At 50.2% G+C, this 115,343-nt stretch carries 101 protein-coding genes, 1 other RNA gene and 2 pseudogenes (1 of these 104 running past the window's edge); 49 read left to right on the forward strand and 55 right to left on the reverse strand.

The features are described from left to right. Positions 1-123: 123 nt before the first annotated feature. Positions 124-254, forward strand: a non-coding RNA gene (locus OGX90_RS02255) — RtT sRNA. 616 nt (positions 255-870) lie between these two features. Here OGX90_RS02255 and narI read toward each other — a convergent pair. The 5 genes from narI to OGX90_RS02280 form a co-directional block, all read right to left on the reverse strand. Continuing rightward, a complete protein-coding gene (gene narI, locus OGX90_RS02260; RefSeq protein ID WP_003833386.1) occupies positions 871-1,548 on the reverse strand; it encodes a respiratory nitrate reductase subunit gamma in 678 nt (225 codons plus the stop codon). Then, positions 1,548-2,258, reverse strand: coding sequence for a nitrate reductase molybdenum cofactor assembly chaperone (gene narJ / locus OGX90_RS02265; RefSeq protein ID WP_008784959.1), 711 nt, complete (start codon positions 2,256-2,258; stop codon positions 1,548-1,550). The genes narI and narJ overlap by 1 nt, the downstream gene beginning before the upstream one ends. Then, positions 2,255-3,793 (reverse strand): nitrate reductase subunit beta, encoded by a 1,539-nt coding sequence (narH, locus tag OGX90_RS02270; RefSeq protein ID WP_003833388.1) that lies wholly within the window; start codon positions 3,791-3,793, stop codon positions 2,255-2,257. The genes narJ and narH overlap by 4 nt, the downstream gene beginning before the upstream one ends. Beyond that, the gene (locus tag OGX90_RS02275; protein ID WP_008784960.1) at positions 3,790-7,533 is read right to left on the reverse strand and encodes a nitrate reductase subunit alpha; all 3,744 of its coding nucleotides are present in this window, start codon (positions 7,531-7,533) and stop codon (positions 3,790-3,792) included. Before OGX90_RS02275 ends, narH begins: the two co-directional genes overlap by 4 nt. Positions 7,534-7,935: 402 nt before the next feature. After that, positions 7,936-9,327, reverse strand: a complete 1,392-nt coding sequence (locus OGX90_RS02280) for a NarK family nitrate/nitrite MFS transporter (protein ID WP_003833390.1) — start codon at positions 9,325-9,327, stop codon at positions 7,936-7,938. Positions 9,328-9,667: 340 nt separating this feature from the next. Between OGX90_RS02280 and narX the strand changes: the two genes are divergently transcribed. Together narX and narL are read left to right on the forward strand one after the other, a co-directional pair. Beyond that, positions 9,668-11,464 (forward strand): nitrate/nitrite two-component system sensor histidine kinase NarX, encoded by a 1,797-nt coding sequence (narX, locus tag OGX90_RS02285; protein ID WP_003833391.1) that lies wholly within the window; start codon positions 9,668-9,670, stop codon positions 11,462-11,464. Beyond that, on the forward strand, positions 11,457-12,107 hold the full coding sequence (gene narL, locus OGX90_RS02290; RefSeq protein ID WP_003833392.1) for a two-component system response regulator NarL: 651 nt from the start codon (positions 11,457-11,459) through the stop codon (positions 12,105-12,107). The genes narX and narL overlap by 8 nt, the downstream gene beginning before the upstream one ends. 21 nt (positions 12,108-12,128) lie before the next feature. On the opposite strand, the gene OGX90_RS02295 is transcribed toward narL, so the two are convergent. Then, a complete protein-coding gene (locus tag OGX90_RS02295) occupies positions 12,129-13,514 on the reverse strand; it encodes a YchO/YchP family invasin (protein WP_234691996.1) in 1,386 nt (461 codons plus the stop codon). Positions 13,515-13,732: 218 nt separating this feature from the next. Here OGX90_RS02295 and OGX90_RS02300 point away from each other — a divergent pair, with 218 nt between their 5' ends. Both OGX90_RS02300 and OGX90_RS02305 read left to right on the forward strand, forming a co-directional pair. Beyond that, positions 13,733-14,086 carry a DsrE/DsrF/TusD sulfur relay family protein gene (locus tag OGX90_RS02300; RefSeq protein ID WP_048235258.1) on the forward strand — a complete coding sequence of 118 codons (354 nt, stop codon included), beginning with the start codon at positions 13,733-13,735 and terminating at the stop codon, positions 14,084-14,086. Positions 14,087-14,347: 261 nt separating this feature from the next. After that, the gene (locus tag OGX90_RS02305) at positions 14,348-14,593 is read left to right on the forward strand and encodes a DUF1883 domain-containing protein (protein WP_038641131.1); all 246 of its coding nucleotides are present in this window, start codon (positions 14,348-14,350) and stop codon (positions 14,591-14,593) included. A 54-nt stretch (positions 14,594-14,647) separates the two neighbouring features. Here the strand turns inward: OGX90_RS02305 and OGX90_RS02310 are convergent, their stop codons facing one another. Continuing rightward, entirely contained in the window at positions 14,648-15,343 is a 696-nt protein-coding gene (locus OGX90_RS02310; RefSeq protein ID WP_174771497.1) for a gamma-glutamylcyclotransferase, read from the reverse strand. Positions 15,344-15,539: 196 nt separating this feature from the next. After that, the gene (chaB, locus tag OGX90_RS02315) at positions 15,540-15,770 is read right to left on the reverse strand and encodes a putative cation transport regulator ChaB (RefSeq protein WP_174771496.1); all 231 of its coding nucleotides are present in this window, start codon (positions 15,768-15,770) and stop codon (positions 15,540-15,542) included. 400 nt (positions 15,771-16,170) lie between these two features. Between chaB and chaA the strand changes: the two genes are divergently transcribed. Continuing rightward, on the forward strand, positions 16,171-17,271 hold the full coding sequence (gene chaA / locus OGX90_RS02320) for a sodium-potassium/proton antiporter ChaA (protein ID WP_048216245.1): 1,101 nt from the start codon (positions 16,171-16,173) through the stop codon (positions 17,269-17,271). 54 nt (positions 17,272-17,325) lie between these two features. Here chaA and OGX90_RS02325 read toward each other — a convergent pair. Next, positions 17,326-17,658: pseudogene (locus tag OGX90_RS02325) on the reverse strand (amidohydrolase family protein); the annotation flags it as partial. Positions 17,659-17,743: 85 nt separating this feature from the next. Further along, complete coding sequence (locus tag OGX90_RS02330; RefSeq protein WP_137377200.1) at positions 17,744-18,337, reverse strand: TetR/AcrR family transcriptional regulator; 594 nt, start codon at positions 18,335-18,337, stop codon at positions 17,744-17,746. 72 nt (positions 18,338-18,409) lie between these two features. On the opposite strand from OGX90_RS02330, the gene bdcA reads away from it, so the two are divergent. After that, the gene (gene bdcA, locus OGX90_RS02335; protein ID WP_048216243.1) at positions 18,410-19,123 is read left to right on the forward strand and encodes an SDR family oxidoreductase; all 714 of its coding nucleotides are present in this window, start codon (positions 18,410-18,412) and stop codon (positions 19,121-19,123) included. 67 nt (positions 19,124-19,190) lie between these two features. Here the strand turns inward: bdcA and kdsA are convergent, their stop codons facing one another. The 6 genes from kdsA to hemA are packed head-to-tail and all read right to left on the reverse strand — an operon-like array spanning position 19,191 to position 24,494. After that, positions 19,191-20,045, reverse strand: a complete 855-nt coding sequence (gene kdsA, locus OGX90_RS02340) for a 3-deoxy-8-phosphooctulonate synthase (RefSeq protein ID WP_003020772.1) — start codon at positions 20,043-20,045, stop codon at positions 19,191-19,193. A 35-nt stretch (positions 20,046-20,080) separates the two neighbouring features. Then, positions 20,081-20,890: an invasion regulator SirB1 gene (gene sirB1 / locus OGX90_RS02345; protein WP_003020775.1), complete on the reverse strand. Its 810-nt coding sequence runs from the start codon at positions 20,888-20,890 to the stop codon at positions 20,081-20,083. Between the two features lie 2 nt (positions 20,891-20,892). Continuing rightward, a complete protein-coding gene (gene sirB2 / locus OGX90_RS02350; protein ID WP_071446252.1) occupies positions 20,893-21,285 on the reverse strand; it encodes an invasion regulator SirB2 in 393 nt (130 codons plus the stop codon). Next, a complete protein-coding gene (gene prmC / locus OGX90_RS02355) occupies positions 21,282-22,115 on the reverse strand; it encodes a peptide chain release factor N(5)-glutamine methyltransferase (protein WP_071446250.1) in 834 nt (277 codons plus the stop codon). Before prmC ends, sirB2 begins: the two co-directional genes overlap by 4 nt. Next, positions 22,115-23,197: a peptide chain release factor 1 gene (gene prfA / locus OGX90_RS02360; protein ID WP_003020786.1), complete on the reverse strand. Its 1,083-nt coding sequence runs from the start codon at positions 23,195-23,197 to the stop codon at positions 22,115-22,117. Before prfA ends, prmC begins: the two co-directional genes overlap by 1 nt. Positions 23,198-23,237: 40 nt before the next feature. Continuing rightward, positions 23,238-24,494 (reverse strand): glutamyl-tRNA reductase, encoded by a 1,257-nt coding sequence (gene hemA, locus OGX90_RS02365; protein ID WP_003833420.1) that lies wholly within the window; start codon positions 24,492-24,494, stop codon positions 23,238-23,240. Positions 24,495-24,705: 211 nt separating this feature from the next. Here hemA and lolB point away from each other — a divergent pair, with 211 nt between their 5' ends. The 4 genes from lolB (at position 24,706) to dauA (ending at position 29,201) form a co-directional block, all read left to right on the forward strand. After that, positions 24,706-25,329, forward strand: a complete 624-nt coding sequence (gene lolB / locus OGX90_RS02370; protein WP_003833422.1) for a lipoprotein insertase outer membrane protein LolB — start codon at positions 24,706-24,708, stop codon at positions 25,327-25,329. After that, a complete protein-coding gene (gene ispE, locus OGX90_RS02375; protein WP_218659191.1) occupies positions 25,326-26,177 on the forward strand; it encodes a 4-(cytidine 5'-diphospho)-2-C-methyl-D-erythritol kinase in 852 nt (283 codons plus the stop codon). The genes lolB and ispE overlap by 4 nt, the downstream gene beginning before the upstream one ends. A 269-nt stretch (positions 26,178-26,446) precedes the next feature. Beyond that, positions 26,447-27,394: a ribose-phosphate diphosphokinase gene (gene prs / locus OGX90_RS02380; RefSeq protein WP_001518537.1), complete on the forward strand. Its 948-nt coding sequence runs from the start codon at positions 26,447-26,449 to the stop codon at positions 27,392-27,394. 124 nt (positions 27,395-27,518) lie between these two features. Continuing rightward, entirely contained in the window at positions 27,519-29,201 is a 1,683-nt protein-coding gene (gene dauA, locus OGX90_RS02385; protein ID WP_008784981.1) for a C4-dicarboxylic acid transporter DauA, read from the forward strand. A 97-nt stretch (positions 29,202-29,298) separates the two neighbouring features. Here the strand turns inward: dauA and OGX90_RS02390 are convergent, their stop codons facing one another. Then, a complete protein-coding gene (locus OGX90_RS02390; protein WP_032943714.1) occupies positions 29,299-30,762 on the reverse strand; it encodes a pyridoxal phosphate-dependent decarboxylase family protein in 1,464 nt (487 codons plus the stop codon). 15 nt (positions 30,763-30,777) lie between these two features. Beyond that, positions 30,778-32,163 (reverse strand): diaminobutyrate--2-oxoglutarate transaminase, encoded by a 1,386-nt coding sequence (locus tag OGX90_RS02395; protein WP_008784983.1) that lies wholly within the window; start codon positions 32,161-32,163, stop codon positions 30,778-30,780. A gap of 609 nt (positions 32,164-32,772) precedes the next feature. Between OGX90_RS02395 and lysC the strand changes: the two genes are divergently transcribed. Further along, the gene (lysC, locus tag OGX90_RS02400) at positions 32,773-34,134 is read left to right on the forward strand and encodes a lysine-sensitive aspartokinase 3 (RefSeq protein ID WP_234691998.1); all 1,362 of its coding nucleotides are present in this window, start codon (positions 32,773-32,775) and stop codon (positions 34,132-34,134) included. Positions 34,135-34,260: 126 nt separating this feature from the next. On the opposite strand, the gene ychH is transcribed toward lysC, so the two are convergent. Next, a complete protein-coding gene (gene ychH / locus OGX90_RS02405) occupies positions 34,261-34,542 on the reverse strand; it encodes a stress-induced protein YchH (RefSeq protein WP_003833480.1) in 282 nt (93 codons plus the stop codon). 274 nt (positions 34,543-34,816) lie between these two features. Between ychH and pth the strand changes: the two genes are divergently transcribed. Both pth and ychF read left to right on the forward strand, forming a co-directional pair. Beyond that, entirely contained in the window at positions 34,817-35,401 is a 585-nt protein-coding gene (gene pth / locus OGX90_RS02410; RefSeq protein ID WP_003020814.1) for an aminoacyl-tRNA hydrolase, read from the forward strand. A gap of 115 nt (positions 35,402-35,516) precedes the next feature. Then, the gene (gene ychF, locus OGX90_RS02415) at positions 35,517-36,611 is read left to right on the forward strand and encodes a redox-regulated ATPase YchF (protein ID WP_003020818.1); all 1,095 of its coding nucleotides are present in this window, start codon (positions 35,517-35,519) and stop codon (positions 36,609-36,611) included. A gap of 219 nt (positions 36,612-36,830) precedes the next feature. Here ychF and OGX90_RS02420 read toward each other — a convergent pair whose 3' ends face one another. Both OGX90_RS02420 and OGX90_RS02425 read right to left on the reverse strand, forming a co-directional pair. Then, entirely contained in the window at positions 36,831-43,796 is a 6,966-nt protein-coding gene (locus tag OGX90_RS02420; protein WP_286585156.1) for an autotransporter outer membrane beta-barrel domain-containing protein, read from the reverse strand. A gap of 371 nt (positions 43,797-44,167) precedes the next feature. Then, positions 44,168-44,701 (reverse strand): hypothetical protein, encoded by a 534-nt coding sequence (locus OGX90_RS02425; RefSeq protein WP_048216235.1) that lies wholly within the window; start codon positions 44,699-44,701, stop codon positions 44,168-44,170. A gap of 277 nt (positions 44,702-44,978) precedes the next feature. On the opposite strand from OGX90_RS02425, the gene OGX90_RS02430 reads away from it, so the two are divergent. Then, positions 44,979-45,770, forward strand: coding sequence for a winged helix-turn-helix domain-containing protein (locus OGX90_RS02430; protein WP_231912244.1), 792 nt, complete (start codon positions 44,979-44,981; stop codon positions 45,768-45,770). Between the two features lie 127 nt (positions 45,771-45,897). Continuing rightward, complete coding sequence (locus tag OGX90_RS02435; protein ID WP_133158642.1) at positions 45,898-46,260, forward strand: FidL-like protein; 363 nt, start codon at positions 45,898-45,900, stop codon at positions 46,258-46,260. Here the strand turns inward: OGX90_RS02435 and OGX90_RS02440 are convergent. The 8 genes and pseudogenes from OGX90_RS02440 to OGX90_RS02475 all read right to left on the reverse strand — a co-directional run. Then, positions 46,259-46,459, reverse strand: a pseudogene (locus OGX90_RS02440) (tyrosine-type recombinase/integrase); the annotation flags it as partial. The gene OGX90_RS02435 and the pseudogene OGX90_RS02440 overlap by 2 nt on opposite strands. Positions 46,460-46,829: 370 nt before the next feature. After that, positions 46,830-47,162, reverse strand: coding sequence for a TA system toxin CbtA family protein (locus OGX90_RS02445; RefSeq protein ID WP_071994601.1), 333 nt, complete (start codon positions 47,160-47,162; stop codon positions 46,830-46,832). A gap of 34 nt (positions 47,163-47,196) precedes the next feature. Next, complete coding sequence (locus tag OGX90_RS02450; RefSeq protein WP_032410127.1) at positions 47,197-47,547, reverse strand: type IV toxin-antitoxin system YeeU family antitoxin; 351 nt, start codon at positions 47,545-47,547, stop codon at positions 47,197-47,199. A gap of 20 nt (positions 47,548-47,567) precedes the next feature. Continuing rightward, positions 47,568-47,789 carry a DUF987 domain-containing protein gene (locus OGX90_RS02455; RefSeq protein WP_004129348.1) on the reverse strand — a complete coding sequence of 74 codons (222 nt, stop codon included), beginning with the start codon at positions 47,787-47,789 and terminating at the stop codon, positions 47,568-47,570. Between the two features lie 15 nt (positions 47,790-47,804). Then, on the reverse strand, positions 47,805-48,278 hold the full coding sequence (radC, locus tag OGX90_RS02460; protein WP_032410128.1) for a RadC family protein: 474 nt from the start codon (positions 48,276-48,278) through the stop codon (positions 47,805-47,807). A 70-nt stretch (positions 48,279-48,348) separates the two neighbouring features. Further along, complete coding sequence (locus tag OGX90_RS02465; protein ID WP_162897387.1) at positions 48,349-49,170, reverse strand: DUF932 domain-containing protein; 822 nt, start codon at positions 49,168-49,170, stop codon at positions 48,349-48,351. 95 nt (positions 49,171-49,265) lie between these two features. After that, on the reverse strand, positions 49,266-49,943 hold the full coding sequence (locus OGX90_RS02470) for a hypothetical protein (protein WP_032410130.1): 678 nt from the start codon (positions 49,941-49,943) through the stop codon (positions 49,266-49,268). A 284-nt stretch (positions 49,944-50,227) separates the two neighbouring features. Continuing rightward, positions 50,228-51,121 carry a GTPase family protein gene (locus OGX90_RS02475; RefSeq protein WP_032410131.1) on the reverse strand — a complete coding sequence of 298 codons (894 nt, stop codon included), beginning with the start codon at positions 51,119-51,121 and terminating at the stop codon, positions 50,228-50,230. A 97-nt stretch (positions 51,122-51,218) separates the two neighbouring features. Here OGX90_RS02475 and OGX90_RS02480 point away from each other — a divergent pair, with 97 nt between their 5' ends. From OGX90_RS02480 to OGX90_RS02520, 9 genes are all read left to right on the forward strand, one after another. Further along, complete coding sequence (locus OGX90_RS02480) at positions 51,219-52,370, forward strand: hypothetical protein (protein ID WP_284658635.1); 1,152 nt, start codon at positions 51,219-51,221, stop codon at positions 52,368-52,370. A gap of 400 nt (positions 52,371-52,770) precedes the next feature. Continuing rightward, complete coding sequence (locus OGX90_RS02485; protein WP_286623070.1) at positions 52,771-53,010, forward strand: helix-turn-helix transcriptional regulator; 240 nt, start codon at positions 52,771-52,773, stop codon at positions 53,008-53,010. A gap of 277 nt (positions 53,011-53,287) precedes the next feature. Then, positions 53,288-53,866, forward strand: a complete 579-nt coding sequence (locus OGX90_RS02490; RefSeq protein ID WP_071994602.1) for a rolling circle replication-associated protein — start codon at positions 53,288-53,290, stop codon at positions 53,864-53,866. A 564-nt stretch (positions 53,867-54,430) separates the two neighbouring features. Continuing rightward, positions 54,431-54,754, forward strand: a complete 324-nt coding sequence (locus OGX90_RS02495) for an ArsR/SmtB family transcription factor (protein WP_032410134.1) — start codon at positions 54,431-54,433, stop codon at positions 54,752-54,754. Between the two features lies 1 nt (position 54,755). After that, positions 54,756-55,469 (forward strand): arsenical resistance protein ArsH, encoded by a 714-nt coding sequence (gene arsH / locus OGX90_RS02500; RefSeq protein WP_032410135.1) that lies wholly within the window; start codon positions 54,756-54,758, stop codon positions 55,467-55,469. An 8-nt stretch (positions 55,470-55,477) separates the two neighbouring features. Continuing rightward, positions 55,478-56,023 (forward strand): sigma-70 family RNA polymerase sigma factor, encoded by a 546-nt coding sequence (locus OGX90_RS02505; RefSeq protein ID WP_032410137.1) that lies wholly within the window; start codon positions 55,478-55,480, stop codon positions 56,021-56,023. A 75-nt stretch (positions 56,024-56,098) separates the two neighbouring features. Further along, positions 56,099-56,461, forward strand: a complete 363-nt coding sequence (locus OGX90_RS02510; RefSeq protein WP_032410139.1) for an arsenic metallochaperone ArsD family protein — start codon at positions 56,099-56,101, stop codon at positions 56,459-56,461. Between the two features lie 20 nt (positions 56,462-56,481). Continuing rightward, positions 56,482-58,239 carry an arsenical pump-driving ATPase gene (arsA, locus tag OGX90_RS02515; RefSeq protein WP_032410140.1) on the forward strand — a complete coding sequence of 586 codons (1,758 nt, stop codon included), beginning with the start codon at positions 56,482-56,484 and terminating at the stop codon, positions 58,237-58,239. Between the two features lie 124 nt (positions 58,240-58,363). Beyond that, on the forward strand, positions 58,364-58,900 hold the full coding sequence (locus OGX90_RS02520) for a GNAT family N-acetyltransferase (protein WP_032410141.1): 537 nt from the start codon (positions 58,364-58,366) through the stop codon (positions 58,898-58,900). A 34-nt stretch (positions 58,901-58,934) separates the two neighbouring features. On the opposite strand, the gene arsC is transcribed toward OGX90_RS02520, so the two are convergent. From arsC to arsR, 5 genes are read right to left on the reverse strand one after another with little or no spacing between them, the layout of a single operon-like run. Further along, the gene (arsC, locus tag OGX90_RS02525; protein ID WP_017880248.1) at positions 58,935-59,360 is read right to left on the reverse strand and encodes a glutaredoxin-dependent arsenate reductase; all 426 of its coding nucleotides are present in this window, start codon (positions 59,358-59,360) and stop codon (positions 58,935-58,937) included. A 12-nt stretch (positions 59,361-59,372) separates the two neighbouring features. Further along, positions 59,373-60,662: an arsenite efflux transporter membrane subunit ArsB gene (gene arsB, locus OGX90_RS02530; protein WP_286623076.1), complete on the reverse strand. Its 1,290-nt coding sequence runs from the start codon at positions 60,660-60,662 to the stop codon at positions 59,373-59,375. Positions 60,663-60,709: 47 nt separating this feature from the next. Further along, positions 60,710-62,461 carry an arsenite efflux transporter ATPase subunit ArsA gene (gene arsA / locus OGX90_RS02535; RefSeq protein ID WP_032410144.1) on the reverse strand — a complete coding sequence of 584 codons (1,752 nt, stop codon included), beginning with the start codon at positions 62,459-62,461 and terminating at the stop codon, positions 60,710-60,712. Positions 62,462-62,478: 17 nt separating this feature from the next. Next, on the reverse strand, positions 62,479-62,841 hold the full coding sequence (arsD, locus tag OGX90_RS02540; RefSeq protein WP_000855179.1) for an arsenite efflux transporter metallochaperone ArsD: 363 nt from the start codon (positions 62,839-62,841) through the stop codon (positions 62,479-62,481). Positions 62,842-62,888: 47 nt separating this feature from the next. After that, positions 62,889-63,233 (reverse strand): As(III)-sensing metalloregulatory transcriptional repressor ArsR, encoded by a 345-nt coding sequence (gene arsR / locus OGX90_RS02545; RefSeq protein WP_096875271.1) that lies wholly within the window; start codon positions 63,231-63,233, stop codon positions 62,889-62,891. Positions 63,234-63,434: 201 nt separating this feature from the next. Between arsR and OGX90_RS02550 the strand changes: the two genes are divergently transcribed. Further along, on the forward strand, positions 63,435-66,143 hold the full coding sequence (locus OGX90_RS02550; RefSeq protein WP_286623078.1) for a TrlF family AAA-like ATPase: 2,709 nt from the start codon (positions 63,435-63,437) through the stop codon (positions 66,141-66,143). Positions 66,144-66,411: 268 nt separating this feature from the next. On the opposite strand, the gene OGX90_RS02555 is transcribed toward OGX90_RS02550, so the two are convergent. The 8 genes from OGX90_RS02555 to OGX90_RS02590 form a co-directional block, all read right to left on the reverse strand. Continuing rightward, on the reverse strand, positions 66,412-69,552 hold the full coding sequence (locus OGX90_RS02555; protein WP_097357500.1) for a DEAD/DEAH box helicase: 3,141 nt from the start codon (positions 69,550-69,552) through the stop codon (positions 66,412-66,414). Then, positions 69,549-70,358, reverse strand: a complete 810-nt coding sequence (locus OGX90_RS02560; protein WP_032410149.1) for a Hachiman antiphage defense system protein HamA — start codon at positions 70,356-70,358, stop codon at positions 69,549-69,551. Before OGX90_RS02560 ends, OGX90_RS02555 begins: the two co-directional genes overlap by 4 nt. A 318-nt stretch (positions 70,359-70,676) precedes the next feature. After that, positions 70,677-71,234, reverse strand: coding sequence for a hypothetical protein (locus tag OGX90_RS02565; RefSeq protein WP_071994603.1), 558 nt, complete (start codon positions 71,232-71,234; stop codon positions 70,677-70,679). 303 nt (positions 71,235-71,537) lie between these two features. Continuing rightward, positions 71,538-72,734, reverse strand: a complete 1,197-nt coding sequence (locus tag OGX90_RS02570) for a tyrosine-type recombinase/integrase (RefSeq protein ID WP_284658631.1) — start codon at positions 72,732-72,734, stop codon at positions 71,538-71,540. A gap of 268 nt (positions 72,735-73,002) precedes the next feature. Continuing rightward, positions 73,003-73,269: a YkgJ family cysteine cluster protein gene (locus OGX90_RS02575; protein ID WP_286573524.1), complete on the reverse strand. Its 267-nt coding sequence runs from the start codon at positions 73,267-73,269 to the stop codon at positions 73,003-73,005. Then, the gene (locus OGX90_RS02580; RefSeq protein WP_048235249.1) at positions 73,266-74,837 is read right to left on the reverse strand and encodes an ATP--cob(I)alamin adenosyltransferase; all 1,572 of its coding nucleotides are present in this window, start codon (positions 74,835-74,837) and stop codon (positions 73,266-73,268) included. Before OGX90_RS02580 ends, OGX90_RS02575 begins: the two co-directional genes overlap by 4 nt. A 46-nt stretch (positions 74,838-74,883) precedes the next feature. Continuing rightward, entirely contained in the window at positions 74,884-75,981 is a 1,098-nt protein-coding gene (locus OGX90_RS02585; protein WP_048235248.1) for a hypothetical protein, read from the reverse strand. A 38-nt stretch (positions 75,982-76,019) separates the two neighbouring features. Then, on the reverse strand, positions 76,020-76,940 hold the full coding sequence (locus OGX90_RS02590) for a helix-turn-helix transcriptional regulator (protein ID WP_103285325.1): 921 nt from the start codon (positions 76,938-76,940) through the stop codon (positions 76,020-76,022). Positions 76,941-77,469: 529 nt separating this feature from the next. On the opposite strand from OGX90_RS02590, the gene OGX90_RS02595 reads away from it, so the two are divergent. After that, the gene (locus OGX90_RS02595; RefSeq protein WP_048216229.1) at positions 77,470-78,081 is read left to right on the forward strand and encodes a GntR family transcriptional regulator; all 612 of its coding nucleotides are present in this window, start codon (positions 77,470-77,472) and stop codon (positions 78,079-78,081) included. A gap of 53 nt (positions 78,082-78,134) precedes the next feature. Here OGX90_RS02595 and fucO read toward each other — a convergent pair whose 3' ends face one another. From fucO to OGX90_RS02630, 7 genes are all read right to left on the reverse strand, one after another. Beyond that, positions 78,135-79,286: a lactaldehyde reductase gene (gene fucO / locus OGX90_RS02600; protein WP_048224064.1), complete on the reverse strand. Its 1,152-nt coding sequence runs from the start codon at positions 79,284-79,286 to the stop codon at positions 78,135-78,137. Between the two features lie 79 nt (positions 79,287-79,365). Next, positions 79,366-80,262, reverse strand: coding sequence for a dihydrodipicolinate synthase family protein (locus tag OGX90_RS02605; protein WP_286623087.1), 897 nt, complete (start codon positions 80,260-80,262; stop codon positions 79,366-79,368). A gap of 29 nt (positions 80,263-80,291) precedes the next feature. After that, positions 80,292-81,392, reverse strand: a complete 1,101-nt coding sequence (locus tag OGX90_RS02610) for a mandelate racemase/muconate lactonizing enzyme family protein (RefSeq protein ID WP_048216226.1) — start codon at positions 81,390-81,392, stop codon at positions 80,292-80,294. 47 nt (positions 81,393-81,439) lie between these two features. Further along, positions 81,440-82,435 carry an aldo/keto reductase gene (locus OGX90_RS02615; protein WP_286583650.1) on the reverse strand — a complete coding sequence of 332 codons (996 nt, stop codon included), beginning with the start codon at positions 82,433-82,435 and terminating at the stop codon, positions 81,440-81,442. A 28-nt stretch (positions 82,436-82,463) separates the two neighbouring features. Beyond that, positions 82,464-83,843, reverse strand: a complete 1,380-nt coding sequence (locus OGX90_RS02620) for a PTS transporter subunit IIC (protein WP_053071042.1) — start codon at positions 83,841-83,843, stop codon at positions 82,464-82,466. Between the two features lie 13 nt (positions 83,844-83,856). Further along, on the reverse strand, positions 83,857-84,711 hold the full coding sequence (locus OGX90_RS02625) for an amidohydrolase family protein (RefSeq protein WP_286623089.1): 855 nt from the start codon (positions 84,709-84,711) through the stop codon (positions 83,857-83,859). A 521-nt stretch (positions 84,712-85,232) separates the two neighbouring features. Continuing rightward, entirely contained in the window at positions 85,233-86,228 is a 996-nt protein-coding gene (locus tag OGX90_RS02630; protein WP_213752341.1) for a LacI family DNA-binding transcriptional regulator, read from the reverse strand. A 174-nt stretch (positions 86,229-86,402) separates the two neighbouring features. Here OGX90_RS02630 and OGX90_RS02635 point away from each other — a divergent pair, with 174 nt between their 5' ends. The 3 genes from OGX90_RS02635 to OGX90_RS02645 all read left to right on the forward strand — a co-directional run bounded on the left by OGX90_RS02635 (position 86,403) and on the right by OGX90_RS02645 (position 90,142). Next, on the forward strand, positions 86,403-87,839 hold the full coding sequence (locus OGX90_RS02635) for a glycoside hydrolase family 32 protein (RefSeq protein WP_234692004.1): 1,437 nt from the start codon (positions 86,403-86,405) through the stop codon (positions 87,837-87,839). Between the two features lie 30 nt (positions 87,840-87,869). After that, positions 87,870-88,817, forward strand: coding sequence for a PfkB family carbohydrate kinase (locus OGX90_RS02640; RefSeq protein WP_234692005.1), 948 nt, complete (start codon positions 87,870-87,872; stop codon positions 88,815-88,817). 65 nt (positions 88,818-88,882) lie between these two features. Then, the gene (locus OGX90_RS02645; RefSeq protein ID WP_008784988.1) at positions 88,883-90,142 is read left to right on the forward strand and encodes an MFS transporter; all 1,260 of its coding nucleotides are present in this window, start codon (positions 88,883-88,885) and stop codon (positions 90,140-90,142) included. Between the two features lie 75 nt (positions 90,143-90,217). Here the strand turns inward: OGX90_RS02645 and OGX90_RS02650 are convergent, their stop codons facing one another. From OGX90_RS02650 to ycgZ, 4 genes are all read right to left on the reverse strand, one after another. Further along, positions 90,218-90,769 carry a LuxR C-terminal-related transcriptional regulator gene (locus OGX90_RS02650; protein ID WP_286623094.1) on the reverse strand — a complete coding sequence of 184 codons (552 nt, stop codon included), beginning with the start codon at positions 90,767-90,769 and terminating at the stop codon, positions 90,218-90,220. Positions 90,770-90,902: 133 nt separating this feature from the next. After that, a complete protein-coding gene (locus tag OGX90_RS02655; protein WP_008784990.1) occupies positions 90,903-91,169 on the reverse strand; it encodes a biofilm development regulator YmgB/AriR family protein in 267 nt (88 codons plus the stop codon). Positions 91,170-91,203: 34 nt separating this feature from the next. Next, positions 91,204-91,476: a hypothetical protein gene (locus OGX90_RS02660; protein ID WP_008784991.1), complete on the reverse strand. Its 273-nt coding sequence runs from the start codon at positions 91,474-91,476 to the stop codon at positions 91,204-91,206. A gap of 40 nt (positions 91,477-91,516) precedes the next feature. After that, a complete protein-coding gene (ycgZ, locus tag OGX90_RS02665) occupies positions 91,517-91,753 on the reverse strand; it encodes a regulatory protein YcgZ (RefSeq protein WP_003833500.1) in 237 nt (78 codons plus the stop codon). Between the two features lie 318 nt (positions 91,754-92,071). Between ycgZ and OGX90_RS02670 the strand changes: the two genes are divergently transcribed. From OGX90_RS02670 to OGX90_RS02750, 17 genes are all read left to right on the forward strand, one after another. Then, on the forward strand, positions 92,072-93,301 hold the full coding sequence (locus OGX90_RS02670; protein WP_286623096.1) for a diguanylate phosphodiesterase: 1,230 nt from the start codon (positions 92,072-92,074) through the stop codon (positions 93,299-93,301). Positions 93,302-93,504: 203 nt separating this feature from the next. Next, positions 93,505-94,236 (forward strand): MerR family transcriptional regulator, encoded by a 732-nt coding sequence (locus OGX90_RS02675; RefSeq protein WP_008784993.1) that lies wholly within the window; start codon positions 93,505-93,507, stop codon positions 94,234-94,236. Between the two features lie 309 nt (positions 94,237-94,545). Further along, a complete protein-coding gene (locus OGX90_RS02680) occupies positions 94,546-95,076 on the forward strand; it encodes a Csu type fimbrial protein (protein ID WP_003833507.1) in 531 nt (176 codons plus the stop codon). Positions 95,077-95,090: 14 nt separating this feature from the next. Beyond that, complete coding sequence (locus OGX90_RS02685; RefSeq protein ID WP_003833508.1) at positions 95,091-95,813, forward strand: fimbrial biogenesis chaperone; 723 nt, start codon at positions 95,091-95,093, stop codon at positions 95,811-95,813. A gap of 55 nt (positions 95,814-95,868) precedes the next feature. Further along, positions 95,869-98,154: a fimbria/pilus outer membrane usher protein gene (locus OGX90_RS02690; protein ID WP_286623098.1), complete on the forward strand. Its 2,286-nt coding sequence runs from the start codon at positions 95,869-95,871 to the stop codon at positions 98,152-98,154. Positions 98,155-98,167: 13 nt separating this feature from the next. Next, the gene (locus OGX90_RS02695; protein ID WP_218659186.1) at positions 98,168-99,136 is read left to right on the forward strand and encodes a Csu type fimbrial protein; all 969 of its coding nucleotides are present in this window, start codon (positions 98,168-98,170) and stop codon (positions 99,134-99,136) included. A gap of 322 nt (positions 99,137-99,458) precedes the next feature. Then, positions 99,459-100,733 (forward strand): Glu/Leu/Phe/Val family dehydrogenase, encoded by a 1,275-nt coding sequence (locus tag OGX90_RS02700; RefSeq protein WP_020996616.1) that lies wholly within the window; start codon positions 99,459-99,461, stop codon positions 100,731-100,733. A 325-nt stretch (positions 100,734-101,058) separates the two neighbouring features. Continuing rightward, positions 101,059-102,129: a dihydroxyacetone kinase subunit DhaK gene (dhaK, locus tag OGX90_RS02705; RefSeq protein ID WP_286623101.1), complete on the forward strand. Its 1,071-nt coding sequence runs from the start codon at positions 101,059-101,061 to the stop codon at positions 102,127-102,129. A gap of 11 nt (positions 102,130-102,140) precedes the next feature. Beyond that, positions 102,141-102,773, forward strand: coding sequence for a dihydroxyacetone kinase subunit DhaL (gene dhaL / locus OGX90_RS02710; RefSeq protein ID WP_103285335.1), 633 nt, complete (start codon positions 102,141-102,143; stop codon positions 102,771-102,773). Between the two features lie 10 nt (positions 102,774-102,783). Continuing rightward, positions 102,784-104,214, forward strand: a complete 1,431-nt coding sequence (gene dhaM, locus OGX90_RS02715) for a dihydroxyacetone kinase phosphoryl donor subunit DhaM (RefSeq protein ID WP_048235235.1) — start codon at positions 102,784-102,786, stop codon at positions 104,212-104,214. A 170-nt stretch (positions 104,215-104,384) separates the two neighbouring features. Next, positions 104,385-106,097, forward strand: a complete 1,713-nt coding sequence (locus tag OGX90_RS02720) for an alpha,alpha-trehalase (protein WP_235127378.1) — start codon at positions 104,385-104,387, stop codon at positions 106,095-106,097. 207 nt (positions 106,098-106,304) lie between these two features. Beyond that, entirely contained in the window at positions 106,305-107,327 is a 1,023-nt protein-coding gene (locus OGX90_RS02725) for an ABC transporter substrate-binding protein (RefSeq protein ID WP_060682090.1), read from the forward strand. 26 nt (positions 107,328-107,353) lie between these two features. Beyond that, entirely contained in the window at positions 107,354-108,313 is a 960-nt protein-coding gene (locus OGX90_RS02730) for a FecCD family ABC transporter permease (RefSeq protein WP_473708108.1), read from the forward strand. Continuing rightward, entirely contained in the window at positions 108,310-109,071 is a 762-nt protein-coding gene (locus OGX90_RS02735) for an ABC transporter ATP-binding protein (RefSeq protein WP_286623106.1), read from the forward strand. Before OGX90_RS02730 ends, OGX90_RS02735 begins: the two co-directional genes overlap by 4 nt. Before the next feature lie 9 nt (positions 109,072-109,080). Next, entirely contained in the window at positions 109,081-109,893 is an 813-nt protein-coding gene (locus OGX90_RS02740) for a class I SAM-dependent methyltransferase (RefSeq protein ID WP_250672122.1), read from the forward strand. Next, positions 109,890-110,747, forward strand: coding sequence for a ModD protein (modD, locus tag OGX90_RS02745; protein ID WP_286623109.1), 858 nt, complete (start codon positions 109,890-109,892; stop codon positions 110,745-110,747). Before OGX90_RS02740 ends, modD begins: the two co-directional genes overlap by 4 nt. Positions 110,748-110,770: 23 nt before the next feature. Then, entirely contained in the window at positions 110,771-112,741 is a 1,971-nt protein-coding gene (locus tag OGX90_RS02750; RefSeq protein WP_060682086.1) for a TonB-dependent receptor plug domain-containing protein, read from the forward strand. A 375-nt stretch (positions 112,742-113,116) separates the two neighbouring features. Here the strand turns inward: OGX90_RS02750 and OGX90_RS02755 are convergent, their stop codons facing one another. After that, positions 113,117-113,371, reverse strand: a complete 255-nt coding sequence (locus tag OGX90_RS02755) for a GlsB/YeaQ/YmgE family stress response membrane protein (RefSeq protein ID WP_048212573.1) — start codon at positions 113,369-113,371, stop codon at positions 113,117-113,119. 201 nt (positions 113,372-113,572) lie between these two features. Here OGX90_RS02755 and ycgR point away from each other — a divergent pair, with 201 nt between their 5' ends. Then, positions 113,573-114,307, forward strand: coding sequence for a flagellar brake protein YcgR (gene ycgR / locus OGX90_RS02760; protein WP_048235228.1), 735 nt, complete (start codon positions 113,573-113,575; stop codon positions 114,305-114,307). Positions 114,308-114,318: 11 nt separating this feature from the next. Here the strand turns inward: ycgR and emtA are convergent, their stop codons facing one another. Continuing rightward, positions 114,319-114,930 carry a membrane-bound lytic murein transglycosylase EmtA gene (gene emtA / locus OGX90_RS02765; RefSeq protein ID WP_016153365.1) on the reverse strand — a complete coding sequence of 204 codons (612 nt, stop codon included), beginning with the start codon at positions 114,928-114,930 and terminating at the stop codon, positions 114,319-114,321. Positions 114,931-115,028: 98 nt separating this feature from the next. Between emtA and ldcA the strand changes: the two genes are divergently transcribed. Next, positions 115,029-115,343, forward strand: the 5' end (the start) of a protein-coding gene (ldcA, locus tag OGX90_RS02770) for a muramoyltetrapeptide carboxypeptidase (RefSeq protein WP_286623111.1). It continues 600 nt past the right edge of the window; 315 of the gene's 915 nt are visible here — the first part of the coding sequence; its start codon is at positions 115,029-115,031; its stop codon lies off the right edge, out of view.

Consider the following 115,343-nt stretch of genomic DNA (forward strand, 5'->3'; position numbering starts at 1 on the left):
GTTCCCGAGCGGCCAAAGGGAGCAGACTGTAAATCTGCCGTCATCGACTTCGAAGGTTCGAATCCTTCCCCCACCACCATCACTTCATAAAGCACCAACAGTAAATCAATCTCTAATGCCCCATATTCCGCCCATGCGGGAAGGATGAGAAGTTTCGACTAAGGTTCGATTCGAGCGTAGCGAGAAAGCGTTGCCGCAGGCAACGACCCGAAGGGCGAAGCGCGTAGCGCTGAGTAATCCTTCCCCCACCACCATCACTTCATAAAGCAACACACTCAATTCCTCAGCAATGCCTTTTATTTGCCTGATGCGCTATGCTTATCAGGCCTACTAACTCGACATGTGCCCGTAATTTGTCTGCTGCGCTGCACTGCGCTTATCAGGCCTACAAACTCGACATGTGCCCGCAATTTGTCTGCTGCGCTGCACTTATCAGGCCTACGAACTCGTCACGTGCCCGCAATTTGCCTGATGCGCTGCGCTTATCAGGCCTACTAACTCGACATGTGCCCGTAATTTGTCTGCTGCGCTGCGCTTATCAGGCCTACTAACTCGACATGTGCCCGTAATTTGTCTGCTGCGCTGCGCTTATCAGGCCTAGTAACTCGACATGTGCCCGTAATTTGTCTGCTGCGCTGCGCTTATCAGGCCTACTAACTCGACATGTGCCCGTAATTTGTCTGCTGCGCTGCGCTTATCAGGCCTACGAACTCGATACGTGCCCGCTATTCGTCTGATGCGTTGCACTTATCAGGCCTACAGCGCTCGCTGATACCTTCGTAGGCCGGATAAGGCGCTTGCGCCGCCATCCGGCAAACAGGCATAAAAAAACCCCGCCGAAGCAGGGTTTTGTCATTCTCAAATATACGATTAGTGACGCGCGCGAACAATCTGGTATTTGCGTGTCAGATATTCGACCGGGACGCTCCAGATGTGTACCAGACGAGAGAATGGGAACAACAGGAATAGCGTCATACCCAGCACCAGGTGCATACGGAAAATGAACGCAACACCATCGAGATATTGAGACGCTCCGCCCTGGAAGGTCACCACTGTCTGCGCCCAGTTCACCAGCTTCATCATCTCGCTACCGTCCATATGCTGGGCGGAAAACGGAATGGTCAGCAGGCCCAGCGCACACTGGATCACCAGCAGTGAGAGGATCAGAATATCCGCCCCGGTGGTGGTGGCCCGCACGCGCGGGCTGAACAGACGACGTTTCAGCAGCAGTACACCACCAATCAGACACATCAGGCCACTGGCACCGCCCGCAAACATTGCCATCTTTTGTTTCACTTCAAGCGGTAGCCAGGCTTCATACATCCAGTGCGGCGTCAACATGCCAAGGAAGTGCCCAGCAAAGATACCCAGGATCCCGATGTGAAACAGGTTTGACGCCAGGTTCATCCCTTTGCGATCCAGCATCTGACTGGAAGCTGCACGCCATGTATATTGCCCATAGTCATAACGCAGCCAACTGCCGATCAGAAAGACAGAACCCGCGATGTACGGATAGATGTCAAAGAAGAACGTATTCAGGAAGTGCATTATTGCTGTCCTCCGGTGGTGATATTCAGATACTGCGGCGCAACGGCCCCGGCAAAACGACGCTGGTGAGCGGAGATTTCCGACTCGCCACACCCCTGATCGGCGAAGAATTTCACCTGCTCTTCTTCCCAGACCGCATCCAGCGCTTGTGGAGTATCGTCACGGGCTTCATCCGCAATTTTTTCAGCCACTTTATCGCTGTCGATAACGGTATTCGCCAGTTTTAACAGCAAATCGAACAGCACCGCATAACGGCTTTCACGCTGTTGCAAACGAGCGCTAAGCAGCGCCAGAATCGGCGCAATATCCTGTAAGCCACCTAGTGCTTCGCTTTTCGGCAGTTGCGCAAGGTATTCCAGATACAGCGGCAGATGATCGGGAAGTTCGCGGCTGTCGAGCTGTAAACCGTGCTGCTCATACTGTGCCATCAGGTCAACCATAGCCTGACCGCGATCGCGGGATTCACCGTGAACATGTTCAAACAGCAGCAGCGATGTCGCGCGGCCACGGTCAAACAGTTCGCTGTAGGCGGCCTGCACATCCAGCATGTCCTGCGCGGTTAGATCGCGCAGGAAAACGCCCAGAGTCTGGGCATCCTCTTTATCCAGGTTCTCAGATGACGCGAGTGCATCGAAAAGTTCCTGCTGATGCTGCCACAAGGCAGCATCCGGGTACTCGAGCAGACGCGAAACAATGACGAGTTCAATCATTGGTGCGGCTCCGTTTTGCTGGTCACATCGACAGCGTCGATGCGGCGGCTGTTGAACAGATTGAATTTAGTATCAGAACCGTGGCAACCGTCGCCGAAGGTAAAGCCACAACCGCTTTTCTCCGGGAACGCGTCACGTGCCAGTTCACGATGGCTGCTCGGTACAACGAAACGATCTTCGTAGTTTGCGATCGCCAGGTAACGATACATTTCCTGTGCCTGCGCTTCGCTTAAGCCCACCTCTTCCAGCGCACGGGTATCAACTTTGCCGTCAACAGTTTCCGCACGTTTGTAGTGACGCATCGCTAGCATACGTTTCAGCGCCAACAGTACCGGCTGGGTGTCACCTGCAGTCAGCAGGTTCGCCAGGTACTGAACCGGAATACGCAGGCTGTCAACATCCGGCAGAATACCGTTGCTGCCCAGCTCGCCCGCATCAGCAGCTGACTGAATCGGTGACAATGGCGGCACGTACCAGACCATCGGCAGTGTGCGGTATTCCGGATGCAGCGGCAGCGCCAGCTTCCAGTCCATCGCCATTTTGTAAACCGGAGACTGCTGTGCGGCATCAATGACGCTCAGCGGAATACCATCTTTCAGCGCCTGTTCAATAACAGCCGGATCGTTCGGATCGAGGAACACGTCCAGCTGACGCTGGTACAGATCTTTTTCGTGCTCGGTGCTTGCTGCACTTTCGATCGCATCTGCGTCATACAGCAGTACGCCGAGATAACGGATACGACCTACACAGGTTTCGGAGCAAACGGTCGGCTGACCAGCTTCGATACGCGGGTAGCAGAAAATGCACTTCTCAGATTTCCCGCTCTTCCAGTTGAAGTAGATCTTCTTGTACGGGCAGCCGGTGATACACATACGCCAGCCGCGGCACTTGTCCTGGTCGATCAGCACGATGCCATCTTCTTCACGCTTGTAGATAGCGCCGCTCGGACAGGTCGCCACACACGCCGGATTAAGGCAGTGCTCACACAGACGCGGCAGGTACATCATGAAGGTGTTTTCGAACTGACCGTACATCGCCTTCTGCATGTTTTCGAAGTTCTGATCTTTGGCGCGTTTTTCGAACTCGCCGCCCAGAATTTCTTCCCAGTTCGGACCGCTGGTAATTTTATCCATTCGCTGACCGGTGATCAGCGAGCGTGGACGAGCAATCGGCTGCGCTTTGCTGTCTGCCGGGGCGTTATGCAACGTCTGGTAGTCAAAATCAAACGGCTCGTAGTAATCATCCATGCCCGGCAGATGCGGGTTAGCAAATATTTTACCCAACAGCAGCGCTTTGTTACCCATGCGCGGCTGCAGTTTGCCGTTGATTTTACGGATCCAACCGCCCTTCCATTTTTCCTGGTTTTCCCAGTCGTTCGGGAAGCCAACGCCAGGCTTACTTTCGACGTTGTTGAACCAGGCGTACTCCATACCTTCACGGCTGGTCCAGACGTTTTTACAGGTCACTGAACAGGTGTGGCAGCCGATGCACTTATCGAGATTCAGCACCATGCCGACTTGTGAACGAATTTTCATTTTACGCTCTCCTGTACCTGGTCATTGCCTTCGCCATCCAACCAGTTAATGTTCTTCATCTTACGTACAACTACGAACTCATCACGGTTTGAACCGACGGTGCCGTAGTAGTTAAAGCCGTAGGCCAGCTGCGCATAGCCGCCGATCATATGGGTCGGTTTCGGCGTAATACGGGTCACCGAGTTGTGGATCCCACCGCGCTGCTGGGTGATTTCTGAACCCGGCAGGTTAACGATACGTTCCTGCGCGTGGTACATCATGGTCATCCCGGCCGGTACACGCTGGCTGACAACTGCACGTGCCGTCAGCGCACCGTTGCTGTTGAAGACTTCGATCCAGTCGTTATCTTCGATTCCCAGATCCTTCGCATCGACTTCGCTCATCCACACAATCGGGCCACCGCGTGACAGCGTCAGCATCAGCAAGTTGTCGCTGTAAGTGGAGTGGATACCCCATTTCTGGTGCGGCGTCAGGAAGTTGAGCGCTTTTTCCGGGTTACCGTTAGATTTCTCCCCAATCACCGCTTTCACCGAACGGGTGTCGATTGGCGGACGGTAAACCAGCAGACTTTCACCAAAGTCACGCATCCACTGATGATCCTGATACAACTGCTGGCGACCAGACAGCGTACGCCATGGGATCAGCTCGTGAACGTTGGTATAGCCGGCGTTATAAGACACGTGTTCATCTTCCAGTCCTGACCAGGTCGGGCTGGAGATAATTTTGCGCGGCTGCGCCTGAATATCGCGGAAGCGAATTTTTTCGTCTTCTTTATTCAGCGCCAGATGCGTATGGTCACGACCGGTAAATTCACTCAGCGCAGCCCAGGCTTTAACGGCTACCTGACCGTTAGTTTCCGGCGCCAGCGTCAGGATCATCTCGGCTGCATCAATTGCGGTATTAAGCCAAGGCTGGCCTTTTGCCGGACCTTCAGCCTTGGTGTAATTGAGCTTACGCAGCAGATCCATTTCGCTCTGGGTATTCCAGGCAATCCCTTTACCGCCGTTACCGATTTTTTCCATCAGCGGGCCGATGGAGGTGAAACGCTCGTATGTTGCCGGATAATCACGCTCAACGGTCATGATGTGCGGCGCGGTAACACCAGGAATCAGGTCACATTCACCTTTTTTCCAGTCCTTCACGTCCAGCGGTTGTGCCAGTTCTGCGGCAGAGTCGTGCTGAATAGGCAGCGTAACGACGTCAGTTTCTTTACCGAGATGGCCCACGCAAACTTCAGAGAATTTCTTGGCGATGGCTTTGTAGATTTCCCAGTCGCTCTTCGATTCCCAGGCCGGGTCAACGGCCGCAGACAGAGGATGAATAAACGGATGCATGTCCGAGGTATTCATATCGTCTTTTTCATACCAGGTTGCGGTCGGCAACACGATGTCGGAATACAGACAGGTGCTCGACAGACGGAAGTCCAGCGTGACAACCAGATCCAGTTTGCCGTCCAGGCCGTTATCCTGCCATTCCACTTCTTCAGGCTTCACGCCGCTCTGCTGGCCGAGATCTTTGCCCTGAATACCATGTTCAGTACCCAGCAGATACTTGAGCATGTACTCGTGGCCTTTACCGGAAGAACCGAGCAGGTTAGAACGCCAGATAAACAGGTTGCGCGGATGGTTTTTACCGTTTTCCGGCTGCTCTGCCGCAAAGCGAATAGAACCTTCTTTCAGGGATTTAACGGTGTAATCCACCGGCGTCATACCTGCTTTCTGCGCTTCTTCGGCGATACGCAGTGGGTTAGTCCCTAACTGCGGCGCAGATGGCAACCAGCCCATACGTTCAGCGCGAACGTTAAAATCAATCAAATGACCGCTGTAGCGGGATTTGTCTGCCATCGGGGAAAGCAGTTCCTGCGCAGTAACCGTCTCATAGCGCCATTGGCTGGAGTGGTTATAGAAGTAGGAAGTGCTGTTCATATGACGAGGCGGACGCTGCCAGTCAAGAGCAAACGCCAGCGGCTGCCAGCCGGTTTGCGGACGCAGTTTTTCCTGGCCGACGTAGTGGGCCCAACCGCCGCCGCTCTGACCGATACAACCGCAGAACACCAGCATATTGATCAGGCCACGATAGTTCATATCGAGGTGGTACCAGTGGTTCAGGCCCGCACCGACGATGATCATCGAACGACCGTGTGTTTTATCGGCGTTATCCGCAAATTCACGGGCAATGCGCACGATCTGAGAACGTGATACGCCAGTGATTTTTTCTGCCCATGCCGGCGTGTACGCTTTCACGTCATCGTAGCTGGTCGCGCAGTTTTCGTCGTTCAGACCACGTTCCAGGCCATAGTTAGCCATGGTCAGGTCGTAAACGGTGGTCACCAGCGCGGTAGAGCCATCGGCCAACTGCAGGCGTTTAACCGGCAGTTTGTGCAGCAGAATATTTTCCAGCTCTACTTTACTGAAGTGCTCGGTACCTTCGCCGCCAAAGTACGGGAAGCCCACTTCAGCGATATCGTCCTGGCTACCCAGCAGGCTGAGCTGCAGTTCGGTTTCATCACCGGACGTACCGTCGCGTTGCTCAAGGTTCCATTTGCCCTTTTCGCCCCAACGGAAACCAATTGAACCGTTTGGCGCAACCATTTCGCCGTTGCTGTTGATAGCGACGGTTTTCCATTCTGGGTTATTTTCCTGGCCCAGAGAGTCGACCAGATCCGCCGCACGCAGCATACGACCAGCAGCATAGTAACCGTCACGCTCTTCGAGCATCACCAGCATTGGCATGTCAGTATAACGACGAACGTAGTCGGTGAAGTACTGGCTCGGGTTATCGAGGTGGAACTCGCGCAGCATGACATGGCCCATCGCCATTGCCATCGCAGCATCGGTTCCCTGCTTCGGTGCCAGCCACAGGTCGCAAAGTTTGGCGATTTCTGCGTAGTCCGGAGTAATCGCTACCGTTTTGGTGCCTTTATAGCGAACTTCAGTAAAGAAGTGCGCATCCGGAGTACGGGTCTGCGGTACGTTAGAGCCCCATGCAAGAATGTAGCTGGAGTTATACCAGTCGGCAGATTCCGGTACGTCGGTTTGCTCGCCCCAGGTTTGCGGGGAAGCCGGCGGCAGGTCACAGTACCAGTCGTAGAAGCTCAGGCAGGTACCGCCAATCAGCGACATATAGCGTGCGCCGGAAGCATAAGAAACCATCGACATCGCCGGGATCGGAGAGAAGCCTGCAACGCGGTCAGGGCCATAGGTTTTGATGGTGTAAACGTTAGATGCAGCAATCAGTTCATTCACTTCCTGCCAGGAAGAACGAACAAATCCACCACGACCACGCGCTTGTTTGAAGCTTTTTGCTTTGTCGGCGTCTTCGATGATGGATGCCCATGCGTCTACCGGATCGCTGTGCAGTCTTTTTGCTTCACGCCACATCTTCATCAGACGTTTGCGCATCAGCGGGTATTTCAGACGGTTAGCGCTGTAGAGATACCAGGAATAGCTTGCACCACGTGGGCAGCCGCGAGGCTCGTGGTTAGGCATATCTGGACGCGTGCGTGGGTAGTCAGTTTGCTGGGTCTCCCAGGTCACCAGACCATTTTTCACATAGATTTTCCAGCTGCATGAGCCCGTGCAGTTTACCCCGTGGGTTGAACGCACGATTTTGTCATGCTGCCAACGCTGGCGGTATCCGTCCTCCCAGTCCCTGTTGGTATTGAGAAGCTGGCCATGCCCATCGGCAAAGGTTTCGCCCTTCTGCTTGAAGTAGCGAAACCGGTCCAGGAATTTACTCATCGGTTTTCTCCTGTAGGAGCCTGACGGCTCTCTGATAAATCGACATTGCTTGATTGAGAGCGAAGGTAACGCTCTGAAAGGGCGTGAGAATTGATAACGATCAAGGCATGCAGGGATGAAAACAGAGGGTCGATTTTCACATACCCCCTTAGTAGGATATTAATAAAACAGTCAACATATTGAATTTAAATGATTTTATTAAAATCACTTATCATACAAATGTTAAATTCTTTATAAGTGGGTATTAAGGGGTATCCCCCCTGCCAGGCATATTACCAGCACCGTTTTCGCAGACTTTCGTCATGAGCTCACATATAAGTATGTTGTAACTAATTTAGAGCAAAAAAAAGCGCGGTCTAACACCGCGCAATGGATAATGGATAATCAACTGCTACTACTTTTTTACTTTTTAGAATGACGTCCGTATACCGCCCAGGTGATGACCACACAAGCGACATAGAAGATCAGAAAGACTTTCATCGCATCGACCGGCGAACCAGTTAACGCCAGAGACGTACCAAATGCTTTCGGGATAAAGAAGCCGCCAATCGCACCAATGGCTGAGATAAAGCCCAACGCTGCCGCGGTGTCGGTTGCTGCTTCGCGCATTGCTTTCTCTTCTGAACCGCCTTCAGCTTTCACTCTGTCCATCGTCAGCTTGCGGAAGATAACGGAGATCATCTGGAAGGTTGAACCACTCCCCAGACCAGCCGTCAGGAACAATGCCAGGAACACCGCGAAGAAGGCGATAAAGTTGCCACCGACACCGTTTGATGGCAGCGTCAGGAACAGTAAGGCACTGAAAATAGCCATCAGCACGAAGTTCACCAGCGTTACACGGGTTCCGCCCAGACGGTCAGAGATTGCGCCACCCGCTGAACGAGCCAGCGCGCCAATCAACGGTCCAAAGAAGGCGTAATGCAGGATCTGTACCTCAGGAAACTGCGTTTTTGACAACATGGCAAAACCGGCAGAGAAACCGATGAATGAACCGAAGGTTGCCAGATACAGCAGACTCATAATCCACAGATGCCCACGTTTCAGCACCGGCAATTGCTCTTTCAGCGACGCTTTTGAGGTTGCCAGTTCATTCATACCAAACCATGCAGCCAGCGTTAACACCGCAAGGAACGGTACCCAAATCCATGCGGCGTTTGCCAGATACAGCTGCGTACCATCCGGTTGTTCAACCCCGTGGCTACCAAATGCGGCAAAGATTGACAGTGAAACCACCAGCGGCGCAACCAACTGCATCACGCTGACGCCCATGTTGCCCAGGCCACCGTTCAGACCCAGCGCACCACCCTGTTTCTGTTTTGGAAAGAAGAAACTGATGTTTGCCATGCTGGACGCAAAGTTCGCACCGGCGAAACCGCACAACAGAGAGATAATAATAAAGGTACTAAACGGCGTGGAGGTATCCTGCACCGCAAAACCTAACCATACACAAGGAATGATCAGGATACCGGTGCTAAACGCTGTCCAGCGACGTCCACCAAACAGGGGAACCATAAAGGAGTACGGAACACGCAGCAGCGCGCCGGACACCGAAGGTAATGCCGTCAGCATGAACAGCTGTTCAGTGGTGAAATCAAAACCGACTTTCGGTAAGTTCACCGCCACGGCGCTAAATAACATCCACACGCAAAACGCCAGCAGCAAGCAAGGGACTGAAATCCACAGGTTACGGCTGGCGATTCGTTGACCACGCTGCTGCCAGAAGGCGGGATCTTCCGGCCGCCATTCGGTAATTACAGCTCCAGATGCCCTTTCCGGGGCAGATGAGTGACTCATAGACACCTCTGATACTTGTTTCGATGCCTGCAACATTAGGGTTTACAGCTGGAGGTAAGTTGATATAAATCAAAGGAAAAGGTGTCATTATTCATGCCTAAAATTTATCATTACCCTAAATGAGTACATAACTTCGGTAAAAAAGATGTGGTTTTTCACGCTTCTGTCGCCCCCTACTCCCCCTCGCCTGGGATCTCTCCCTCCGCTGGCAATTAAGAGGTAGCCCGTTTGAGGTATGGGTATACTCCAGTGTATCGCCGAGAATAACGCCACTGCCTGCAGCAGAATCGTCATTCAATAAGGTTTTCTGTTCGACGAAAACCCGAAGGAACAAGTCACCATGTTTAAACGTTGTCTCTCCCCGCTTACGCTGGTCAACCAGGTGGCGCTGATTGTTTTATTGTCCACAGCCATCGGCGTGGCTGGTATGGCTGTCTCCGGCTGGCTGGTTCAGGGCGTTCAGGGTAGCGCCCATGCAATCAACAAAGCGGGATCGCTGCGCATGCAGAGTTATCGCCTGCTTGCAGCCGTACCGCTGGACGCTAGCGATCAACCGCTTCTGGATGAAATGGAGAAAACGGCGTTTAGCCCGGAGTTGACGCGTGCCGCAAAGCGAGACGGACAACAGGCGCAGTTAAAAGCACTACAGGATTACTGGCACACTGAACTGGCGCCGGGGCTTGCGCATGCGCAAACGCCTGATGCGGTAGCGCAGGATGTAACGCGCTTTGTAGGCGGTCTGGATAAGCTGGTTACCGCCTTTGACCATACCACCGAATTACGCATTGAACGCGTCGTCCTGCTGCATCGCCTGATGGCCATATTTATGGCATTGCTGCTGGTTTTTACCATTATCTGGCTGCGCGTGCGCCTGTTAGAGCCATGGAAGCAGCTGCTGGCGATGGCGCGAGCCGTCAGCCAACGTGATTTTACCCAACGCGCGCGTATCAGCGGGCGTAATGAGATGGCCGCTCTGGGCTCGGCACTGAATAATATGTCGGAAGAACTAGCCGAAAGTTATGCCGTGCTGGAACAGCGGGTGCAGGAAAAAACGGCGGGACTGGAGCACAAAAATCAGATCCTTTCTTTTCTGTGGCAAGCCAACCGCCGCCTGCACTCTCAGGTGCCGTTGTGCGAACGCCTCTCTCCGGTACTGAACGGTCTGCAAAATTTGACCTTGCTACATGATATTGAACTCCGGGTTTACGACCTGGAAGATGAAGACAATCATCAGGAATTTACCTGTCAGTCCAATGCCAGCTGTGATGAAAAAGGTTGCCATCTGTGTCCTCGCGGAACGCTGCCCGCGATTGACGGCGGGATCACATTGAAATGGCGGCTGACCGATGCGCATACCCAGTATGGTATTCTGCTCGCTACCTTGCCGAACGGACGCCATCTCAGCCACGATCAGCAACAGCTGGTTGATACCCTGGTTGAGCAACTGACCGCAACGCTCGCGCTCGACAGACATCAGGAGCGTCAGCAGCAGTTGATCGTGATGGAAGAGCGTGCCACCATTGCACGCGAACTTCATGATTCTATTGCACAATCGCTCTCTTGTATGAAGATGCAGGTTAGCTGTTTGCAGATGCAGGGCGATGCGCTTTCAGATAACTGTCGCGAGTTGCTCAGCCAGATTCGTAACGAGCTGAATGCTTCATGGGCACAACTGCGTGAGCTGTTAACCACCTTCCGTTTACAGCTCACGGAACCTGGATTACGGCCGGCGCTGGAAGCCAGCTGTCAGGAGTACAGCGCCCGTTTTGGATTTACGGTTAAGCTGGATTATCAGCTACCGCCACGCCTGGTCCCTTCGCATCAGGCGATTCACCTGCTACAAATTGCGCGCGAAGCCCTGAGTAATGCACTTAAACACTCTCAGGCCAATGAAGTGGTCGTGACGGTGGTGCAAAATGGCAAGCAGGTCAAACTAACAGTGCAAGATAACGGCTGCGGCGTACCGGAAAACGCCGAACGCAGTAACCACTACGGCATGATTATAATGCGCGATCGTGCGCAGAGCTTGCGCGGCGATTGCCGCGTACGCCGTCGCGAGACGGGCGGTACTGAAGTTGCTGTCACTTTTATTCCCGAAACAAACTTCACAGAAGTCCAAGGAGATACCCATGAGTAATCTGGAACCGGCAACCATCCTGTTGATCGACGATCATCCGATGCTGCGAACCGGTGTAAAACAGCTTGTCAGCATGGCGCCCGATATTACCGTTGTCGGCGAAGCCAGCAATGGTGAGCAGGGTATCGAGCTGGCTGAATCCCTTGATCCCGATCTGATCCTGCTTGATCTCAACATGCCCGGCATGAACGGTCTGGAAACTCTCGATAAGCTGCGTGAAAAGTCACTGTCGGGCCGTATCGTTGTGTTTAGCGTATCCAATCATGAAGAAGACGTAGTTACCGCACTGAAACGCGGCGCTGACGGTTATCTGCTGAAAGATATGGAGCCTGAAGATTTACTCAAAGCCTTACAACAGTCAGCGGCCGGTGAAATGGTGCTGAGTGAAGCCTTAACGCCGGTTCTCGCCGCCAGCCTGCGTGCTAATCGTGCAACGTCGGACCGTGATGTCACCCAACTGACACCGCGTGAGCGCGACATTCTCAAGCTCATTGCCCAGGGGCTGCCGAACAAGATGATCGCCCGTCGTCTGGACATCACTGAAAGTACGGTAAAAGTCCATGTGAAGCATATGTTGAAGAAAATGAAGCTCAAATCACGCGTCGAAGCCGCGGTATGGGTACATCAGGAACGCATTTTCTGATAACGCGTTGATGCTTCATTGCTAACGAGGATCATTTTCCGAAACGGTAATAAACGGTTCGGTCAGTGATAGCGTGATCTCATTGGAAGAGACACGCTGACCCTGCTCATCTTCTACCACCACAGACAACCGCCAGCGGTTTGCCGCGCCTTCGCTGCTGTCCCACTTCGGCATAATAATCGTCCAGCCTTGCGCGCTTCGGTTATCGCTACCCGCCGTTAAACTCAACGCCTGGGTATCACCCTGCCAGGTCAAATGGCGGATCCCATGCAAACTACGCACCTGCAGCTTCAGCGCCACCGTCTCACCAGACTTGAGATCCCAGGGCGGCGTGGCCAAAAATACCGACAATGTTTTACGCTGGCGATATTCCAGCGTCGGCAGATTGTTACGCTGCGGATCGTCATAACGACTGCCGCGCAGCGATCGGCTGTTTGCCACCTCGCTGACCATCAGCTGTTTTTTTAGCGGCACGCCAAAGCGGTAATTCAGCGTTAAGCCGAGGTTATTCTGGCTGACTCCGCTTTCCCCCTGCTTATGTTGTGCCGTCACGGTAATCAACGGCACCGGCGTATAGCTCAATCCCAGATTCACCGCCACAGGATTGTGGTACCCGGTTCCGGAATGAAACAAATCCACCCGGTCGCCAAAATACTGTTCCACGCTGACGCTGGTATTGAGGTGTTGATAGAACGGCATGCGCATTTGCGCAGTCAGGTCGTAGCCGCGGGCCATCCGTTGTTCCTGGGTTGCGGAACGCTCCTGCCAGGAGGACAACGGTTGGTAATAGTTAGCGGATAAGCGCAAGTATTCACCCCACGCCTCGGCGCCAAGGCCTCCCCGGGGCAGATTTTCATCCAACAGGTTGTCATAGAAAGTGTTGTAACCCAGAAACCAGCCGTCGCGTACCCAGCGCTGCCCAATCCCCGCATTGCTGACTAAACCTTCGTCCTGTTGCGTCAGCCCCAACTGGCTCCAGGTTAAATATCGTTGATTGTCCTGCCATGGGATAAACCAGCTTCCCCGACTTCCGGTAAAGCTGCCTTCGTTATCCACCTGCAATCCAACGCTGGCGTTTCCCCAGGGAGAGAGCCAGGATTCCAGTTGCTGATTAACCTGTTCGCTGACCGTGTCACGCACCTGACCAAATGCGAACTGCTTCGCCTGTTCACCCGTATCAAGCCCGTTATCGGTCATGCTGGCTTCACCAAACGCTTTGACCATTTCGGCAAAGTGCTTTTCGCCTGCCCGCGACTCCGGCGCCATACCGAGATCGGGTAAGCCATCACTATTGTTATCGAAAGGGTTTTCAGCCTGGTGAATAAAAGATGTCCGTGCATTGGCAATACCGCCTGCCAATGGCAAGAGTGAGAATACAGCGAGAGAAAAATAAATATTACGGCTCAAATCGTCAGTTGTTTCTTACATCAATGAATTAGACACACTTAACCTAAACCATAACGTCTTCGGCTGTTAATTGCAGCCTTTATCCCCGTTTTCGGGATTTTCTTACATGGATAATTAGAGGTACCCACTCCTGCAACCATGCTTTCTTTCCCACATCAGGAACAGGGAGTAACATACACGCCAGGAATTATCCCTTCCATCTGACAACAGGAGTAATAATGCAAAAGATAGTGATCGTCGCGAACGGTGCAGCCTATGGAAGCGAATCGTTATTTAACAGCCTGCGTCTGGCCATCGCCCTGCGCGAACAGGATGCGGAACTCGACCTACGTTTATTTTTAATGTCGGACGCGGTAACGGCGGGGCTTAGCGGTCAAAAACCTGCGGAAGGATATAATATTCAGCAAATGCTGGAGATCCTGACGGCGCAAAATGTGCCGGTCAAACTGTGTAAAACCTGCACCGATGGCCGCGGGATCACGACGCTTCCGTTAATTGACGGAGTAGCCGTCGGCACGCTGGTAGAACTGGCTCAATGGACGCTGGCTGCAGATAAAGTATTAACCTTCTGATACACCGCTTCAGGCAAGCTCACTGAAAGTGTCGATAATTTCCGAATTTAATCTTAGATGGGCGCGGTTTCGTTGAACGTTAGCACGCCCTTTCAACCCTTTTGAGGGATTTTGTCACTTTTGTTTAATCGTTATGCCATTTTTTGATCAAAATCAGCATCCTGTTGCCCCCCCTTTGGTGTTATGCAATGAGTGAAATGTGAACAACATCACGCAGCACTTTCGAGAGAAAGTACGTTGTTTTCAAGAACGGGGTGAAAAATGGCATTAGTGAAGGCGAGTTTAAAGTTATTTGGTGGCGATACGGTGGTAGTGCGCTGTTCTGAGCGCTGCCACATCCACCTGATGAGCGAGAAAAATCACGTCAAAGACACGCAGTCCGACATCTTAAGCGTGCAGGATCGTGATAACGCATGGTTAACCGTACCGTATACCGGCGTCTGGAATGTGCTGATCGACAGCCATAGCCAGTCGCTCGAGCATTCGATAAGTTTTATTGCAGCCTAAGCGTTAAACGCCCGATAAGCACCTGGCTTATCGGGCATACAACATCGGGCGATATTAGGCAAATCCTGGACGCATAACACCTTCCGGCAGATTCTCTCCCAACAATCGTTTGACCGTGATCACCAGATCGTTAAGACAATCATCCTGCATTCCCAGCTTCACCAGTTCTTGTTCCAGTGAGAACAGATACTGGGCGTTGGTGCCTAAAGGTCCGCTCGCCGCGGCGATAAGCGGCGCAATCACCTGCGCGCGCGTGTCTGACTCAAACAGCGGATGACGCGGATCCATAATAAAGACCAGTGCGTTCACCGTCCTGCTGTCATCAAGCGCCAACTGACACCAGGTCGGCAGATAACAGCCGGTGATCATTTCTCGCTTCCACAGCAGTGAAAGCTCTTGTTCCAGGGACGCGTCCGGTAAACGGTAGGCCACACCGGTGGTGCGTCCGCCCTCTTTCAGGGCCAGCATACGTCCTGGCTGGCACGCCGTTCCTCGCCCCGCCGTCAGGCGCAGGCAAAAGGCACGGTGCCAGCCGACTAACGTCCCGGTACAGGACTCTTCAAATTCTAAGGCCGGGTTCCACATCAACGATCCATAACCGAAGATCCACACCGGTCCATCATCTGGTCGGCATGCAAGCGTGGCGGCCAGTGAGGCTGCCCGTTGTTCCGCTGACCAGAGTAGTGATTCTTCAATAGCACCAAATGCCGTCTTACAGTCGGCATTCAATAAAAAATCACGCGTTAACACCTTACACCTCCGCCACTGCTGCTTCCCTGCGACAACTTTTTTGACGCCTTCCGGGCTTTTTTACTGCTCATTTTGAAACCAATAGCTGGACAATAGGCAATTCACCGCTCGCTTGCAAGCCAGCAACGGCGCGGCGTAGCACGATTCGCTAACGCCTGATGCAAGCTAGTTCATAAAGGCATTATAATTGATACTGTTACGCCTTTTTATGCCATTTATTATCATCACCTTTTTGATAATCATTTTTGACCGCGGCCCACGCCACCTTGTGTGCCGTCTCTTCACGGGTAGCATCGTCACGGCGGTCAGATTTATCTTTATATTGTTCCCAGGCGCTGTTGAAAGCTTCTTTGTAGATGTCCTGAGCATGGGCTGGCAGAACATGCTGCACGCTTTCAGGCAGATCGCTTTTGGATTTATATGGCATTGTGAACTCCTCTTTTTAGGCTAAACCTTAAGTGTGGTTAACAATGCGGTGATGCGCCAATAATGGGCATTTATAGAAAATTTCTTCATCTAACCTTCTGTTAATTAAACAGTCTATAAACTAGAACTTTGTTTTTGACCGCTTTGAGAGGAAAAATAAGCGATGTAGTAAAATTTCGTAAAATGTCACCTACAAAACCAGGTTTTCTGTTATTTTTTACATTCTTTAATACTTTTTATAATTATATACCCTAAATAATTCGAGTTGCTTAAAGGTGGCAAGGGAGTGAATCCCCCGTCACATAGATAACTATGTGACGGGGGTGAGCGAGCGTAGCCAACGCATAAGCAACTTGAAGTATGACGGGTATAAATACCTGCAGAGACGGAGAATTAATTCAATGACACACGTACATGAGGCGGTAAAAACCCGCCACAAGGAGACCTCTCTCGTCTTCCCGATTTTGGCACTGGTAGTACTGTTCTTATGGGGGAGCAGTCAGTCACTACCAGTGGTCATCGGCATTAATGCGCTGGCCCTTATTGGTATATTAAGCAGTGCATTCAGTGTTGTCCGTCATGCGGATGTATTAGCACACCGACTTGGCGAACCCTACGGGTCGCTGATCCTCAGCCTGTCCGTTGTTATTCTTGAAGTCAGCTTAATCTCCGCATTAATGGCGACCGGCGATGCAGCGCCTACGCTCATGCGCGATACGCTATATTCAATCATTATGATCGTAACCGGCGGCCTGGTCGGTTTTTCATTACTGTTAGGTGGCCGTAAATTTGCCACTCAGTATATGAATCTGTTTGGTATTAAGCAGTATTTAATCGCCCTGTTTCCGCTGGCCATTATTGTACTGGTGTTCCCGATGGCTTTACCGGGTGCAAATTTCACTACCGCGCAGGCGCTATTAGTGGCATTAATTTCTGCGGCGATGTACGGCGTATTTTTGCTGATACAAACTAAAACGCACCAGAGTCTGTTCATTTACGAGCATGAAGACGAGGGTGACGACGACGACCCGCATCACGGTAAACCGTCAGCACATAGCAATTTGTGGCACGCTGCCTGGCTTATCATTCATCTGATCGCCGTTATTGCCGTGACCAAGATGAACGCCAGCCCGCTGGAGACATTGCTGACTGAACTGAATGCCCCAGTGGCATTTACCGGTTTCCTGGTCGCATTGCTGATCCTCTCTCCTGAAGGCCTCGGCGCGCTGAAAGCGGTTCTGAGTAATCAGGTACAGCGGGCGATGAATTTATTCTTCGGTTCGGTGTTAGCCACCATTTCACTGACCGTTCCGGTAGTGACTCTGATCGCATGGGCAACCGGGAATGATTTGGTCTTTGCGCTGGGCGCGCCAGAGATGATTGTGATGGTTTCATCACTGGTACTGTGCCACATCTCTTTCTCCACCGGACGCACCAACGTGCTTAACGGTGCGGCGCATCTGGCGCTGTTTATCGCCTATCTGATGACGATATTTGCCTGATTAGTCTTTCTGATAGAACCCACGGCCCTTCTCAGGGCCGTTTTCTTTTACCGCTCACAGCTCCGGATAAACCTGTTGACCATCGACAAACGTTAATAACGACTCCGTTTGGTGGAATTTGTCTGCCGGAATAGCCATAATATCCTGATTAAGCACCGCAAAATCGGCGAGCTTACCTGCCTGCAAACTTCCCCTCTGCTGTTCTGCAAAAGCTATCCAGGCGGCATTGAGGGTATACATTTTTAATGCATCTTCTCGGCTTAACTGGCACGTATCATGACGTACCGAACCGTCGAGCGTTTTACCTGTTACATGATATTCAATGGCATGCCATACTCCTGCAACGCCAATTCGCGTCGCATCCGTACCACCTACAACGATAACCCCCTGCTCTGATGCGGGTTGATATGAGGCACCGCCTGATTAAGTTCCCATTTTCCTCATCATATTTATCTACCTTATCATGTGATGATCATCTGGAAAGCTGATGCCGCACCGCTACGCTGGCGATTCGCGCGCTGGCTAGCAGACGTTCGAACGAATGCCCGCAACGCGCTTTTCCCGACAGGCCAAGCATTGTGGTACTGACGTAATCAGTCAGGCTGTCAGCCTCTTTAGGATGCCGCTGTGCGATAAAGTCGTGAATTTTATGTTCGGCAGCCGAGTAGAAATTCCGCGCGACCTTCCGCGCCTGCGGATCGTTACTGTGCGTGCCCTCCAGGACCAAACATCCCGGCGCATGCGGATCTGCGGCATAACGTCGCGCCGCCTCTTCAAGCAGATCGGTAAGACATGCAGAAACGGGTTTGTCGGGGCGAAGAATGTCATCAAAAGGGATCGCCTCAGTTTGTACGTAGCGGTCAAGAACACGTTTATAAAGACCGATTTTGTTCCCAAAAGCAGCATAGAAACTGGGGGGCTTGATCGACAACGCCGCGGTGACATCCGCCACGCTAACCGCGTCATAGCCATGTGCGTGAAACAAGGGTTGTACTTTGGCAACGGCCATTTCTGGATCAAAATTACGTGGGCGTCCAGGTGCTCGAGTGCATTTTGTAGTGTTCATTACAAATCCATTGACAGAAAACTGTGCACCTATTATATATCGATCACTACATAATTGTTCAAGGAGTACCTCATGTCTTCTTTTAATGGCAAGTCAGTTCTGGTTCTTGGCGGCAGTCGTGGGATTGGCGCGGCTATCGTGCGCCGTTTTGCCGCGGATGGCGCATCGGTTACCTTTACCTATTCAGGCTCCCCTGACGCTGCCAAAGCGCTTGCTGATGAGACGGGTACCCAGACAGCGCAAACCGATAGCGCCGATCGTAACGCCGTCATCAACCGGGTACGCGAAAGCGGCCCGCTGGACGTGCTGGTAGTTAATGCAGGCATTATTCTGTTTGGTGATGCGCTGGAGCAGGATCCGGATGACGTGGAGCGCCTGTTCCGGATTAACATTCACTCCCCATACTATGCGGCCGTGGAAGCGGCACGACAGATGCCTGACGGCGGACGCATTATCATTATTGGTTCTGTGAATGGCGACCGTATGCCTCTTGCTGGCCTGGCCTCTTATGCGGTGAGCAAATCAGCGCTGCAAGGGCTGGCCCGGGGGCTGGCACGTGATTTTGGACCGCGGGGCATTACGGTAAACGTGGTTCAACCAGGCCCTATTGATACCGATGCCAACCCGGAAGATGGCCCACTGAAAGAGGTGATGCACAGTTTTATGGCGCTAAAACGACATGGCCGTCCAGAGGAAGTTGCGGGAATGGTTGCCTGGCTTGCAGGCCCTGAGGCTGGATTTGTGACGGGGGCAATGCATACAATTGATGGTGCGTTTGGCGCCTGACGCCCACCCTTAACACTTTTCTCAAACAGCAGTCCGAAGAGATATCTCTCCGGACTGCAACACTTTCTTAGTTCTCAGTATCCAGCTCGTCGAAGCTTTTAACCAGGTCATCAATCGCTTTAATCTGGGTCAGGAACTGTTCCAGTTTCGCCAGCGGCAGCGCGGATGGACCGTCGCATTTCGCATTGGCTGGATCCGGATGTGCTTCAATAAACAGACCGGCCAGACCTACTGCCATACCTGCGCGCGCCAGTTCGGTAACCTGCGCACGACGACCGCCGCTTGCTGCGCCAAACGGGTCACGGCATTGCAGCGCATGGGTAACGTCAAAAATCACCGGCGAGTTGCCAGAAACTTTCTTCATCACGCTGAAGCCCAGCATATCCACAACCAGATTGTCATAACCAAAGTTCGCGCCACGGTCGCAAAGAATTACTTTGTCGTTGCCGCCTTCATGGAATTTGTCCACGATATTGCCCATCTGGCCCGGGCTTACGAACTGCGGTTTTTTCACGTTGATAACGGCACCGGTTTTCGCCATCGCTTCCACCAGATCGGTCTGACGAGCGAGGAAGGCCGGCAGCTGAATCACATCCACCACGTCAGCAACAGGCTGAGCCTGGCTGGCTTCGTGAACGTCGGTGATCACTTTTACGCCAAAAGTCTGCTTCAGTTCCTGGAAGATTTTCATCCCTTCTTCAAGGCCCGGTCCACGGTAAGAGTGGATGGAAGAACGGTTGGCTTTATCAAAGGAGGCTTTGAACACGTAAGGGATACCCAGCTTTTGAGTAACGGTTACGTAGTGCTCACAAATGCGCATCGCCAGATCGCGGGATTCCAGCACGTTCATTCCGCCAAACAGCACGAACGGCAGGTCATTTGCCACGTTGATGTCGCCAATGCTAACCACTTTTTGTTTCATAGGATCGCCTTAAACGGTAGGTAAAGTGTCATTAATCAATGCAATACAATTTGCTTGTGCGAAATAGTATTAATCTGCGCACGAATCATTTCGCTGATCGGGTCTTCCGGACACTGTTCAACGAAATAACTTAAATCGGTCAGCGCAACATGTTCACACTCCAGTTGCGCGTAAATTAATCCACGATCGCGTATTTCATACGGATCTTCAGGATTAAACTGTAATAGTGCTTCGCTGGCACGCAGCGCCAGCTCCATTTGCCGCTCTTCCATCAGCGATGATTTCAGCGTGTCGAGCAGCTTACGAATTACTTCTGCATTATCCGCCTCATCCAGGTCTTCGTTAAACAGCTCCGCGACCGGGCTGATATTCCCCTTCAGCCACACTTCCAGCGTGTGCTCATTTAACGTTTCTCCATTGAACGGATTGATTAGCCACATTTCGCCATCGAGCGATTCAATACGCAGGATGAGTTGTGTCGGGAAAATCACCGGCACCAGCGGCAGCTCCAGTCGGTTGGCAATCCACAATAAGATCGCACCCAGGGATACGGCGCTGCCCTGACGATTTTTCAGTACCTGATCAAGCCATAGTGCATCAGAAAGACGATAGACGCCGTGGGTATCCGTAAACCCCCATTCGCCGTAAAAAAGTGCCAGCAGTTTTTCCAGTTGCTCATCCTGAGACAGGAGCTGGCTAATTTCTTCTTGCGCCAGACTGACCAGACGTTCCAGTTCGTCATAGACAGTTTGTGTTGGAAAATCCAGACGGATAGACTCCGACGCCAGGATCATCCCATCACACAATGGCGCTTTATTAAATTCGAAATCAGCTAACGACCTCATGCTTACCCCAGTAACGGTATTTTTGTGGTGGCGAGTTTAATGATGATGTACAGCACCACCAGCGCCAGCGGAAAAGCGATTAATCGCGCCTGCTGACTGCGCGCCCGACGATAATCGAGCGCAATAAAACCCAAAACGATGTAAATGATAACCCCAAACAGCTTTTCAGTCAGCCATGTCCCGTGCTCAGTGAATGGCAGGATGTGCGCTTTAACCATTAACGCTACGCCGCTGAGTAATAAAACGGTATCGACAACCGGCGGCACGATGCGCGTCCAGCGCGCGCAGGCAAGGCGCGAGTCGGTGTAACGCCACCAAAATCGCAGGATCAGCAAACCAACCGAAAGCGCAATGCTGATGAGATGGACGTTGAGTAACACACCGAAGGTACTCATGATGGGATGCGTCCAAGCGTAATTCGCTCGTTGCCGCCATAGTCACGACAGGTTTCAACTGCCACGTAACCCGCACGAGTAAAGGCATCACGGACGGCCTCGCCCTGCTGCCAACCATGTTCCAGCAACAGATAGCCGCCGGGGGTTAACATGCGCTGAGACTGGTCGATGATATGCACGATATCCGCCAGCCCCTGAGCGCCCGCCACCAGCGCCGACAGCGGTTCAAAGCGAACGTCGCCTTGCGCCAGGTGCGGATCCTGTTCGTCGATATACGGCGGATTGCTGACAATCATGTCAAACTGCTGTCCCTGCAATGCGCTGAACCAGTTACTTTGCAGCACGCAAACATTGTCGATGCCCAGTTGCTGCTTGTTGCGAATGGCCAGTGCCACGGCATCGGGCATGCGGTCTACGGCAGTCACTGCACAATCCGGACGCTCGGTTGCCAGCGCCAACGCAATGGCACCCGTGCCGGTTCCCAAATCAAGAATACGACACGCTGAGGCCGGCAGGCGAGCCAGCGCCTGCTCCACCAGACACTCGGTATCCGGACGCGGAATAAGCGTGGCTGGAGACACAAACAGCGGCAGCGACCAGAACTCACGCACGCCGGTTAAGTGTGCCACCGGCTCTCCCCGCTGACGCCGCTCCAGTAGCGTATCAAGCTGTTGACGCTGCGCCTCGGTTAACTCCGTTTCGCCGAAAGCCAGAATAAAGGTGCGCCCTTTGCCAGTAACGAACTCGAGTAAAATCTCGGCGTCACGGCGCGGGCTTTCGCTTGCCTGTAATTGGCTTATCGCTTCACGCAGCCAGTGCTGATAATCCATTAATCCTGCTCGGACAATGCCGCCAGTTGATCGGCCTGGTATTCCTGGACAATCGGCTCAATGAGCATATCCAGTTTGCCTTCCATCGCTTCATCCAGACGGTAGAGCGTCAGGTTAATGCGGTGATCGGTCACACGACCCTGCGGGAAGTTATAGGTACGGTTACGATCGCTGCGATCGCCACTGCCCAACAGGTTGCGGCGTTCAGAGGCTTCCGCCTGTTGACGTCTTGCCACTTCTGCGGCACGAATTCGCGCCCCCAGCACCGACATCGCTTTAGCTTTGTTTTTATGCTGTGAACGTTCGTCCTGGCATTCCACTACGATACCGGTCGGTAAGTGGGTAATACGGATTGCGGAGTCGGTGGTGTTAACGTGCTGACCGCCCGCGCCTGATGAACGGAAGGTGTCAATACGCAGATCGGCCGGGTTGATGTCCGGCAGTTCGGCATCCGGCAGTTCCGGCATAACCGCGACCGTACAGGCCGAGGTATGAATACGCCCCTGCGATTCCGTCGCAGGTACGCGCTGCACGCGATGGCCGCCAGACTCAAACTTCAGTCGCCCGTAAACGCCTTCGCCGCTAATCTTGGCAATGACTTCTTTAAACCCGCCATGCTCGCCTTCGCTGGCGCTCATGATCTCAACCCGCCAGCGACGCGATTCAGCGTAACGGCTGTACATGCGGAACAGATCGCCGGCAAACAGCGCCGCTTCATCACCACCGGTTCCCGCGCGCACTTCGAGGAAGGCGTTACGTTCGTCATCGGGATCTTTAGGTAATAGCAGGACCTGCAGATGCTGTTCCAGCTGCTCACATTTCTCTTTTGCCTCGCGCAGTTCATCCTGCGCCATTTCACGCATTTCAGGATCGTCGAGCATCATCTGAGCCGTCTCGATATCTTCCTGAACCTGTTGCCAGTCCGTAAAACAGCGAGATACATCGCTTAATTGCGCATATTCGCGCGACAGCGCACGAAAGCGATCCTGGTCTGCGATAGTACCCGCATCACCGAGCAGCGCCTGAACTTCTTCATGGCGTTCATGCAGGGCTTCCAGTTTGGCAACGATAGAAGGCTTCATAGGCGTAAATGCACCCTGTAAAAATAAGATTGGTGTGCTGCTACTCCAGCCCGAGGCTGTCGCGCAGAATATTCAGGCGTTCACTATCCCCGTCACGGGCGGCCTGTTGAAGTGATTTGGTTGGTGCATGAATCAGGCGATTGGTCAGTTTCCAGGCCAGATCCTGCATAATGGCTTGCGCATCACCGCCCTGTTGAAGAGCGGCCAACGCTTTGGCGGTCAGTTCATCACGGATCTGTTCTGACTGACTGCGATACTCGCGGATAGTGTCGCTTGCGCCCTGGGCGCGTAGCCAGGCCATAAACTCGCTGGCTTCCTGCTCCACTATCGTTTCGGCTTCCACCGCCGCCGCTTTGCGCTGGGCCAGGTTATGCGAAATGATGCTTTGCAGGTCATCAACGCTGTACAGATAGGCGTTAGACAATTTACCCACTTCCGGCTCGACATCGCGCGGTACGGCGATATCCACCAGCAACATAGGCTGATTGCGGCGGTTTTTAAGCGCACGTTCCACCATTCCTTTGCCGATAATCGGCAGCGGACTGGCGGTAGAACTGATAATGATATCGGCATCCTGTAAACGCGCGTCTATATCACTCAGTGAAATCACCTCGGCGCCGACTTCATCCGCCAGCACCTGCGCACGCTCGCGAGTACGGTTGGCGATGATCATCTTCTTCACTTTGTGCTCGCGCAGATGTCGCGCTACCAGCTCAATGGTTTCGCCCGCACCGACTAACAGCACGGTTACCGTGGAGAGCGATTCAAATATCTGCCGCGCCAGGGTACAGGCGGCAAACGCCACCGACACGGCGCTGGCGCCGATGTCAGTTTCTGTACGTACACGTTTTGCGACAGAGAATGATTTCTGGAACATGCGTTCCAGCGCACTGGCGTTCAGGTGACCTTTTTGCGAATCCGCAAACGCTTTTTTCACCTGCCCAAGAATTTGCGGTTCACCGAGCACCAGTGAATCCAGACCGCTGGCAACACGCATCAAATGACTGACCGCGTCGTTGTCCTGGTGCCAGTACAAGCTGTTGCGCAGATCTTCTTCATTGAGGTTATGGTATTCACACAGCCAGCGAACCAGCGCTTCTTGCAGGTTATCCTGCTCTTCAACGCTGAGATACAGCTCCGTGCGGTTACACGTCGACAGCACTACCCCGCCCTGCACCATCGGCTGCGCGAGCAGGCTGTCCAGCGCCTGATCGAGCGTATCCGGCGAAAACGTTACGCGTTCTCGCAGCGATACAGGTGCCGTTTTATGGTTAATACCAAGCGCTAAAAGGGTCATGTGTGCGGGAATAGTACCAGCGTTGATAAGGTTAGACTGGGTGCATCATACAGGATGCGTGCGGTCAATAAAAGAGACTGACCCCTTTTGGAGTAATAGCTTAGTGCACAAATTTAAGCGATTTAAGATAACTTGAACGTAGACGATGTCTGATGGCGGCGCTAGCATTAAGAGTTATAACTGCAACGTATCTCAAGGATTTGTCATCATTATGACCCTGCCTGATTTTCGCCTGATTCGCCTGCTGCCGCTGGCGGCCCTGGTTCTTACTGCCTGTACGCTCAACGCGCCTAAAGGTCCCGGTAAAAGCCCCGATTCTCCGCAGTGGCGCCAGCACCAACAGGAAGTTCGCGCCCTGAACCAGTATCAGACGCGTGGTGCGTTTGCCTATATTTCCGATCAACAGAAAGTGTATGCCCGCTTTTTCTGGCAGCAAACCGGTCAGGATCGCTATCGTCTCCTGCTGACCAACCCACTGGGCAGCACGGAACTGGAACTTAATGCGCAGCCTGGCAACGTCGAACTGGTCGATAACAAAGGCAAACATTACACCGCCGACGACGCTGAAGAGATGATCGGCAAACTGACCGGCATGCCTATCCCATTAAACAGCCTGCGCCAGTGGATCCTTGGACTGCCAGGTGACGCCACCGATTATAAGCTCGACGACCAATATCGTCTGAGTGAAGTGAACTACAGCAAAGACGGTAAAAACTGGAAAGTGGTCTATAGCGCCTACGACAGCAAAACCCAGCCAGCGATGCCAGCAAACATGGAGCTGTCCGACGGCTCCCAGCGTATTAAGCTGAAAATGGATAACTGGATTGTGAAATGATGACCCATTGGCCCTCTCCGGCAAAACTGAATTTGTTTTTATACATCACCGGACAGCGTGCGGACGGTTACCACACGCTGCAGACCTTATTTCAGTTTCTTGATTATGGCGACACGATAGATATTGCACCGCGTAGCGACGGCGAAATTCACCTGTTAACCCCAGTGGAAGGCGTTGCACATGAAGACAATCTGATCGTCCGTGCGGCACGTTTGCTGATGAAAGCGGCATCTGAAAACAATCGCCTTCCCAAAGGGAGCGGTGCGGACATCAGTATCGACAAACGCCTGCCGATGGGCGGCGGTCTTGGCGGAGGTTCGTCTAATGCGGCAACCGTTCTGGTGGCGCTGAACCATCTCTGGCAGTGCGGACTTTCAGTTGATGAACTGGCGGCACTCGGCTTAACGCTGGGGGCGGATGTTCCCGTATTCGTGCGCGGCCATGCGGCCTTTGCCGAAGGCGTTGGCGAAATTCTGACGCCGGTCGAGCCTGAGGAAAAGTGGTATCTGGTTGCTCATCCGGGAGTCAGTATTCCGACACCGGTGATTTTTAACGATCCCGACCTCCCGCGCAACACGCCAAAAAGGTCAATAAAAACGTTACTAAAATGTGAATTCGGCAATGATTGCGAGGTTATCGCAAGAAAACGTTTTCGCGAGGTTGATGCGGCGCTTTCCTGGCTGTTAGAATACGCGCCGTCGCGCCTGACTGGTACAGGGGCTTGTGTCTTTGCTGAATTTGACACTGAGTCTCGTGCTCGCCAGGTGCTTGAGCAAGCCCCGGAATGGCTCAAAGGCTTTGTGGCGAAAGGCGTCAACCTCTCCCCATTGCACAGAGCGTTACTCTAAATCCTTCGGATTTCAGGAAGATGGCGAAATGACGAATCGCCAGGTGCATACAACTTCAGTATGTAACTGGTGTGAGGAATTGATGCCAGCGCAAATGAAACGCGAAAGATAAAGAGTAAGCCGGGCAAGCTGAGTTGCGGTGACAACGTCACCCTGTTCCAGACGTTGCATCGCGCTCTTTAATACACCGCATGGAGAGGATACTGCCTGGCCCGCACAGTTTTCGGCAGATTCTTTCCACCAATGGACGCATGCCTGAGGTTCTTCTCGTGCCTGATATGAAGCTTTTTGCTGGTAACGCCACCCCGGAACTAGCACAACGTATTGCCAACCGCCTGTACACTTCACTCGGCGACGCCGCTGTAGGTCGCTTTAGCGACGGCGAAGTCAGCGTACAAATTAATGAAAATGTACGCGGTGGTGATATTTTCATCATCCAGTCCACTTGTGCCCCTACTAACGACAACCTGATGGAATTGGTCGTTATGGTTGATGCGCTGCGCCGTGCTTCCGCAGGCCGTATCACCGCCGTTATTCCTTACTTCGGCTATGCACGTCAGGATCGTCGCGTACGTTCCGCTCGTGTACCGATTACCGCTAAAGTCGTCGCTGATTTCCTGTCCAGCGTTGGCGTTGACCGCGTCCTCACCGTTGACCTGCATGCTGAACAGATCCAGGGCTTCTTTGACGTACCGGTTGATAACGTATTCGGTAGCCCGATCCTGTTAGAAGACATGCTGCAGCTGAACCTGGACAACCCGATTGTGGTTTCTCCGGATATCGGTGGCGTCGTGCGTGCCCGCGCTATCGCTAAACTGCTGAACGATACCGACATGGCTATCATCGACAAACGTCGCCCTCGTGCGAACGTTTCTCAGGTGATGCACATTATCGGTGACGTTGCTGGTCGTGACTGTGTTCTGGTTGATGACATGATCGATACCGGCGGTACGCTGTGCAAAGCAGCAGAAGCACTGAAAGAACGTGGTGCTAAACGCGTATTTGCTTACGCCACTCACCCGATCTTCTCAGGTAATGCGGCAAACAACCTGCGCAACTCAGTGATTGATGAAGTCGTTGTCTGTGACACTATTCCACTGACTGACGAAATCAAAGCGCTGCCAAACGTGCGTACATTGACCCTGTCGGGTATGCTGGCCGAAGCGATTCGTCGTATCAGCAACGAAGAATCCATCTCTGCTATGTTCGAGCATTAATCGAGCCCGGCTCAAAAACCCGCTGCGGCGGGTTTTTTTATCTGCAATACTTATTTGTATGACTTATGCCTCCTTCACCTGCCATTTAGTTGACAGATGATGCGCTCATGGATGAAACATTATTGTGAACAGATTATTTTCCTCACATGTGATGCCTTTCCGCGCCCTCATCGACGCTTGTTGGAAAGAAAAATATACTGCCTCTCGCTTTACCCGTGACCTGATCGCCGGGATAACCGTTGGGATCATCGCCATTCCGCTGGCAATGGCCCTGGCAATAGGCAGTGGCGTTGCGCCGCAGTACGGCCTGTATACCTCAGCCGTCGCTGGGATTGTTATCGCCCTTACCGGGGGATCGCGCTTTAGCGTATCTGGCCCAACCGCCGCCTTCGTGGTGATTCTGTATCCGGTGTCGCAACAGTTTGGGCTGGCAGGCCTGCTGGTTGCCACGCTCATGTCCGGGATATTCCTGATCCTTTTCGGCCTCGCTCGTTTTGGCCGCCTGATCGAATATATCCCCGTGTCGGTAACGTTAGGTTTTACATCGGGTATTGGTATCACCATCGGTACCATGCAGATTAAAGATTTTCTTGGCCTGCAGATGGCCCATGTCCCGGAGCACTATCTGCAGAAGGTCGGCGCGCTATTTATGGCCTTGCCGACCATCAACGTTGGCGATGCCGCCATTGGCGTAGTGACGCTGGGGATCCTGATTTTCTGGCCGCGCCTGGGGATCCGACTGCCGGGTCACCTTCCCGCACTGCTGGCAGGCTGCGCGGTAATGGGTATCGTGAACCTGACCGGCGGCCATGTCGCCACCATTGGTTCTCAGTTCCACTACATTCTGGCTGACGGCTCACAGGGTAATGGTATCCCGCAGTTGCTGCCGCAGCTGGTCCTGCCGTGGAATATGCCGGAGTCAAACTTTACCCTGAGCTGGAGCTCGTTACAGGCGCTGTTACCGGCAGCCTTCTCGATGGCGATGCTGGGGGCAATTGAATCTCTGCTGTGCGCCGTCGTACTCGATGGGATGACCGGCACCAAGCATAAAGCTAACAGCGAGTTGATTGGCCAGGGGCTGGGTAACATCGTGGCACCGTTCTTTGGCGGTATCACCGCCACAGCGGCAATTGCCCGCTCTGCGGCAAACGTCCGCGCCGGGGCGACCTCGCCAATCTCTGCGGTTATCCACGCGATTCTGGTGATCCTTGCCCTGCTGGTACTTGCACCGCTGCTTTCCTGGTTACCGCTTTCCGCCATGGCCGCCCTGCTGCTGATGGTGGCATGGAACATGAGTGAAGCGCATAAAGTGGTGGATTTGCTGCGCCATGCACCGAAAGACGACATCATTGTCATGCTGATGTGTATGTCGCTGACGGTACTGTTCGACATGGTTATTGCCATCAGTGTCGGTATCGTTCTCGCCTCTCTGCTGTTTATGCGTCGTATTGCGCGCATGACTCGCCTGGCGCCGGTCAACGTAGACGTACCGGACGATGTACTGGTGCTGCGCGTTATTGGTCCGCTGTTCTTTGCCGCGGCGGAAGGATTATTTACCGATCTCGAGTCACGTATTGAAGGTAAACGCATCGTAGTCTTGAAGTGGGACGCGGTCCCGGTACTGGATGCCGGTGGTCTGGACGCTTTCCAACGCTTTGTAAAACGTCTGCCGGAAGGTTGTGAATTACGCATCAGTAATCTGGAATTCCAGCCGCTACGTACCATGGCGCGCGCGGGCATTCAGCCGATTGCCGGGCGCCTGACGTTCTTCCCGAATAAAGATGCTGCGCTAGCAGATATCCGCTGACGTGTAGCCCGGCCAGGCGAAACGCCGCCGGATTACAAATGACAGACAAAAAAATGGCTCCCGTACGTGGGAGCCATTTTTATAACAAGCTTATTGCTTACGCGTTCAGCAGTTGCTCAGCCGTTGCCTTCACGCTTGCCAGCAGGACTTTAACATCCTCCAGACATACCGTCGGATTGAGCAGCGTTAGCTTCAGGCAGGTGACACCATCTGCTTCGGTCACGCCGACGTTGGCGCTACCTGAAGCCAGAAGAACGTCGCCAATACGCTGGTTCAGCAGCGCGACAAATGCCACGTCGTCACTTTGCGGGCGGAAGCGGAACAGCACGCTTGCCAGCTGCGGCTCCATCACCAGTTCAAGATGCGGCTGGGTTTTGACAAACTCAGCAACATCACGCGCCAGCGTCACACCGTTATCAATGATCTCGGCATACTGCTTTTTGCCCAGCGCTTCGAGGCCCATCCACAGCTTCAGCGCATCGAAACGACGCGTGGTCTGCAGCGACTTCGATACCAGGTTTGGTACGCCAGCCTCTTCATCGAAATCAGAGTTCAGGTACGCCGCCTGGTAACGCATCAGCTCGTAGTGGCGCGCATCTTTTAACAGGAACGCACCGCAACTGATGGTCTGGAAGAACTGCTTGTGGAAATCCAGCGTCACGGAATCTGCCAGTTCAAGGCCGTTCAGGAAGTCACGGTACTTATCAGAAAGCAGTAACGCCCCGCCCCATGCCGCATCCACGTGCATCCAGATCTGATGTTCTGCAGCCAGCGCTGCAATATCCGCTAACGGATCGATTGCGCCCGCATCGGTAGTACCGGCAGTGGCGACGATTGCCATCACCTGCTCACCGTTGGCTTTCGCCTGGGCCAGCTTGTCTTTCAGGTCAGCCAGATCCATGCGTGAAAACGCATCGGTCTTCACCTGGGTGACGGAACGGTAGCCCAGCCCCATCAGCGCCATGTTCTTCTGCACGGAGAAGTGCGCGCTTTCAGAGCAGAACACTTTGATTTTACTCAGATCACCGGTCAGACCATCCTGCTGAATGGAGTGCCCCTGGCGAGCGAAGAAAGCATCACGCGCCAGCATCAGGCCCATCAGGTTACTCTGCGTACCGCCGCTGGTGAATACGCCCGCATCGCCTGTCGGGTATCCAACCTGCTCACGCAACCACTCGATCAGCTTGATCTCAATGATGGTGGCCGACGGGCTCTGGTCCCAGGAGTCCATACTCTGGTTGGTGGCGTTGATCAGCACTTCCGCCGCCTGGCTAATTACCAGGCTCGGGCAGTGCAGATGCGCCACGCACTGCGCATGGTGAACCAACAAGCTGTCTTTGAGAAAGTATTCAACCGCACGCTCAATAGCGGCCTGGTTGCCCAGGCCCTGAGACGTAAAATTCAGGTTGATACGTTCACGCAGTTGCTCAACGGTTTTACCCTGATACATCTCAGGCTGCTTCAACCATTCAACGACCGCTTGCGTACTCTGCTCGATAGCGTCCTGATAAGCTGCAATGCTTTGCGCCGAGCCGGACAGAATCGGGTTTACGTCTGACATTCGATCCAACTCCGTTTAAACCGGCTTCACGCCAGCGCCCAGCAGGGCGTTTTCGAATTTATCGAGGAAGATTTCCAGCTCAGCGTTGGTGATCAGCAGTGACGGCAGCAGGCGCAGCACGCACCCGTTGCGGCCACCACGCTCCAGAATCAGCCCATTTTCGAAGCATTTTTTCTGCAGCAACGCGGACAGCTCGCCATCGGCCGGGTAGCAGCCCATGTGATCCTGTGCTTCGTTCGGCTTCACGATTTCCAGGCCGATCATCAGACCCAGACCGCGCACCTGGCCAATAACCGGGTAGCGTTTCTGCAGGTCAGCCAGTTTGCCTTTCAGCCACTCGCCCTGGGCAGCAACTTTATCGGCAATCTTGTCATCTTTGAGGATCTTCAGCGTTGTCAGACCGGTCGCCATCGCCAACTGGTTGCCGCGGAAAGTACCAGTGTGGTGGCCCGGAGCCCACGCATCGAACTGCTTTTTAATGCCCAGCACCGCCAGTGGCAGACCGCCGCCAACCGCTTTGGACATCACGATGATATCTGGCTCAATACCGGCATGTTCGAAGGCGAACAGTTTACCGGTACGTGCAAAGCCCGCCTGAACTTCATCGATGATCAGCAGAATGCCATGTTCCTGCGTCACTTTACGAATGCGTTGCAGCCACTCGACCGGAGCCGGATTCACGCCACCTTCACCCTGCACCGCTTCAAGGATCACGGCAGCCGGTTTACGCACGCCGCTTTCAACGTCGTTGATCAGGTTTTCGAAGTAGTAGGTTAATGCTTTAACGCCAGCGTCGCCGCCGATACCCAGCGGGCAACGGTATTGATGCGGATACGGCATAAACTGCACTTCCGCCATCATGTTGCTGACCGCTTCTTTCGGCGACAGGTTGCCGGTCACGGACAGCGCGCCGTGGGTCATCCCGTGGTAGCCACCGGAGAAACTGATGATGCTGGAACGGCCGGTGACTTTCTTCGCCAGCTTCAGCGCCGCTTCAACAGCATCAGCGCCGGACGGACCGGTGAACTGCAGGCAATATTCTTTGCCCTGACCCGGTAATAAAGAAAGTAAATATGATGAGAATTCATCTTTTAACGGCGTGGTAAGGTCAAGCGTATGTAACGGTAAGCCGCTTGTGATGACACTTTGAATGCTCTGCAGCACTTCAGGATGGTTATGACCAAGCGCCAGGGTTCCGGCACCTGCCAGGCAATCAAGATATTGATTATTTTCTACATCAGTAATCCAGACGCCCTGCGCTTTAGCGATCGCTAATGGCAGTTTACGTGGATAGCTGCGGACATTAGATTCAAACTCAGCCTGTCTTGCTAAAAAGGTATCATTGCTCTGCGGTAATGAATTAGCACTTAAAGTATCAATACGGACTTTATCCGTCATCATATCACTCCTACAACCAGGTGTAGATTAACGCCTGATTGAATAAATGGTTATAAGGATTACCTGTAAAAAAGCGCGGCTAATATATGTTGTTTTAGCTTAGGACTCAATCATTTATTTTTCGGCATTAAAAATAACAACTTTCTCCTTTAAATTCAAAGCGTAACAACTATTTACCATTACTAAATCCTAAAGAAATATATCTATTTAATTAACAATGTTGTAGCTAATTGCAACGCAGACAATCTAATAAAAACCATGGGATTTTCGTGTTTTTATTATTTTTTTTACACGTTTTTACCATTAATGATGCTCGCGACATCTTGTGATGACATGATTTTTCACTTATTTGTCGATAAATCGAATAAAAAAGTCGATCCCTAAATATAAATCACTTAGTATGGCGCGCTTATTTGCAGGCTATGTAGATAAAATTAATGCGCAGCACCCGATAACGCGTACAGGCGACACGCGTTATCGACAACAGGTATTCCCTGGGTTGTCAGCAGAAATGTTCGCGGGCGGACATTTCGTAAGGCGAACGTCGTTCCCTTATGCCGAGAATGAAAATTTTCTAGCCATACTTTTATGGCGCCCTGATATGAGATTGTTATGACTCGCATTTATCCACCATCCGTCGTTGCCAAATTTGGCGGCACCAGCGTCGCTGATTTTGATGCGATGAACCGCAGCGCCAGCATTGTCCTTGCTGATCAAGATGTCCGTTTAGTCGTTTTGTCTGCTTCTGCAGGCGTGACAAACTTACTGGTTGAGCTTTCTGAAGGTCTGGAAACACATCAACAATTAGATAAGATTGAGACTTTACGCGCCATCCAATACAACATTATTTCCCGCCTGAAGCAGCCGTCCGTTATCAGCACGGAAATCGATAATCTTCTCAAGAATATACGTCGACTTGCACAAACGGCGATGGTTTCGCCGTCTGATGCGTTAAGCGATGAGTTAGTCAGCCATGGCGAGCTGATGTCCTCGCTACTGTTTACTGAGGTCTTACGTGAACGGCATGCCGAGGCCGGGTGGTTTGACGCCCGCAGCGTGATGCGTACTAACTCGAACTTCGGCTGCGCCGAACCCGAGCTTGGCACACTGCACCACCAGGTGGAGACTCACCTGCGCCCTCGTCTTGAGCAAGCGATTATGGTGACTCAGGGATTTATCGGGCGTGATGCCGCAGGGCACACCACTACGCTTGGGCGCGGCGGTAGTGATTACACGGCTACGCTTCTCGGTGAGGCGCTTCACGCCACACGCGTTGACATCTGGACCGACGTCGCAGGGATCTACACCACCGACCCACGCATTGCACCACGGGCCAAACGAATCGACCATATATCATTTTCCGAGGCCAGCGATATGGCCGCCTACGGTGCGAAGGTCCTCCACCCGGCGACACTGCTCCCGGCAATGCGTAAAAGCATTCCGGTCTTTGTTGGCTCAAGTAAGGATACTACCGCCGGAGGTACGCTGGTGCACAACACCACCGATAATCCACCTCGCTATCGTGCGCTCGCCGTGCGTCGTAAACAGACGCTGTTGCGGTTACACAGCCTGGAGACGCAACCTTCCTGTTCTTTCCTGGCGCAGTCCTTCGCCATTTTAGCTCGCCATGCGGTCACGGTGGATTTGGTTACAACCTCAGAGAATAGTATTGCGCTGGCGCTGGACGCCACTCATGCAACCTCAGGTGAAGACCATGTGCTGACCACCGCATTGTTTACCGCCTTGTCCTCCCACTGTCGTGTGGAAGTGGAAACCGGGCTGGCGCTGGTCACTTTGGTGGGGAATCAACTCACACAGGCTGCGGGAGTTTGCAAAGACGTTTTTGCCTGGCTTGAAGAGCATACGGTACGAATGATTTGCCATGGGGCGTCAAACGACAACCTGAGTATCCTGTTGCCGGCTGACAATGCAGACAGCGCGATCAAAGCGTTACATTATCGGTTATTCGAATAACGCTTCTTTGTAGTATGCCACCAAAGGTAGAAGTCGTTTAATCCAGTACTGACGAACAAGCAGAGCCCTGGTTTTTAAACCAGGACTTTGTGTTCAAACAACTGCACTCCGAGTTGGGAGAGCTATTTAGTTATGCCGATGATTGGTATCACCGCGACGGCAGCGTTTGTCATAGTGGCGCACCCACCAGTAACGATCGCTGATTTGTTCGTGCCCCCCCACTCTGGCACCGGCCAACCAGAGGACTCCACCAACAAAAATACTGAGCACGGCACCATGTGCGAAAAACTGTGGCAGATTAAATTGCGGCAGTTGGTTTAAAATAGAGTAACCAACACCACCCACCATCACCACCAACCCTAAAGCCATGAGCACGTTACCGAGTAACGAAGCGTTTTTGCGTTTCATGTGTCACCTCCGGAACTTTGGGTTGTTACAGGGAATACCCCTAATCCTTATGTGTAAAGTATAGACAACACTGCCGTTCGCAAGTGCGGGAGCGATCACAATTACAAACACTCATGCAACAAAACTTTACAAATAAGCCACTGAACACACTCATTTTCTAATAGTCCATTTGTGCAATTATTCAGCTTTTGGCGATAAGCACGCAGTTTTTTGTCAACAGCAGCGTCAGACAGTAAACTACACGTCGTTTATCGAAACACTCAGGACAAAACACGTGGCGATTAAATTGATTGTCGGCCTGGCAAACCCCGGCGCAGAGTATGCGGCAACGCGACACAATGCAGGCGCATGGTATGTCGATCTGCTGGCAGAAAGATTACGCGCTCCCCTGCGCGATGAGCCGAAATTCTTCGGCTACACCTCCAGAGTTACGCTTGAAGGTGAAGACGTCCGTCTGCTGGTGCCAACCACATTTATGAATCTGAGCGGCAAGGCTGTCGGTGCGATGGCCAGTTTTTATCGTATTAACCCCGATGAAATTTTGGTCGCACACGATGAGTTAGACCTGCCCCCTGGCGTGGCCAAATTTAAGCTTGGCGGCGGTCATGGCGGACATAATGGCCTGAAAGACATCATTAGTAAGTTAGGTAATAACCCCAACTTTCATCGTTTACGCGTTGGAATTGGCCATCCGGGCGATAAAAACAAAGTTGTCGGATTTGTTTTAGGCAAACCGCCTGTTTCAGAACAGAAGTTAATTGATGAAGCAATTGACGAAGCGGCACGTTGTACCGAGATTTTGTTCAAAGACGGCCTGACCAAAGCGACGAGCCGGTTACACACCTTTAAAGCGCAATAAGCAGCGATGTGCGGCATTTTTCTCGCGTGCTGTGTATAATAGGCAAAGTTATTTACATTTCTACAATCTGTTTTCCATAACAGGTTGAATATCAAAAGATTAAGGTGATTTAAACATGGGATTCAAATGCGGTATCGTCGGTTTGCCAAACGTAGGCAAATCCACCCTGTTCAACGCGCTCACAAAAGCGGGTATTGAAGCGGCAAACTTCCCGTTCTGTACTATCGAGCCGAACACCGGTGTTGTCCCGATGCCCGATCCGCGTCTGGATCAGCTGGCCGAAATCGTCAAACCGCAGCGTATCCTGCCAACAACGATGGAATTCGTCGACATCGCCGGTCTGGTAAAAGGCGCGTCTAAAGGTGAAGGCCTGGGTAACCAGTTCCTGACCAACATCCGTGAAACCGAAGCTATCGGCCACGTGGTGCGTTGCTTTGAAAACGACAACATCATCCACGTTAATAACAAAGTGGATCCGGCTGACGACATTGAAGTTATCAATACCGAGCTGGCGTTGTCCGACCTCGACACCTGTGAGCGCGCTATCCATCGCGTGCAGAAAAAGGCCAAAGGCGGCGACAAAGACGCTAAAGCAGAACTGGCTGCGCTGGAAAAATGCCTGCCACAGCTGGAAAACGCTGGCATGCTGCGCGCGCTGAAAACGCTGACTGACGAAGACAAAGCGGCTATCAAATACCTGAGTTTCCTGACGCTGAAGCCAACAATGTACATCGCCAACGTCAACGAAGACGGTTTTGAAAATAACCCGTACCTCGATAAAGTGCGCGAAATCGCGGCTGCCGAAGGTTCTGTTGTGGTTGCCGTTTGCGCAGCCGTTGAAGCTGACATCGCAGAACTGGATGATGCTGACCGTGAAGAATTCATGGCTGAAATGGGTCTGGAAGAGCCGGGTCTGAACCGCGTTATCCGTGCTGGCTACGAATTGCTGAACCTGCAGACCTACTTCACCGCTGGCGTGAAAGAAGTCCGGGCATGGACCATTCCTGTCGGTGCCACGGCTCCGCAGGCAGCCGGTAAAATCCATACCGACTTCGAGAAAGGCTTTATCCGCGCACAAACCATCGCGTTTGAAGATTTCATCACCTATAAAGGTGAGCAAGGTGCGAAAGAAGCTGGGAAAATGCGTGCCGAAGGTAAGGACTATATCGTCAAAGATGGCGATATCATGAACTTCCTGTTCAACGTCTAATAAAATCTACTGTCTCGTGAGGTTTCAACGAATCTCATGAAAATGACAAAACCTATAAAATCCACGCAATTGCGTGGATTTTTCATTTCATAATGTCTCAACTTATTGAATAGGCCCCGTCGTGAGGAAAGAATTTGTCTACGAGCGTGGGGTCAGTCCAACCAGCAGGATTGCCAGGCAAACCACTGGTTGCCTGGCAAAAAGGTCAGGAGACGATTATCAGAAGTTCCATTTCGCGCCGATCATTGCCGCACTGTCATTATAGCCTTTATCACCCACCTGCACGCCGACATTGCCCCACAGGTTGAAACGTGGGCTGACCTGCCCTTCGACACCCACTTTCACCTCACCCAGGTTTTTCGTTCCGGCCTGGCTGACGTTAACGCCGTCCATCCGGGTGCTGAAATCACGGGTATTGTGCAGCCAATTAACTTCGGCAAACGGCTGGAACTCACGCGCTTTACCGTTATCGAGCTGGCTGTGGCCTTTGATCCAGGTTTTCACACCAAGACGCGTTTGCACATTACCGTCACCGCTGCTGGTGATGCGGGTGCCGTTGCTTTCACGGTGATCGTCGGCTTTCACGCCCATCCACACGGCCTGTGCCTGCGGCTGGATATACCATTCGTTGGTCGAACCTTCACGCGTCTGGTATTCCCCCATTTTCCAGGTGTAGCCGGTTTCCACCGAGGCGTTCACCCCTTTCGATTTATAGGATTCGCCCTGCAGACCTTCACCCTTCACGCTGTTGTTAAACCAGTTGTACTGTGCCCAGGTATCGACATACAGCCCGCTGTGCGTCTCGTCGTTGGCATACCAGGTTGAGTAAACCCCGGCGGAATAGCCGTTCACAGACCCTTTCGAACCATACTGCGTACGTGACGTGTGGGTATTGCTGTGGTCGTTGCCGTAACCGGCCATCAGACCAAGATGCCAGCGGTCAAGACCACTCTGGCTCCACTGCGCCACATCACCGCCCAGTTGAACGGCGTAACGGTTGCTCTGCGTTTTGAGCTGCCCGCTGCCATCACGCCAGTTGTTGTGGCCGCCCACGTGACGCATCCACATGCTGGTGACTTTTTGCTCGCCGGTTAACGCGTCGATGAACTGTGTTTCACCCAGGCGATCGTGCAGACGGGTCACAAACAGGGTGTTAGCCGCCGCCAGGTTTGCGGTGTAGCTGCCGCCTTCCGGACGCAGATCCGGCGTTTCTTTATCACCCGGATCCGTGCCCGGGTCCGTTTTGCTGCTGTTCAGATACCAGTTACTGCTGTTTTCACCGGTACCGCGGTTCAGGGTGTAGTCATACGCCCCGGCAACAATACGGCCTTTCTGGGTGAAATCACCGTCGGACGCCCCCTCAACGGTAATAACTTCAATACCGTTGATGGTCGCCGCCCCTTTGCCCCCGGCGTTTGTCACCGTGACATACGTGTTGCCGGAGGTATCGCCTTCCACCACCAGCTTATCGGTGACGGATTTATCGTCGCCGAGCGCGGTGTTAAGCGAAAGCAGCCCGTCGTTACCCGCATAGTTACCCTTAATCACCAGCTGGTTTCCGGCCTGCTTCCCGGAAACCCCGGTAGCCATCGTGCCGCTGTTAGTGACGTTTCCACCCACCGTAAAGGTGTGAGTGCCTGTGCTTTCAGCGGTGCCAACCTGAAGCAGACCGGCGTTGTCGATATCACCCGTCACGCCGCCGAACCCGGATAATTTCCCCTGATCTGCGATAGTGACCTGCGTGCTGCTCAGCACCACTGAAGCGCTCTCGCTGCCCAGTTGCAGTCCGCCCTGCTCAATGTGTGTGCTACCGGTCCACGCGGCATTGTCGCCCACGGTGATGGTGCCGCTGCCGAGTTTGGTGACACTGCCTGCGCCGGTAATGCTGTTGTTCAGCTCCCAGCTACTGGCGCTGTTGAGCACCAGGGAACCGGCGTTTTTCACCGCCGCATCGCCCAGATGTTCAGCCACGGACGCGGTAAGCTGCGATCCACCATCAATGTCAAAGGTTCCGGTAAACTCGCTGTTGTTACCGGCCAGCACCACATCGCTGTCGGTCAGTTCGACACTGCCGTTATCGCTGATGGCGTTGTACAGCACGCCTGCGGCATTACTTAACGCCAGCGTACCGGCCGCCACGATGTCACCAGTACCGAGGCCCAGCGTAGAGTTCAGCAACGCCGTGGCCCCTTCGGCAATCGTGGTTTTCGCGGTCATAGTGCTGTTTTCACCCGTGACAGTCAGCGTTCCTCCGTTCAGGTTGAGCGCGCCGCTACCTGTTAAGGTGCCGTTCGCCTCACCGCCATCCGCAATCGTCAGGCTGCCACCATGGATATTCAGCAAAGAATCGACAGCGGCCGTCAGTTTACCGACCGTCTGGCTGTAGCCGTTCATATCAAAACCAGTGTCAGATGCCAGACGCAGTTCGCTGGTCTGCCCCAGCACGTCGTTGTTATTCATCAGCAGGTTGCCGCTACGCACATCGGTGATGCCGGTGTAGTCGTTATCCATATTGGAAAGTGACACGGTCTGGCCTTTGGCGCTGTCGAATGCCAGGTCGCCGGTGCCAGTGACGCGGGCGCTGAGGTCAGCGGCATTACCTGTTTTATCGTTGGCATCCAGCACCAGCGCGTTACTGCCGGACGCTAGCAGTTCAACCTGCGTCAGCCCGTAGCTGATATACAACCCGTCGTCGTTTTCTCCACCGGTCAGGCGGTAGTCATAAGTGCCTTTGGCCACCACTTCATCATTCTGCTCGATGTCGGCCACCACGCCATCGCTGATGACGTTGCCGTCTTTGTCGGTTAACGTCAGGTTGCCCGCGCCACCCTGCACAGCGGAGTCAGAGGTGGCCAGTTTGATCAACTCCTGTGCGTCGTCCTGCTCAAGCAGGGAGAGCGTCGTATCCGCCTGTGGACGATCATTGCTGACGCTGCCGGTATCCACCTGAACGGTCCCGCGACCACTCAGATCCATTTCACCCGCATGGATCGTACCATCCGCTTGCGTTTTGCCCGGTGTAACACCGTCGAAGCTCACCGTGCCGCCGTTAAACGCCAGCCCACCGATATTCTGTTCGCCCTTGCCGACATGCGTGAGGCTGCCTTCACCCGCGCTCAGCGTCGCTTTAGCCAGGGCCTGAGTATTTAACCCGGCCAGTTCAAAGGTGCTGTTTTGCAGCGCAAGCGTGCCCTGGAAACCGTCTGCGGCATTGTTGGCGGTAAAATCAAACGCCTTGCCGGACGCATCCACAGACACGGTCCCGGTTCCCGAGAGGTGGCTGTTGAACGCCATATCGCCGGTCGCGTTCAGTTGCAGCGTACTGTTCGTATCAATGCTGTAACCCGTATTCGCTGCATCATCTTTTGCGTCACCCAGGACGAAGTCGACGTTATTGACGGTAAACACGGAGTTGCTGGTCAGATCGATATGCTCCATGCCGGTAATGGCGTCGGCACTGTTCAGAGTGTACTGTGCGTTCTGCAACCGGAGCGTGTCTTCACCTTCTCCACCATTCAGGCTGGTGAAGAGCGAGGTTTCCGTCGCCTTGATGTCTTTCAGCAAGAAGAGATCGCTGCCGTTACCGGTGGTGATATCCGTTGCCGTACTGCCGGACTCCAGCGTGATGGTGTTGTCACCACTCAGTAAATTCACCATCCCAGTGATGCTGGCTTCCGCGGCATTGGTAAAGGCAATACCCTTACCTTTGACGATTTCCAACGCTTTTTGCGAAGCATCCAGCGCGCGGATCACCCCTTTATTAAGGAAACTTTCCAGTGAGCCGTTATCTGCATCGACCACCGCATGCGAGGTGGAAACCGACGTCAGCTCGCCCGACTGTTCAATATTTTTCGTGGTCCCGCCGACGACCAGCGCTTCTGCACCATCGCGGTCCAGCACGTTCACGCTGGCACCGGTTTTCAGGTCTGCGGACGAATTGGTGACGATCCCTTTGCCGCTCGCCTGCTGGACGTTGATGACCAGGTCGCGCGAATCGGACATATCCAGAGTCTGATTGGTTTGCGAACCATCAATGTTTTCAAACAGGATACCTGTGCCGCTGCCAGTGACGTTGATGGTGCCAGAGTTGATCCGATCCATGGAAGCCCCGGTATGCACACCAACGCCGTTTCCGACGGTAATGTGGGTCTCTTTGAGTTGAATACCGGCAAGGTTGGCCTGGTTTTCAATGGCGTTACCGCTGCCGCCCGCGGCCATCGTGATGGTTGCGCCATCAACGACCAGCCCTTTCGCCCCGCTTGCCAACAGAATGGCGTGCGCCGTGCCGTCAGCGGTAGTTTGCCCTTCACCGGTCAGGTTAAGCGTTGCGTCGCTCCCGACCAGATACGCCGCGGTGCCATCGGTGGCAGAAACTGTCGCGATATTGTTCACCACGGAATCTGCGCCCTGAATATTGACCGCCACGCCATTCACCTGAATATCGCCGTCATTGTTCAGCGTACCGCCGGAAATCAGCACCCCGGTACTGTCAGGCTGATCAAAGTCAATGGTACCTTTGTGATTTAGCGTACCGCCATTGCGGGCGATATAGCCGAAAGCACCGTCAGCGGTGTTGGCCGTTTCAAGGGTGGCATAGCTGGTTAATACCGACTCACCTTTTTTGGCTTCTACGACTTCGCCGTCCAGGGCATAGTAGTTTCCGTCAACAACGCCCGCCGTTGTGCCCTTACCGGCGACTTTAACAATATCGGCATCCGCCGTGATTGTCCCCGTCGCGCCGCCTTCAATGCGAACACCAGTTGAGCCTTCGCCTATAATGCTTAACGCCAGCTTGCCGGAGTTAAAACTGCTGCCTGCGTCCGTCGTAAGGATAATGGTGGAGTTATCACCCGTTGCATTCATTTGTGACATATTGGTGTTGGAGCCATCAAACGCAGCGCCGCCATCGACGCGATAAAGCGTCGAATCTGTCGTCGAAACCGTCTGATTACTCGTGGAATTATCGATAATTGACGCTCCAGAACCGTAGATGTAATACCCTGTCTGGTGACTCCCGTCATTGAAAGTGACCGTTCCGTTATCCACCAGGGTGATAGTGCCTTTATCACGCGCCTGCACACCGATGGCATAATCGCCATTGAGATTGACTTCGCCTGATACTACCGCGAGGGCATCCTCACCGCTTGCCCGGATACCGTAGTTAGCGTAATGCGTACCCTCATCAACACCGGAGTTGACGTTAATGACACCAGCGTGCGTGATTTTCCCACCGGCTTCCACATCAATACCGATACTGTTTTGCCCGTTCTGATTGATAATGCCTTTGTTCACGACCCGGTTTTCACTGGTACCTGATTTTACGTTGAGCCCCACGTTGGCAATCGAGGATTCGCCAGGCAGTTCGCCATTGATCTCTATCGTGCCATTTTGATTCAACGTCGCGGTATTTTTAACAACGATGGCTGTTGCGTTCGTTGTCTGAGAACCTATTACGATTTTTGAGGCCGCATCTCCGTTATACGTCGCACTGCCTGATAACAGAACACCGATGGAGTCTCCCGAAATACGAAGGTCGTTAGTCGCATCCGAACCCTCACGTTGAGCCTCCCGGCCAATGTACAACATGCCGTTATGGTTGAATGTTGATTGCTGGCCGGCCTCAACACCTGTTGTGACCGGTGTGCCAGTGGTACTCGTCTGCGCTGTTGATGCGACATTGATCGTGCCATCATTTGTCAGCACCGCAGACGAAGAGAGTAGGACACCTTTATTACTGTATTGAGAAGAGCTCGTTGCCAGGTTAATCACGCCAGCGGCATTGTTATTAACAGTGGATGTGCCGTTTGCCAGGATAGCCGTGTGCTGGCCTGCTGCGACTAATGCTGCGCTCGAACCCAATTTTTCAGCCATGTCAGGGTTAGTCCCTGCATCAACAACCCCGTTGTTCTCAAATACAGAACCACTGTGAACGGCGACGACATAGGCCCCACGAAGCGTATTGTTATTCGACCCTAGTGTGCCCTCATTGATTAAGGTTGCACCATTTTCCAGGTTAACCAGCGATGCATCAGACCAAAAAAGTTGCAGATTAGCGTCTTTATCAATGTTAATAACGGCATCTTTGCCGGTTCCGTGGATGTAGGAGACGGTATCACGATTAACCGTTCCTCTAACTGCATCATCAGACGCAATCCCATCCTCATTCGCATAAATAGGGATAGACCCGGTAGTTCGCGCCAAATTCAGTTCAGCGTTGTACTCTGCACTGGTCATTGAGAGCTCACCTTTTTCAATCGCTGCGATTAACGCAGCGTTGTAAGCTTTAAACTCCTCCACATTTGTCACATTTTGTGGCCCAAGTTTGCTGGTGAACTCACCTGTAAATTCGTCAATCACTGGGTACGCAATAGCCGTGCCACCACTGTGATTGTTGTAATCATTACCTAACTGGGCTATTGTTTTAGAATGGTAATTAAGCTCTGCTTTGTCACCAGACTCACTGGAAACATTAAAAACTGATGCTTTATTTATGCTACTCGTATTTGAACTTTTGAAAACAGCGCTAAATAAGTTTTCCCTATCATTAATCCAGTTGACATCCTGACTTCCAACATTGACATCAAGAGTGGCTCCACTATTAACGTTGTATAGATTACGATCTATATACTGGCCGTTAGCACCCACGGCATTTGAAATCGTAACATTAAAGTCGGCGAGAGAGTTAATGACCATCGCATCATTATCGTAGACCGCTATTGATGTCGTATTCCCGGTAACTGGATCTATAAAGTCAATTACTTTGCTTTGCGAGCCGATGTTAAATATGTTGTTATTCTTAACATACTCACTATTAGTACCTAGAAGACCTTTATCATAAGCCTCACCCAGAGTCATATTGGTGTAACCACTATTACCATACGAAACATTCGAAAAGCTACCTGACAATGTATTATCCCGTCCACTCACTGTTATCTCTATGGCATCTTGTGGGGTCATGGAGTCTACTACATAATCTGTTGCCTGTGATTTCGCTGGAAAAAGTGCAAGCATTAATAAAGCGACAGGTGCCATTCGAAAAACATATGCATTCTGGAATTCTGCGCTGTATTGTTCTTCCGTAATAAGCGAAGAACTGCTTGATTGTACGTTTCCACGTGCCAGTTCGGAAACAACAACGGCACACGAGCGGGCTACGCTCCAGATAACCTTAAATACTTTGTTCATCATCTCACTCGCTTTTAACAGCCCATTTTCTTTCGCGATTACTTCACAGGTGAATTTGGGCCAAAATTATCAGTGCCTGATTTTTAGCTCAGGCGTTTCGTGAGTGATTTTACTTGCCGCCCCTCTTCTAGGGTATATATAATGAATAATGCGTTATTTATAGATACATCATCTATAAAAATAAATCTTTAAAGATTATCGTGCTGAATTTTAAATGGTGTTACACGACATTTTATTGGTTAGCGGAAGTATACATTCTGGTGAGTACATATTATCGATATATATTTTCAGCATGTCGTTAACTAATAGCTTCATGATTAAAAAGCTCCAGGGGGGATTACCACCCTGGAAAAACTTTTTTGAGAGTAATCCTATTTATTAAACCTGTAAACAAAGAAGTGCAGGTTGGCGGTGTTTTTAAGATTATACCTCTTTGCTATAGCGAGTGTACTTCTCAAAAAGTTTTTATAACTTACGCCTGATTTTTTTGCAGCCAAGAAAATACTCTCTGAAAGTTTTAGTGATTGAATTGTTTTAACTTCACATTGGCTCATTCCTTTGAAGTCCTTGAAGAATTCAATTTTTTCAATTACATTACTCACCGATTTTAGTTTAGCTATCGTTATAAGGTGTCGCCATTTGTTTAAATCATCATACACAGATAAATCAATTTGAGATGAGATAACCTTAGAGATCCATAACCCGCGAGAGATCAAAATCGTTCGAATTTCATCCTCTTTGGAAAAGTGATATAGGGTGTCATTCAGTTCTCCAAGCGAGTTAAATGAATCAACATCAATGAAACATATTCTATTTTCACAACAAATTTGTTTCATTAAAGCGAAAATAGACTGACGAAGAAAAGTATCATGCGTGATGACCATGAATGTTTGCCTATCCATCATGAGTAAATCCTGATAATGCCCTTCATGATGTTCTCAAAATTAATTGACAGAACCTTCACGAAGAGCCTCGTTACTGGGAGGGTTTGAGACGAAAATAATAATACAACAACACCTTACCCAGGAATCTATAGAAGTAATGTCATGTCATATAGGTAGATATTCTGATAAAGCAATAGAAGAAATAGTTTTATAAAATATCTAACTGCAAAATGCGTATGCGTGATAGAGCACAATGTCAAAACGTGAAATATCAGCTAAAATAGAGAGGAACAATCATATGCAGATGAATACACATATGCTTTACCAAATTTACAACGAAGTAACATTCAGAACTGATGATGGTGTCCTTGCCAGTCTTTCATCACCCGAAAATTCGGTTGTACTTTCCATCACGGCGAATCGTATTTTTTCGTTCCTGCTTGAGCAACGAGGCAAGGTCGTTTCCCGTGAGGATCTTTTAGTTAATGTTTGGGATAAGAATGGGTTTCAGGCCTCGAATAACTCTCTGAGCCAGTACATTTCATTTATACGAAGAGGACTCCACGATCTCGGCTGTAATCAGGAAGTCATTCAGACTATACCCCGGGTGGGCTTCTTGGTTCCTGATGACTCTATATCTATCAGAGAGACTGATAACTACCGTGAAATCAATTCATTAAATGTTCAGTCAACGGTGCAAATTAAAAAAACGCAAGTATCGGCAAAAATCTGGATTTTTGTAATGATTTTGTTGCTGAGTTCACTGGTTATAGCCTTTTACCCATCACAAAATGGTGCTTCTGATATGATTTCAGCTATAAAGACTTGGAAACTCGGTAAGATTGATCAGTGCCCTGTGTATACTTTTTATAACAACTCCCCAGAAATGATGTCCGTCAAACTCGAAAAAGCCAGATTGTTAACAAACACTTACCTTCCGTGCATTCAGGGTGCGACCTACTTCTTCCAGCCTGACGATCTATACACCTACGGTGAAAAAGGACGCGTATTTTTGTCCCGCTGCACCTGGAATAACAAAGAACAAACTAAATTTGCAGGTTGCAAGGATATCTATATCCATGAAAATTAATAAGAAAAAAATACTGATAAGCGTCTCAGCAATTGCGTTTGTTTCAGCAATTGCTGTTCGCGCGACAGGAATCGCTGACTGGGCACCCAATAATGGGATAAGCATCAACTGTGTATCGACGATCTCGATGCCAGAATTACCTCATGGGGTGAAATTCAATGGCAGTGTATACGTTCAGATTTATAAAGACGGATCCGGTGAGGTTGATTTTTCTGGTGTCGTTACGGAAACAGGAGAGCATGGCGTTGGGAAAAGTAGCGTCCAGCGTACCATTGCGTTTGAATACGTGATGCTAGATTCTGGCACCGTAAGGCTTTCTGAAGCACGACTGAGAAAGAAATCAGCTGACACAATGCCTGATGATTTTTTTACTAAAGCCATCTACGATAGCTCTGAACCAGAGAAACGAATGCATGTATCAAAACTTCAAAATGCATATCTGATAGGCAACATTTTTTCACCATCACTTTTATGTGTCAGTAAATCCTAATACCTTCAACGCCGCCACGCATATGCCCCAATTTAGCCTCAGCTACCTCGTTTGGACATTGCAAACGAGATAGCCCTGTCCGTACAGGGCGGCACAGATCATGGGACGTCCAATGAGGTATATCAAGCATTTGACCACTTTCATGTAAACGCAATGAGTTTTCAGTTAGATACTTCTGTTGGATTGGCTTCTTAGTAGCCTATGAAGGGAATAGTTTGTAGGGTCTGAATTTATTTGAGAACGGGAACATGACACTCAGCTATGCCATGCTAAATAAGTACGCGGGAGAGAAGACAGTAAGATTATATGCAAATAATAAACTGTAACCTATTGATTTAAATGGCACGATAATAGGAACATAACACACCACATAAAACAATTGATAAATATACATTTTTCCTTGTTTCATCTTTATAAATGCCCCCATTTATGCCCCCATCTTGTTTTTTATGCGACTCGATGAGCCTTTCATCAAGTCGCTAATCCCACTAATATCTTCACAGACCGTATAAATTTTCTCAGCTATTGAAGTACACCTCACTGCCGCGGTCGGCTAAGAACAATATTACTTACCGATAAGGACAACTGTTCGTTAATCCACATTCTCTCCTGGCATGAAGGATATCTGTCACGGTCAAATATGGCACTTGTCCCTGTGAGCTAAATCCTCTGCGATCGATACGGATCAATTCGTACTTCTCCACCAGAAAATTAACGGCATCGACAAGCGTGATACCAGCTTCGATATGTCTTTTAAGAACAGCCTCATCGCTGAACGGCGTGTCATTTAAGGTCAGGCCATAGTGCTGCTCAAGTAGTCGAGCAAGCAGCATTTGCCAGACAACCACGGGTGATAAGCATGTCTGAACAGCCCGCTGGTTTATTGCAGGTAAAGTATTCATGAGTTGTTCTCGTAAAAGTGAGTTCTAAAGTTAATTAGCGTTGAGTAGGATAAATGGAGATATAGACGTGACCACAGGAACCCAGTGTATCAGCTTCGCAGGTCAGCCCCTTTGCATAGAGGGTGACGCAATGCTGGTGTCGGGGATTCAGTTCGCCGCTGGTAAGCATGAGCTCCGCCTGCTTCAGCAGAACAGGAAATGCCTGGTCAAGACGGAGCAAATCCGCTTTATTGAATAGACCTATTATGCTGGCGCGGTCAGACAGGTAATATAGGCGGTTACCTTCCTGGACCAGACGCGCACCAAAACAAGGAATGACATTACGATTCAGCCCCCACCAGGGCTCAGCGGTATCATCATTCACTGTGAGTGTCTTACTCGACATCTGAAGCTCCTTTAATAAGGTTAATTGAGAGTGACGCTGCGCAGAGAGACATACGGTCCGTTCCGGTCCTTGCGTCGCTCGGCAAAGACAGCCAGAACACCCTTGATATCCGGAACTTCACGACCGTAGTAATGGCAGACGCTCCCGGACCAGCAATATTTCCCGGTACAGAATTGAAACAATCGGGATTCAGGATGCAGACGATAAATTGCCATCGCCTGACGCTTACTGATGATTTTCATTAGCCCTTCCTCTTCTTATAGCCATCCATGCTCAGCAAACGACAACGCTTCACCATCACCAATGATGAAATGATCCAGTAGCCGGACATCGACCAGCCCCAGAGCCTCTATAATCCTGGACGTAATGGCTCTGTCAGCTTTACTGGCATCGGTAATGCCAGATGGGTGGTTATGGGAGATGATTACCGCAGCTGCATTATGACGCAGTGCAGATTTCACAATTTCGCGAGGATGAATTTCGGTATGGTTAATCGTACCGAGGAAGAGCGTTTCATGCTCCAGCAGACGATGTTGATTATCGAGATAGATAACAACAAAGACTTCGCGCTCCTGCTTTGCCAAATAGAGCTGTAACCAGTTTTTCGCGAAACTAGCGGCAAGGAACGACTCACTGGGCTGCCGCTGATATTTCTCCAGTAATCGCAGGGCACGACGGATGGTACGTTGCTCATTCATCGGGAAGACCGAAGGTAAAATCAGTTCGGACATGGCGGCTCCTTAAAAGAAAAAGCCCCGTAACAACCAGCTACAGGGCTATAAACAAACACGGAGATATCGTTCATGAGGCGAGATGCAGCATATTTTCTGCCATCACCCACAGAGCTCGATTCAGCTTCACATCACCATCAATACCTTTAATTGCACGTGTATGTGAGCGTCCTCCTTTTGCATTGTGACCGTTCAAACCACCTTTGATTAGGTTCTCCTGAATACGCTGATAAGTTGTCCAGAGATCTCCGGACTCATCCTGCCAGCGACGAGGGGCCAATAGCTGTGATTCCGTCACGGGCTGATGCTCCTCGCCAAAGCGATATGTCAGTGCAGCTTTTGCCAATGCCTGTTGTGCTGGTGGCGGAAGCATTAGTGACTGCATGGCGTCGCGTTTTTCCTCCACCCTGTCAAACACCCCAAGCACCTCGTAAGCCCCTTCGACAACCTTTTCCACCACGTTGCCCTTATGGGGCACTCGCACCTCTCCAAAGCTCTCGCCGCAAATCAGTCCGTTCTGACAGACCGCTCGGAACAGTCCCGGCAGCATCTGGTAGGAACTAGAACCGTCATGGCTGTTAAGCAGGATAATTTCCGGCACCTGTTTACCGGTAATCTGCCCTTCGCGGCGCAGACGTAGCATATGTTTGGTGTGTTCCCGCTTGTCGGGGTTACGCACACGGGTCTGGCAGGCAAAGAACGGCTGAAAACCTTCGCGCTGCAGGTTATCCAACAGAGTGATGGTCGGGATGCAGGTATAGCGCTCGCTGCGCGATTCATGCTTTTCCTCACTGAACACGCTGGGAACATAGTGAGCAAGTTCATCACGGGTTAAGGGACGGTCACGGCGAACAAGGTTCACCGCACCAAAGCGGGATGCTAATCGCATAATTCACTCCTTTGTGCGTTTATCGGTATAAAAAGAAAAGGCCACGCTCCCGAAGGAACATGGCCTTTAACATTAAAAATGGCGTGGCGGATAAGACGTTATTGCCCCATATATTCAACCCTGGCACTGGTGGCCTTACCATCAGCACCAACGGTCACCACCACCTTATCGTAGGTACGATACCCGGCATTGTAGACCTCATAAACCACAGTATTTCCCTCCACTTTGTAGCTGCCAAAATCAGCGGCCTCAGCCGTGTCACGGTCATACTCTTTCGTGTACGCTTCTTTGGCCGCTTTCATGACTGAGCCTTTGTTAATCTCCGTCGCTCGACTACCAGCACTGGCAGCAAGGCCAGATACGTATTTCGGGCAGACCGTCATCATGTCCCCGCGGGTGAATGTCAGTTGCGCACCAAAGACCTGAAGGGTCGATGTTTCCTGACCTGCAATCGAAGCAATTGCCTTTCTGGCGGCTGCAGGTGCCTGCCCACCTTCAACCTCAACAGCCTTAAATCCTGTTTGCTGGTTGCACAACTGAGACGTGGGTACCAGATTGCCGTTTACATTGATGCGACTCCCCATCAGCTCCTGCGGGCCATTGGGGCAGCCCTGCAACTGACCAAAGATGCCAATGGTATTGTTTTTCAGCATCACCAGTGCCTGACCATTATCGGTCAGCGTCTGACACCAGCCGTTTTTCACAGCCCAGTTACCCGCCTGAGCAGAAACCGAAACGGCTGACAAAACAAGTGCAATCACGGTCTGAATTTTCATATGTCACCTTATTAATGAATCAGAAGCGGCAACGGGGGACGCGGTACACAGAACCTGATGCACCTTTGTATCCGGACCATCATGTCAACGTCCCTGTTCGTCGTGCTCATGAACACTTTTGAGAAAGAAATATCCCTTTGCTTTGATAGGTAAAAGCGATCAATAGGGGGCTTATACATCGATATTTTAATAGATAAAAACGATCGATATTCTATTATCGATCGTTTTTACAGATCAATATACTGTTTTTTGAATGTGGTAATTGAGGGGTAAAGCGGCAGATTTCAGCCAAATACTCGGTCCCATAATGTCGTGGCAAGTTGCACTAATTTTTGTCGGAGACTCCTTAACAGAGCAGTCCAGACAGAAGGCAGGTGGTCAGGATTAATCACAGAGTCAAAAGCCTTACCCGCTGCCTCACCAAACTGCTGCCGTACAGCGGCGTCAGTGCCCGGGGTCTGATGCTCTGGTTTCAGCTGGCAATACACGGCACTGCTGGCCTGTACGGGCAAGGCATGCACAATCAACTCCACCAGGGCGGGCAGGTTATAGCCGGTATGTGCTGAGACAGCCATGACCGGGAAAGAGGACGGCAACTGACCGGCAACCTGCGCACTGACTGCAGCCAGTGAAAAGCATTGCTCAGAAGAAGGTGATGCCTGCCAAGGCTCACCATCCCTTAGGGGTGGAATACGGTCGGCCTGAGTCAGTACAAACAGGAAACGTGAAGGGTCAGCACCGGCTTCCATCAGTGCCCTGTATGCCGTGATATCCGTTGCCCGGGCACGGTCATCGGCACGCAATACCCAGATAATCAAATCCAGCTCTCCCAGCAACGCCTTATAGAGCGCCAGATATTCCTCGTCGTATTCTGGTGTCTCACCCACACCCGGTAAATCCACCAGTGTCATGCTGCGGTCACCAACGGTGAGTAACAGACGCTGGGGTTCGCGGGTGCAGCCTAGCAAATCACTGGTCAGACAAACGGGTTGCTGAAAAAGCGCGTTGCATAATGAACTCTTGCCCGCACCACTTTTGCCCATGATGCCTATCACGGGTTCATAGTTAATCGCCTCCTGGAGACGGGATAGAATACGTTCAGTAGCCTGCCGGGGTAAGAGATTGAGGCAGGTACGCACCGCATCACTGGTATCCTGCGGATCGGGGATTTGAGGCATGATTTACTCCTGTGGAAAAATAGCGCCGAAAAATGGTTAACCGTCTGTTCAAAGGAGTAATATAGGTTTAAATTTTTCTGGAATGAGGGAATATGAAATGGCTAAATGTGTACGAAAAAACTGCAAGCGTTTAGTGTCCCCATTACCTGAAGCAAAACGTAAAAGGCTCTGTAAAAAACATTATTTGCGCTTCTGCGAGCTGAGTGAACGCAAGAAAAAAGACCTTGTTTATCAGATTAATAAATATATCCCTCGTAAAATAAAACGATTAAAGAAGGGGCGAATTTACTATTGCGCATTCAATAGCAGGAGGGGATATGTCAGAAAGATATCTTCAATTGAAGATGCTGGATTAATAAGACAGGCCAGAGAGAAGCTTGTATTAATACGAAAAACACCGGCCTGGAGAAACACAGAAAGCTATGTACGCCGTATAAGAATCGGGTCAGAACTCCCTGTCTCATTAAATGAAGTAACGGAACTGTATAGTATCTACTCCTGGATTGATTTTTGTAAAAACAGCACGCTTTATGCAAAAAATCATCTTGGTGGCGGCGAAGGAAATTTAAAATTGCAACTTTATAAACTTCCGTTCCCAGGTAAGACAGAAGATTCCTCATCCCAACAAAACATTATTATACCTATTACTTTAAAAAACAAAGTAATTAATCAACTCGCAAAAAACCGCAACATCAGGGGTACTGCCAACATAAAAAAACCACTCAGCCTGTACAAATCTTTAATTGCGTTAGAGGATGAACGGTCTGTGGCATTAAAATTACTCCAATTAACAATTGAGACACCTTTACACCCTCACCAATATAGTAATAACCTACCATATCTTAGCCCTGGTGATGCTCCTCCATTATTTGGCCTCTTATTAAATGAACTGAAAAGATTGAATGTCATTGGTGTGAATGATTCGATGTTAAAACTCGCTAAAAAATATAAAAATGAATCCTTTACGTTAGAGTTGATAGCAATTTATATTATTTTTAACATAGCAAGAAATGGCACCCCTGAGGTTTATTCATTTTTATCAAACTTATTTGATAAAAATGGTTATTTGTACAGGTCCGTAATGATTACCTTCATGATGCTTGAGTTGGATTTGGATTCTTATTCTGAATTAGTAGGGTTTTACAACTCTTTCTTTAGTACGGATGTAATCAAAATCAAAGATAATATATTGCTATGGGCGTCAGGCAAGAAAGAAATACTCCCTTTTGAATACCGACTTGGAATTTAAGAATTAAAGGTATCTAACACCAATAAATCTGATGTCGATTGTCATTCTCATTTGTAAGTTTCGTTTTTTAAGCATGCGCGAAAAAAACGATCATGGCGGTGAAAGCCTCGTTAGCGCTATGACATAGCTTGCTATGCGCTAAACGCGCAGAGCTGTGAATCTCAACCTTGAGAGGTACTTCTGGAAAATCAACATAGCTTTACACAGTCTAAAATTTGCTTGCAGGCGGCTCGACAGGACTCTCTTAAGTACATCCTAAAAAAGGGGCTCATACTGAGCATAAAAGATATTAACTGTATTTTTTTACTGTTGAGTACCATGGTGTGAGGTGAATATCCAAGGTACCACTGGGTACCACGCATCGCCTCCCGAACTCACACTAAATTGCGGGAGCTTTTCCATGACAAACAAAACTCATCCGATATCATCCAGCACCCGGACAACCACATCTTTACTGAATGATCAGCTCGTTGATATGACGTTCATCACCGCCTATACAAACATGACAGACAAATGGTTCTACCGATTAATTTCAGAGAATGCGTTCCCTGCACCAATTAAGCTGGGTCGCAGTTCACGCTGGCTAAAAAGCGAAGTGGAAAAATGGATGCTGGATAGAATACAAGCATCTCGAGGTTAGAACCTTTAATGCTGGTGTTTTATACAGGAAGGCTACGTAATTTAATATAGGTTTTTTAATATAATTACACTCACTCTCATTTGTTCTTATATTCACCGCTTACTGTCAATGTCTCTTTTAAACACCCTCGCAAATACTATTGCAACAACCAACCTCATCTTTAAAGCAATAATTAATTTAAGCATCAACTCAGCATTGCCTTAAAAAAAGTCTTGCATGAAACATCACTAACTTAGTGCTTGCACTGACCTCTCTCATCATCAGCAGTGGAATAATCATGCTCAAAAATTCAGATAGAAATTTTAATGAAGACTGGTTCCTGGCTTCAGTTCTCAATGCACACATCGATGAAATGATAAACAGATACTCATGCCTTTTGGCATTACGCATGGATTTTTTCTACAAAAAGAAAAGTGCCAGGTATTCACACTTAAATCACCAAACACTTGAACATGACTTGCGTGTACTAATGGAGAAAATGACAAAAGAGAAAGGTGTGGTGGGCTATTTCTGGGTTGTCGAATGGACTGAACGACATAGATACCATGCGCATGTCGTATTCTGGCTGGACAGACAAAAAACACAGCACTCTTATCCCTTTGCCCTTACAGCAAATACACTTTGGGAGGAAATAACGCACCGGGACGGCGTATCGCACCGATGTGAATATCGGCCGCAGTATTCTGTAAATATCAATATACCTGTTCGGTATAACGATCCGGAAAGCATTAACAATATCCGTCATGTTTTGAGCTATCTGGCTAAGGAAGAACAAAAAGAAGGTTTGTGTGCATACGGCTGTAATGACGTTCCTCCACGCTCAGCGGCAGGGCGTCCACGTAAGCCAGGCCCCTGATCCTACGGCTACGCAACTGGCTCGGCCATCCTGTACAAACCCCGTTATTACGGCGATAAATAATGTCCTCGCAGTCGTGACTGAACCTGCCCCTGGAAGCCTGACGTTCCGACCTTTACTGGATCAACAATTCACAACTCCATTTATACCCGACAGCTTACCTGTCGGGTATTTCTCATACCTGTCAAACAAGGGAAATCAAAAATGAAACAGCCATAGAACACAATCGCGGTAAAAGTGGCGGAATACCGTTTACACATCACCCGGCTAAGGGTCTGCCGGGATAGCCTGGCTGGATGTTGCAGTGATGCCGAGCGGCGTGGCTGGCGTTTGAGAGCACTTGAGCAGTTAAGTACAGCCTCATCGCTCTACTGCCAAAGGGCTAACTCTGCCGATACCAGCAGTGGAACAGCCCTTCAACTCAGGTTTAGCATCGTGACCACTGGAACCTCCGTTGCAAATTAAGTCGTTTCTCCAGTTTGGCTCTCAGGCATGTTGACTATGGTTTCCTGGGAAAATAAGTTATTATTTCCATAATTCCGGAGATATAGAAATGAGATGCAAATGGAGCTTTCGAAAGCAGCAGAAACCCTGAAAGAGCTGGGTCATCCTACGCGCCTGAGCTTGTATAGAGAGCTGGTTAAAGCCGGGCATGAAGGTTTACCTGTTGGCGAGCTGCAGAAGCGGCTCGAAATCCCAGCGTCTACGCTGAGCCATCATCTTTCCTCGTTGATATCAGTTTCTCTGATACGACAGGAACGTCAGGGCAGAACGCTCTTTTGCCATGCTCGATATGAAAACCTTGAGGCTCTGATTGCCTTCCTGACCGAAGAATGCTGCTCAGGAACTGACGACTGCCTCACCATGCCCCAGAAGACGGAGAACTAAAATGACAGGTGATCTTAAGAATGTTGATTCGGGTTTGTTCGACACCTCAATCACAGAGGCAAGATTCGGTGTTCCTGCCGTTCCCCATCCTCCACGTATCCTCATGTTGTACGGCTCTGTGCGCGAACGTTCCTATAGCCGACTGGCAACGGAAGAAGCGGCAAGGTTACTGACCGCAATGGGCGCAGACGTGCGGATCTTCAATCCTTCTGGCTTGCCTCTTCCTGATGATGCACCTGACTCGCATCCTAAAGTCATGGAACTGCGCGAGCTGGTTCGTTGGTCCGAAGGGATGGTGTGGTGTTCCCCTGAACGCCATGGTGCGATGACCGGCATCATGAAGGCCCAGATTGATTGGATACCGTTATCAGAAGGTGCAGTTCGCCCTTCGCAGGGTAAGACGCTGGCCGTAATGCAGGTCTGCGGTGGCTCTCAGTCTTTCAATGCCGTAAACCAGATGCGCATTCTTGGCCGCTGGATGCGGATGATCACCATCCCGAATCAGTCCTCTGTCGCAAAAGCCTGGCAGGAGTTTGATGAAGATGGACGCATGAAGCCGTCGTCTTATTACGACCGGATCGTGGATGTGATGGAAGAACTGGTGAAATTTACTCTGCTGACCCGAGGTAACTCAGCCTATCTCGTTGATCGCTACAGCGAACGAAAAGAGTCAGCAGAAGAACTTTCCCGGCGGGTTAATCAGAGCAAAATCTGAGGGCTGGTATGAGTGATATAACGGCATTCAACAACTGCATGAGCGTGTTCTGGCGGCAACATGAAGCCGAACTCTCTCGCTTCCTGACATCGAAGACAGGTGATAGCGAAAAAGCAGCCGACCTTCTGCAAGAGCTATTCCTGCGTGCCCGCGCTCATTCAGACAGTTTCTGCGAGATGGAGAATCCGCGAGCCTGGCTATATCGGGCGGCGAGGAATCTGCTGATTGATGAGTACCGCACCACCAGGGAGTTTGTTGAGCTGGAAGAAGATGCCCTATTAACAGACGCATCCCCTGATGCAATCTCAATGCTGGGTATATGCCTGCCTGAAACATTACAGGCTTTACCCGAAGATGAGCGGTGGTTGATTGAAGAGTCCGACCTTAACCGGCGTCCCCAGCAGTCTCTGGCCGATGAACTGGGAATCACGCTTACGGCGTTTAAATCCCGTCTGCTTCGGGCCAGGAAGCACCTGAAAGAAACGATGACAGAACTTTGTCAGATTGAGGCGGATGACACGTCTCCCGTCTGCTGCCACAAAAAAATGAATTAATCGCGCATCTTTTTCCCACCACCTTCGTTTACCTCAGTGTAAAGCCAAATGACTAAACACAGAGGTAAACAGTCCATGTCAAAAATTGAGATCTTTGAAGCTGCAGGCTGCTGCGCAACCAGTAGCGTTGTGGTCAGTGACGAAGCCGTCAAATGGAACGCCAGCGCCGAATGGGCGAAAAAAAATGGCGTTGATATTCAGCGCTACAGCCTCGCGAAGAATCCGCAGCAGTTCCTGAATACGCCTGTCATCAAAGAGTTCCTGAACACATCAGGGATGGAATCCCTTCCTGTCACCTTACTTGACGGCAAGCTGGTAATGGCAGGCAAACTGCCGACTCGTGAAGATATCGCCCGTTGGGCCGGTATTCAGCTTCCTCAGGACTGGAGTGAAGACAGCGCGGAACCAAGCTGCTGCTGCATTCCACGTATGCCTTAATTCCAGAGGAGCTATCGCTGATGAATATGCCATTTTTAAAAGACATTCCCCCGTTCATCTTCTTCACCGGTAAAGGTGGCGTGGGTAAAACATCCCTCGCTTGTGCTACTGCGGTGTGGCTGGCCGATCAGGGTAAGAGAACGCTTCTGGTGAGTACCGATCCGGCTTCCAATGTCGGTCAGGTATTTAGCCAGACTATCGGCCACCGAATAACAGATATCAGTACCGTCCAAAATCTTGCGGCGATGGAAGTTGACCCGATGGCTGCAGCACAAGCCTATCGTGACCGAGTGCTCGACCCTGTTCGCGGGCTGATGCCTGCCGATGTAGTCAGCAGTATTGAAGAGCAACTCTCCGGTTCTTGTACTACGGAAATCGCGGCATTTGATGAGTTTACTGGTCTTCTTACCAACCATGAGTTGCGGGAAAAGTATGACCATATCGTATTTGATACCGCGCCAACCGGTCACACTATCCGCATGCTTGAGTTGCCGGGGGCCTGGAGCGGTTATCTCGAAGCGAACCCTGATGCCGCCGCTAACCTCGGGCCGCTGGTGGGGCTGGAGAAACAACAGCACCAGTACTCAGACGCGGTTAAGGCTCTCTCTGATGCTGCACTCACGCGTCTGGTTCTGGTTGCCCGTGCCCAGGTTTCGACACTAAAAGAGGTTTCCCATACGCATGATGAGCTGTCTGCTATCGGTTTGCAGCATCAACACCTTGCCATTAATGGTGTCTTGCCACCATTTGTGGGTGAGAATGATCCGCTGGCGCAAAGTATTTTGGCTCGGGAGGGAAAAGCACTACTTGCTATGCCAGAGAATCTGGCGAACCTTCCCCGCTCGCAGCTGTTTCTGAAGCCATTTAATCTGGTCGGTCTCGAAGCCTTGCGTGAGTTATTTACAGAGAGCGAAGCCTCGATGTCTCTCCCAACTACCACGCTAAATACTCTGGATTTACCGAAACTTGCCTCATTGGTGGATGAACTCAGCCTGACAGGTAAAGGTCTGGTAATGACGATGGGTAAAGGCGGTGTGGGCAAAACGACTGTTGCGGCATCGGTGGCGGTATCTCTGGCAAAACGCGGCCATAAAGTCCATCTGACGACGTCCGATCCGGCAGCACATCTGTCTTATACGCTGGATGGCTCGCTACCAAACCTTCAGGTCAGCCGTATTGACCCGAAAGTAGAGACAGAACGCTATCGTCGCTTTGTTCTGGAAAATCAGGGGAAAGGGTTAGATGCAGAAGGGCTGGCGGTGCTGGAGGAAGATCTCCGCTCACCATGTACTGAAGAGATCGCCGTCTTCCAGGCATTCTCGCGGATCATCAAAGAGGCAGACGATCATTTTGTCATTATGGACACAGCACCAACAGGCCACACGCTTCTGCTACTGGATGCAACAGGAGCCTATCACCGGGAAATGGTGCGCCAGATGGGGCAAACGCATGACAATGTGTTGACGCCAATGATGCAATTGCAGGACCCGGAGAAGACGAAGGTGATTATCGTGACGCTTGCCGAAACGACACCTGTACTGGAAGCAGCAAACCTGCAGCAGGATTTGCGTCGGGCTGAAATTGAGCCATGGGCATGGGTAATTAATAGCAGTCTGGCTGCTGCGAAACCGTCCTCACCGTTCCTCGTAACCCGAGCAAGTCGCGAACTGTCATTGATAAATGACGTTATAGAGCAGTATGCAAAGCGTATTGCATTAACGCCACTGCAGAATGAAGAACCTGTGGGTACGGCTCTGCTGGCAGAAATGGCGGGCTAATAGATGGGGCTGCGGCCCCATTTACTGCAGCCAAACTTTTGCTTATACAGGTTATAAGTTTAAGTACTTAACCTGCTGTCGCGAATTCCGGTAGTTTGTAAAACACCATTACTGGAGCAATTCGATGCACATTATTAAAGCTGAAGAACAGCACATTACCGCGATACGCAATATCTATGCTCACCATGTTCTGCATGGTACAGGTAGCTTCGAAACCGAACCTCCGGATACGCAGGAAATGCTTAACCGACTGAGGAGCATTCAGTCTCGGGGATTCCCTTGGTATGTCGCTCTGCATGGCGATACGGTCATCGGCTACTGTTATATTTCCCGTTACCGTGAACGCCATGCCTATCGGTATACGGTCGAAAATTCGATATATATTGATTCGGCTTATCAGCGACAGGGCGTCGGAAAAGCACTGCTCGATCATGCATTAAAATGGGCCGAGTCCGAAGGCTATCGCCAGATGATTGCTGTTGTGGGTGACAGCGCTAACGTCGCTTCTGTAGCGCTTCATATCCGCGCAGGATTTACTGAAATAGGTACATTAAAGGACATTGGTTTCAAACATGGCCGCTGGCTTGACACGGTTTTGCTGCAAATGAAACTTGGTGAAGGAAATAGTACTCTGCCAGAAGATTCAGATCTTATGCTCTGAGGCAGGAATAAGGGGGCGTCTGCCCCCTTTATGTTTATTTCAATCGCTTACCTGTTTCATCAACGACTTTCTCGCCGTCTTCCTTAGCAAATGCGCCTTTTTGCGCATCCGGAAGAATATCCAGTACCACTTCGGAAGGGCGGCAAAGGCGCGTTCCCAACGGTGTTACCACAATCGGGCGGTTAATCAGGATCGGATGCTGAAGCATAAAATCGATTAACTGATCGTCAGTAAACTTGTCTTCGGCAAGCCCCAGTTCTTCATAAGGCTCGACATTTTTACGCAGCAGCGCCCGTACTGTAATCCCCATATCTGCGATAAGTTTGACCAACTCATCGCGTGACGGTGGATTTTCAAGGTAATGAATGACTGTCGGTTCATTACCGCTGTTGCGGATCATCTCCAGCGTATTACGCGACGTGCCGCAGGCTGGGTTGTGATAAATGGTGATGTTGCTCATATCAGTATCTCATTACAAAGTGAAAGAGAGACGTAGCGCCAGCGCGGCTAGCGTTACAAACAGCACAGGCAGAGTCATGACGATCCCGGTGCGGAAATAGTATCCCCAGGTGATGGTCATATTCTTCTGTGAAAGGACATGCAGCCAGAGCAGCGTTGCCAGGCTACCAATAGGTGTAATTTTCGGGCCCAGATCGCAGCCAATCACGTTGGCGTAGATCATCGCTTCTTTGATAACGCCTGTTGCGGTGCTTCCATCGATAGAAAGAGCGCCAACCAGCACGGTAGGCATGTTGTTCATGATGGAAGACAGGAAAGCCGTCAGGAAGCCAGTACCCAGCGTCGCAGCCCAGAGTCCTTTATCCGCCAGTACGTTCAGCACACCGGAAAGGTATTCGGTTAGCCCGGCGTTGCGCAGACCGTAGACCACCAGATACATCCCCAATGAGAAGATGACGATCTGCCATGGCGCACCGCGCAGCACTTTGCCAGTGTTAATGGCATGGCCTCGTTTCGCCACCGCAAACAGAATGACAGCTCCTACAGCAGCAATCGCGCTGACCGGGATACCCAACGGCTCAAGGACGAAAAAGCCAACCAGAAGAAGGATCAACACTATCCAGCCGGTTCTGAAGGTTGCCAGATCTTTAATCGCCTTTGCCGGTGCTTTAAGGAGAGCCAGGTCGTAAGTCGGTGGAATATCTTTGCGGAAGAACAGATGCAGCATCACCAGCGTGGCGATAATAGCGGCAATATCCACCGGCACCATCACCGACGCATATTCGGTGAATCCCAGACCAAAGAAGTCCGCCGAGACGATATTCACCAGGTTCGACACGATAAGCGGCAGGCTGGCCGTATCGGCAATAAACCCGGCAGCCATGACAAATGCCAGTGTCGTGCCTCTGCTGAACCCTAATGCCAGTAGCATGGCGATGACAATTGGAGTAAGAATCAATGCCGCACCATCGTTGGCAAACAATGCCGCCACCGCTGCACCTAGCAGGACGATATACGTAAAGAGCAAACGGCCACGACCGTTACCCCAGCGCGAAACATGCAATGCCGCCCATTCGAAAAAGCCTGATTCATCAAGCAGCAGGCTGATAATAATCACGGCAATAAAGGTCGCCGTCGCGTTCCAGACGATATTCCACACCACCGGAATATCGCCCACATGCACAACGCCAGATATCAGAGCCAGTCCCGCGCCCAGCATTGCACTCCAGCCGATCCCTAATCCCTTTGGTTGCCAGATAACCAAAACAATGGTCAGGACAAAAATAGCGCCTGCCAGTAACATAAAACCTCCTGACAGGGCGACTTTGTCGCCCTGTATATGCCAAAAAATTAACTCATCAACTCTCTGAGCTTTTCAATACCGGCGGGCTCTGACGCCAGTACCGGAACGAGCGCTATACGGGTAGCGTGCTGATTCTTAACAGCCTCAATCTGAGGCAGTTCCTGCTGGGCGCGCTGGCAAAGCAACGGAGAACGCGTATCCGCAATGGAAAGGCTGTTATTGATAATCCAGCCCCACGGATGAATCCCCGCTCTTTCAAGGTCAGCCTGCAGGTTTGCCGCTTCCAGCACCGGTGTGGTTTCAGGAAGCGTAACCAGCAGAACTTTGGTTCTATCCGGGTCCTGAAGCTGCATCATTGGGGTAGTAAAATGACCTTTACTCCCCATTTTCTTGGCAATCTCTCGGTGGTAAGCCCCAGTCGCATCCAGCAGCAACAGCGTGTGTCCGGTAGGGGCGGTATCCATGACAACAAACCGTTTACCTGCTTCACGAATCACCCTGGAAAAGGCCTGAAACACGGCAATTTCTTCAGTACAGGGAGAGCGCAAATCCTCTTCCAGTAGCCGTTTCCCTGCTTCGTCCAGATCTCTTCCTTTCGTCTCAAGAACATGCTGGCGATAGCGTTCGGTTTCATCGTGAGGGTTGATGCGGCTGACCTGAAGGTTTTTGAGGCTGCCGTTCAGCGTTGTACTCAGGTGCGCAGCAGGATCAGAGGTCGTGAGATGCACGTCAAATCCCATGTCTGCCAGCCTTACGGCGATGGCAGCAGCCATCGTGGTTTTCCCTACGCCACCTTTGCCCATCAGCATAATCAGGCCGTGTTCGCTGCGAGCGATATCATTGACCAGGCCAGAGAGCGATAAATTTTCAGGCGTGTACTGGATGTTCGTTACCGGGAGCGGTAATGCCTCAGAACCGGTATCCAGCAGTCCCTTCAATGCTGAAACACCAACCATATTGACTGGCTGTAGTAATAGGGTATCTGTCGGTAGCCCAGATAAACCGGCAGGAAGATTTGCCAGTGCCTCCTGCTCACGTTGCCAAATCGCAGCGGCCAGGGCGTCATGTTCAGTTTCGGCTTTAGGCAGCACACCATTAATCACCAGGTATTGGTTTTTCAGGCCAATTGCGGCGAGTTCTTCATGGGTGCGGGCGACTTCCTGCAGCGTAGATTTTTGCAGTCGTGCAACCAGAACCAGGCGGGTACGTTCAGGATCGGACAACGCCTCTACTGCATGAGCATACTGCTCACGCTGCTTTTCCAGCCCGGCCATTGGGCCAAGACAGGAAGCACCATCTGGATTACTTTCAATGAAGCTACTCCAGGCACCGGGAAGCTGGAGAAGGCGAATCGTGTGGCCCGTCGGCGCTGTATCAAAAATGATGTGATCGAAACGGGTCAGCAGGGAAGCGTCTGTCAATAAGCCGGTGAACTCATCAAACGCCGCAATCTCAGTCGTACAGGCTCCTGAAAGCTGCTCGCTGATACTGTTAACAACATCATCAGGCAGAAGACCTTTGATAGGATCAACGATTCTGGCGCGGTATTGCTGGGCGGCTTCCTGCGGGTCAATCTCCAGAGCAGAAAGCCCAGGAACTGCCGTCACAGGGCGAATGGTATTACCGATAGCCTGATCGAATACCTGACCGACATTGGAGGCCGGATCGGTACTGACCAGCAAAACCCGCTTACCCTGTTCAGCAAGGCGGATTGCCGTCGCGCAGGAAATAGAAGTTTTACCTACACCTCCCTTACCGGTAAAAAACAGGTAAGGCGGGATATTCTGTAAGAATTTCATATGTCCTCCTGACATATTCAGCAACAGGAAGTATTACCACCACAGCAGCTGGTGGGAGCTAACCCTACCTTCTCCAGCGGAATACCGAACCAGCGAGCCAGCTCAGCGCGTTTTGGGTATCGCCCTGCCATCACCGTTTCACCGTCCAATAGCAGTAACGGAAGACCTTCTGCTCCAGATGCTTCGAGGAATGCTTTCGCTTTCTCATTCTGAACAAAGCTCATGGGCTGCTGCGCCAGGTTGTAACGTTCAACCTGTACACCACGTCCTTTCAGCCACTGCACATCAGCAGAAAAATCAACCAGAACCTGATCGACATCTGAGCCACATACGCCGGTACTGCAGCACATTGCCGGGTCAAACACCGTTAACGTCTTCATTTTGAATACCTCACATTTGGAAAAACATATATGTTCAGGCAAATTTTTTAGATGCAAACAGCCTTACCGCTACCAGAGCAGTTTGCCGATGCCAGCTTACGGGCGATGGCCTGTACGTCGTCCTGTTGGCTTAACCAGGCCTGCTCAATCACCTGAGCAGCCCAGGATGGAATATGCGGGGATAAGCGATAATGAACCCATTTCCCCTGCTTGCGATCCAGCAATAGACCGCTTTCCCGGAGCATTGCCAGATGGCGGGAGATCTTGGGCTGCGACTGATCCAGCGCTGTACAGAGATCGCACACGCACAGCTCTCCCATCTCTCTGAGCAGCAGTACGATCCCTAGACGGGTTTCATCGGAGAGGTTTTTGAAGAGTTGTAGGGGCTTCATAGGAATTTCTCCTCTGACGGAAACATTCATTATCACGCGGAAAAATGAAACGATCAACATCACATGCATTTTTTCATATATGAAAGCAAAACTCAAAATTTTTAAAATTTAATAGTAAAAAATGTGAATAGGAAATATGATTTAACATCATGTTTTAAAACAATAAAACGTTTCAGCTTAATAACTTAGTAGGACTTTGATATGTACACTAATGTAGGAAGCTATTGGTATAAATTTGATTTTCATACACACACTCCTGCCTCATCAGATTACAAAGCGCCAGCAGAAACAGCAAAAGAGTGGCTCATTGCCCTGATGGAAAGAGAGGTTGACTGCGTTGCAGTAACTGACCATGTTAGTGGGGCATGGATTGATATCTTGAAGCAAGAGCTAAAAGCGCTTGAAACATCCTATCAAGAATATCGCCCATTAATTTTATTCCCAGGATGTGAAATAACCGTAAGCACCGGGCAATCTAGGGTTCATATATTATCAATTTTTGACCCCTCTTGTGGCACAGCTAAAATTAATGGTGTGCTTGGCATGTGTGGGATTACGGAAGGACATGGAGATGCAGAGTCAACATGCGCTACCGAATCTGTTGATAAAGTAATTGAGCTGATAAGCAAGGAAAATGGAATTGCTATTCCTGCGCATATTGATGGTCCTAAAGGGCTATTAAAGGGAATAAAAAACAACAACTCAGAAATAAGTACATGGGCAAAAAAAATTGTTGCAGCAGAATTTGTCGATTTAAACTTCCTTGATAGCGTAGATGTAGAACTACAAAAGACATTTCAAGATATAGGTAGAGTTAAAGGTTCTGATGCTCACGAAAAGTCTAGACTAGGAGCTAATACCTCTTGGATCAAGATGGGAAAACCAACAATTGATGGTTTAAGGCTTGCATTATACGATAATAAATTCTGCGTAAGTAACGAAATTGACGATCCTAATTCTCTACCAAACCTGTCAATTAACAACCTAACAATTAAAAAAATGACCCACTGTGGAATTATCCCAGGAAAACCTGTTGAGATAAAACTGCACCCTCTCTTCAATGCTATAATTGGTGGACGTGGCGCTGGTAAATCAACATTTGTTGAATCACTACGAATTGCGATGGGTAGATCTGAAGAGTTAGTCGGCTTACAATCTATAAAAAGAGATCTAGATTCTTTTATTGATGGAGTTACTAGAGATGATACCGAAATCAGTGTAGGAATAAAGAGGCGTGATGATTTATTTAATGTTATATGGACAAAAAATAATGACATTGAAATAAAGAAATTTGAAAATGAAGAGTGGCAAGATGCTCCGGGCAAACCAGAGGAAAGATTCAATATAAGCATTTATAGCCAAAAGCAAATCAATGCCTTAGCATCTAATCCTGAAAGTTTACTAAACATAGTTGATCGAACACCACAAGTAGATATTTCCAGCTGGAAACAGAAATTAGCTTCCCAACAAGTTACATCAATTAATTTAGCAAAAAGCATTAGGAAAATTGAGCTGAGCGCTCTTGAAAAAACCTCTATTCAAGCACAAATTGATGACTTAAACTCTGATATATCCAGCTTTGAAAAGGGTGGGCATAAAGATGTTTTTAATAACTATCAAACGCTATCAAAAAAACAAACAAAAATAGAAGATAGTTTCCAAATAGAAAGTTTGAGCAATGCATTACAATCAATTATTGATTTTAACATAGTCCCTCTTGATTTATCTAATTTAGGACATGAGTTAGAAAATGAAAATGAAGTAAGTGAAATTCATAAAAATTTCACTGCTGAAATTGATAAAGTCATATCTGATATCAAATCATCAAAAGAAAAGATTGACAACATTGTACAGCAAACCGTACAAGCACTCGATAACTCTGAATGGAAAAAAAATAGTAAAAAAATCATTGATCGGTATAAGGACGTTGTTCAAACTTACGAAAGCAAAGGGCATGAACTGAACCCTCAAGAATATGAACAATGGATCGAAAAAAGAAATAACACACAAAAACAGTTAGATGAAATCGTAGAAGAAGAAAATAAACTTGAGTCTTACAAAACAGATTTTAATCGTTCGATTTCCTTGAGTTACATCTTACGTAGACGCCTACAAAAAAAACGAGAGAAATTCATCCGTTCAGTAATTGGGAATAATAAATATGTTAAAATGTCAATCATTCCATTTGGAGATAAAAACAATATTGAAAATGATTTCCGTTCTATTCTAGGTTATAGCAATGGGTTCAATTCATCCATTTATCAAGATGATCGTGAAGATAGTTTACTTTATAAAGTAATAAATGATGGTGGAGATTTAAGAAAAACGATAAAATATATCTCAGAAATAAAGGATACTATATTCAAAATTGCAGCAAGTGAAGATGTAACTATACATAGAGTCGATGGCAGATTTAAAACATCGTTATGTGAAAAAATAAAGTCGCAGCCAGAAATATTAGAAAGAATAATTAATTGGCTTCCACAAGACCGTTTACTGGTAGAATATGCAAGAGATGTTGAAAAAGGGAAGTTCGCCTCAATTGACAGAGGTTCTGCGGGACAGAAAGCCGCTGCAATTCTCGCATTCCTGTTAAGTCATGGAGATAATCCAATAGTAGTCGATCAACCAGAAGATGATTTAGATAATGCTCTAATCAATAAGTTAATAGTATCTCAAATACATAGCAATAAAAGAAGAAGACAAATTATAATCATTACCCACAACCCAAACATAGTTGTAAATGGAGATGCTGAGTACATAAATGTTATGCATTTTAACGGCGGTCAGGTGCAATTACTATCTGCAGGTGGTTTATGTGACACTGATGTCAGACTTAATGTTTGTGAGATAATGGAAGGTGGTAAAGAGGCCTTCAACTTAAGATATAATCGCTTACTTAAAATGTAAGAATAATCTAATTGTAGCAAAGGATTGCTACAATTAGACTCAAGAATATATAGCTCTTAGTATTTTAAAAGTAAACAAGAGTTCTCTATATCACTATATAACCCACATAAACGCTAGCGTGTTATACGTTTCGCGGATTAGTTTTTATCGACGTGAGCAAGCTGTAATTCACTCAAGACAGTGTTAAATTTCTATTCATGCAAAATGGTACGCATCGTGTGGTGGAACCCATGCAGCATAATGCACCGTGCTACGAGTCCACCAGACATCAGTATGAGCTTAAAACGTAATTGAAATAAGCAGGGGTTCCTTTGACAACTTGCTCAATAACGCTTAAATGATTTTGCCTAGCCTCATCAAATGAGCTGCCTCCATATCCATCCTGGAGGAGAGCGTCGCGAATAGCTTGAGAAATAAAACGGTCAGCAAATCCCGCCTCAAATATACTCATGGATAGCACGTCAGGGAGGCCATTTTTTAGGCTCTTCTGAAAATGAGCGAGCGATGCCCCTTGCTCTCCGATTATTTCCTCTGGACTAAAAAGGAATTGTGCAAGAGCTGCCAGAATGAGCGAACAATCAAATGCCAGTGTGCTCTCCAAGAACTTAAGAATATCGTCGTCACTCACTTTTTGTTTACGCTTACCGGCTTTCTTTTTAACCTGCATCTGAGATGCTTTCTTGAAGATTTCTCCGTAACTCATTCCGCACATCCACGAAAGTGCGATCTCGAACCCTGCACCTGCAGGCTCGACGCTACGGAAAAAACGATTGTCGCAGAGCTCGGTCAGTAGTGGCCAGACGGCATTGAGCCATCCATTAGAGGAATCCAGCGCTAGCAGCATTGCTCTATGTTCGCCTGACCATACTTCAATAAATTTAGTCTGCTTTGCGCCCAGCAATGTCTTGCCGAAGAATGCCTGCTTTAAGGGTGAGCTCTCAACCGACTCAATACGTCTGGCAACCAATCTGAAGTATTCTTCAAGTTTCTCAGCCTCTTCGGCAGAGGCAAGCGAGTACGCCAATGTCTCGCGTGCAAGTTCCCCGGCCCTCTGTTCAAAGGCGGTTGCATCCATCGCAGCACAGTTTGCCATTAGATAGCTTTCAAGTGTATGCGTCATCTTTTTCCGTTCTGCCAAGGAGCTCAACAGCGCTTTTACTAGAGCATCTTTTTGCGACTTACTGAGGCGAGGGTCTGAATCCGCCACCAGATTAGCCCAGCCTTCCCACTCAACCTCCTTATCCATAAAATCCAGCAAATCGCCCCCAGCAAAGGGCAATTCTTGGTTACGGGGGAGTGCAAAAGGTTTTAACAATAAAAGGAGTGAACTGGTAACGCCTTCAGCGCGGTCAGGAGAGAGAAGCTCCACAGCGCTTTGAAATTTCCATCCTTCCTGCCAATTTTTCCTTCTGTCCCAAACTGTTGAATCAGCGAAGATTACAACCCCCTCAGTATGCATCCCTGCACGACCGGCACGCCCAATAAGATTCTGGAAGTCGCGAACTTTGACACGTCCTACCCCCTGATATACTCCCTGCACGATAAGATAGCGAATAGGCAAGTTTACACCTTGAGCAAGCGTAGATGTGCATGCAATAAAGTTAATCAGTCCTTTCTGCATACCATGTTCTAGTGCTAAGCGTATACCCTGAGGTGTATTACTGTGATGCGTGTATATACCCAGCTTTGCAGCTTTTAAAAGAAAGGAATTGCTACCGAAATTACCCTCAATAATAGTTTTCAGTGCCATGACTTCTTCAGGATTAGCGTAGGTTGAAGGCCATAACGTGTTATATCCTGCATCCGCAATCTGGACAGCCCTTTTTGCTATACCATTTGCAATCAACTTTGTCCCACAGAAAATAGCTACGGATCCCTTACTAATAACGCGTAGACCCAAATAGAGCGATACGTCGCTCGATTTCGTCCGGGTCGGAAATATCGAGCTGTCTGCTTTAATTCCCGATAGCTGTGCCGCTTCGATTATTCTCGGAACAAAGTAGTCCTCTTTGTCATATCCATTTTCATGAAACATTAACTGTCCAAGCGACTCTGTCCAGCTTGCAAAGGCAACAGACCGGCTCGTAGGTAATAGCGTTGCGCCGTCAATAACCTGTGCCTTATCCTCACCCATCAGCCAGCTAGCAATGGCCTGTGGATTTTGCATCACAGCTGAAATAAGTAGAGTCTGCGCTGTATCAGGCAGCAATCCCTTGATTTCGGTGAGCAACAATTCATAGGTTATACCTCTCACGCCAGTATCAAACTGGTGCCCCTCGTCGTAAACGACAAGACCAATGTGTTTCAAAGCCTGAGAGGACTGACGCAGCACATAGAGAAACTTTTCGGGTGTGAGGACTAATACGTTCGATGTTGAGGGCGGGGCACTTCCCAGAAGGTCAGCAATTTGTTCAACGAAGTCAATCTGCAAGGCATCCGTCAGTTCATTGACTTTAATGTCATCGCCGGCCAAATCTTGCCGAAGTGATAAGGCAATTTCATGGCAGAGTGCCCGAAAGGGTGCAACCACAACCGCAAGCTTCGTGCGCCCAGACATGAATGCACTGCGCAGAACTAACTCAATCGACCTAGTTTTCCCGGCACTTGTAGGCATCTGAATCAAGCCCGAGTCACCTCTGAATATCCCTCTTTCCCCTAAAAGAATCTGAGAAGGCCAGAGTTCTTTAGGAAAGCGTTCCCTCTGAATGACCGGCCGCCAATGATCCACTGATAAACCTGAATATTGGGAGAGGGTTACCCAAGCAGATGCTGCAAGCCTCATACGACAAATCGATATGGCGACATCTGCATAAAGCACTTCCTCGGGAGTGCCCATTTTATAAGCCTCATTCCTGAGGAGTTTCATCAGTACATCAATCTCTTGTAGCTGGGTACCTTCGGCAAAATGGTTAGCAACAGCACGCGAAAACGATGTTAGCAGCGGTCCATAACGTTTGTCGTCTAAAAGCCAGTAAGTCCTCCAGTCCGCTTTGAGCAACCATTGAAGCAAATGCTCAACATTGTTGTCTTCTTCTTTAGGTTCAATTCGACGGGCAAGGACTAAGCTACTTCCCGGGCGTCGAGCCACATAATAGGCGGCAGAGGCTAATAGTAATGTTGTGCTTTCGAGGCCTTGTGCAAATCCTGAATCCAGAACTGCGTCAAAAAAGCTGGCGCAGAAATTCAGCTCCGCTTGCGGCTCAGGGGGAAGAGAAACTAATGGCAGTGACAGCTCAGCCAGCACCCCGGTAACGTCGCCCAAGGTTGCTACGGTCATAATAAACAGCTGCAGAGGATCTGAACCTTCAGGCATTCTGAGATGCAGAGACTCATCCAGACCAAACTCGTACATCTTACCTTTCGAGCGTGTTATGCCAAAGAGGCGTTTGCTATTGAATCCAGCCTTCATTTGCAGGCCCTCTCGTAAAGTTCATGAACCAGTTTCATCTGAAGATCGGATCTCACAACCATCAGATAAAGTGCTGCCTCATTTGAGTGCGTGTTGGCCAGTGTCTTGGCAAGCTCTTCTTCATTGAAAGCTGTGTTGCAAAGAACAGCAACCGCACCTGAGTAATATGTATAAGGGTTATCTGCAGGATTCTGAAACCGTGCAATTCGGCTCACTTCCAGTGTCTTTCCTTCACGAAGGTACCTACGTTTAGTGGCGTTTAACGTGAAAGCTTGCCTTATGTGTTGATCGTTAGAACCATCGTCAACAGCGTTTTGGAGCTGGCCACCATATATACCACCTGAAAGAGACGCTTTAACTTCAAAGGCATAAAGGGCATCCCCTCGATTGGGAGTAGCAATATCCAACTGATGGAAGCCTAGTATATCAACGCCTTTGACGGACTCATTGTTGCTGGCTTTGTCAGCGTATTTTCCTCGGGGCACCCACAGATTGAGCGTGAACTCCAAGTAGTCGGAAATGAGAAATTCAGCGAAATCACCAGAACGAATTGATGGCCCGGGAGCCTTGACTTTGTCGGGGAAAATATGTGCATTTAGATACTGTTCTATCGTCATTCCTGTCCCGCACAAGAGCTCAGGAAGCTCCTGGTCTGTACAGTATTGCCGACGAAAATGCAGTGCCCAACTGTCAAGAATCGCCGGATCAGTTGGGGGCGAGAACTCCCAAACATTTATGGTCCGGCCTTCAACGGTTATCAAACCTGCTGACCTTAAATGTAAACCTTTTAAATGGTCGGGTAGCATAACAGCTCCTTTTGTTGGGCATTCACCTTAAAACAAGATCGGCAATCCATTACTACTGTAACAATGCTGTCAAAACATTAGATTAAACGGGGGATAGTAACCTCGTAAACAATTACTGGTTTGCAGTGGGGTAATTTACGGCATACTTGCCACCGCAATTAGTAGTTTTGGGGCTGACATTTATGACGGACGTCCTCGAGTCTGAGTTAAGGTATCTTATTCTGTTTATACGCACCCGCGAAACCCTAGCCTGCCTCCTCTTAATCAGCTCAAACACATGCTAAAATGTCAGCCCTCAACACAGGTCTGACCAGATACCTATTCACCGCCCGTTGAATGCCACTGGAGCGATGATTCAATAATACGCCGATACATGGTGTCGATCTGACGCGGTGCACGACGAATGTATTGCTCCGCCCTATCTCTTTGTTCTCCAGATAGTTGTTCTAAATACTTCACAATTTTTTCGGCTGTTGGAAGGATTTCTTTACCGTTGAATTTTGGAGGGAGACCGGTCCATACCACATGGTCCACGTTATTGGTGTCAGCCCATTCAGACAATCCTGGGATCAGTTTTGGAGAAGGCTGACCAGCAGACCACCTGCAAACATGCTTTTCAATATTTTTTATTGGGATACCTTCACGGCAACGTAAAGCCTCAATACTAGAGGTAAGATCCACTGATTCCATTATCGCCCACAGGGAAGGCACTAATCGATCAGTTTCGACTAGCACAAGCGTAATCCGTCCATCTAGCGACTGTCTGGCGAATTCAACGGATATAAGTGGGCCATCCTCAGACCATTTCCCCTGAACAGGTAAACCTCTTGGCTCCCAAATTAAGGAACCCCATCCAAGACAAGCGATACGAGCCATTATGCCTCCATTAGCATGGTCAGTTTAAAGGTAAAACTCACATATCTTACCGTGCCCCATTGGCACTACATTCAATCGACTTTCTGAATCCCTCACAGAGCGTTATAGCCTGCGTTTGTATCTATCGTTTGAACTTACATAACTAAGCAGATCTTCAGAAGTAAATGTAATTTTTCTCCAGAAAGCAGAAATGAAACTCAGCAAAAAAAGAAATTTTCTGGTATGGAACTCCTCCGTTTTGAAGGAGACCTGCTTGTATTTTCACTTTATCTAACGAATAAGTAGCTAAGTTTGTAGGTGAAATTATGATGCTATGATTAGATTAAATTTACCAATGTTATCAATGTAATCCGCATACCACTGCATCATCTCCCTCCGCCCTTCCAGATACAACGCATGGTTGTACGTCCCACGAATCGCATTCTTATCGACATGCGCAAGCTGGGTTTCAATCCATGCCGTATTGAACCCTTCCTCGTGCAAAATCGTACTCATCGTGTGACGGAAACCATGCCCCGTTACCTTCCCCGTGTATCCAATCCGCTTGAACACCTGATTTATACTCGCTTCGCTCATCGTTTTACGGGGGTCATTCCTTCCTGGAAACACCAGAGGATATTGCCCAGACATCACTTTGAGCTGCTGTACGATCTCCAGCGCTTGGGTAGAGAGGGGGATAAGGTGAGGCCGTTTCATCTTCATTCGCTCGGCAGGAATTTCCCACACCGCTTTCTCAAGATCAAACTCACTCCAGAAAGCACCTCGAAGCTCGCCAGTACGGACTCCCGTAAGGATCAGCAGACGAGCGGCAAGAACAACCAGCGGACTTCCTGTATAGCCTGAGAGAGCTTTGAAGAAATCAGGTAACTCCTCAACAGTAAGGAAGGGATAATGCTTTGATTCATGCCCTGACATCGCGCTGGTTAGATCCGCCGCAGGATTGTATTCCGCACGGCCGGTAACGATGGCGTAACGAAAGACTTCGCTGCAGCGCTGGCGAACCTTCTTAGCCTTCTCTGTCGCACCACGGCTTTCCATTCGACGTAGCACATTCAGCAGAACTAGCGGTTTGATTTCATTCACCGGTTGCTGGCCTATATAGGGGAAAATATCTTTATTGAAAGCTTCGATAATGTCGGAGGCATAACCTTCTGACCATCGGCTCACCTTCGTTCCGTGCCATTCAAGCGCAACTGCCTGAAACGTATTATTGAGCTGCACATCCCGAACCAGCTTTTCTTCTTTCTTGGCAAACGATGGATCGATACCCTCGGCCAGTTTTTTCTTGGCTTCATCACGCAGTGCTCTCGCTTGTGCAAGGGACACTGCCGGATAGACCCCAAAAGCCATACGCTTCTCTTTTCCATTGAAGCGATATTTCATCCGCCAGTATCGGGAGCCAGAGGGAACAACCTCAAGATACAAACCAGCACCATCTGCCAGCTTATAGGCTTTCTCTCTGGGTTTAGCTGCATCTACCTGTCGCGCATTTAGCTTCATTGGGGGCATCTCCCTGGACCGAACACAGAATGCCCCCACTTATGCCCCCAACTGTAACTTGATTTCGGTTGAATACAGTTGATAACAGGAGATAAGCTACGGGCTAGAAACCGCAGTATAAGGGCTTTGAGTTGATTTCGGTAGACTTGAGAAGAGTTTGAAATGGTGCCGATAATAGGAGTCGAACCTACGACCTTCGCATTACGAAAGCGAGCCAACTCCATAATGAGTACATATTGACGCTGATCCCTTCGTGAAGCACACTGCCCTACAGTTTCTCCAGAATTAAACACGCTTCACGATTAAGCGTAATGAACTCCTGCCAGCTATATTGCTGTTGGTAGTTAAGCTGATACTGCTTTTCTACCTGGCAAATAAGCGGACGTGTTTCATAAATCGCGCACAGCTTTGTCTCCATCTGATAGTGACGACAAATGCCGTCACCGCGATCAAGAAACTGCGTTTCACTGGCGCGATCGACGTGGCGACAACAAGCGCCACACTGGTTACAGGGAAACTGGGGCGTGAGCGTCATAGCTTACTTAACCAGCTACGTACAGAGCGGGTATTCCCTGCTTCAAACGGTAGCGCAATATTTCGGCGCTCAACCTCTGCACGCAGCAACAAACCACGCTCAATTTCACTGTTCACCGCGTTAAGATGCAGCGAGAAACGCGATAACGCTGACGTATCAATAGCAAACTCTAACGCCGAAAGCTCCAGTAGATAACGATCGAGTTCAGCATTCACCTGTTGATAATACTCTAGTGCTTTCTGATACTTATCTTTAAACGTATCCAGAAACGCCCAGACCTTTTTCATCAATGCGCTGTGTTCCAGGAAGTAGTTCATTACCAGCGTCAGAATACCTGTCGCCAGCGCACCGCAGAAAGCGGCCAGTTCCGGACCAAAAGGAAAGACGAGCATCTTGGCTAAAGCTTCGTTAACCACCACACCAGCAGCCACGGCCACACCCGCAGCCACCAGCTTGCTTACCGCTTTAGCGAGCTGCCCCGGCGCTAAGCCTTCAGGGTTAAAGACCATAACTTTAAAGGCCTGTACCAAATTGTTCCACATCTCACGAATCAGGCGCACCATCATCTTCTTAGTCGTAAAGAAGATATTGAAGAGCGTCGTCGTAATGCTGGAGAGCACGCCACCGATGGCTCCGTCTTTAAAGGACGTCAGGAAAGTGCTGAATTTACCCTGCACTCGCTGCCAGACTGCGCGTAATGCCTCCGCCGCATCTTGCAGGAAGTCTCCGGCATCGAATGAATGACGATGCTTCTCAAACATCACGGGAATACGCGCGCGGAACTCAAACCAGGTCTCTGCCAGAATCAGTCCCAACATCTGCCGCGTTCCCATGCGAAACGCATTGTTCATTGTGGCGGTGGCGACATTCTTCGCAAACTTACTGCTGGTATAATATTCCTGATTGATCGTACTGTTGTATTTTGCCCGCGCCTTTTTGTCGGCCTCTTTCATCCGTTCAAAATCGGCGGCGGCTTTATTTTCCAGCTTATTCAGCTGTTTTTGCTCTTGCTCGGAAAGCATTGGCTGGCTGCGTAAACGGGCAATTTCCTGCGTGGTCACAGCATGCTGTTCTTGTAGCGTTTGCACGAAGGCATCCATCGTTTTCGCCTTCTTCGCCTTATTCAGCGACTCATTCGTGAAGGTCAGATTTGATGAATCATTAGCCAGATCGGCACCATCGCATTCGGCAAGGATACGCCCTGGATCGTTGTGAATTTCATGGGCGGCAATAATATGGTCGAGGTTCTTTTTATCATTAGCCGCAAATTTCTCACCGGTGTAGGTATCGGTCAACGTACCGGCCTCGTGCGCCTTTTTTCCCGCCCGGTTGGTGGCAATGTAGTTTTCGTGGCTATGGTAATGATGAGAATCATACCCTTCACGTTGCTCGTACCGTTGACGCTCGGCGTCGGTGGCATACACTCCCTCGCGAGCGTTATGAATGGTATTCACATCGCCGCCGTGTTTATCCTCCAGCAAGAGAAAATCCAACCCAAAAGAGGTGGTCAGACTCTTAACCACCGTCTGATGTAACTCTTCACCCCAGTCAAACCTGGCTGTGTTCATTGTGCTCGCCCATAGCAATGCCGGGCAGATTCGCCCGGCGCGTCGATTAAATACGAGAAGAAAATGCGTCAAACTCAGAAGCAGAAACCGCCAGTTTTTCGTCCAGAATCTCTTTGTTCAGCAGGTTCATACCGTTGCTGTCGGTTTGCAGTTGGATCACGCCATCTTCGATAACAGCTTCACCGTTTTCCTGCGTCACCGGCTTGAACAGCGGCGTGGTGATCACGTCGGTCATGATGGCGGCTAATTCATAACCATGGTCGATAATAGCCATGATCTCTTCCGACTCACTAATCTCAGTGGTTATATTCTTCTCATGACGCTCAACAATGATGGCATGCATCGCTTTCAGCGGTTCAAAGTAGTGTTGAACAAAGACGCCATGCATACGGGTTATTGATTCATAAATGCTATTTACATACTGCTGCACCTTCGTCAGCTGCGCTTCAGCCGCATTCATTTTTTCCACCGCAGCTGTCACTTCACGGGAGCTTTGATAAGCATTGTTAAGCGCCTTTTCGGCATGGCTATCGTAAGCCCAGCCTGCGATAGCAATCAACGGAGCCACTACCGCGCCACCAAGTACCATCGCACCGCCCGCCATTCCCCAGCCGCCTGCGGCCAGAGAACCGCCGCCAATAGCCGCCATTGTGGCGTTATACGCCGCCGCACCAGACAGGGCGGCAATCGGCGTACCGGTAGACGCTGCGGCAAATGCCATCACACCGCTGTACACGGCAAAACCAGCGGCAGCACCGGACACCCCGGCACCGACGACCGTCGTCAGGTATTCCGTAGCGGAAATCGCCAGACTCTGAATTTTATTGATGTTGTGCTGCGGTACCTTCAGACGAAGATCTTTATGCCCATCCTTAGCCATACGCGCCAACAGATCGTCGGCAATCGTTTTAAATTCATTGAAATCTTTACCGATCTTCAGTTCTTTTTCACCCAGCTCGGCCAGTTTTTTCGACGTTGTTTCATTCGCCAGATCAAAGCTCTCTTTATGCTTATCAAAGCGACGCTGCGCGCGATCTAAAACATCGTCGGCTTCTGATTTTTTCTGGTAGCCATCATAAGCTTTTTTGCCACCAAACGCCGTTGCCGCTGCCGCGACGCCCAGAATAATGAAAGGTAATGCCATAAATAAAAATCTCCTGTGCAATAAGTCGTTGTTACCCGCTACACATCACATTCCAGAACAGGAACAGAGTCGCGATCGCCAGTGATGTAGTTATGCAGTATGTTGATGACCGTTTTTTTCAACCATTCAGGTTCCAGAATTTCTATATTCGGTAACCAGAATAGAATTAGTGGAATAATTTGATTCTGATGTGCTGCCTTGCAAAGCAAAGTCACGCCATCATTCTCTTCACGCACTAATTCTTGCTGAGGCAGTAAATCTCGTCTTGCGAAGTAGCCTGCAATGCTGTGTTTAATACGCACCCGCACCTCAAACGTCTCTTCACTTACCCAAGGATCGCGATGCTCATCAATTAATGACAGTGTGGGTGTATCGACCGTAAAATGCTCTTTCCGGATATCCAACCACCGAATTTTACTTAACGAAAAAGACTTTAGCTTTCCGTCCTCGGTCGCCTGCAGATACCAAATATTTTTCTGGTTAACTAATTTATAAGGGTGAACGGTGCGCGTTTTGTCTTTATATAAAATATGACAGACACTGTTTTTCTGAATCGCTTTTTCTAATAAGTTAAAATACTTTCGCAAATCATTTCTGACTGAATGTTCAGGGCGACCAAACTGAACTCTAACATGCTGTTCTACCGCTCGTTTTTCTAAGCTAAGCCAAAAATCCTCATCTCTATCAGGAAAAACCGCGTCGGCGTCCAGCAGCTTTGCCAGTGGGTCATGAAGGGCATAGGCGCTATTATTCTGCGCGCGAATCGGTATCAATCGATACTCTCCTCCACCACACCCCTCAATAAAGGAGGAAAGCATATTAAGATCACGATAGACCGTTCGTTCAGTGATATTAAATTTCTTCATCAACTGATAGCGATTCACTACGCCACAAGTTTGCAGCTCTATTAGGATATCGACTAAACGTTCTGCTGAGCAACTCCTTGCTGAATCAGCCATAAGCACCTACTTTTCTGTTTTCCTGACATGAATTATATATAAAATGCTGACATATCCTGTCAGTGTATCGGCACGCTGATCATTTTTTTTAGAGAAATCGACAATTTATTTGACCATTAGTCGCATTGGACAATTTTTAGGGACAAAAAGCGCTCCTCATCAGGAGTAAATGCCAGAGACATGGCGGCCAAAAGACCACCTACATACATCCTCATCAAACTGGCTAACGGCTATCTCTTCCACTAAGCCAAATTCAACGCTGAGTTTGCAAAGGTGGATTGTCAGGAGAGTTTCTTAATGATGGCCAGTATCGTGGTATGAACGCCGGTATTTGGTTTCTTCACGCTGAGTAAAAAAACATCATCTGCAGAAGGATGTGGACGCGCTGGCAGCTGTTAGTGCTGCTGACTGAGTCGTTGAAACACGAGCTAATTCGTTGTACAACCGGGCTTACCCATTGATTTCATAGTGACAAGGGGCTAATTTGTATCTCATTAAACATGATTATGACCCTCATTAAAGCCAGACTATGAACATCAGCGAAAAAACATATCATCAATTGAAGGCCAAAATCATCGCCAATGAGTTGGTGGGGGCTATCTCAGAAAATGAGCTATGTCAGGAACTTAATGTCAGCCGTACGCCGCTGCGCGAAGCTTTGTTTCGCCTGATGACTGAAGGCTGGATTGAGCCTTCCAAAAATAAAACGAAAACCATTAAACCCATTACGCTCAGTGAAATACGTGATATTTTCCAGATCCGAAAAGACATTGAAATTATGGTATTGAATTTGTCATGGGAGAACCAGGACCCGCAACGCTACCAGACAATTAAAGATAAAATTGAAGTCGGTTTTCATGATTCGAATGTGTCTTTATTACTCGAAGCTGATAACGAGCTACATGAACAAATGCTATCCGATTGCCACAACGCTATTGTGACTAAAACGCTGACCTTCATGTATGACCGGTTACGCATGCTGCGTTCAGACAAAATGAAAAATGATTCAATTATTGATTCATCCAAAGAACATTTGAAAATTTGCGCCGGTATTATTGCCCGCGATATAGAACAAACCCGTGAGGCCATTGCCCATCACGTCAACAACTCCTACAACCGCCTGTTCTCCAGCTTTAAATAGGCTATGCATATAACATGACCGGTATTTCTACCGGTCATGTGGAAAGTTAAAAATTAGTAGAGTTGTCGGTACAACGCCTTAATCTCTTCAATACAGGTATCTCGAGGGTTTCCACCTGTACAGACGTCCGCCATTGCCGCGGCTGCCAGAGCATCGATATCTTCATATTTCATGCCGATATCGCGCAGTCGGGCGGGAATATTTACGTCTCGGTTAAGCTGTGCCACGGCTTCAACGGCCGCCTGACGCGCCTCTTCGATCGGCATCACCATGGCCTGAGTATTGCCCAAAGCCTGTGCAATTTGGCGATATTTGTCTCCTGTAAACTCGGCGTTGTATGCCATGATATGCGGCAATAGCACTGCATTGGCGACGCCGTGTGGCGTACCATAGAATGCACCCAGAGGATGGGCCATCCCATGCACCAGGCCCAATCCGACATTAGAAAAGCCCATCCCGGCAATATACTGCCCCACCGCCATGCCTTCAGCGTCCTGGGCGATTCCCTGTATCGAACCGCGTAGCGAACGCCCTATCATCTCAATCGCCTTTAAATGAAGCGTATCGGTTAATTCCCATGCCCCTTTCGTAATATATCCTTCGATTGCATGAGTCAGTGCGTCAACACCGGTTGCCGCTTTTAAACTGGGCGGCATGCTGGCCATCATGTCAGCATCAATAATGGCAACGACCGGAATAGCATGAGGATCGTAGCAAACGAACTTACGTCGGTTCTCTACATCGGTAATCACATAGTTAATAGTCACCTCAGCTGCCGTACCCGCGGTCGTTGGAATGGCAATCATCGGTACAGCGGCATTTTTAGTGTCAGCCCCACCTTCGAGGCTGCGGACATCGGCAAACTCAGGGTTGTTAATGATTATCCCTACCGCTTTGCACGTATCCTGCGGTGAACCGCCACCAATAGCGACCAGGTAATCTGCCCCCGCCTGACGAAATGCCTCAACACCTTGCTGCACGACGTCAATCGTAGGGTTAGGTATGACCTTATCAAAAATTTGGTAAGGCAACCCTGCGCTATCAAGAATATCAAGTACCTTGGTCGCTACATTAAACTGGATAAGATCGTGGTCAGTAACTACCAGCGCTTTTTTAAAACCTCGCTTTTTAACTTCATCAACGATAGCGTTAATTGAACCCACGCCAAAATATGAGGTTTCATTTAATATCATTCTATAAGACATATTCTATACCTTATAACAGAGAGATATAACAGCAATACAGCATTGCCGTGGCATAATGTGTGCTGTTATTGATTTTTGATTATTGGATACTGAACATTATGTCAATCTGTTGCGATTCCTGACGAGTTAGTTCCCCCGCAAAGCTTCTTGATTTCTCTCCAGAATACTGAAACTTATGAGCCACTGTGGTTTTAATTGTAGTAACAAAATCATTACCAATATTATAAATAGCAGAAAGTCGGCTTATCTCACGCTGTATGCCAGTAAGCTGGGTAAGATCATTTTCATCCCAGGCTTTAATTGCCTGCACAAAAAGTTCGGGGCAAATATTATTTAATCCTGAAATAACTCCCGCGCCACCCGCGAGAAGATTTGGGATAAGATATTCATCATAACCGGACAGAACAACAAAATCGTCTCTAACGGACGCGACTTTCTGAATAATTGCGCGAGTATGAGAGAGACAATCAACAGTATCTTTAACACCCACAAAATTGGGAAATTCTGCCGCTAATTGCGCTACCAGTACCGCGTCCAGGTCGCATCCAGTTCGGGCAGGAAAGTTGTATGCGAACCATTTTCCATTCAGGCGCTGCCCCAGATCGCGGTAGTATGCCAATAGTTGGGCCGGCGTTTGTTGAAAATAGTAGTGAGGTAGAATCATCACTGCTTGATACCCGCAATGCCAGGCCTCTTCTGCCAGACGTATCATATCCGCCATACAGGTAGCTGAGATATTTGCCACCAGCGGCCGCGATGACATTTTCCGTGCCTCACGGATAAGCATCAGTCGTTCATCCAGCGTTAATGCGGTGAACTCCCCAATACTTCCCATTAGCAATACGACATGAGTCCCAGCCTCTTCCAACCGTCGCAAATGCTGCTGCAGTGCCGATAAATCAATATTTCCTTGTTGATCAAAAGGCGTAATTGATGGGCACCATGCACCGTGAAATTGAGCATGATTTTCAGACATAATATATTCCTGAGAAAATAAAAATTGTTTTATTCAATGACATGGTAAACAACAGTATCAGCCTGTATTTTCTGCCAGTCCCACTGAATACCCAAACCAGGTTCTTCTGGTGGGAAAGCATATCCTTCGCGAATATTCACTTTATTTAGAGTAACACTATCGAGCTGTGGAATATATTCCAACCAACGGCTATTAGTAATGGCGCAACATAATGATATATGCAATTCCATCAAGAAATGCGGACAGACAATTTTATTAAAGCATTCCGCCATATGTGCAACTTTAAGCCATGGTGTAATACCACCAATACGAGCCACATCAACCTGAATAATATCTGCGGCATTATTCTGTAAATACTCTTTGAAGTGCTGGATAGAATAAATGGACTCACCCACCGCGACAGGAATGGTGGTTGACTCACACAATTTTTGATGAGAATCAACATCATGCGCCAGAAACGGCTCTTCAATCCATGAAAGATTAATATGCTCCAACAACGCAGCGCGCTGTTTGGCTTCCGAGAATTTAAACGCCTGGTTGCAATCAGTCATGATCACGTACTCATCACCCACCGCTTCACGTACAGCAGTCAAACGCTCGATATCACGCACCGGACTTTCAGAACCAATTTTGATTTTAGAACCGCAGAATCCCTGCGCCTTAACAGCCAGCGCATCATCAACTAATTCCTGAGTGCTTAAATGCAGCCAGCCCCCTTCGGTGGTGTATAACTTCATGCGCGACTTCGCACCACCTGCGACTTTATACAGCGGCAAATTCATGCGCTTACACTTCAAATCCCATAATGCGGTATCAATGGCTGCCAGTGCCAGAGACGTAATGGCGCCAACCGAGGTCGCGTGAGTTGAGAACAGCAATGATTCCCAGATGCCCTCAATCATCGTCGCATCCTGACCAATCAATTTCGGTAACAGGTGATCTCGTAACAGCGCAACCACAGATGAGCCGCCGGTGCCAATTGTGTAGGTATAGCCCTCACCAATTTCTCCACTCGATGTTGTTAAACGAATAATCGGCGTCTCTTGTGAGACAAAAGACTGAATCGCATCGACACGTTTTACTTTAGGTTTCAAATCAACCATAAAGATTTCGGCTTTAACTATTTTCATTACATCCTCAATATCTGTTAATTTTTTCGCAAAGTTACAAATGATGCTTACTGAATACCAATGCTGGCCAGTTCATCCCACAATTCCTGCGGAATATCCCAGTTAGCCCAGGCAAAATTAGTCAACGCTTGTTCTACGGATTGAACGCCGCAGGTTACGGTGACCACATTTTGGTTTCTTAATGGGAATTGCAGCGCCGCAGCACCAATCGGTACGGCATATTTTGCACATAGCGCTTCTATCGCATTTACTTTTTCAATAACCTGCGCTGGCGCGGAACCGTATTCATACAACGCCTTAGATTTATCTTTCGCGACTAAAACTCCGGTAGCGAAAGGTGCAGCAACAGCCACCGAAACATTGTTGCTTTCACATTTGGCAAAGAAAGCCTGACGGTCTGTTTCCAGCAGGTTGTAGCGGTTGGCGAGCATTAAGATATCCGGGGCAGCGTTATCCATCACCTCCATCAGGATTGCCTCTTCATTCGCGCCTGCGCCCCAGGCTTTGATATCACCATTGCGCTTAAGCTCTTCTAGTGCTTTCTGCCCTGACTCACAGAAGGTTTTAAAATGTTGGCGTTCCAGTTCCGTATTGCCGTAGGTATAAGTGCCGAGATCGTGTACATAGAGAATGTCGATATAACGGGTTCCCAGCCGCTGGATAGAGTTTTCGTATGAGCGCATGATGCCCTCATAGGAGTAATCAGCCTGTCGGTTAAAAGGGTTCTCATCATAAAAAAATTCTCCTGCTTCAAGGCCTGGCTCTTGTTTCCGGGATTGCAGCAGACGACCAACCTTGGTGGACAAAACATATTCGCTACGCTCCAGTCCACGTAATCCCAGACCTAAACGCAACTCAGAAAGTCCGCTGCCATAATGTGGTGCAGTATCAAAGTAGCGCCAGCCAACCTGAATGGCCTTATCAACAATGTCCATGGCTTCGTTATTGCTCAGCGTTCTGAATAAGTTAGCCAGGCTGGCTGCGCCGAAGGTTAAAGAAGGTACACTAAGCCCTACACTTTTAATTGTATTCTGAGTGATCATAATATTCCCCTGATGTTTATCAGTATTCTTAGTCAACTTTGTTTGCAGTTAATGAGGTCGCTGCTGTTGATTTATTATTAATATTAAAAATCAACTTCAGCACATAAATAATAATCCCGGTCACTACGATAGAAAAAAGACACAAGAGCGCAGGATTCATTCCTTTTAACAGCTCGAACATTTTGTAGAAGATATAAGATATAGCGTGTGAGCCACCATCGATTGATGAGGCCATCATCTCTTTTGGCACATTCAGTTGTGCCTTTTCGGCCAAAGCCTGCGACACTACAGCGAGATCCGAACCAAACCACAGGATCCCACACACGATGACAATGCCATTAATTAATCCACGGAACATGTTTCCGTTGCATGCAACCGTGCCAAAGACAACAAATATCGGCAGATAAGGAATATCGGCGAATGGCATCATGGTATTAAAAGGCAAAATAGTACTAATCAGGATCGTGAGTGGCACCATCAAAATACCTACAGACAATACCGCAGGGTTTTTAAAAGCAATTTCACCGCTGATACCAAAATAAAGTGACTTTGTTGGAAAACGTTTCTTTACCCATTCAGAAGCAATTTCAGTAATCGGTACCAGACCACTGACCAGCACTCCCGCCATCGTCGGTAATAACACCATGACCGCAGCAAAATTCATTCCACTCTTAATAATATCGCTGAACGGTAGCGCGCCAAGCATACCGATGATCACCCCCAGAATGGCCCCCATCGCTAACGGACTACCAAAAAACCCTAGTTTGGCTTCAATTTTGCTGAGATTAAGGTCAATTTTGTTAATCAACGGAATGCGATCAATTACACGGTCCATTAAAAATGCCAGCGGGGCCCATGCGACGATCTCCGCCTGAGTAATGGTCACGTTTGGCGTGTCACAGAATTTCTGCACATGTGGGGCAATGTAATCGGCGATTTTTAGCGTAATAATAAATGTGATCCAACTTGCAAAAATCCCCATCCAAAATGAACCCGTCACCTGTTCAACGATGATTCCGGCAAATACAAAGTGCCAGTAATTCCAAAAATCAACGTTAAGAGTTTTGGTGGTATTGGTTGAAATCATCAACAAATTAGTGGCAAAACATAACGCATAAACAATCGGCAGAGAAAGCGCAGCCAGACTGAAGGCGCTAATTAACGGCCAGCCCAGATCCAATACTTCATAATGAAGATTGAGGTTTTTTACCATCGCTTCTGTCGAGCTGCTAAGTGATGTCACCATAAAACCGATCAGCAACGAAAGACCGAGAAACCCAATACCTACCGTCATTGCATTTTTCGCCGCATCGGCAAGTTTCGCGCCAAATAGCACGGCAAATAAAAACATAATCATTGGAATGACCACTGCCGGGCCAAATCCGAGGATATATTGAACGACTTCCATAAGTGCCCCCCTGTTACTTTAATGAGTAAACCTTCTCTGCCACGCGATAAAAAAAGTTATCGCTGGAATGAGCCTGGTGAGATTGCAGGTAGTTCTGGTAAAGCCCTAAAGTGTCGGCATACGGTAATGCCAGTAGAGAAACAGGCCAGTCGGATCCATACATCACTCGCTCATCACCAAATGCGGCAAAAACCGAGCTAAAATAAGGTTCAAGCTCCTGGCTCGCCTGCCCAGGTCCCGTCCAGCGGGCATAATCTGCTTCCGTGACCAGGCCTGATAGTTTGCAAAAAACATTGCTGTAAGCCTCACCAATCAACATTAACTGTTCACGCCAGCGGGTAATTTCTCCGTCGCGAACTGCGGGTTTTGCCGCATGTTCGATAACAAAGGTCACTTCCGGACAAGCAGAGATAAGCTGGCTTGCCGCCTCCAGCTGTTGGTGCGTAACCAGCAGTTCATACACCAGCCCCTGCTCTCCAACGCATCGTACCCCCTGGATAAATTGCGGGGTCACTAAATGGCTCTCAGGCAAGCCCTGAGACATATAGCGGATGCCTTTCAGATAGCGGGATTTTCTCTGCAGTCTCTGCAAATCCTCTGCGATCCCAGCCCCGCGGTTTATATCCACCCATCCCACAACACCTTTTACTTCATCGTGATGCTCAGCTATTTCCAGCAGCCATTCGGTCTCCTCAATTGAAGGGATGGCTTGTACTAAAATGGCGCCTTCGATGTGGTTTTCAGCCAATACGGTCTGCAAATCGTCAATAAGAAAATCACGGCGAATTGCCGCCAGATCGTCTGTGATCCAGGCAAAATGTTCTCCCTGGCAATGCCAAACATGGTTATGGGTATCAATCACTTTCATACTCACTCTCCTGTATTTTAATTGTATACAATGAGAATACAATAAAAGTCTGTGGTTAAAAGGCAACCACGGAATGCACTATCTGAGTACGGGATCACAATTTTCACGGTTTATCTGTAGGCTAAAAAAGGGACGTAAAAGCCTATAACCGCCGTAGAATCCGATGTCACTGGCTGAACTATTGCATGTGGTTAATGTGGTGGACGCTTGTACGTCCCGCTGAAATTACAGAAGCAGAATGAGCAGAGAAGAGCTATGGATGGGTAAGTACGAACTAAAATCTAAACGTTTCGTAAGTTACGATGTATTGATACGTTAACATTAATAAATAACGGTTATTTTATTGAAACCCTAAATTACGACGAGAGTTTAATACACGCCCCAACTTTGAGCCTTGCGCGCTAAACAGTGACTTAACAGTCCCCCCACGTTTCAGTTTTGTAACATCCACCAGAAAATTAGCGATACCCCCACATAATTCACACATCCCTCCGGTTGATGAAACGAAGCAGTTAGGTTAATCATATTGAGGCGCGCGGAAGCCAGGGGCTGTCTACCCGCACGGTATCCCGGTGATCGAGCCCCTGGATAAGATGCAGCGCGCTAAGACGCCCGATTTCATAGTGCGGCAGCTGTACCGTTGATAGCGGCGGCAAAAATAGCTCGCCGGTGCCCACCATATTGTCATAGCCCAGCACAGCGACGTCCTGCGGAATGCGCAGCCCTCGCCCCAGCAAGACCTGGTAAATAACAAAAGCCACGCGGTCGTTACCGCACACCACCGCATCGAACATCGGGCGCGCGCCGCTCAGGTAATGCCCGGCAATCTCCGCCGCATCAATATGGTGGCGCTCGCCCGGCGGAAGATAGTGGTGGAACATTGCATCAGGGTCGACACCCGCTTCACGACAAGCCCTTTCCATTCCCGCCCGACGGCGATCGGTCGCCACAATTCCTTTCGGCAGGTGGATGCACAGCAGTCGGCGATAGCCTGCGGCCAGCAGCGCTTTCACGCCAAGATATTGCCCTTGTTCATCATCGGGAATATAGGTGGGGAAAGGGCCGCTTGTGCTTTCGCAGTTCGCCAGCACGCAGCGATACTTATGCAGCTTTTCCGGTACCGGTACCTGGCGCAGCCCCATCGCGGTGTAGATAATACCGTCCGGACGATGCGCCAGCAGCAGATCAACCATTTTCTCTGGCTTGTCATTGCTGAACATATTCACCACAAAGCTATTCCAACCGTGTGCCCGCGCGGTCTCTTCGATAGAGAGCGTTATCTCCACGGAAAATGGCGTAGTCATGGTGTCCAACGCCAGCACCCCAATCGTGTTAGCCGTGGTTTTTGCACCACGAATTTTTTTAGCGGAGAGATCGGAGACATACCCCAGCGCATCTACCGCTTCCATCACCTTTTTATAGGTTTCAGGCCGTAGCCGTTCGGGCTCGTTAATCGCCCGCGATACGGTCATTAACGAGACGTTAGCCCGCTGCGCCACATCCTTTAAAGATGCCATACCCTCTCCTTCGCCGGTGTTCACTTTGCCGGGGTCTGAAAATGCGATCTCGATAACACCTGCAAAATGTTAACGTTAACTTTTGTGATTAACATCGATATTACCATCAAATCTGCGAGAAAACCGAGAATGTTAACGTTATCTTTTGGACAATTCACTTACAGGGACAAGCAAATGACGTCACTACTTTCCAAAGCCAACGAAGCCTTAAGCCAGCAGAAAGACCTTATAAACCCGCGTTGGTATCCACACTATCACCTGGCGCCACCGGCGGGTTGGATGAACGATCCCAACGGCCTGTCCTGGTTCGATGGTTACTACCATGCGTTCTATCAGCACTATCCGTGGCAGCCGGTCTGGGGACCAATGCACTGGGGCCATGCGCGCAGCCGCGATATGGTGAACTGGGAGCACTTACCCATCGCACTGGCACCAGAAGGGCCGGAAGATAAAGACGGCTGTTTTTCCGGTTCAGCGGTGGTTGAAGGCAATAAGCTGGCCCTGATCTACACCGGACATAAGTTTGACGGCGAGGCGAAAGAGGAAAACCTGTATCAGGTACAGTGCCTGGCCACCAGCACCGATGGAATTCACTTTGAACGCCAGGGCATGATTCTGGATACCCCGCGAGGTGTACACCATTTTCGCGATCCGAAAGTCTGGCAAGAGGGAGACAACTGGTACATGGTGGTGGGCGCCCGGGTCGATGACGTGGGCGAAGTGCAGCTCTATCGCTCGCAAGATCTACAGCACTGGCAGTTTGCCAGCACGCTTGGCAGGGCCGATGACGGCATGGGCTACATGTGGGAGTGCCCAGACCTCTTCCCACTCAACAATAATCTCGTCTTCATGTTCTCGCCGCAGGGCATCGCCGCAGACGGATACGATTACCGTAACCTGTTCCAGAGCGGCTATATGGTCGGCGAATGGCAGGATAATCTCCATTTTCACGTCACCCACGCCTTCCAGGAGATGGATCACGGGCATGATTTTTACGCCCCCCAGTCATTTACCACCCCGGATGGGCGCCGCATCGTGATTGGCTGGCTGTCGATGTGGGAATCGCCAATGCCAGAACAAGCCGACGGCTGGGCGGGCATGCTTACCCTCCCCCGCGAGGTGACGCTCGATACCGATCAGCGGCTGCGTATGAACCCGGTGAAAGAGCTGGAATTATTACGCGGTGAGCTTCATGTCTGGCCAGTCAGCGAACTACACAATCGCACCCTGATGGTAGAGGAGCAGGCGCACGCTATTGAAGTCGAATTGAGTCTCGATATCGCCCGCAGCAGTGCTGAAGAATATGGTATCGCGCTGGGTGATGGACTACGGGTCTACGTCGATGCTCAGGCACAGCGTTTGGTGCTGGATCGCCGCTACCCGCAGCATAGTCTCTCTGGTTATCGCAGCGTGCCGCTGCCAGTTGGTGACCGGCTGGATCTGCGCTTATTTATCGACAGCTCCTCGGTAGAGGTATTTGTCAATCACGGTGAATATACCCTTAGCAGTCGTATTTATCCTGAACCGGACGATCGCCAACTGACCTTATTCAGCCTGAACGGACACGCCATTTTTAATCAAGGGCATGCCTGGCCGCTCAGCGCCAAATAAACACCCGTCTTACTGCTTTGGGGAAAAATAATGACTATCTGGACGCTCGGAGACGCTGTGGTGGATTTATTGCCGCGCGACAATATGCAGTTTGAAGCCTGCGCGGGAGGCGCTCCCTTCAATGTGGCAATCGGCGTGGCTCGCCTTGGCCGCGCCAGCGGTTTTATTGGCCGTGTGGGCAATGACACTTTTGGTCGCTTTCTGCATCAGACGCTGGAAACAGCGCAGGTGGATACAGGAAGTCTGGAGTTTGATGCACATCAGCACACCAGTACCGTACTGGTTTCACTGGCTCCCAACGGCGAGCGGCAGTTTGAGTTTTTGGTCAATCCGTCTGCCGATCAATTTCTCAGCCCGGCGAGCCTGCCCGACTTTGGCGCCGATATTCTGCACTTCTGCTCGCTGGCGCTGGTTGCCCCTGACTGCCGCGCCACCCTCGCCCAGGCTATGGCCGCATTGCGACAGACCGGCGGTACTCTGAGCTTTGACATCAATCTGCGTCCGCAGATGTGGAGCAACGAGATGCAGATGTTTGACCTTGTCAACGAGTTTGCCCGGCAGAGCGACATTCTGAAGATGTCGGAAGAAGAGCTGCTGTGGCTAACACAGACCAACTGTCTCAGTTGCGCCTGCGAACGTCTGGTTGATTTTCCTGCACGCCTGAAAATCGTCACCCGCGGTGCCGACGGCGCTATCGCTTTCTGGCAAAACAGCAGGCTAACTTTAAGCGGCTATAACGTCGAAAGTATCGATACTACCGGCGCCGGTGATGCCTTTATGGCCGGGCTGCTGGCGGCACTCGCCGAGGAAGGCTGGCCCACATCGACGTCAACGCTACTTCCACTTATCGAGCAGGCCAGCGCTTGTGGTGCTCTGGCGACCACCCGGCGTGGCGCGCTAAGCGCGTTTCCCGACAGCCAACACCTGAGCAGCTTTATTCAGTCACAACCGTCGCTACGGAGAACGATTACCCCGTAATAAAGCGCACTCGTTACGTCGTATCAGAAAGACCTTACAATGACCTGATCTGGATTGGAAAAATCATGAAGATAAATATGCCGTTCAGTAATGACAAATATCGGTACTCGTCCGGGTATCTGCTTTTTTTCTTTGCCGCCTGGTCGTTGTGGTGGTCTTTTTATGCGATATGGCTAAAAAATAAACTTGGCCTGTCCGGAACGGAGCTGGGAATGCTGTATGCCGTAAACCAGTTCTTTAGCATGCTGTTTATGCTGGTCTACGGTTTTCTGCAGGATAAGCTCGGCACCCGTAAACACCTTATCTGGCTGATGGGGATAGTCATCACGCTCAGCGGCCCGTTCCTGATTTATGTTTACGAACCGCTGCTGACCTCCAACTTCAAACTTGGTATGGCGCTGGGAGCCATTTTCTTTGGCCTTGGCTACCTCGCTGGTTGTGGTCTGGTAGAAAGCTTCGTCGAAAAAGTGAGCCGCAAATTCAACTTTGAATTCGGCACCGCCCGCTTGTGGGGATCGCTTGGCTACGCCGCAGGGACATTTGTTGGCGGTATCTTCTTCAGCATCAACCCACACATTAACTTCTGGTGCGTATCGGTAATGGGGGTGTTATTCCTGTTGATTAACGTGTTGTTCAAAACCAACTCACCCGCCCCATCTTCTGTAAAAACGCGCTCTCCTGAACCTGACGCGCTGACCCGAAAGGATTTTCTCACTATCTTTAAAGATACGCAGTTCTGGTTTTTCGTTATCTTTGTCGTCGGTACCTGGTCGTTCTATAGCATCTACGATCAGCAGATGTTCCCGGTGTTTTACGCCAGCTTATTTGACGATCCCGAACTGGCACCACGCGTATACGGCTACCTCAACTCGGTACAGGTCTTTATGGAAGCCGTCGGTATGGCGCTGGTTCCATTCCTGATTAACCGCATCGGGCCTAAATCCGCATTGCTGCTGGGTGGCACAATCATGGCCTGTCGAATCCTGGGTTCAGCACTGTTCACCGATATCTATATTATCTCCTTGATTAAAATGCTTCATGCGCTGGAAGTCCCACTGTTTGTTATTTCAGTGTTTAAATTCAGCGTAGCGAATTTTGATAAACGCCTGTCATCAACGATATATCTCATTGGCTTCAATATCGCCAGTTCCATTGGCATTATCGTGCTGTCACTGCCTGTCGGTAAATTGTTTGATAAAGTGGGCTATCAGGAAATCTTCCTGATTATGGCCAGCATTGTGATAATAACACTAATATTTGGCTATTTCTCGTTGAGCAAAAAGCATCATCAGCAGAAGATGGGAAATGAACTGGTGACAGAGTAGCGAAGTTAAAATATATCGGACAGGGCCATTGGCCCTGTCGTATCCCCCAACAGTAAGTACGAACTGTCGATTTACTCAGGCATGTTCCAGCCATTTGCGGAATATTTTCGCTCGCAGTATTCCCTGAAAATCAATCAGCCCAGAACAACCAAGCTTCTTGATCAGATTCTGCCTGGCCTGGTAAATCGTTTTCAAATGTAGATTTAACAAGGCGGATATCTCAAAAATAGTTCGACCTTCTCCTAACTGCGTTAAAATATATTTATCTCGCGCAGTCAGCGAAATATTTAGTTCCGACTGATTGTCGTGTATACCGCCAGAACGAGTAATATCAATAATATATTGTTTGAAGGTGGCAACGCTAACATCTATTGGCAGTCTGTAAAGTGATAAATCATTGAGATATCTGTACAGATGGCCATCAATCAGCAGTACCAGACGATGCGTTTTCAGATCGTAATTTTGCCTTTTTACCGCCTCAAAGTGATTGGCGGTGAAAAAAACCAGATACGTCTTATCATCTTCGAAAACAATATCTGCAAGAATATTCTTTAGCCCTTGTCTGATAAAAATATCATCTATCCATAACTCTGCGTTTCCAGTGTGTTCCTGAACGATGTTCATCATTATGGCCTCAATGAAAAATCACAATTGTTCTATAGAGGGTGCTATGTATAGTCTTAATCAAAAAAATGCTCAGCATGAGTGCTTTCAGCATATAACAAAGGTACTGTACATATTATATTAACATGAAGACTTTTTAGACGTCGTCAGCTGTGTAGCGCAGCACTATTTCCAGGGTTTTTCTGATAACATCTGCCTGGACAACGTCAACTGTTGATTCCAGAGAACTAATCAGGCTTAAAATGATGTTTTTGTTATTAACATTATCACCTGCCAGAATTACATTTGTTACCGCCTGTCCCAATACCACAGACTCATCTGCTAATAGCTCACCTGCATTATGGAAGTAACTTGATAAAGCTTTATCCGTCATTACACTGTGGACATTAATTTCATGAAGCATGGTAACCTCGCTTGTATAGTCTGGAAGATTATCTTTAATGTAATTTAGGGTTTTTGCTGGCACTGAAAGCACTCTCATCTCTGGTTTTATCCGGTTTTCTACTTATCTTCCCCGGATTAATGTTTGTAAAATCATTGATAACGCTGTCAATTAATTGCTTGCGTGTGCCATCTATTTCACTGGCCTGCATAAGTCGCAATTGCTTAATCACTGCAGCTAACGAAACGTCTGTATGCATTCGCAAAATTTCTAGCACAGCCAAACCTGTAATTTCATGTTTCAGGCGTTCACTATCAGTTTTCTTCATAACTCCTTCACTACTTACCCCTATAAGTAAGGGGTTTATTTTACTCAAAAAGCAGGCCAATTAACGCATTGTAATGTTTCTGTTCTTTCTCCCCGGATGCTTTTTCAAGACGACACAGAAGCTTGGTGCAAAGTGATTTGCGGTTCAGATTTCGTCCATCCTTGAGTATCTCAGTGACGATTTCTCCCAATGTTTCCTGTTGAGTTGGCAGATGCGCCTTCGCAAAGTAACGAGAAATCGCGCTTGCAGTATCAGTGCGAACGGTATGCTGCTGCATGTCATGCTCCTGTAACAAAATGCTGGTGAATATTAAGTTTTATAACAGTAGCAAAGTTGTACCAAAAATGTGTACAACGCGAACCATCAATTTTTATCAAAAAGTGCTAAATCAATACAATCAATAATTTAGATAAGTATCAAATTACATAAAATCAAATTCAGTTGTACAACTCACTTCGTTTAACGAATGAATTCGATCTGTTTGAGGGTCTTTGTTTGTAAAAATAAAGTTAGAATAATGTATTAAAATCAGGACATAAGCTGGTTTGTTTGATACTGTCCATATCTCTTCCCTTCCCTTGATCCCGGACTGTCCATGCTCACGACCATTATTTACCGTAGCCATCTACGTGATGACGCCCCCCTCAGAGCGCTTGAGGATATGGTGACAGCCGCAAATCTAAAAAACCGGCGATCCGATGTTACGGGGATTTTACTCTTTAATGGCCGCCACTTTTTCCAACTGCTTGAAGGACCTGAGGAGCAGGTAAAAGAGATTTATCGTTGTATATGTAACGATCCACGGCACCACAATATCGTTGAGCTGATGTGTGATTACGCGCCTGCGAGAAGATTCGGAAAGGTGGGAATGGAGTTATTTGATTTACAAAAACATGAACGCAATGACGTCCTGCAAGCGGTACTTAACAAGGGAACATCAAAATTTCAGCTCACCTATGATGACCGGGCATTACAGTTTTTCCGCACATTTGTCCTTGCGACGGAAAAATCGAGTTATTTTGAAATACCTGCGCCTGATTACTGGAGTTTTATTGCCGACAACTCTTGTACTCTCCTGGATGAAAGCACACTCCAGTCCAATATCGATTTCAGCTTTGCTTTTCAACCCATTATCGATCCTATGTCGCAGTGCGTCATTGCTCTGGAAGCACTTATTCGTGGTAGAGACGGTGAAACGCCCGCAACTTATTTTGGCAACTTAAATCCTGAAGAACTGTATACCGCGGATCTGCAGAGCAAAAAGACTGCTTTTGCAATGGCAAGCGCGCTGGGACTTAACGACAAAATGCTGTCAGTCAATCTGCTCCCCATGACCCTGGTAAACAAACCCGATGCAGTCAGCTTTCTGATAAACGAAATCGCGGCGCACGGACTGGTGCCTGAACAAATCATTGTAGAGTTTACCGAAAGCGAAGTTATATCGCGCTTTGATACGTTCGCGCAGGCCGTAAAGTCACTCAAGGCTGCGGGGATCTGTGTGGCGATAGATCATTTTGGGGCAGGTTTTGCCGGGCTTCAGCTTCTGTCTCGTTTTCAACCCGACCGAATTAAGATAAGCCGCGAGCTGATCACGGATGTGCATAAAAGTGGACCAAGACAGGCCATCATTCAGGCAATTATCAAATGTTGCACTTCACTGGAAATCATGATTTCCGCAGTCGGCGTTGAAAAACCTGAAGAGTGGATGTGGCTTGAGTCCGCAGGTATTGAAATCTTCCAGGGTAACCTTTTTGCACAAGCCTGCCTGAATGGTATTCCGTCTGTTGCATGGCCAGAGAAAAATGATTTCTCAGCGTCAAAATAACTAACGCATTGTTATAAATAAACAATCACCACAACCGCCCTCATGCTGAACATAAAAATTCAGCATTTACTCCCTGCGTGATAGTAAAGTAAATCTTAATTTTGCTAGAATCCTCTGTATGTTTTGTACAATTTGATGCATGTTGTACAAAGTAACAGGAACCGCATATCGGTGACGGAGAATCAGGAGTGTCCGGGGGAACTATGGCTTATTACAGCATTGGGGATGTCGCAGAACGTTGCGGGATAAATCCTGTCACCCTTCGGGCATGGCAACGACGTTACGGTTTACTCAAACCTCAACGCAGTGAAGGTGGCCACCGACTCTTTGATGAAGAAGATATTCAGCGTATTGAAGAAATAAAACGTTGGATTAGCAATGGCATACCTGTTGGGAAAGTTAAGGCATTGCTGGAAACCAGTACCCGTCAAGCTGACGACGACTGGAATCAATTACAAGAAGAGATGATGAGCATTCTTCGCATGGCGCATCCACCGAAGCTGCGAGCCAAAATTACTGCACTCGGTCGCGTTCACCCCGTAGATGCGCTGATCGATCACGTTTATCTTCCCGTACGTCAACGGCTGATACTTGACCATAATACATCCCGCATAATGAACAGCATGCTTGATGGCGCATTGATTGAATATGTTGCCACACTGCTGTCTGAAACGCGGCGCAAGTCAGGAAAGGATGCCCTCCTGATGGCCTGGGATGTTGAAGACAGAACCCGTCTGTGGCTCGAAGCCTGGCGCTTATCGCAATCTGGTTGGCATATTGCCGTTCTGGCTGAACCCATTGAATCGCCAAGACCTGAACTTTTCCCTGGGCAAACCCTTTTTGTCTGGACCGGTATTACGCCAACCCGCAGACAAAATGAACTGCTCCAACACTGGAATGAACAAGGTTATAAGGTCATCTTCCACAGCCCGTAACCTACACGTAATACGTGTAAGATAAATCATACAACTCTCATTTTTTGGCTGGTTATTTTGAGTACCACCCAAGGAATATGTTGCCCTCTATCCTCCTGACTTAACCCCGGCCATAGCATAAAAATAAAACAATATACTAACCCATTGGTATTATTTTTTTGCAGACGACATCACCTTTTTCCTAAGTAAAATTCATTAGATCAACTGGCGTACGTCTAATACTTATTCTAGGGTTAAATTATGTCTTCTTGTGCCACATTATTGTTTTTCTAAAGTAATAAATGTGGTTATTTGAAAAAGGTAAAGGATATGGCTCTAGTCTTAGACAAACGCTTAATTCTTTGTTGCTGCGCCTTTTCCATTATTTCTGTGGCAAATGCAGCAACCGTTAACGGAACATTTCAGGTGCTGATGACGATTCAAAAGGCCTGTACCGTAACTGCCGGTTCGGCTTCAAATATTACACTTGGTCCGGTGAATACCACGGCGACAAATACCAGTGCAAGCAACACTATTTCAATTAATTGCTCAAAAACCACGCCCTATTTTATCGGTCTGGCACCGTCGGCTGCCAATGGAGGGACGACAACAGGATCTGGCGCCATGTCCTCCGTAGCTAACGCTGCCACCAATACCGACAAAGTGCCCTATCAGCTAAATCGTACATCAGCAACAGGTCCGGTGTGGGGGAATACCGCCACCGACACCGCACCTGGAAATGGGGTAGCGGCGACGGGTACAGGTCTGGCGCAAACGTATACTGTTTATGCCACCGCACCGAGCGCCAACTTCACTCCTGACGACTATGCCGACACGGTAACGGTTAACGTTAACTACTAACTTCAGGAAGCCATATGAGAGTAAAACTGCCTGTAAAGCAGTGTGCCTGCGCATGCCTGCTAGGGATGGTTGCGAGCGTCAATCTTGCCACCGCCAGCGGACTGCAAATAGCCCCGGTCACGTTAACGTTGCAAGCGACGCAAAATGCCGATGGTATCTGGCTGAGTAACGCGGGTGAAAATGTGCTCAATGCCCAGGTTCGGGTTTTTCGCTGGAGTCAAAGCGCTTATGACGACAAACTTTCTCCCTCTCAGGGGCTGGTGATTAGCCCGCCGATGTTGGCATTGGCCCCTGGAGAACGACAGCTGATACGCGTTATTCGTACAAGCCCTCCCTCGGCACATGCCGAAGACGCTTATCGTTTATCGATAGATGAGTTACCGCCTGCAAAAGTAGAAAAAAACAAGCTTCAGTTTGTGCTGCATTATTCTGTTCCCGTTTTCATTCAACCAACATCAGCGGCACAAACGCAGGCAAAACTGCAATGGAAATTACAGCAGCTGGATGGCAAAAAATTTATTGAAGTCAGTAATCAGGGAAATGGGCATGCACAGTTATCTGCTGCAACATTTATAAGCCCTGACGGTACTAAAAAAGTCATTACACCCGGACTATTAGGCTACGTTTTACCCGGATCAACAATGCGCTGGATAGTTTCCCCGTCAGCCAGGAATAATCATTACGGCGGGAAAGTTGAAGTCACAATCAATGGCCAAAAAACAGTACAAGATCTGTAACAGATCCTGGCTTCTGGTGAAATATTGCTTTCTCAATGGAGTATTAATATCGGGAATGGTTTGCGCACAAACGCTGAATAATAACCAGAACGAAAATGGTGTTATTAATAGCGCCTCGCAGATTACGGGAGTCGATTTGTATCTCGACGTCACCTTAAATGGGAATCCCGTTGGGCTGGTTCATTTTGGCTACGATAATGGAAAGCTTTATGCAGGAGCAGATACTCTGCGTAAAATGGGCTTTCGCTTTGCTCCAGACGCCACTAACGCCGTCTGCCTGAACGATATCCCCCAGCTAACCATTGACTACAACGTTCAGTTGCAAACGCTCTCGCTTACTGTGCCGCTCAGTTCACTCGATCTTGCGACCACGCAGCTTAACTCGCCCACCGAAACCGCGCCAACGGCAACAACATCACGCGGGGCGCTGCTCAATTATGATATCTATACGCAACAGGGGGATGAAAGCGCAATCAATACCTTCAGCGAAATTCGCGCCTTCAATGCGACCGGCGTGCTCAGCACCACTCAGTTGACGCAGTACTCTACCGAGGAATATGCCGATAACAGCGTTGAGCGCCTTGATACCAGCTGGCGTACGTCATTTCCTGATTCGATGTTGGCGTTAACCGTTGGCGATACCCTGACAAGCTCACTCATCTGGTCCCGACCGACGCGAATCGGCGGCATTCAGATAGGCACCGATTTTGGGTTACAGCCCTATATGCCAACCACCCCGCTTCCAGCATATCTGGGATCCGCGACGTTACCATCAAACGTTGAGCTGTACGTCGACGGCGTCAGGTACTACAACGGAGAAGTCCCCGCAGGTAGCTTTCAGATCAACACAATGCCTAACATCAGCGGCGCGGGAACGGGTCAGGTGATGATGACAGATGCGTTGGGCAGAACGAGCGTACAAAATTTCTCGTTCTACAACGATCAGCAACTCCTGCGGGAAGGATTAACCGCCTGGTCGGCAGAATTAGGCACGGTACGCGAAAATTATGGTTACTCCTCTTTTGATTATGCCAGCGCACCAGTATTGAGCGCTACGTGGCGTCGCGGGTTTAGCAATACGTTCACCGCCGGGACTCACGCGGAAACCAGCGATGGACTGATTAACGCGGGCTTCAGTAACGACTGGATCCCAGGAACCCGCAGCGGCACGTTTTCGACCTCACTTGCCGCAAGTACCGACTCAGGAAAGAACGGGTTTTTGTACAGTTTTGGTTACCGTTGGTCCGGCGAACGGTTTAATTTCAGTACCAGTACCACGGCAACTTCCGGCGATTATCGCGATGTCGCCACCCATTACGGTGAGCCGCCCCCCACGCTTAACAGCAACACGGTTATTGGTTATTCGCTGGAAGCAGCTGGAAATGTCAGCCTGAGCTATTTGCAGTTTCGATATCCACACGAAAATGCGGTGCGCTACGCCAATGCCAGTTGGTTTAAATCTCTCACCGACAACATCTCACTGAATGCCGGATTCAACCAGAACATTGACGACAACCGCGATCGTAGCCTCTATCTGATGGTAACCATCACGACCGACAACAATCTGAGCGCCAGCAGCACCCTACAACGTACCAACGACGAAACCGGTTACCAGCTCAACGCCAGCCTGACGCCCCCTGCTGACGGCGGCTGGGGCTGGAATCTGGCTGCCAGTCAGCAGGCTTCCCGGCAAAGTGGCCAGGGAGAAGTGGGATATCTGGGACGTTATGGTAAAGCGTACGCGGGATTCAGCCGTTTACCGGATAATCATTACGGTTATGCAGGCGCAACCGGATCGCTGGTGACTATGGGAGGCGGCCTGTTTGCAGCAAGAGAAATCAATAATGGTTTTGCCGTCGTCTCAACTGACGGCGTGCCTGATGTTCCGGTCAAATTGCAAAATAACCTGATTGGTCGCAGCGATGACCAGGGACTACTGCTGGTCACACCGCTTAACAGTTATCAAAAAAACCTGATCAGTATTGACCCGATGGATCTCCCTGCCAATATGCGGATCGCACGCGTTGAGACGAATGCCACGCCAGCCGATCGTTCCGGTACTTTGGTTAGCTTTGGCATCACCCCCGTCCGCGCTGCGCAGATTATCCTCGTCGATAATCAGGGTAAGCCAATTCCTGAAGGCAGCATGGCTTACGCCATCAACGGAAAAGGACAATCGTCTGTCGTTGGCTTTGATGGAATGACATGGTTCGACACCCTGGAGCAGCACAACACGCTGCGCGTTGAGACGGACACCGGTAGTTGTCGCGTGCAATTTGACTATCCCGCGTCAGCAAAGGGGATTGTGCAAATAGGCCCACTGGTTTGTCGCCCACACTAACAGGAGTGCGCTCATGAGGTTAAGACATCTGCTACTCATCGCTGCCGTACTTTTTTGTCCGGCAATTAGCCATGCGGTAACCTGTTCGGTGAGCAATGTGCAAGCCATAAATTTAGGTTCGGTCAATCCACTGTCTGCGACAGGCGCAACGTCATCAATGACGTTCAGTTACACTTGCACCAAAGAGCTTGGTGACGTGCTGGCAGGGATCAATCTCTGTTTTAATATTGGCGCCTCGGCCGTCAGTGGCCAGGTGACACCGCGAAATATGTCGTTAAGCGGAAACCCCGCCAGAACGCTGGCATACCAGCTTTACCAGGATAGCGGGCGCACCAAAGTCTGGGGCAGCCAGTATCAGTCGGGAACCACTTTTCCGATGGTACAGCTTAACCTGCTGAATCTGACGCCAGTGACCGGTTCACTCACGGTATCGGCGCAGATCGTCACGCCACAAACGGCAGCCGTCCCCGGAAATTATCAGGATAGCTATACGACGGCAACAGCCCTTGTCACCCTTAATCCTGGATTGCTTTTCCCGCCGACCACCTGTGGTGATACCGTTGCCGCCAGGTTTCCTTTCACCGTCACAGCTGCTGTCAGCAAACAGTGTAATATCACCTCCGCGACTAACATCAGCTTTGCCCCCACCAGCGGAACGGGTCGTAATCTCACGGCGTCAAACAACGTTGGCGTAGCATGCTCTAATAACACCCCTTACACCATCGGACTTCAACCCTCCAACGGCAATACGGCAGGCAGCGGCGTGATGGCAGGCACGGGGTCAAATACGGATAAAGTCCCCTACCAGCTTAGTTCGACGCCAGGTCCTTCCGGTACGATCTGGGGCAATACTGCGCTTAATACCGTTGCAGGCAACGGCACGGGGACAACGACTACCTACCCGGTTTACGCCACCGTTCCCAGCGCGAACTACACGCCAGACAACTATGCCGATACTGTCACCATCGCCGTGACCTACTGACGCCCAGCTTAACAGCAATAAAGCAAACACATTTTATTATCATATTATTTACTTTTAGAGGTGCGTCATAAATCTGACAAATTGCGATTTTTACAAGTTATGCATATTAAACTACATAAACCGCAAAACAACCGCGATGACAGCCAAAATAAAGAATAACTATTCACTACCAAGCCAAAACCCACACTACTCATACCGATAATCCGTGTTAGCCAGGCAGGCTGTTCTATGAAAAAAATGTTAAATTTAGGTTTATATGGTGAGATTCACTGTATACCACGGCCAAATTAAGAACATATTACTTTTATAACTAAGGTTTATCATGGATAAGTTATCTTACGCTTCAGATAGCAGCACATCTGCCTGGAATACCTACCTGCAACAAATCGAGCGTGTGGCCCCTTACCTGGGCGAACTTTCCCATTGGGTGGATACCCTGCGCCACCCAAAACGCGCGCTGATTGTCGATATCCCGGTGCAGATGGATGACGGCACTATCCGTCATTTTGAAGGGTATCGCGTGCAACATAACCTCTCCCGCGGTCCGGGCAAAGGCGGTGTGCGTTATCATCCTGATGTTGATCTTAATGAAGTGATGGCCCTGTCTGCATGGATGACCATCAAATGCGCAGCGTTGAACCTGCCGTACGGCGGAGCCAAAGGCGGTGTGCGCGTCGATCCGTTCTCACTTTCTGAAGGTGAACTGGAGCGTTTAACCCGCCGTTATACCAGCGAAATCGGCATTATCATTGGGCCGCAGAAAGACATTCCTGCGCCGGATGTAGGTACGAACGGAAAAGTCATGGCCTGGATGATGGATACCTACTCCATGAACCACGGCACCACCGTGACCAGTGTGGTCACCGGTAAACCTATTCACCTCGGCGGCTCGTTAGGCCGTGATAAAGCCACCGGTCGCGGCGTTTTCGTCAGCGGTCTGGAAGTCGCGCGTCGTGCGAACATTGAAGTTGAAGGCGCTCGCGTGGCGGTACAAGGTTTCGGTAACGTCGGCAGCGAAGCCGCCCGCCTGTTCGCCGCAGCGGGTGCGCGTGTCGTCGCTATTCAGGATCACACCGCAACGCTGTTTAACTCCACGGGTATCGACATGACCGCGCTGTCTGCCTGGCAGTTAGAGCACAAACAGATTGCCGGTTTCCCAGGCGCTGAAACCATCGCCAGCGAAGCCTTCTGGAGCGTGGAGATGGATATCCTTATCCCTGCCGCGCTGGAAGGACAGATTACCCGTCAGCGTGCAGAAATGCTGACCTGCAAACTGGTACTTGAGGGCGCTAACGGCCCGACTTACCCGGATGCCGATGATATGCTGGCAAGCCGCGGTATCATCGTGGTACCTGACGTCGTATGTAATGCAGGCGGCGTAACCGTCAGCTACTTCGAATGGGTCCAGGACATGGCAAGCTTCTTCTGGAGTGAAGAAGAGATCAACAATCGCATGGACAAAATCATGACTGATGCGATGGTGCACGTATGGGAAAAAGCAGCTGAGAAATCCTGCTCCCTGCGTACAGCAGCCTACATTGTTGCCTGCGAACGCATTCTGCTGGCACGTAAAGATCGCGGAATTTATCCGGGCTAATACCGATAATTTTCCCTCGCATAAACCACCTGCCTGGCAGGTGGTTTTTTTTAGCAAAATCCTGCACGTAGTCTTTCCCCATTAAATACTGCCCGATCTCTCATTTTCGCTGTTTTATGCACCACTACGTTTCAATATGGAACGTTATAAAATGATGGCGTTCCGTATTGAAACGCCCTTCACAGCAATTTTCTTTTGCGTACCCGTGTGCAAAATTACCTTATCGGCAGCGAGCGGTCGCCGTGACGTTGAACCAACCGATACCCTACATCAGATGCCTGCCCGAATTTGGCAGCCATCCAGGACTGTCTGCGGAGCATAAATAATGAAAAAATTGATCAACCGTGTTGAAGACGTACTGAATGAACAACTCGCCGGACTGGCGAAAGCGTATCCTTCCCTGGCACTGCATCAGGATCCGGTATATGTCACCCGCGCAGATGCGCCGGTGATGGGCAAAGTGGCTCTGCTTTCCGGTGGCGGCAGCGGACACGAACCTATGCACTGCGGCTATATTGGTCAGGGCATGCTCTCTGGCGCCTGTCCAGGTGAGATTTTTACCTCACCCACGCCGGATAAAATGTTCGAATGCGCCATGCAAATTGACGGTGGCGAAGGCGTGCTGCTGATAATCAAAAATTACACCGGCGACATTCTTAATTTCGAAACCGCCACCGAGTTGCTGCATGAAAGCGGTGTCAAAGTCACCACCATGGTGGTGGATGACGACGTGGCGGTGAAAGACAGTTTGTATACCGCCGGTCGACGTGGCGTGACGAATACCGTATTGATCGAAAAACTGGTCGGCGCGGCCGCCGAACGCGGTGATTCGCTGGAAGCCTGTGCGGCGTTGGGCCGTAAGCTGAATAACCAGGGCCACTCCATTGGCATAGCCATTGGCGCCTGTACCGTTCCAGCCGCCGGACAACCGTCGTTCACGCTGCAGGATAACGAAATGGAGTTTGGCGTAGGTATCCACGGGGAACCCGGCATTGACCGTCGCCCCTTCACCTCTCTCGATCAGACCGTTGATGAAATGTTCGATACCCTGCTGGAAAACGGTAACTACAGCCGTACACTCCGCCACTGGGACAACGTCCAGGGCGCGTGGCAGGAAGGTAAAGAAAGCAAGCGTGCGTTACAAAGTGGCGATCGCGTTATTGCGCTGGTCAATAATCTCGGCGCGACGCCGTTGTCTGAACTCTTCGGCGTGTATAACCGCCTGGAAAGCCGTTGTCAGGATGCAGGCATCGTCATTGAGCGCAACCTGATCGGTTCTTACTGTACCTCTCTGGATATGACCGGTTTCTCGATCACCTTGTTACAGGTAGATGACGAAACGCTGAGCTTATGGGATGCACCGGTTCACACCCCTGCCCTCAACTGGGGTAAATAAGGAGATTCATAATGTCCCTCAACAGAACGCAAATTGTTAACTGGCTCTATCGTTGCGGCGAGATCTTCACCACAGAAAGTGATTTTCTCACCGGGCTTGACCGGGAGATCGGCGATGCCGACCACGGTCTGAACATGCATCGTGGTTTCAGCAAAGTCGTTGAAAAGCTGCCGTCCATCGCAGACAAAGACATCGGCTTTATTTTGAAAAACACCGGTATGGTGCTGCTCTCAAGCGTCGGCGGGGCCAGTGGGCCGCTGTTTGGCACCTTTTTTATTCGCGCCGCTCAGGTGACTCAGGCTCATCAAAGCCTGACGCTTGAAGAGCTGTATCAAATGATGCGTGATGGCGCAGAAGGTGTGATTAGCCGAGGTAAGGCTGAACCTGGCGACAAAACCATGTGCGACGTCTGGCTACCGGTGGTCGAATCTTTACGTCAGTCCTGCGAGCAAAAGTTAAGCGTACAGACAGCGCTGGAAGCGGCAAGCCAGCAAGCGGAAGCCGCAGCGCAAAGCACCATCACCATGCAGGCTCGCAAAGGCCGTGCCAGCTATCTTGGTGAGCGCAGTATTGGGCATCAGGATCCCGGCGCAACGTCGGTCATGTTTATGATGCAAATGCTAGCTCAGGCGTCCAGAGAGTAAGGATAAAGCGATGGTAAACCTGGTTATTGTTTCTCACAGCGCCCAACTGGGCGAAGGCGTCGGTGCACTGGCCCGGCAGATGTTAATGGGCGGTGATTGCAAAATCGCCATTGCCGCAGGCATTGATGATCCTGAGAATCCGATTGGCACCGATCCGATCAAGGTGATGGAAGCCATCGAGTCCGTGGCCGATACGGACCACGTGCTGGTGATGATGGATATCGGTAGTGCATTACTGAGTGCGGAAACCGCGCTGGAACTGCTCGACCCTGGCATTGCCGCCAAAGTGCGTTTGTGCGCAGCACCACTGGTTGAAGGCACACTGGCCGCGACGGTTAGCGCCGCCGCGGGTGCTGATATCGATCGGGTCATCCGTGATGCCATGAACGCCCTCGACGCCAAATGTGAGCAACTGGGTTTACCTTCGCCATCCGCAGCGAAACCCGCATCTGCTGCACTGTCTCCCGATGCAGATGCCCGTTCTGTTGCCATTGTGGTGAAAAACCCTAACGGCATCCACGTTCGCCCGGCTTCGCGGCTGGTTTCCGCGTTGTCTGGTTTTAACGCCGACATGTGGCTGGAGAAAAACGGCAAGTGTGTGGTTCCTGATAGCCTGAATCAGATAGCTCTGCTGCAGGTACGCTGTAATGACACGCTGCGCCTGATTGCCAAAGGCGAACAGGCAGAGGATGCGCTGGCCGCATTTAAACAGCTGGCAGCGGAGAATTTTGGTGAATCGCTCGAGTCCGCTAATGCTGATAACAAGGCAACTCAGGCTCCCTCAAAAGTCACGGGGACGGCATTCTGTCACACGCCGTTCTCGCCCGAGGTAAACCCGCAGCCAGCCGCATCACTCCAGGCTGAGCAGCAGCGATTACAGACCGCCATCCAAAGTACGCTGAACGATCTGAGCGAACTCACCGCACTTGCTGAAGAACGATATTCCGCAGATATCGCTGCCATCTTCTCCGGTCACCACACGCTGTTGGACGATCCTGAACTGTTTGAAATGGCCTGCGATGTAATGCGCGAAAAGCAGTGCAGCGCCGCCTGGGCCTGGCATCAGGTGCTGAGCGATCTCAGCCAACAGTATTTACAGCTCGATGATCCTTATCTGCAGGCGCGATACATTGATATTGAAGATTTGCTGTCCCGTTCACTGCAGCATTTGACGGGAGAGAGCGCACAAATTCCCGCGTTCTTGCGCCCCACTATCCTGGTCGCTGATGTCATTTATCCGTCTACGGTACTGCAACTCGATCCGAAGACCATCAAAGGTATCTGCCTGCGGGACGGCAGCGAAGCCTCGCATCCGGCGATTATCGCTCGTGAAATGGGTCTGTGCTGGATGTGTCAGCAAGGCGCGGCTCTCGATAGCATCAAGATGGGCGATACTCTGACCATTGACTGTGTCACACAGCGGATAACCCGCGCAAACTGATTCCGAAGCACACCCTTTCCAACAAAGGGTGTGCTTCTTCTCTATTCACGTCGGGAAATGTCTGTTTATTCGCAAAATGGGGAGCCGATCACGCGCAACGGTCATTCCTGAACTAAGGTTTTCTCATGGTAAATGCCGCTACTTCGGCACGCCGCTAAGGAGATTAACCGATGATAACGCCAGCAACTCGCCATCCTGGCCTGCTCTCTGTTGCAATAAAACTGACGCTCGCAAGCACCTTTTTTGCCCTTTCCTCTTTTACCGTCAACGCCGAGGACGCACCAGCCGCTACGCCTGCGCCGCCTGATATTCTGCTTGGCCCCCTGTTTAACGATGTACAAACAGCCAAACTGTTTCCTGACCAGAAAACCTTTGCGGACGCGGTGCCAAACAGCGATCCATTAATGATCCTTGCCGATTACCGGATGCAGAAAAACCAGTCCGGATTCGATTTACGTCATTTTGTCGAGGTGAATTTTACGTTGCCGAAAGACGGCGAGAAATACGTGCCCCCGGCCGGGCAATCATTACGCGAACATATCGATGGCCTGTGGCCGGTACTCACCCGTTCGACAACCGACGCTGAAAAATGGGATTCGCTGCTGCCGCTCCCGGAACCGTATGTGGTACCTGGCGGGCGTTTTCGCGAAATATATTATTGGGACAGCTATTTCACCATGCTGGGGCTTGCCGAGAGCAATCACTGGGATAAGGTCTCGGACATGGTGGCAAACTTCGCTTACGAGATTGATTCCTGGGGACACATTCCTAACGGTAACCGCACCTACTACCTGAGCCGTTCGCAACCGCCGTTCTTTGCCTTTATGGTTGAACTGCTGGCGCAGCACGACGGAAATGACGCGCTGAAAAAATACCTCCCGCAGATGCTCAAAGAGTACAGCTACTGGATGGAGGGCGTCGAAACACTCCAGCCCGGTCAGCAAAATAAGCGCGTAGTTAAACTGGATGACGGCACCATTTTGAACCGCTACTGGGATGAGCGCGATTCGCCTCGGCCAGAGTCGTGGGTAGAGGATATCGCCACCGCTAAAAGCAACCCGAACCGCCCGGCCACAGAAATCTACCGCGACCTGCGTTCAGCAGCCGCGTCCGGCTGGGATTTTAGTTCCCGCTGGATGGACAATCCTAATCAGCTGGGCACTCTGCGCACCACCAGCATCGTTCCGGTCGATCTCAATGCGCTGATGTACAAAATGGAAAAAATGATCTCCCTCGCCAGCAAGGCTGCTGGTGATGATGCCAAAGCGGCGCAGTACGATGGCTTCGCTAATGCCCGACAAAAAGGGATCGAGAAGTACCTGTGGAACGACAAAGAAGGCTGGTATGCCGACTACGATCTGAAAAGCCACAAAGTACGCAACCAGCTCACGGCTGCCGCCCTGTTCCCGCTATATGTCAATGCAGCGGCAAAAGATCGCGCCAGTAAAGTCGCCACGGCCACCCAGGCACATCTGCTGCAACCGGGCGGCCTTGCTACCACGTCGGTGAAAAGCGGCCAGCAGTGGGATGCCCCCAATGGCTGGGCCCCGCTCCAGTGGGTAGCAGCATCCGGGTTACAGAATTACGGTCAGGATACTGTCGCCATGGACGTGACCTGGCGATTCCTCACCAATGTTCAACACACCTACGATCGCGAGAAAAAGCTGGTTGAGAAGTATGACGTGAGCACCACTGGAACCGGCGGTGGCGGCGGTGAGTATCCGTTGCAGGATGGTTTCGGCTGGACCAACGGCGTAACGCTGAAAATGCTCGACCTGATTTGCGCCAAAGAAAAGCCCTGTGACAACGTACCCGCGTCGCGACCTACCCCGGCAAGTACTGCGCCAGTCGAGTCTAAAAAACAGACTCAACCGACGCCATAACATCATAGCCTGAGCCGTTTCACTTCCTGAATCCGCGCTTCGTCGCGGATTTTTCTTTCTTATATTTCCCCCTTCCAGCTGTCTCTATGGCCTCTAGCCCTTATGGGGTATCCGGGGTTTTCATCCGTGAGAAATTGATTCTGAACATGTTTTTATTCGCTGTATATGTAAATATATAGCGATTTTGTAACCTTCAGGATAACAATAATGCCACTGACAAGACGGATGTTTGCCCAACTCGTGGCATCTGCACTGCTGCTACGCCATCTTCCCGCGTTTGCTCAAACCTCGCTGACTGTGGCCATTGGAGACTCTCCGAAGCCAGAAACGACCCAACGCGTGGTCAGCGCGGGCGCGCCTGCTGACATGCTGCTGCTGGCCGTCGCACCGGAAAAACTGGTGGGGCTTTCCTCCTTTGATTTCTCTCGCCAGACCGCCATCCCGTTTAACGATAACATTCGGACTTTGCCGAAACTCGGCAGGCTGGCGGGGCGCGCCAGCACGCTCTCGCTTGAAGCACTCCTGGCGCTTAAACCTGACCTGGTTATTGACTGCGGTAATGCCGATGAAACCTGGCTTTCTCAGGCCAGACAAGTGAGCGCACAAACACACATTCCCTGGCTGCTGATTAACGGCGAATTGTGCCATACCCCAGAACAGTTACGCGCAGTCGGTGAAGTATTGGGCGTCGTCTCGCGAACCGCAATGCAGGCCGCGCTGGCCCGTCGATTTATCGATGATGCAATAGCTTTCTCGCATTCACCCGCGGCGAATCTGCGTTTTTATGCCGCGCGCGGTGCCAGAGGACTGGAGACTGGTTTACAAGGTTCTCTGCATACCGAAGCAGCAGAACTACTGGGGTTGCACAATGTGGCGCACATCCCCGGACGACAGGGGCTCACACAGGTCTCAATGGAAAATCTGCTCAGCTGGCAGCCGGATATTATCCTGGTGCAGGATGCAGTGACAGCGCAGTTCCTACGAGAAGATCCGGTCTGGCAAGGGGTCAAAGCGGTTGCTGACCGGCGCATTCTGTTTCTCAGCGGTCTGCCGTTTGGCTGGCTGGATGCACCTCCTGGCATCAACCGTTTACTGGGGTTACGCCGCCTGCACGCCTGGCTTGATCCACAGGTTGAAGCGAGCTTTAAAACCGATATGCAGAACTACAGTGAATTGTTCTGGCACACCACGCTAAGCGACGCACAGTATCAAAGGTTGGTGGCAGTCTGATGAAAACATCAACCCTCGGTTTTCTGATGATTGCTGCGGTGGTGCTTTGCGCGAGCGTCGCCGCGGTATCAGGCGCGTATCGCCTGGATGCACAACAGGTTTTGAATCTCGTGGCCGGTGCAGATGGCGTTCCAATGCAGGACAAAATCGTCTTCTGGCAAATCCGCCTGCCACGCATACTGGCTGCATTGCTGCTCGGCGCGGCGCTGGCGGGCGCAGGAACCACCTATCAGGGCATGTTCCGCAACCCGCTGGTCTCGCCGGATATTCTCGGCGTGGCGGCGGGTGCGGGTTTAGGTGCCTGTTTAGCAATCCTGTTAGGTTTACCGATCCTGTTCATTCAGCTGTATGCGTTCATGGGCGGTTTATTCGTGGTCGCCGGTGTCTGGTTGATTACCCGGCGAGTCAAGCGTCACGACCCGGTGTTAACGCTCGTGCTGGTCGGGATTGCGCTGGGTACGGTATGCGGCGCGGGAATTTCACTCATCAAAACGCTGGCCGACCCGTATACCCAACTCCCCTCTATCACTTTCTGGCTGCTTGGCGGTTTATCGACGATCACGCTGCACGACCTGTGGTTCTCGGCACCGCTGATCTTCGCAGGACTCGTCCCGCTATTGCTGCTGCGCTGGCGCATGAACCTGCTCACCCTGTCGGATGATGAAGCACGATCGCTTGGGATCAACGTCTCGCGATTGCGGCTGGGACTGATCGTCTGCGCTACGTTAATCACCGCCTGTACCGTTGCCATCGCGGGCATTATCGGCTGGATTGGGCTGGTTGTACCGCACATCGGCAGACTCATCAGTGGCAATAACCACCAGCAGTTGCTGCCCGTTTCTATGGGGATCGGCGCCATTTTGCTGCTGCTCACCGATACTCTTGCCCGCACGCTGAGCAGCACAGAAATCCCGCTGGGGATCCTGACGGCATTTATTGGCGCACCGTTCTTTTTGCTGCTTTTGCTACGGGGAAATCGCCCATGACGCTTCTGACCGTCCGCCATGCGTCGTTGGGATACCACAGTCACCAGCCCGTGTTACGCGATGTCTCATTTCAGGTTTCGCCCGGCTCCGTCTGTTGTCTGATTGGGGCCAACGGCAGTGGAAAAACCACCCTGATGCGCACCATTCTCGGCGTTCTTTCGCCGCTTCACGGTGACATTCTGCTTGATGGCGTCGCCATAAATCATCTCAGCGATCGGCAACGCGCCGCCGCTATTGCCTGGGTTCCTCAGGCACATGACGGCGCGTTTGCCTTCACTGCGCTGGACATGGTGATGATGGGGCTGGCCCCGCAATTGGCGGCATTTGCGGTTCCCGGCGCTAAAGAGCGTGAAAATGCGCACCAGCAGATGACGATGCTGGGAATCTCTCACCTGGCGCCCCGACGCTGGAACACGCTGAGCGGCGGAGAGCGGCAACTGGTGTTAATTGCCCGCGCGCTGGCGCAACGCCCACGCCTTTTGTTGCTGGATGAACCTGCTTCCAGCCTGGATTTTGGGCATCAGATCCGTCTGCTCGACACGCTGGTGACGCTGAAAAATTCAGGTATGGCCCTGCTAATGTCGACGCATCATCCGTTGCACGCCCGGGCAATCGCCGACAGCGTGGTACGCGTTGAACCGGATGGCGAAGTGTCACAAGGGCTTCCTGAACATCAGCTTGCTGCCGATCGTCTGGCGGAACTGTATCGCGTTACACCGTCACAAATCGCTCACCATCTCTTTGGCTCACATAACTAAGGAATAAGAATGCTCATTGACGACATTGATTTTGCCGATCTTTACCGTAAACAGTTACAGCTGGCGAACAGAACCGAGAAAAAGCCGGAGCACTGGGATAAACGTGCGGAAAAAATGGCGGAAAATTGCGCCTCATTAACCGACAGCTATCTGCTGCAACTGCTGGGGAAAATCGACCTGAAAGGGGCGGAGTCGCTGTTTGACATGGGTTGCGGTCCCGGTACCGTCTCGCTGGCGCTGGCTAAAAAGATGCCAATAATTTACGGCGTAGATTATAGCCAGGGCATGCTTAGCGTAGCTGCCCGCCGCGCTGCGCAAATGAACGCCCGTCACGTGCAGTGGGTGCAGCGGGCCTGGGAGGAACACTGGGATGATTTACCCCAGTGCGATATCGCCGTCGCTTCGCGCTCTACGCTGGTTGCCGATATGCGCCAGGCGATGACCAAACTGAATAATCAGGCCCGACTGCGGGTTTACACCACTCATCTCGTCAGTTCATCTTTCGTTTCCCCCACCATTCAGCGTGCACTGGGCCGCGAAGTGATTGAGCTTCCCAACTATATCTATGCGCTTAATGTCCTGTATCAGATGGGGATCCACGCGCATGTTGATTTTATCCGCGGACCCAACTGCCAGCAGGACAACAGCACCTGGACACGTTTTCTGGAAAACGTGCGCTGGAGTATGGGTGAACTGAGCGCCGACGAGGTCGAACGTCTGGAAACCTGGTATCAACAGCAGGATCCACGCGCGATTGCCCCCGCCAGCCGTGACTGGGCGCTTATCTGGTGGGACAGCGTTCCGCGGGAGGCGCTGCGATGATCTACTTTTCGCAGGCGCAAACCGACGCGCTGCTGCTGGAAGATATTCAGGGCGGCGACCTGACTACCCGCGCGTTGGGTATTGGCGCACAGCCGGGCGTTATGGAATTTTACCATCGCCAGGGCGGGTGCGTTAGCGGCACCGCCGTCGCCAGGCAAATGCTCGCCTCATTAGGGCTGACCATCAGCGACATGGTTGCCGATGGTGAACAGGTAAGTGCAGGACAGCGATTGATTCGCGCACATGGGAATGCGGCGGCGCTGCACCAGGGCTGGAAAGCGGTACAAAATGTCCTGGAATGGAGCTGTGGGGTTTCGGGGTATCTTGAGAGCATGTTGAGCCAACTGCGCCAACGCTATCCTGATGGGCAGATTGCCTGCACCCGCAAAGCCATTCCCGGCACGCGTTTGTTGGCGACTCAGGCAATACTCGCCGCGGGAGGCATTATCCATCGTGGAGGATGCGCCGAAACGGTACTGCTGTTTGCTAATCACCGCCATTTTCTTACCAACCCAAACGACTGGACAGGCGCGATTGCGCGCTTACGCAGCCATGCGCCAGAAAAAAAGATCGTGGTTGAAGCAGATACGCCAGAAGAGGCATTAGCCGCGCTACGCGCCGCGCCAGATGTCCTGCAACTCGACAAATTTACCCCTGAGCAAGCAACAGAAATTGTCCGCCAGGCCCCCTCTCTGGCCCCCCATTGCACGCTGGCGCTGACTGGCGGCATTACCCTCGCCTCGCTGGCGAGTTATCTCGACTGTGGCATCAGACTTTTCATCACTTCCGCACCTTACTACGCTCCTCCCGCGGATATCAAAGTTAGCCTGAGCCCGGACGCACGTGGCATATAACATTAATAAATGGACTAAAAATAATGAATTTCAACAAAAGTTGTCTTTACACAGCCCTGTCGTTTGCTTTCGCGCACAGTGCTTTTGCTGGGCAGGAAAGCGAAACCATGACCGTCTGGTCAAGTCCGGCCTCCGCCGCAACCACTACGGTTCTCGGTCAGGAAACGATGCAGCAACTGGATAAGCAAAACGTGGCGCAGGCACTGAGCGTTGTCCCCGGCGTCGTGCTGCAAAAGTCAGGCAACCGCAATGAACAGCAGGTGAAAGTTCGCGGTTTTGACAGCCGTCAGGTTCCCGTCTATTTTGACGGCGTGCCGGTATACATCCCCTATGATGGCAACCTCGATTTAGGCCGTTTTCTGACCTCAGATATCGCTTCGGTTGAAGTCTCCAAAGGCTACTCGTCGCTGTTACAAGGGCCGAACCAGATGGGCGGCGCCATCAATATCACCACCCAAAAGCCCACCAAACCGATTGAAGGCAGCATTGGCTATCGCCAGGGCTGGAGTCGTAGCAAAGACAATGCCCACGATATGCACGCTTCATTTGGCGCCAGCAACGATCTCGGCTACATCCAGCTCAGCGGCAGTCAGTTGAAGCAGGATTTCCTTGGCTTACCGCACGGCGTGGACAACCCTATTGCGGGCAGCAACGGCAAGATGATTAACTCCTCCGCCGATGACAAACGCGGCATCGTGAAGCTGGGCTTTACCCCACGTGGTAATGACGAATATGTGCTGACCTATATTAATCAGGACGGTGAAAAAGATAACCCGCCGTACGCTGGAACCAGCAGTCAGAAATCACGCTACTGGCAATGGCCACAGTACGATAAAGAGAGCTATTACTATCAGGGCACCACCCATCTGGGCGATCGTTTCACCCTGAAAAGCCGTCTGTATCGCGATACCTTTGAAAATACGCTGATGATGTACAACTCGCTTGCCGATCTGAAAAACAAGAAAGGCAACTACAGTCATTATTCAGACTATAGCGATGGCGCTGGCCTGCAACTTGCTGCGGATATGCGTGAAAACGACCTACTCTCTTTCGCGGTGAACTGGAAGGATGATGTTCACCGCGAGAAAGGCGCTCCGAATGCGGCTTACGATCGCTACGAAGACCGCACCTGGTCCGTTGCCAGCGAATACCAGTGGGCAGCGGCGGATAACGTCGATGTCGTGGCGGGAATAAGCTATGACTGGCGCGACAGTCTGGAAGGCATGAAGCACGAGAAAAATGGCAGCGTCACCCACTATGATGACAACAATCAGTCGGCTTTCAACTGGCAGATGATGACCAAATATCACTTTGAAAATTCAGACACATTAGCGCTGTCCTACTCTGACAGAACACGTTTCCCAACACTGAAAGAGCGCTACACCACCTCGAAACCGGCCTATAACCAGGTGGCGCTGGTCAATCCGCAGCTTAAACCGGAACGCGCCCGCAGCGTGGATCTGACCTGGAATGGTTCACTTGGTAAAGACTGGGGATTCGAAGCCAGCGTCTATTACAACCGCATCAGCGATGCCATTCTTTCACACAATATTGATGCCGATACCATCCAGAATCAGAACAGCGGCCGGGTGGATTACACCGGTCTGGATGCAGGCGTTAAAGGTAAAGTCTTTGATATGCTGGATGTTGGGCTGAGCTATGGCCTGATTCATGCGGACGTCAAACGCAGCGACATCGGCAAAATAACCGATTTGCCAACACAAACCCTCACCGCCTGGATGACGCTGAAACCGTGGGATCCGCTGAGCATTACGCTGTCTGAAGAGGCCCGCTCATCGAGCTATAGCAATAGCGACGGCTCGCAGAAAGCCGCAGGTTTCGCCATTACCCATTTACGCGCCGACTACGCCATCGGTCACGGGTTTAGCGTCAACGCTTCGGTCAATAACCTGTTCGATACACAATACGTGTACAGCGAAGGATTTATCGAAGAAGGCCGTAATTACTGGGCGGGAATTGAGTATCAATTCTGATTTAACGATGCAAAGAAACGGCCCCACTCGGAGTAATGCTCTTCAGTTAACGCCTTAGTTTCAGAAAGTATCGCCGGTGTGGGTAGAAATTTTGAATATGCACTCTCAGAAAAAGGGTTCCGTTCACCTCATGTTCATAGTTTCTCTGAAACGCCGATTCCTGTGAACGTGTAAAGGGCGTTCTCCGTCACGCCCTTTACAATCCCGCCGGGAGCCTGGGTTGCAAGGGAGGCGGCGGCAAGCCTCCCTTGCACGTTCACGGGTATCTGCGCTTCAGAGAAATGACACCGTTGAGGTGAACGGAACCCTGAACAAGAATCACATGTTCACCTTACATGCTTAACTGAACGGCATTACCGCACAGGGGCCGTTCGATTAATCTCGCCGTACAAGCCGGAAGACACCCAGCACAACAATCGCGCCGACCACGGCCACCAGGAAGCTATGGAGATTAAATCCGCTGACATCGCCGCCAATACCAAACATCGTTGCCAGCCATCCACCGACCACAGCACCGACAATACCGAGAATACAGGTCAGGATAAACCCACCGCCATCACGCCCCGGCATAATCAGTTTGGCGATAACCCCCGCAATCAGACCAAAAATAATCCAGGCAATAATTCCCATTTTCAGGCCCTCTTTCCAGTGAACGCACGCGCAAGACATTCCTGCGCCAGCACTTAAAGTATAGGCAAGCCATCGCGACATGCTTTTATCACTCAGACTTAATTCATTGGGTTTGGTAAAAAATTTCATCCATTTGTATTAAGTTCCGTCGATTAATGCCGATAACCCAACGACAAACCAGGCATCCAGGAGTCATTAGGTGTGAGTAACTACAATGAGCAGTTCCTGAAGCAAAATCCGTTAGCGGTGTTAGGTGTACTTCGGGACTTAAAGTCGCAGCAGGTTCCACTGCGTATCTCCTGGTCAGGCGGCCAGTTCATCAGCAAAATTCTGACCGTCAGTCCCGATGAACTGATCATGGATTTTGGCAGCCAGGAATATGAAAACCAGGCCGTACAGCGGGCCAGCCAGATCTCAATTATCGCCGAAACGCAGGGAGCCAAAGTAGAATTCACCCTGCCACAGCTGAAAAAAGGCGAGTATCAGCAACTGCCGGCCTTTATTTCATCCTTGCCGCCTTCTCTGTGGTTTGTGCAGCGTCGGGAATATTTCCGTATCGGCGCTCCGCTGCATCCTCCCTATCGCTGCACGGCAAAAATGCCGGACAACAGCATTCTGCATTTTCGCTTATTCGATCTGTCTCTCGGCGGCATGGGCGGGCTGTTAGAAGTGGCAAAACCAGAGGGGTTGGCAGAAGGTATGCGCTTCTCGCAGGTTGAACTAAATATGGAGCAATGGGGGGTGTATCACGTTGACGCCCAGCTTATTTCCATTAGTGAGCGCAAGGTTATCGATGGGAAAAACGAAACGATTACCACTCCCCGCCTGAGCTTTCGTTTTCTCAACGTCGGCCCGGCGGTGGAGCGGAACTTACAGCGGATTATTTTTTCCCTTGAACGCGAGGCCCGGGAAAAGTCGAACAAGGTGCGCGATTAGCATCACCTGAATTACATCACATCCAGCGCTTGTTGAAGCTTCCAGATATAGCGCGGGGCCTGCGGCGCCGGATGATTGTCCGCAACATGTTCAATAAATTCATCCGGGCTGAGGTCGTTGATTTTATTGATCGCTTTTTTCCTGTCGGATGAGAACGTGCGTAACAGTGCGCCCGCACCGTTGGCGTACGAGACTACCAACGCGTACTGCATCACCTGCGGATCTTCAATCCCGGCCAGCGGCCCGGTTTCGAGAATACTCAGGTATGCGGCCCCCATCGAGATATTGCGCTCGGGGTTTTTCAACTCACTGGTCGACGGCTCTCCGCTCCAGCCCATGCGGCGATAAACATCGCGTCCTGAAGTTGAGGCTTTCAACTGCATCAGACCAATCGCATTGGACTTACTGACCGCATTCGGATTTCCGCCTGATTCAATGGCGATAATAGCGGTAATCAATTGTGGACTGACACCCCAGGCCGCACCGGCTTTTTCACTGATCGGCATCCATTGCATTGCGCGTTTAACCGGAACTTCAGCATTCCACGGCGGGTTTTTGTAATCCTGTTTTGAACTACAGCCCGCAAGTAATACAACCAAAAAAGCAAACCATCTCAATTTCACGTCATCTATCCTTATAGCCGGAACCTGTCGCTGAGGTGACAACGACATACCTACGCGGCATGATATACATTTGGTTTTAGTTGTAGCAAGGAAATGCCATGTCCCGGTTTCACTTAATTGCCCCATCGGGCTACTGTATCAATCAGCAGGCTGCCTTACGTGGGCTTGCGCGTCTTACTGAGGCCGGTCATCAGGTCGACAATTCAGCGGTCATTGCGCGCCGCTGCCAGCGTTTTGCGGGGACAGAGGCAGAAAGGCTTGCTGATGTGAACTCGCTCGTTAATCTGAAAACCCCCGATACCATTGTGATGGCGGTACGCGGCGGCTATGGCGCGAGCCGTTTACTGGAAGATATTGACTGGCAGGGGCTGGCAGCCCGCCAGCAACAAGATCCGCTGCTGCTGTGCGGACAC

The sequence above is a fragment of the Citrobacter sp. Cpo012 genome (assembly GCF_030333015.1).
Lineage (GTDB): Bacteria > Pseudomonadota > Gammaproteobacteria > Enterobacterales > Enterobacteriaceae > Citrobacter > Citrobacter portucalensis.

Coding starts and splice junctions, on each gene's coding strand:
- narI (WP_003833386.1), bottom strand. CDS start 1,548: ATGCACTTCCTGAATACGTTCTTCTTTGACATCTATCCGTACATCGCG.
- narJ (WP_008784959.1), bottom strand. CDS start 2,258: ATGATTGAACTCGTCATTGTTTCGCGTCTGCTCGAGTACCCGGATGCT.
- narH (WP_003833388.1), bottom strand. CDS start 3,793: ATGAAAATTCGTTCACAAGTCGGCATGGTGCTGAATCTCGATAAGTGC.
- OGX90_RS02275 (WP_008784960.1), bottom strand. CDS start 7,533: ATGAGTAAATTCCTGGACCGGTTTCGCTACTTCAAGCAGAAGGGCGAA.
- OGX90_RS02280 (WP_003833390.1), bottom strand. CDS start 9,327: ATGAGTCACTCATCTGCCCCGGAAAGGGCATCTGGAGCTGTAATTACC.
- narX (WP_003833391.1), top strand. CDS start 9,668: ATGTTTAAACGTTGTCTCTCCCCGCTTACGCTGGTCAACCAGGTGGCG.
- narL (WP_003833392.1), top strand. CDS start 11,457: ATGAGTAATCTGGAACCGGCAACCATCCTGTTGATCGACGATCATCCG.
- OGX90_RS02300 (WP_048235258.1), top strand. CDS start 13,733: ATGCAAAAGATAGTGATCGTCGCGAACGGTGCAGCCTATGGAAGCGAA.
- OGX90_RS02305 (WP_038641131.1), top strand. CDS start 14,348: ATGGCATTAGTGAAGGCGAGTTTAAAGTTATTTGGTGGCGATACGGTG.
- chaB (WP_174771496.1), bottom strand. CDS start 15,770: ATGCCATATAAATCCAAAAGCGATCTGCCTGAAAGCGTGCAGCATGTT.
- chaA (WP_048216245.1), top strand. CDS start 16,171: ATGACACACGTACATGAGGCGGTAAAAACCCGCCACAAGGAGACCTCT.
- OGX90_RS02330 (WP_137377200.1), bottom strand. CDS start 18,337: ATGAACACTACAAAATGCACTCGAGCACCTGGACGCCCACGTAATTTT.
- bdcA (WP_048216243.1), top strand. CDS start 18,410: ATGTCTTCTTTTAATGGCAAGTCAGTTCTGGTTCTTGGCGGCAGTCGT.
- kdsA (WP_003020772.1), bottom strand. CDS start 20,045: ATGAAACAAAAAGTGGTTAGCATTGGCGACATCAACGTGGCAAATGAC.
- sirB1 (WP_003020775.1), bottom strand. CDS start 20,890: ATGAGGTCGTTAGCTGATTTCGAATTTAATAAAGCGCCATTGTGTGAT.
- sirB2 (WP_071446252.1), bottom strand. CDS start 21,285: ATGAGTACCTTCGGTGTGTTACTCAACGTCCATCTCATCAGCATTGCG.
- prmC (WP_071446250.1), bottom strand. CDS start 22,115: ATGGATTATCAGCACTGGCTGCGTGAAGCGATAAGCCAATTACAGGCA.
- prfA (WP_003020786.1), bottom strand. CDS start 23,197: ATGAAGCCTTCTATCGTTGCCAAACTGGAAGCCCTGCATGAACGCCAT.
- hemA (WP_003833420.1), bottom strand. CDS start 24,494: ATGACCCTTTTAGCGCTTGGTATTAACCATAAAACGGCACCTGTATCG.
- lolB (WP_003833422.1), top strand. CDS start 24,706: ATGACCCTGCCTGATTTTCGCCTGATTCGCCTGCTGCCGCTGGCGGCC.
- ispE (WP_218659191.1), top strand. CDS start 25,326: ATGATGACCCATTGGCCCTCTCCGGCAAAACTGAATTTGTTTTTATAC.
- OGX90_RS02390 (WP_032943714.1), bottom strand. CDS start 30,762: ATGTCAGACGTAAACCCGATTCTGTCCGGCTCGGCGCAAAGCATTGCA.
- OGX90_RS02395 (WP_008784983.1), bottom strand. CDS start 32,163: ATGATGACGGATAAAGTCCGTATTGATACTTTAAGTGCTAATTCATTA.
- lysC (WP_234691998.1), top strand. CDS start 32,773: ATGACTCGCATTTATCCACCATCCGTCGTTGCCAAATTTGGCGGCACC.
- ychH (WP_003833480.1), bottom strand. CDS start 34,542: ATGAAACGCAAAAACGCTTCGTTACTCGGTAACGTGCTCATGGCTTTA.
- ychF (WP_003020818.1), top strand. CDS start 35,517: ATGGGATTCAAATGCGGTATCGTCGGTTTGCCAAACGTAGGCAAATCC.
- OGX90_RS02420 (WP_286585156.1), bottom strand. CDS start 43,796: ATGAACAAAGTATTTAAGGTTATCTGGAGCGTAGCCCGCTCGTGTGCC.
- OGX90_RS02425 (WP_048216235.1), bottom strand. CDS start 44,701: ATGATGGATAGGCAAACATTCATGGTCATCACGCATGATACTTTTCTT.
- OGX90_RS02430 (WP_231912244.1), top strand. CDS start 44,979: ATGCAGATGAATACACATATGCTTTACCAAATTTACAACGAAGTAACA.
- OGX90_RS02435 (WP_133158642.1), top strand. CDS start 45,898: ATGCCAGAATTACCTCATGGGGTGAAATTCAATGGCAGTGTATACGTT.
- OGX90_RS02445 (WP_071994601.1), bottom strand. CDS start 47,162: ATGAATACTTTACCTGCAATAAACCAGCGGGCTGTTCAGACATGCTTA.
- OGX90_RS02450 (WP_032410127.1), bottom strand. CDS start 47,547: ATGTCGAGTAAGACACTCACAGTGAATGATGATACCGCTGAGCCCTGG.
- OGX90_RS02455 (WP_004129348.1), bottom strand. CDS start 47,789: ATGAAAATCATCAGTAAGCGTCAGGCGATGGCAATTTATCGTCTGCAT.
- radC (WP_032410128.1), bottom strand. CDS start 48,278: ATGTCCGAACTGATTTTACCTTCGGTCTTCCCGATGAATGAGCAACGT.
- OGX90_RS02470 (WP_032410130.1), bottom strand. CDS start 49,943: ATGAAAATTCAGACCGTGATTGCACTTGTTTTGTCAGCCGTTTCGGTT.
- OGX90_RS02475 (WP_032410131.1), bottom strand. CDS start 51,121: ATGCCTCAAATCCCCGATCCGCAGGATACCAGTGATGCGGTGCGTACC.
- OGX90_RS02480 (WP_284658635.1), top strand. CDS start 51,219: ATGGCTAAATGTGTACGAAAAAACTGCAAGCGTTTAGTGTCCCCATTA.
- OGX90_RS02485 (WP_286623070.1), top strand. CDS start 52,771: ATGACAAACAAAACTCATCCGATATCATCCAGCACCCGGACAACCACA.
- OGX90_RS02490 (WP_071994602.1), top strand. CDS start 53,288: ATGCTCAAAAATTCAGATAGAAATTTTAATGAAGACTGGTTCCTGGCT.
- OGX90_RS02495 (WP_032410134.1), top strand. CDS start 54,431: ATGGAGCTTTCGAAAGCAGCAGAAACCCTGAAAGAGCTGGGTCATCCT.
- arsH (WP_032410135.1), top strand. CDS start 54,756: ATGACAGGTGATCTTAAGAATGTTGATTCGGGTTTGTTCGACACCTCA.
- OGX90_RS02505 (WP_032410137.1), top strand. CDS start 55,478: ATGAGTGATATAACGGCATTCAACAACTGCATGAGCGTGTTCTGGCGG.
- OGX90_RS02510 (WP_032410139.1), top strand. CDS start 56,099: ATGTCAAAAATTGAGATCTTTGAAGCTGCAGGCTGCTGCGCAACCAGT.
- arsA (WP_032410140.1), top strand. CDS start 56,482: ATGAATATGCCATTTTTAAAAGACATTCCCCCGTTCATCTTCTTCACC.
- OGX90_RS02520 (WP_032410141.1), top strand. CDS start 58,364: ATGCACATTATTAAAGCTGAAGAACAGCACATTACCGCGATACGCAAT.
- arsC (WP_017880248.1), bottom strand. CDS start 59,360: ATGAGCAACATCACCATTTATCACAACCCAGCCTGCGGCACGTCGCGT.
- arsB (WP_286623076.1), bottom strand. CDS start 60,662: ATGTTACTGGCAGGCGCTATTTTTGTCCTGACCATTGTTTTGGTTATC.
- arsA (WP_032410144.1), bottom strand. CDS start 62,461: ATGAAATTCTTACAGAATATCCCGCCTTACCTGTTTTTTACCGGTAAG.
- arsD (WP_000855179.1), bottom strand. CDS start 62,841: ATGAAGACGTTAACGGTGTTTGACCCGGCAATGTGCTGCAGTACCGGC.
- arsR (WP_096875271.1), bottom strand. CDS start 63,233: ATGAAGCCCCTACAACTCTTCAAAAACCTCTCCGATGAAACCCGTCTA.
- OGX90_RS02550 (WP_286623078.1), top strand. CDS start 63,435: ATGTACACTAATGTAGGAAGCTATTGGTATAAATTTGATTTTCATACA.
- OGX90_RS02555 (WP_097357500.1), bottom strand. CDS start 69,552: ATGAAGGCTGGATTCAATAGCAAACGCCTCTTTGGCATAACACGCTCG.
- OGX90_RS02560 (WP_032410149.1), bottom strand. CDS start 70,358: ATGCTACCCGACCATTTAAAAGGTTTACATTTAAGGTCAGCAGGTTTG.
- OGX90_RS02565 (WP_071994603.1), bottom strand. CDS start 71,234: ATGGCTCGTATCGCTTGTCTTGGATGGGGTTCCTTAATTTGGGAGCCA.
- OGX90_RS02570 (WP_284658631.1), bottom strand. CDS start 72,734: ATGAAGCTAAATGCGCGACAGGTAGATGCAGCTAAACCCAGAGAGAAA.
- OGX90_RS02575 (WP_286573524.1), bottom strand. CDS start 73,269: ATGACGCTCACGCCCCAGTTTCCCTGTAACCAGTGTGGCGCTTGTTGT.
- OGX90_RS02580 (WP_048235249.1), bottom strand. CDS start 74,837: ATGAACACAGCCAGGTTTGACTGGGGTGAAGAGTTACATCAGACGGTG.
- OGX90_RS02585 (WP_048235248.1), bottom strand. CDS start 75,981: ATGGCATTACCTTTCATTATTCTGGGCGTCGCGGCAGCGGCAACGGCG.
- OGX90_RS02590 (WP_103285325.1), bottom strand. CDS start 76,940: ATGGCTGATTCAGCAAGGAGTTGCTCAGCAGAACGTTTAGTCGATATC.
- OGX90_RS02595 (WP_048216229.1), top strand. CDS start 77,470: ATGAACATCAGCGAAAAAACATATCATCAATTGAAGGCCAAAATCATC.
- fucO (WP_048224064.1), bottom strand. CDS start 79,286: ATGTCTTATAGAATGATATTAAATGAAACCTCATATTTTGGCGTGGGT.
- OGX90_RS02605 (WP_286623087.1), bottom strand. CDS start 80,262: ATGTCTGAAAATCATGCTCAATTTCACGGTGCATGGTGCCCATCAATT.
- OGX90_RS02610 (WP_048216226.1), bottom strand. CDS start 81,392: ATGAAAATAGTTAAAGCCGAAATCTTTATGGTTGATTTGAAACCTAAA.
- OGX90_RS02615 (WP_286583650.1), bottom strand. CDS start 82,435: ATGATCACTCAGAATACAATTAAAAGTGTAGGGCTTAGTGTACCTTCT.
- OGX90_RS02620 (WP_053071042.1), bottom strand. CDS start 83,843: ATGGAAGTCGTTCAATATATCCTCGGATTTGGCCCGGCAGTGGTCATT.
- OGX90_RS02625 (WP_286623089.1), bottom strand. CDS start 84,711: ATGAAAGTGATTGATACCCATAACCATGTTTGGCATTGCCAGGGAGAA.
- OGX90_RS02630 (WP_213752341.1), bottom strand. CDS start 86,228: ATGGCATCTTTAAAGGATGTGGCGCAGCGGGCTAACGTCTCGTTAATG.
- OGX90_RS02635 (WP_234692004.1), top strand. CDS start 86,403: ATGACGTCACTACTTTCCAAAGCCAACGAAGCCTTAAGCCAGCAGAAA.
- OGX90_RS02640 (WP_234692005.1), top strand. CDS start 87,870: ATGACTATCTGGACGCTCGGAGACGCTGTGGTGGATTTATTGCCGCGC.
- OGX90_RS02645 (WP_008784988.1), top strand. CDS start 88,883: ATGAAGATAAATATGCCGTTCAGTAATGACAAATATCGGTACTCGTCC.
- OGX90_RS02650 (WP_286623094.1), bottom strand. CDS start 90,769: ATGATGAACATCGTTCAGGAACACACTGGAAACGCAGAGTTATGGATA.
- OGX90_RS02655 (WP_008784990.1), bottom strand. CDS start 91,169: ATGCTTCATGAAATTAATGTCCACAGTGTAATGACGGATAAAGCTTTA.
- OGX90_RS02660 (WP_008784991.1), bottom strand. CDS start 91,476: ATGAAGAAAACTGATAGTGAACGCCTGAAACATGAAATTACAGGTTTG.
- ycgZ (WP_003833500.1), bottom strand. CDS start 91,753: ATGCAGCAGCATACCGTTCGCACTGATACTGCAAGCGCGATTTCTCGT.
- OGX90_RS02670 (WP_286623096.1), top strand. CDS start 92,072: ATGCTCACGACCATTATTTACCGTAGCCATCTACGTGATGACGCCCCC.
- OGX90_RS02675 (WP_008784993.1), top strand. CDS start 93,505: ATGGCTTATTACAGCATTGGGGATGTCGCAGAACGTTGCGGGATAAAT.
- OGX90_RS02680 (WP_003833507.1), top strand. CDS start 94,546: ATGGCTCTAGTCTTAGACAAACGCTTAATTCTTTGTTGCTGCGCCTTT.
- OGX90_RS02685 (WP_003833508.1), top strand. CDS start 95,091: ATGAGAGTAAAACTGCCTGTAAAGCAGTGTGCCTGCGCATGCCTGCTA.
- OGX90_RS02690 (WP_286623098.1), top strand. CDS start 95,869: ATGGTTTGCGCACAAACGCTGAATAATAACCAGAACGAAAATGGTGTT.
- OGX90_RS02695 (WP_218659186.1), top strand. CDS start 98,168: ATGAGGTTAAGACATCTGCTACTCATCGCTGCCGTACTTTTTTGTCCG.
- OGX90_RS02700 (WP_020996616.1), top strand. CDS start 99,459: ATGGATAAGTTATCTTACGCTTCAGATAGCAGCACATCTGCCTGGAAT.
- dhaK (WP_286623101.1), top strand. CDS start 101,059: ATGAAAAAATTGATCAACCGTGTTGAAGACGTACTGAATGAACAACTC.
- dhaL (WP_103285335.1), top strand. CDS start 102,141: ATGTCCCTCAACAGAACGCAAATTGTTAACTGGCTCTATCGTTGCGGC.
- dhaM (WP_048235235.1), top strand. CDS start 102,784: ATGGTAAACCTGGTTATTGTTTCTCACAGCGCCCAACTGGGCGAAGGC.
- OGX90_RS02720 (WP_235127378.1), top strand. CDS start 104,385: ATGATAACGCCAGCAACTCGCCATCCTGGCCTGCTCTCTGTTGCAATA.
- OGX90_RS02725 (WP_060682090.1), top strand. CDS start 106,305: ATGCCACTGACAAGACGGATGTTTGCCCAACTCGTGGCATCTGCACTG.
- OGX90_RS02730 (WP_473708108.1), top strand. CDS start 107,354: ATGATTGCTGCGGTGGTGCTTTGCGCGAGCGTCGCCGCGGTATCAGGC.
- OGX90_RS02735 (WP_286623106.1), top strand. CDS start 108,310: ATGACGCTTCTGACCGTCCGCCATGCGTCGTTGGGATACCACAGTCAC.
- OGX90_RS02740 (WP_250672122.1), top strand. CDS start 109,081: ATGCTCATTGACGACATTGATTTTGCCGATCTTTACCGTAAACAGTTA.
- modD (WP_286623109.1), top strand. CDS start 109,890: ATGATCTACTTTTCGCAGGCGCAAACCGACGCGCTGCTGCTGGAAGAT.
- OGX90_RS02750 (WP_060682086.1), top strand. CDS start 110,771: ATGAATTTCAACAAAAGTTGTCTTTACACAGCCCTGTCGTTTGCTTTC.
- OGX90_RS02755 (WP_048212573.1), bottom strand. CDS start 113,371: ATGGGAATTATTGCCTGGATTATTTTTGGTCTGATTGCGGGGGTTATC.